Annotated in this window: 90 protein-coding genes (1 of these 90 running past the window's edge); 46 read left to right on the forward strand and 44 right to left on the reverse strand. The window is 50.1% G+C overall.

The window, feature by feature from the left end:
• A partial coding sequence (locus tag Q1A04_RS07935) for an IPT/TIG domain-containing protein (RefSeq protein WP_299703685.1) occupies positions 1 to 1,196 on the reverse strand: 1,196 nt, incomplete at its 3' end.
• 778 nt (positions 1,197 to 1,974) lie between these two features.
• Between Q1A04_RS07935 and Q1A04_RS07940 the strand changes: the two genes are divergently transcribed.
• Together Q1A04_RS07940 and Q1A04_RS07945 are read left to right on the forward strand one after the other, a co-directional pair.
• A complete protein-coding gene (locus Q1A04_RS07940; protein ID WP_366943822.1) occupies positions 1,975 to 2,787 on the forward strand; it encodes a PepSY domain-containing protein in 813 nt (270 codons plus the stop codon).
• A 137-nt stretch (positions 2,788 to 2,924) separates the two neighbouring features.
• A complete protein-coding gene (locus tag Q1A04_RS07945; protein WP_299703691.1) occupies positions 2,925 to 5,513 on the forward strand; it encodes a M14 metallopeptidase family protein in 2,589 nt (862 codons plus the stop codon).
• Between the two features lie 387 nt (positions 5,514 to 5,900).
• Here the strand turns inward: Q1A04_RS07945 and Q1A04_RS07950 are convergent, their stop codons facing one another.
• Positions 5,901 to 6,854, reverse strand: a complete 954-nt coding sequence (locus Q1A04_RS07950) for a type IX secretion system membrane protein PorP/SprF (protein WP_299703693.1) — start codon at positions 6,852 to 6,854, stop codon at positions 5,901 to 5,903.
• A gap of 27 nt (positions 6,855 to 6,881) precedes the next feature.
• Positions 6,882 to 18,284, reverse strand: a complete 11,403-nt coding sequence (locus tag Q1A04_RS07955) for a gliding motility-associated C-terminal domain-containing protein (protein ID WP_299703696.1) — start codon at positions 18,282 to 18,284, stop codon at positions 6,882 to 6,884.
• Positions 18,285 to 18,916: 632 nt separating this feature from the next.
• Here Q1A04_RS07955 and Q1A04_RS07960 point away from each other — a divergent pair.
• The 3 genes from Q1A04_RS07960 (at position 18,917) to Q1A04_RS07970 (ending at position 21,358) form a co-directional block, all read left to right on the forward strand.
• Positions 18,917 to 19,456, forward strand: coding sequence for a hypothetical protein (locus tag Q1A04_RS07960; RefSeq protein WP_299703699.1), 540 nt, complete (start codon positions 18,917 to 18,919; stop codon positions 19,454 to 19,456).
• Positions 19,457 to 19,476: 20 nt separating this feature from the next.
• Positions 19,477 to 19,878 (forward strand): DUF2721 domain-containing protein, encoded by a 402-nt coding sequence (locus Q1A04_RS07965; protein ID WP_299703702.1) that lies wholly within the window; start codon positions 19,477 to 19,479, stop codon positions 19,876 to 19,878.
• A gap of 265 nt (positions 19,879 to 20,143) precedes the next feature.
• Positions 20,144 to 21,358: an S-adenosylmethionine:tRNA ribosyltransferase-isomerase gene (locus Q1A04_RS07970; RefSeq protein WP_299703704.1), complete on the forward strand. Its 1,215-nt coding sequence runs from the start codon at positions 20,144 to 20,146 to the stop codon at positions 21,356 to 21,358.
• A gap of 78 nt (positions 21,359 to 21,436) precedes the next feature.
• Here Q1A04_RS07970 and Q1A04_RS07975 read toward each other — a convergent pair whose 3' ends face one another.
• The 4 genes from Q1A04_RS07975 to Q1A04_RS07990 all read right to left on the reverse strand — a co-directional run bounded on the left by Q1A04_RS07975 (position 21,437) and on the right by Q1A04_RS07990 (position 25,493).
• Positions 21,437 to 22,864, reverse strand: a complete 1,428-nt coding sequence (locus Q1A04_RS07975; protein ID WP_299703706.1) for a M20/M25/M40 family metallo-hydrolase — start codon at positions 22,862 to 22,864, stop codon at positions 21,437 to 21,439.
• A gap of 104 nt (positions 22,865 to 22,968) precedes the next feature.
• Positions 22,969 to 23,964, reverse strand: a complete 996-nt coding sequence (locus Q1A04_RS07980; protein ID WP_299703709.1) for a DUF1028 domain-containing protein — start codon at positions 23,962 to 23,964, stop codon at positions 22,969 to 22,971.
• Positions 23,965 to 23,996: 32 nt separating this feature from the next.
• Positions 23,997 to 25,043: an SH3 domain-containing protein gene (locus Q1A04_RS07985; protein ID WP_299703712.1), complete on the reverse strand. Its 1,047-nt coding sequence runs from the start codon at positions 25,041 to 25,043 to the stop codon at positions 23,997 to 23,999.
• A 24-nt stretch (positions 25,044 to 25,067) separates the two neighbouring features.
• Positions 25,068 to 25,493: a DUF1493 family protein gene (locus Q1A04_RS07990; protein WP_299703715.1), complete on the reverse strand. Its 426-nt coding sequence runs from the start codon at positions 25,491 to 25,493 to the stop codon at positions 25,068 to 25,070.
• A 245-nt stretch (positions 25,494 to 25,738) separates the two neighbouring features.
• On the opposite strand from Q1A04_RS07990, the gene Q1A04_RS07995 reads away from it, so the two are divergent.
• Together Q1A04_RS07995 and Q1A04_RS08000 are read left to right on the forward strand one after the other, a co-directional pair.
• Positions 25,739 to 26,557 (forward strand): NYN domain-containing protein, encoded by an 819-nt coding sequence (locus Q1A04_RS07995; protein WP_299703718.1) that lies wholly within the window; start codon positions 25,739 to 25,741, stop codon positions 26,555 to 26,557.
• A 142-nt stretch (positions 26,558 to 26,699) separates the two neighbouring features.
• The gene (locus tag Q1A04_RS08000) at positions 26,700 to 27,557 is read left to right on the forward strand and encodes a dienelactone hydrolase family protein (protein ID WP_299703721.1); all 858 of its coding nucleotides are present in this window, start codon (positions 26,700 to 26,702) and stop codon (positions 27,555 to 27,557) included.
• Between the two features lie 92 nt (positions 27,558 to 27,649).
• Here Q1A04_RS08000 and Q1A04_RS08005 read toward each other — a convergent pair whose 3' ends face one another.
• On the reverse strand, positions 27,650 to 28,252 hold the full coding sequence (locus Q1A04_RS08005) for a porin family protein (RefSeq protein WP_299703724.1): 603 nt from the start codon (positions 28,250 to 28,252) through the stop codon (positions 27,650 to 27,652).
• A gap of 176 nt (positions 28,253 to 28,428) precedes the next feature.
• Between Q1A04_RS08005 and Q1A04_RS08010 the strand changes: the two genes are divergently transcribed.
• Positions 28,429 to 29,025, forward strand: a complete 597-nt coding sequence (locus tag Q1A04_RS08010; RefSeq protein ID WP_299703727.1) for a GNAT family protein — start codon at positions 28,429 to 28,431, stop codon at positions 29,023 to 29,025.
• Here Q1A04_RS08010 and Q1A04_RS08015 read toward each other — a convergent pair.
• The gene (locus tag Q1A04_RS08015) at positions 28,991 to 30,094 is read right to left on the reverse strand and encodes an AI-2E family transporter (RefSeq protein ID WP_299703730.1); all 1,104 of its coding nucleotides are present in this window, start codon (positions 30,092 to 30,094) and stop codon (positions 28,991 to 28,993) included. The genes Q1A04_RS08010 and Q1A04_RS08015 overlap by 35 nt on opposite strands.
• Positions 30,095 to 30,206: 112 nt before the next feature.
• Between Q1A04_RS08015 and Q1A04_RS08020 the strand changes: the two genes are divergently transcribed.
• Positions 30,207 to 31,523: a M20/M25/M40 family metallo-hydrolase gene (locus Q1A04_RS08020; RefSeq protein ID WP_299703733.1), complete on the forward strand. Its 1,317-nt coding sequence runs from the start codon at positions 30,207 to 30,209 to the stop codon at positions 31,521 to 31,523.
• Positions 31,524 to 31,983: 460 nt separating this feature from the next.
• Here Q1A04_RS08020 and Q1A04_RS08025 read toward each other — a convergent pair whose 3' ends face one another.
• The 3 genes from Q1A04_RS08025 to Q1A04_RS08035 are packed head-to-tail and all read right to left on the reverse strand — an operon-like array spanning position 31,984 to position 35,214.
• Positions 31,984 to 33,210, reverse strand: a complete 1,227-nt coding sequence (locus Q1A04_RS08025; RefSeq protein ID WP_299703735.1) for an alanine dehydrogenase — start codon at positions 33,208 to 33,210, stop codon at positions 31,984 to 31,986.
• A 2-nt stretch (positions 33,211 to 33,212) separates the two neighbouring features.
• On the reverse strand, positions 33,213 to 33,623 hold the full coding sequence (gene tsaE, locus Q1A04_RS08030; RefSeq protein ID WP_299706952.1) for a tRNA (adenosine(37)-N6)-threonylcarbamoyltransferase complex ATPase subunit type 1 TsaE: 411 nt from the start codon (positions 33,621 to 33,623) through the stop codon (positions 33,213 to 33,215).
• 28 nt (positions 33,624 to 33,651) lie between these two features.
• Complete coding sequence (locus Q1A04_RS08035) at positions 33,652 to 35,214, reverse strand: PglZ domain-containing protein (protein ID WP_299703738.1); 1,563 nt, start codon at positions 35,212 to 35,214, stop codon at positions 33,652 to 33,654.
• Positions 35,215 to 35,442: 228 nt separating this feature from the next.
• Between Q1A04_RS08035 and Q1A04_RS08040 the strand changes: the two genes are divergently transcribed.
• From Q1A04_RS08040 to Q1A04_RS08095, 12 genes are all read left to right on the forward strand, one after another.
• Positions 35,443 to 36,675 carry an HD domain-containing protein gene (locus Q1A04_RS08040; protein ID WP_299703739.1) on the forward strand — a complete coding sequence of 411 codons (1,233 nt, stop codon included), beginning with the start codon at positions 35,443 to 35,445 and terminating at the stop codon, positions 36,673 to 36,675.
• A gap of 141 nt (positions 36,676 to 36,816) precedes the next feature.
• Entirely contained in the window at positions 36,817 to 37,839 is a 1,023-nt protein-coding gene (lpxD, locus tag Q1A04_RS08045) for a UDP-3-O-(3-hydroxymyristoyl)glucosamine N-acyltransferase (RefSeq protein ID WP_299703742.1), read from the forward strand.
• Positions 37,840 to 37,998: 159 nt separating this feature from the next.
• Positions 37,999 to 39,393 (forward strand): bifunctional UDP-3-O-[3-hydroxymyristoyl] N-acetylglucosamine deacetylase/3-hydroxyacyl-ACP dehydratase, encoded by a 1,395-nt coding sequence (locus Q1A04_RS08050; RefSeq protein WP_299703744.1) that lies wholly within the window; start codon positions 37,999 to 38,001, stop codon positions 39,391 to 39,393.
• The gene (lpxA, locus tag Q1A04_RS08055; protein ID WP_299703747.1) at positions 39,390 to 40,181 is read left to right on the forward strand and encodes an acyl-ACP--UDP-N-acetylglucosamine O-acyltransferase; all 792 of its coding nucleotides are present in this window, start codon (positions 39,390 to 39,392) and stop codon (positions 40,179 to 40,181) included. Before Q1A04_RS08050 ends, lpxA begins: the two co-directional genes overlap by 4 nt.
• Positions 40,171 to 40,821, forward strand: a complete 651-nt coding sequence (locus tag Q1A04_RS08060) for an ABC transporter ATP-binding protein (protein ID WP_299703750.1) — start codon at positions 40,171 to 40,173, stop codon at positions 40,819 to 40,821. Before lpxA ends, Q1A04_RS08060 begins: the two co-directional genes overlap by 11 nt.
• A gap of 117 nt (positions 40,822 to 40,938) precedes the next feature.
• Positions 40,939 to 41,646: a YebC/PmpR family DNA-binding transcriptional regulator gene (locus Q1A04_RS08065; RefSeq protein ID WP_299703753.1), complete on the forward strand. Its 708-nt coding sequence runs from the start codon at positions 40,939 to 40,941 to the stop codon at positions 41,644 to 41,646.
• 84 nt (positions 41,647 to 41,730) lie between these two features.
• Entirely contained in the window at positions 41,731 to 42,693 is a 963-nt protein-coding gene (locus tag Q1A04_RS08070) for a calcium/sodium antiporter (protein WP_299703756.1), read from the forward strand.
• 574 nt (positions 42,694 to 43,267) lie between these two features.
• Positions 43,268 to 46,444: a TonB-dependent receptor gene (locus tag Q1A04_RS08075; RefSeq protein ID WP_299703759.1), complete on the forward strand. Its 3,177-nt coding sequence runs from the start codon at positions 43,268 to 43,270 to the stop codon at positions 46,442 to 46,444.
• Between the two features lie 51 nt (positions 46,445 to 46,495).
• Positions 46,496 to 47,971, forward strand: coding sequence for a RagB/SusD family nutrient uptake outer membrane protein (locus Q1A04_RS08080; RefSeq protein WP_299703762.1), 1,476 nt, complete (start codon positions 46,496 to 46,498; stop codon positions 47,969 to 47,971).
• Between the two features lie 27 nt (positions 47,972 to 47,998).
• Complete coding sequence (locus tag Q1A04_RS08085; RefSeq protein ID WP_299703764.1) at positions 47,999 to 49,432, forward strand: PKD domain-containing protein; 1,434 nt, start codon at positions 47,999 to 48,001, stop codon at positions 49,430 to 49,432.
• Between the two features lie 138 nt (positions 49,433 to 49,570).
• Entirely contained in the window at positions 49,571 to 50,425 is an 855-nt protein-coding gene (locus Q1A04_RS08090) for a glycoside hydrolase family 16 protein (protein ID WP_299703766.1), read from the forward strand.
• 41 nt (positions 50,426 to 50,466) lie between these two features.
• Positions 50,467 to 52,848 carry a glycoside hydrolase family 3 N-terminal domain-containing protein gene (locus tag Q1A04_RS08095; RefSeq protein WP_299703767.1) on the forward strand — a complete coding sequence of 794 codons (2,382 nt, stop codon included), beginning with the start codon at positions 50,467 to 50,469 and terminating at the stop codon, positions 52,846 to 52,848.
• A gap of 149 nt (positions 52,849 to 52,997) precedes the next feature.
• Here the strand turns inward: Q1A04_RS08095 and Q1A04_RS08100 are convergent, their stop codons facing one another.
• The 3 genes from Q1A04_RS08100 to Q1A04_RS08110 all read right to left on the reverse strand — a co-directional run bounded on the left by Q1A04_RS08100 (position 52,998) and on the right by Q1A04_RS08110 (position 58,238).
• Complete coding sequence (locus Q1A04_RS08100) at positions 52,998 to 55,931, reverse strand: triple tyrosine motif-containing protein (RefSeq protein ID WP_299703769.1); 2,934 nt, start codon at positions 55,929 to 55,931, stop codon at positions 52,998 to 53,000.
• Between the two features lie 146 nt (positions 55,932 to 56,077).
• Positions 56,078 to 57,358 carry an erythromycin esterase family protein gene (locus Q1A04_RS08105; protein ID WP_299703771.1) on the reverse strand — a complete coding sequence of 427 codons (1,281 nt, stop codon included), beginning with the start codon at positions 57,356 to 57,358 and terminating at the stop codon, positions 56,078 to 56,080.
• A 148-nt stretch (positions 57,359 to 57,506) separates the two neighbouring features.
• Complete coding sequence (locus Q1A04_RS08110; RefSeq protein ID WP_299703773.1) at positions 57,507 to 58,238, reverse strand: DUF4197 domain-containing protein; 732 nt, start codon at positions 58,236 to 58,238, stop codon at positions 57,507 to 57,509.
• A 153-nt stretch (positions 58,239 to 58,391) separates the two neighbouring features.
• Here Q1A04_RS08110 and Q1A04_RS08115 point away from each other — a divergent pair, with 153 nt between their 5' ends.
• The 5 genes from Q1A04_RS08115 (at position 58,392) to Q1A04_RS08135 (ending at position 63,167) form a co-directional block, all read left to right on the forward strand.
• Positions 58,392 to 59,651 carry a competence/damage-inducible protein A gene (locus Q1A04_RS08115; protein ID WP_299703775.1) on the forward strand — a complete coding sequence of 420 codons (1,260 nt, stop codon included), beginning with the start codon at positions 58,392 to 58,394 and terminating at the stop codon, positions 59,649 to 59,651.
• Positions 59,652 to 59,768: 117 nt separating this feature from the next.
• Positions 59,769 to 61,139 (forward strand): dihydrolipoamide acetyltransferase family protein, encoded by a 1,371-nt coding sequence (locus tag Q1A04_RS08120; RefSeq protein WP_299703777.1) that lies wholly within the window; start codon positions 59,769 to 59,771, stop codon positions 61,137 to 61,139.
• Between the two features lie 176 nt (positions 61,140 to 61,315).
• A complete protein-coding gene (locus Q1A04_RS08125; protein ID WP_299703779.1) occupies positions 61,316 to 61,876 on the forward strand; it encodes a cupin domain-containing protein in 561 nt (186 codons plus the stop codon).
• Positions 61,877 to 62,003: 127 nt separating this feature from the next.
• On the forward strand, positions 62,004 to 62,519 hold the full coding sequence (locus Q1A04_RS08130) for a hypothetical protein (protein WP_299703781.1): 516 nt from the start codon (positions 62,004 to 62,006) through the stop codon (positions 62,517 to 62,519).
• Positions 62,520 to 62,570: 51 nt separating this feature from the next.
• Positions 62,571 to 63,167 (forward strand): hypothetical protein, encoded by a 597-nt coding sequence (locus tag Q1A04_RS08135; RefSeq protein ID WP_299703783.1) that lies wholly within the window; start codon positions 62,571 to 62,573, stop codon positions 63,165 to 63,167.
• 59 nt (positions 63,168 to 63,226) lie between these two features.
• On the opposite strand, the gene Q1A04_RS08140 is transcribed toward Q1A04_RS08135, so the two are convergent.
• From Q1A04_RS08140 to Q1A04_RS08150, 3 genes are all read right to left on the reverse strand, one after another.
• The gene (locus Q1A04_RS08140) at positions 63,227 to 65,854 is read right to left on the reverse strand and encodes a valine--tRNA ligase (protein ID WP_299703785.1); all 2,628 of its coding nucleotides are present in this window, start codon (positions 65,852 to 65,854) and stop codon (positions 63,227 to 63,229) included.
• A 146-nt stretch (positions 65,855 to 66,000) separates the two neighbouring features.
• Entirely contained in the window at positions 66,001 to 66,573 is a 573-nt protein-coding gene (locus Q1A04_RS08145; protein WP_299703787.1) for a pentapeptide repeat-containing protein, read from the reverse strand.
• A gap of 78 nt (positions 66,574 to 66,651) precedes the next feature.
• On the reverse strand, positions 66,652 to 67,002 hold the full coding sequence (locus Q1A04_RS08150) for a 4Fe-4S dicluster domain-containing protein (RefSeq protein ID WP_299703790.1): 351 nt from the start codon (positions 67,000 to 67,002) through the stop codon (positions 66,652 to 66,654).
• Between the two features lie 108 nt (positions 67,003 to 67,110).
• Here Q1A04_RS08150 and Q1A04_RS08155 point away from each other — a divergent pair, with 108 nt between their 5' ends.
• Positions 67,111 to 68,121: an acyl-CoA reductase gene (locus Q1A04_RS08155; RefSeq protein WP_299703792.1), complete on the forward strand. Its 1,011-nt coding sequence runs from the start codon at positions 67,111 to 67,113 to the stop codon at positions 68,119 to 68,121.
• Between the two features lie 218 nt (positions 68,122 to 68,339).
• Here the strand turns inward: Q1A04_RS08155 and Q1A04_RS08160 are convergent, their stop codons facing one another.
• From Q1A04_RS08160 to Q1A04_RS08180, 5 genes are all read right to left on the reverse strand, one after another.
• Positions 68,340 to 69,194 carry a nucleoside phosphorylase gene (locus Q1A04_RS08160; protein ID WP_299703795.1) on the reverse strand — a complete coding sequence of 285 codons (855 nt, stop codon included), beginning with the start codon at positions 69,192 to 69,194 and terminating at the stop codon, positions 68,340 to 68,342.
• A gap of 72 nt (positions 69,195 to 69,266) precedes the next feature.
• Positions 69,267 to 70,235: a rhodanese-related sulfurtransferase gene (locus Q1A04_RS08165; protein WP_299703798.1), complete on the reverse strand. Its 969-nt coding sequence runs from the start codon at positions 70,233 to 70,235 to the stop codon at positions 69,267 to 69,269.
• Positions 70,236 to 70,512: 277 nt separating this feature from the next.
• Positions 70,513 to 71,148 carry a NeuD/PglB/VioB family sugar acetyltransferase gene (locus tag Q1A04_RS08170; protein WP_299703801.1) on the reverse strand — a complete coding sequence of 212 codons (636 nt, stop codon included), beginning with the start codon at positions 71,146 to 71,148 and terminating at the stop codon, positions 70,513 to 70,515.
• Positions 71,149 to 71,188: 40 nt separating this feature from the next.
• Positions 71,189 to 72,532 carry a hypothetical protein gene (locus tag Q1A04_RS08175; protein ID WP_299703804.1) on the reverse strand — a complete coding sequence of 448 codons (1,344 nt, stop codon included), beginning with the start codon at positions 72,530 to 72,532 and terminating at the stop codon, positions 71,189 to 71,191.
• Positions 72,529 to 73,818, reverse strand: a complete 1,290-nt coding sequence (locus Q1A04_RS08180) for a DUF2851 family protein (protein WP_299703807.1) — start codon at positions 73,816 to 73,818, stop codon at positions 72,529 to 72,531. Before Q1A04_RS08180 ends, Q1A04_RS08175 begins: the two co-directional genes overlap by 4 nt.
• Before the next feature lie 183 nt (positions 73,819 to 74,001).
• On the opposite strand from Q1A04_RS08180, the gene Q1A04_RS08185 reads away from it, so the two are divergent.
• On the forward strand, positions 74,002 to 75,642 hold the full coding sequence (locus tag Q1A04_RS08185; protein ID WP_299703810.1) for an ABC-F family ATP-binding cassette domain-containing protein: 1,641 nt from the start codon (positions 74,002 to 74,004) through the stop codon (positions 75,640 to 75,642).
• A 256-nt stretch (positions 75,643 to 75,898) separates the two neighbouring features.
• A complete protein-coding gene (locus Q1A04_RS08190) occupies positions 75,899 to 76,501 on the forward strand; it encodes a hypothetical protein (protein WP_299703813.1) in 603 nt (200 codons plus the stop codon).
• A gap of 96 nt (positions 76,502 to 76,597) precedes the next feature.
• Here the strand turns inward: Q1A04_RS08190 and Q1A04_RS08195 are convergent, their stop codons facing one another.
• From Q1A04_RS08195 to xerD, 11 genes are all read right to left on the reverse strand, one after another.
• Positions 76,598 to 77,428: a DUF2268 domain-containing putative Zn-dependent protease gene (locus Q1A04_RS08195; RefSeq protein ID WP_299703816.1), complete on the reverse strand. Its 831-nt coding sequence runs from the start codon at positions 77,426 to 77,428 to the stop codon at positions 76,598 to 76,600.
• Between the two features lie 292 nt (positions 77,429 to 77,720).
• On the reverse strand, positions 77,721 to 78,443 hold the full coding sequence (locus Q1A04_RS08200) for a hypothetical protein (RefSeq protein ID WP_299703819.1): 723 nt from the start codon (positions 78,441 to 78,443) through the stop codon (positions 77,721 to 77,723).
• A 178-nt stretch (positions 78,444 to 78,621) separates the two neighbouring features.
• A complete protein-coding gene (locus Q1A04_RS08205; RefSeq protein ID WP_299703821.1) occupies positions 78,622 to 79,023 on the reverse strand; it encodes a hypothetical protein in 402 nt (133 codons plus the stop codon).
• A gap of 637 nt (positions 79,024 to 79,660) precedes the next feature.
• Positions 79,661 to 80,491 (reverse strand): orotidine-5'-phosphate decarboxylase, encoded by an 831-nt coding sequence (gene pyrF / locus Q1A04_RS08210; RefSeq protein ID WP_299703823.1) that lies wholly within the window; start codon positions 80,489 to 80,491, stop codon positions 79,661 to 79,663.
• Positions 80,492 to 80,590: 99 nt separating this feature from the next.
• Positions 80,591 to 81,235 (reverse strand): outer membrane lipoprotein carrier protein LolA, encoded by a 645-nt coding sequence (locus Q1A04_RS08215; RefSeq protein ID WP_299703825.1) that lies wholly within the window; start codon positions 81,233 to 81,235, stop codon positions 80,591 to 80,593.
• 26 nt (positions 81,236 to 81,261) lie between these two features.
• Positions 81,262 to 83,886, reverse strand: a complete 2,625-nt coding sequence (locus tag Q1A04_RS08220; protein ID WP_299703827.1) for a DNA translocase FtsK — start codon at positions 83,884 to 83,886, stop codon at positions 81,262 to 81,264.
• A gap of 351 nt (positions 83,887 to 84,237) precedes the next feature.
• The gene (locus tag Q1A04_RS08225) at positions 84,238 to 85,266 is read right to left on the reverse strand and encodes a quinone-dependent dihydroorotate dehydrogenase (protein WP_299703829.1); all 1,029 of its coding nucleotides are present in this window, start codon (positions 85,264 to 85,266) and stop codon (positions 84,238 to 84,240) included.
• Between the two features lie 64 nt (positions 85,267 to 85,330).
• Positions 85,331 to 86,404, reverse strand: a complete 1,074-nt coding sequence (locus tag Q1A04_RS08230; RefSeq protein WP_299703832.1) for a M48 family metallopeptidase — start codon at positions 86,402 to 86,404, stop codon at positions 85,331 to 85,333.
• Between the two features lies 1 nt (position 86,405).
• Positions 86,406 to 87,380 (reverse strand): DUF898 family protein, encoded by a 975-nt coding sequence (locus Q1A04_RS08235; RefSeq protein WP_299703835.1) that lies wholly within the window; start codon positions 87,378 to 87,380, stop codon positions 86,406 to 86,408.
• Positions 87,381 to 87,527: 147 nt separating this feature from the next.
• Positions 87,528 to 89,177 (reverse strand): beta-N-acetylhexosaminidase, encoded by a 1,650-nt coding sequence (locus Q1A04_RS08240; RefSeq protein WP_299703837.1) that lies wholly within the window; start codon positions 89,175 to 89,177, stop codon positions 87,528 to 87,530.
• A gap of 186 nt (positions 89,178 to 89,363) precedes the next feature.
• Entirely contained in the window at positions 89,364 to 90,263 is a 900-nt protein-coding gene (gene xerD / locus Q1A04_RS08245; protein WP_299703840.1) for a site-specific tyrosine recombinase XerD, read from the reverse strand.
• A 117-nt stretch (positions 90,264 to 90,380) separates the two neighbouring features.
• Here xerD and aroQ point away from each other — a divergent pair, with 117 nt between their 5' ends.
• The 5 genes from aroQ to Q1A04_RS08270 all read left to right on the forward strand — a co-directional run bounded on the left by aroQ (position 90,381) and on the right by Q1A04_RS08270 (position 94,504).
• A complete protein-coding gene (aroQ, locus tag Q1A04_RS08250; RefSeq protein WP_299703843.1) occupies positions 90,381 to 90,833 on the forward strand; it encodes a type II 3-dehydroquinate dehydratase in 453 nt (150 codons plus the stop codon).
• Between the two features lie 81 nt (positions 90,834 to 90,914).
• Positions 90,915 to 91,976 carry an aminotransferase class V-fold PLP-dependent enzyme gene (locus Q1A04_RS08255; protein WP_299703846.1) on the forward strand — a complete coding sequence of 354 codons (1,062 nt, stop codon included), beginning with the start codon at positions 90,915 to 90,917 and terminating at the stop codon, positions 91,974 to 91,976.
• A gap of 115 nt (positions 91,977 to 92,091) precedes the next feature.
• Complete coding sequence (locus tag Q1A04_RS08260) at positions 92,092 to 92,658, forward strand: MarC family protein (protein ID WP_191184121.1); 567 nt, start codon at positions 92,092 to 92,094, stop codon at positions 92,656 to 92,658.
• A 110-nt stretch (positions 92,659 to 92,768) separates the two neighbouring features.
• Positions 92,769 to 93,233: a ribonuclease HI gene (gene rnhA, locus Q1A04_RS08265; protein WP_188502868.1), complete on the forward strand. Its 465-nt coding sequence runs from the start codon at positions 92,769 to 92,771 to the stop codon at positions 93,231 to 93,233.
• Positions 93,234 to 93,787: 554 nt separating this feature from the next.
• The gene (locus Q1A04_RS08270; RefSeq protein WP_299703850.1) at positions 93,788 to 94,504 is read left to right on the forward strand and encodes a methyltransferase; all 717 of its coding nucleotides are present in this window, start codon (positions 93,788 to 93,790) and stop codon (positions 94,502 to 94,504) included.
• Between the two features lie 22 nt (positions 94,505 to 94,526).
• Here Q1A04_RS08270 and Q1A04_RS08275 read toward each other — a convergent pair whose 3' ends face one another.
• The gene (locus Q1A04_RS08275; protein WP_299703853.1) at positions 94,527 to 95,876 is read right to left on the reverse strand and encodes a saccharopine dehydrogenase C-terminal domain-containing protein; all 1,350 of its coding nucleotides are present in this window, start codon (positions 95,874 to 95,876) and stop codon (positions 94,527 to 94,529) included.
• A gap of 127 nt (positions 95,877 to 96,003) precedes the next feature.
• Here Q1A04_RS08275 and cdd point away from each other — a divergent pair, with 127 nt between their 5' ends.
• The 5 genes from cdd to Q1A04_RS08300 all read left to right on the forward strand — a co-directional run bounded on the left by cdd (position 96,004) and on the right by Q1A04_RS08300 (position 101,298).
• Complete coding sequence (gene cdd, locus Q1A04_RS08280) at positions 96,004 to 96,489, forward strand: cytidine deaminase (protein WP_299703856.1); 486 nt, start codon at positions 96,004 to 96,006, stop codon at positions 96,487 to 96,489.
• A gap of 3 nt (positions 96,490 to 96,492) precedes the next feature.
• Positions 96,493 to 97,128 (forward strand): phospholipase, encoded by a 636-nt coding sequence (locus Q1A04_RS08285; protein WP_299703859.1) that lies wholly within the window; start codon positions 96,493 to 96,495, stop codon positions 97,126 to 97,128.
• A gap of 205 nt (positions 97,129 to 97,333) precedes the next feature.
• Positions 97,334 to 98,674, forward strand: a complete 1,341-nt coding sequence (locus Q1A04_RS08290; RefSeq protein WP_299703861.1) for a hypothetical protein — start codon at positions 97,334 to 97,336, stop codon at positions 98,672 to 98,674.
• Positions 98,675 to 98,841: 167 nt separating this feature from the next.
• Positions 98,842 to 99,990: a helix-turn-helix transcriptional regulator gene (locus Q1A04_RS08295; protein ID WP_299703864.1), complete on the forward strand. Its 1,149-nt coding sequence runs from the start codon at positions 98,842 to 98,844 to the stop codon at positions 99,988 to 99,990.
• A 90-nt stretch (positions 99,991 to 100,080) separates the two neighbouring features.
• Positions 100,081 to 101,298 (forward strand): acyltransferase, encoded by a 1,218-nt coding sequence (locus Q1A04_RS08300; protein WP_299703867.1) that lies wholly within the window; start codon positions 100,081 to 100,083, stop codon positions 101,296 to 101,298.
• A 28-nt stretch (positions 101,299 to 101,326) separates the two neighbouring features.
• Here the strand turns inward: Q1A04_RS08300 and Q1A04_RS08305 are convergent, their stop codons facing one another.
• Positions 101,327 to 101,845, reverse strand: coding sequence for a VOC family protein (locus Q1A04_RS08305; RefSeq protein WP_366943833.1), 519 nt, complete (start codon positions 101,843 to 101,845; stop codon positions 101,327 to 101,329).
• Between Q1A04_RS08305 and Q1A04_RS08310 the strand changes: the two genes are divergently transcribed.
• Complete coding sequence (locus tag Q1A04_RS08310) at positions 101,844 to 102,689, forward strand: hypothetical protein (protein WP_299703870.1); 846 nt, start codon at positions 101,844 to 101,846, stop codon at positions 102,687 to 102,689. The two genes, Q1A04_RS08305 and Q1A04_RS08310, sit on opposite strands and share 2 nt — an antisense overlap.
• Before the next feature lie 76 nt (positions 102,690 to 102,765).
• Here the strand turns inward: Q1A04_RS08310 and lgt are convergent, their stop codons facing one another.
• The 5 genes from lgt to Q1A04_RS08335 all read right to left on the reverse strand — a co-directional run bounded on the left by lgt (position 102,766) and on the right by Q1A04_RS08335 (position 108,236).
• Positions 102,766 to 103,611 (reverse strand): prolipoprotein diacylglyceryl transferase, encoded by an 846-nt coding sequence (lgt, locus tag Q1A04_RS08315; RefSeq protein ID WP_299703873.1) that lies wholly within the window; start codon positions 103,609 to 103,611, stop codon positions 102,766 to 102,768.
• 176 nt (positions 103,612 to 103,787) lie between these two features.
• Positions 103,788 to 105,668 (reverse strand): NAD(+) synthase, encoded by a 1,881-nt coding sequence (gene nadE, locus Q1A04_RS08320; RefSeq protein ID WP_299703877.1) that lies wholly within the window; start codon positions 105,666 to 105,668, stop codon positions 103,788 to 103,790.
• A gap of 271 nt (positions 105,669 to 105,939) precedes the next feature.
• Positions 105,940 to 106,617: a ribonuclease III gene (rnc, locus tag Q1A04_RS08325; RefSeq protein WP_299703880.1), complete on the reverse strand. Its 678-nt coding sequence runs from the start codon at positions 106,615 to 106,617 to the stop codon at positions 105,940 to 105,942.
• A 66-nt stretch (positions 106,618 to 106,683) separates the two neighbouring features.
• Positions 106,684 to 107,937, reverse strand: coding sequence for a beta-ketoacyl-ACP synthase II (gene fabF / locus Q1A04_RS08330; RefSeq protein ID WP_299703883.1), 1,254 nt, complete (start codon positions 107,935 to 107,937; stop codon positions 106,684 to 106,686).
• Positions 107,938 to 107,999: 62 nt separating this feature from the next.
• The gene (locus Q1A04_RS08335; RefSeq protein WP_007659745.1) at positions 108,000 to 108,236 is read right to left on the reverse strand and encodes an acyl carrier protein; all 237 of its coding nucleotides are present in this window, start codon (positions 108,234 to 108,236) and stop codon (positions 108,000 to 108,002) included.
• Between the two features lie 158 nt (positions 108,237 to 108,394).
• On the opposite strand from Q1A04_RS08335, the gene Q1A04_RS08340 reads away from it, so the two are divergent.
• Both Q1A04_RS08340 and pyk read left to right on the forward strand, forming a co-directional pair.
• Entirely contained in the window at positions 108,395 to 108,826 is a 432-nt protein-coding gene (locus tag Q1A04_RS08340; RefSeq protein ID WP_299703895.1) for an IPExxxVDY family protein, read from the forward strand.
• Positions 108,827 to 108,829: 3 nt separating this feature from the next.
• On the forward strand, positions 108,830 to 110,257 hold the full coding sequence (pyk, locus tag Q1A04_RS08345) for a pyruvate kinase (protein ID WP_299703898.1): 1,428 nt from the start codon (positions 108,830 to 108,832) through the stop codon (positions 110,255 to 110,257).
• A 450-nt stretch (positions 110,258 to 110,707) separates the two neighbouring features.
• Here the strand turns inward: pyk and rpsT are convergent, their stop codons facing one another.
• Positions 110,708 to 110,968 (reverse strand): 30S ribosomal protein S20, encoded by a 261-nt coding sequence (gene rpsT / locus Q1A04_RS08350; RefSeq protein WP_299703901.1) that lies wholly within the window; start codon positions 110,966 to 110,968, stop codon positions 110,708 to 110,710.
• Between the two features lie 195 nt (positions 110,969 to 111,163).
• On the opposite strand from rpsT, the gene Q1A04_RS08355 reads away from it, so the two are divergent.
• From Q1A04_RS08355 to Q1A04_RS08365, 3 genes are read left to right on the forward strand one after another with little or no spacing between them, the layout of a single operon-like run.
• Positions 111,164 to 112,264 carry a cytochrome c peroxidase gene (locus tag Q1A04_RS08355; RefSeq protein WP_299703904.1) on the forward strand — a complete coding sequence of 367 codons (1,101 nt, stop codon included), beginning with the start codon at positions 111,164 to 111,166 and terminating at the stop codon, positions 112,262 to 112,264.
• A 5-nt stretch (positions 112,265 to 112,269) separates the two neighbouring features.
• Positions 112,270 to 113,013, forward strand: a complete 744-nt coding sequence (locus Q1A04_RS08360) for an MbnP family protein (RefSeq protein WP_299703907.1) — start codon at positions 112,270 to 112,272, stop codon at positions 113,011 to 113,013.
• Between the two features lie 33 nt (positions 113,014 to 113,046).
• The gene (locus Q1A04_RS08365; RefSeq protein WP_299703909.1) at positions 113,047 to 114,093 is read left to right on the forward strand and encodes a cytochrome c peroxidase; all 1,047 of its coding nucleotides are present in this window, start codon (positions 113,047 to 113,049) and stop codon (positions 114,091 to 114,093) included.
• A gap of 87 nt (positions 114,094 to 114,180) precedes the next feature.
• Here the strand turns inward: Q1A04_RS08365 and Q1A04_RS08370 are convergent, their stop codons facing one another.
• On the reverse strand, positions 114,181 to 114,558 hold the full coding sequence (locus Q1A04_RS08370) for a hypothetical protein (RefSeq protein WP_299703912.1): 378 nt from the start codon (positions 114,556 to 114,558) through the stop codon (positions 114,181 to 114,183).
• Between the two features lie 160 nt (positions 114,559 to 114,718).
• On the reverse strand, positions 114,719 to 115,093 hold the full coding sequence (locus tag Q1A04_RS08375; RefSeq protein ID WP_299703915.1) for a hypothetical protein: 375 nt from the start codon (positions 115,091 to 115,093) through the stop codon (positions 114,719 to 114,721).
• A gap of 133 nt (positions 115,094 to 115,226) precedes the next feature.
• Here Q1A04_RS08375 and Q1A04_RS08380 point away from each other — a divergent pair, with 133 nt between their 5' ends.
• Positions 115,227 to 115,343: the beginning of an alpha/beta fold hydrolase gene (locus Q1A04_RS08380; protein WP_299703918.1), read on the forward strand. 837 nt of this gene lie beyond the right edge of the window; the window shows 117 of its 954 coding nt (coding positions 1-117); the start codon lies at positions 115,227 to 115,229; its stop codon lies off the right edge, out of view.

The following is a 115,343-nucleotide window of genomic DNA, read 5'->3' on the forward strand; positions in this document are numbered from 1 at the left end:
ACGGTGGCCGGCGTGCAGACCGCGGCCGGGTTGGTCACCTGCACCGTCGGCGTCGGGTTCACCGTCACAGTCACCGGGGTGATGTCGAAGCAGCCGGCAGAGGTCGTGCCCTTGATGTAGTAGGTGCCGCTTGTGGCCACCGCGCCCGGGTTGGCCAAGGGCGTTGTCGCCGCCGCGTTCGTCCAGTAGGTGTAGGTCAGGCCTGTCGTGCTGCCCGCCGTCACGCCCGCCGCCTGCAGGTTGACGGTGGCCGGCGTGCAGACCGCGGCCGGGTTGGTCACCTGCACCGTCGGCGTCGGGTTCACCGTCACAGTCACCGGAGATGAAGGTGCACTCGAGCAGTTACCTATAGGATTAGTAATAATAACTGAATAGCTTCCTGAAGCTGTTGCAGTGTATGTTGCGCCAGTTGCCCCAGTAATATTATTGCCATCGTTTCTCCACTGATAGGAATAACTACCACTTGCAGGAGAAGCAGGATTAGCTACTGCATTTAATTGAACAGAACCTCCCAAGCAAAAGGCGGTTGGAGTTGTAGTGCTGATAGAAGCAGTTGGAATAGTGTTAACGACTACTGAAATGCTAGTTCTCGCACTTTCGCAGTTACCAACAACCATTGAAACATAGTAAGTATTACTTGCACTAACAGTTGGAGAATAGTTCGCACCTGTTGCACCAGATATAGCTGTGCCACCTGTTGCTGTTGTGTACCATCTGTAGCTGCCTCCTTGGGGTGCACCTGATGCCTGTAAAGTTACAGTGCCAGCACCGCATCTTTGTACTAAAGAGTTCACAGCCGTTGGAGATTGTGTAACAATCAATGTCACTGGATCAGAAATTTCACTTGCATTTTTTTGGCTTACCCTTACTTGATAGCTCCCAGCAATAGATATTCGTGACCCAACTACGGTAGCCTCTATCCTTGTATCAGTTCTATTAGTTACTGTAAGGCCAGATGAGCTTCCATTTATAGTAATAACAGCAGCATTACCACCACTTGTATTAAATCCAGTACCATCTACAATTAAATTAAAACCTTGACCAGCAGTAGCACAAGTAGGGCTGATGGCGCTTATAATTTGCCCTGCCGCCGATTGCGATACAAGCATCATAAACAGCAATAGCAACCCCACTAACTGAGGTTGCCAATTTTTCAGATCTACTTTCTTAATCAATTCTGTAAAATTCTTTCTCATAAACTCAGGCATTAGGGAGTGAGGCGAGCACGCTATTAGGGTTTGGTGCTTGTTTTCGATTTCATATAGGCAATAGAGATCATGCGAAGGCTCTAAAAGAGCTTCGGTTAGTGGCGTCAGGCCTCTTTTGGAGGTCTCTGTTCTGTTTAGGCAGTTAAACTGGTCCAGTAGACACAGACTGCCAGTTCAATTCATTCTGGAGGGGGTAGCGGGGCTACTTTATAGCTGTCCATGACAGTTTGCCTTGCGGCACTTAGCTGTAATCCAGCTATGGCTGTTGATGTGTTGGCTAAAAGATTCACGCTTTACTATATATTAGAGTCTATTTCTTAAAAGTCATTTACCTTTAATAAGTATAAAAGTTTCATAAATAAGGTATAAAAGCAAATTATTTTGAATGTTTTAATTCAAACCTTTATTATAATAGTTAAAATAATTGCATAATTTGTTATGTGCTTTTGCTTAATACCATTCACAAAAACTAGGCACATGCTGTATTATGGCAATAATTCATAGTTATATATGTATTATACCATACTAATAAATTGCACTAAATTTCATGAGTTTTGAAAACTAGGTGTCCCTAGTGCTGATCACTGAAATATTCTACCAAAAGGTCTTTGAGTAAAATATTTGCAGAAGAAAGCCACTGATGAGAAACTCATATCTGATCCACAGGATTAACCGATGCTGAAGCCATTGGTAGCTTAGTAAATTAACCACGGCCTTGCAACACGTTATGTTATGGCGTATATTGAATGCTGCTAATTTCTGCCAAATGAAAAGAAAGACTCATCTTCGTATCCGTAAAACGCATCGCTATTTAGGCCTCATCACAGGTATACAGTTTATTATGTGGACCATCGGCGGGATATACTTTAGTTTCAGCGACATGGACGAGATCCACGGCGACCACCAGCGCAAACCAACGGGCACAACTTTTCAAACAGACATGGAATTGGTTTCGCCTGCGGAGGTACTGTCTCAGCTGCCCATCACGGCCGCTGTCACATCGGTCAGGCTAATCGACATTATGGGGACGCCCCATTATCAAATCGCCTATCATGCAGCCGCAGACCATGGTGCGCATGGAACTGAACATGATCTGGGGCACATGCCAGCCCAAACCCAACTGGCTGTGGCGGCAACCGGCGAGCTAAGACCGGCGCTTAATGAGCAGGAGGCCATAGAGCTTGCCCGTCAAAATTTCGTGGATCCGGTGGAGGTGGCCGCGGTGGAATATCTTACAAAAGAAAACATCAATAACCACCATGAGTATCGGGGCAGCGCCTTGCCTGCTTGGGCCATCACGATGGAGCACCCTACCCAAACCACCGTGTATGTGGCGGCTGAACAAGGCGTTGTCACGAAATTCCGCAATAACAAATGGCGTGTGTTTGATTTCCTCTGGATGCTACACACCATGGACTATCAAGGACGCGACAACTTCGGAAACATCCTCCTGCGCATCTTTTCCATTGCCGGCATTGTGACCATTCTGTCGGGCTTCGCGCTATACTTTGTGAGCAGCGGTTCGCGCCGTAAGTCTATCACCCAAGCTGCACCGCGCAAAAGACCTGTCATTGGCTGAGCGTTTGAAGAAACCGCAAAGAGCGACGAGCAAGCCCTACCTCACCAGTAGGGCTTTTATTTTTGGAAAAAGCCTTATAAAGAGGCAAATTGCAATACAAACCTGATTCTTATATCACCCTTAAAACTAAATTACCAATGAGAAAATTTTATGCGCTCGCTGTAGCGGCACTGGTTTTTGTCAGCCAGTGGGCCACAGCGCAGGCAGACCTCTCCTACTACCTACCGCAGGATGTGACCTACAACAAGGACATTCCCACCCCAAAAGACATACTGGGCTATAATGTTGGCGAGTGGCATGTAAGTCACGACCAATTGGCGATGTACATGCGGCAAATGGCACAGCTCTCCGACCGGATCACGATTGAAGAGTATGCCCGCACGCACGAAAACCGTCCGCTATACCTGCTTACCATCACCTCTCCTGCCAACCACAAAAACATACAGGGCATCAAAGAGCAGCACCGTCAGCTCACCGACCCGAATACATCAGGCAAATTGGACATTAAAAATATGCCGGGTGTGGTGTGGATGGGCTACAGCGTGCACGGCAACGAACCGAGCGGCAGCAATGCATCTTTGTTGGCCGTTTACCACTTGGCCGCCGCACAGGGACCTGAGATCGAGAAACTCCTAAATGAGACAATCATTCTTGTGGATCCTTCCATCAACCCGGACGGTCTCAACCGCTTTGCCAGCTGGGTGAACACCCACCGCAGCAAGAATCTGGTGACCGACCCGAACAGTGAGGAGTTCAGCGAGGCATGGCCGCGTGGTCGTACCAACCACTACTGGTTCGACCTGAACCGCGACTGGCTACCCCTGCAGCACCCGGAATCGAGAGGGCGTTTGGCGAAATTTCATGAGTGGAAGCCAAACGTGCTGACTGACCACCATGAGATGGGCACGAACTCTACCTTCTTTTTCCAGCCGGGTATACCGAGCCGCAACCACCCGCTTACGCCTGCCAAAAACTATGACCTAACCAAAAAGATCGCCGGCTTCCATGCCACAGCGCTCGATAAGATCGGTTCATTCTATTACACGGAAGAAAGCTTCGACGACTTCTATTACGGCAAGGGTTCTACTTACCCGGACGTGAATGGCGCCATTGGTATCCTGTTCGAACAGGCCAGCTCCAGAGGCCATGCGCAGGAAAGCGTGAACGGCGTATTGTCTTTCCCGTTCACCATCCGCAACCAGTTCACCACAACCCTCTCTACCTTAGAAGCCGTGCAGAACATGCGGGAGGAACTCCTCTCCCACCAGCGCGACTTCTACCGCGATGCCTTGAAGGAATCGGCGAAGGCACCGGTGGGCGCTTATGTGTTCCGTGCCGAGAAAGACCCGGCCCGTGCTTACCACTTAGCCGAGATCATCCACCAGCATAAGATCGCGATTTATCGCCCGAAGGAAAACATCAAGGTGAACAATGTGACTTATACGCCTGAGAACAGCTATATCGTACCGACTAACCAGCCGCAGTACAAGCTAATCGAAGGTATGTTCGAGCGCCGCACTTCGTTTCAGGACAGCCTGTTCTATGACGTATCGGCTTGGACCTTGCCGCTGGCATTCAACTTGGAACATGCAAACCTGACATCTCGCCAGTTCAAAAACAGCCTACTGGGCCAGAAACTGGACTCAGTGAACTTCCCACAGGGCGAAGTGGTGGGCGGCAAAAGCGCCTATGCTTATGCCTTTGAATGGCATGGTTACTATGCACCGCGTGCCCTGAATACACTTTTCAACCATGGCTTGCAGGCCAGAGTGGCTACGAGTAAGTTCACAGCCGCCGATGGCAAACAGTTCGACTACGGTACCGTCCTTATACCTGTCATAGGCCAGCCGCACAGTGCGGAGCGCATACAGGAGCTAATGGCACAGGTGGCGCAGGATAATGGGATAAAGGTATACGCCATGAGCACAGGCTTTACGGAGGGCATCAATCTGGGTAGCCCGGGCATTTATACCTTGCAGCAACCGAAGGTGGCCATGCTGATTGGTGACGGAGTGAACAGCAACGACGCCGGTGAGGCGTGGCACCTGCTGGACCACCGTTTCAATATTAATACCAGCTTGGTTAATGCGGAGTCCGTTAACCGCATCGACCTGAGCCGCTATAATGTGATCGTGATGGCAGACGGTTTCTATGGCAGCATTTCAGAGATTGGCAAGACAAAACTCCGCAACTGGGTACAGCTCGGCGGCACGCTGGTAGGTATGGGCAACGCCACCCGCTGGCTCTCCGACAACAAGATCGGCAGCTTCAGTTTCAAACAAGGCGAGCCGAACGACAACACGTCCCGACTGCCTTATGCTACCATGAGCAATACCACGGGAGCACAGGTTATCGGAGGGGCAATTTTTGAAGCTGACCTTGACCTGACCCATCCGCTGGGCTACGGCTACTACAACAGCAAACTTCCGGTGTTCCGTGACAACCGTTTGTTCATGGAACAATCCAAGAGCCCTTACGCCAATCCGTTGGTGTATACGGCCAAGCCTTTGCTAAGCGGTTATATCTCCAAGCCCAACCTGAAGCAGCTCGGCAACACGGCCGCTATTTCGGTTTCTGCTTTAGGCGCCGGCAAAGTGATCGGCATGACGGATAACCCGAACTTCCGGGCGTTCTGGTTCGGCACCAACAAGTTGTTCTTGAATAGCATCTTCTTTGGACAGATCATCAGCGGCAGTTCAGCCCGTGCCGAGGAAGCAGCGCACTAAAGATTCTCCCTTTGAGGACTACCGAGAACGCGAGTTCGAGACTTGCGACCATAGGTCAACAGGAGTATACATTCGGAGTTGAATTGCCAATAAATGGCAAATTTTAAATTCACCCGCAGCTGTAAACACCCCTCTGAGAGCTACGCTCGATACCTTCGAACTCTCGTTCTCGGTAGTCCTCAAGGGGAGAATTCGCAAGTGTGAAACGGCTCTATCTTCAAGAGGTTAGTTTTCATAAGTGCTTATATCCCCCTACTTCATCAAAAGAAGGGATGCACTCTCTTGAATTGAGCTGATCAGAGACCGCTTTTACGGCGACCCAACATAAACAGAAAAGCCAGCGCAAATGCGCTGGCTTTTCTGTTTTGTGAACGATGGACTTGGATCTTATTTGAAGCGGTAGCCTAGCACAATCTCGTGCGATCCGGCGCTTTGATGGCGCATGCGCGACACGGTGATGTCGTAGGTATAGCTCAGCTGGAACTGCTCTTGGAACTGCACACCCACCAGACCCACGATAGCGTCTTGCGTGCGGTAGGAGATGCCTGCCCATACTTGGTCGTCGTACACCGACTTCTGGCGGCGCTTGCTCATATGGTAAGCACCCTTTACGTTGAAGTCAGCTTGAATCGGAGCACCCTGCACGTACTTCAGCAAAGCAGAAGGCATCAGGCGGATCTTGTCGTGCACATCAAAGTTATACCCACCCGATACAAATAAGTGACGTGACAGGCGACTCACCTCTTCTCCCCCGTCCACTTCATGTATCTTGTTTCCAAGCACCTGAAACAGGGAAACACCGAAGTAGAAGTCTTCAGAGTGCATGAAAGTACCGAGTGTCAGGTCGGGCATAAAAGCATCGACACGACCATGATTGGTCACCGGGTCACGCTCATTGGAGCCATCCGCCAAGCGCACTTTAGCTGGGTCGAAACGAAACTGCTGGAAGCCGGCAGAGAAGCCAGACGACAGGTAAATGCTTCGGTTGAGCGGCACATGGTAAGCATAAGAAGCCAATGCGCCGGTACGGGTAGTAGGTCCTGTCTGGTCGGTATAGACCAAGCCGCCCGCCCCATGGAAGCCCTGCGCCCTGCGACTGCGCTTTAGATCCCGGTTGAACAGGGCACCTTCCCCGCTTACATAAAAGGTTTTGGGAGCTCCCTCAAAACCAACCCACTGGTTACGGTACCCCATCTTGATGCTCACATCCTTCTCAAACCCGGCTACTGCCGGGTTGAGAATGAAGTAATTGGTCATGTACTGACTGTAAAGGGCTTTCTGCTGGGCCGTTGCAGTGAAGGCTGCTAACAGAAAGAATAGAATTAATATGTTGTTTTTCATAACGGTCTCTTTCTAAAAAGGCGAAACTTAACGCATGATGGTCACAGATGTCTTCACGGCAGGTATGGCGTCTCCGAACTCGATGATAGCGTAGTAGGTGCCATCCGGTAGGCGCTTGCCGTTGTGGGTACCGTCCCACTCCTTGCCGTAACCCTTCGATTCGAATACCGGGCTGCCCCAGCGGTTGAACACCGTCACTCTGCAGTTAGGGTATAGCTCTGGAAGGTTGCGGATTACCCAGCGGTCGTTGATGCCGTCGCCGTTCGGTGTGAAACCATTCGGGATGTCCAACTCTCCGAGACTCTCCACCGTGAAGGTCAACTCTGTCGTACAGCCGTTGGCGTCTCTTACAATTAAGAAATGCTCACCGCCGCGCAGATTCTTGAACACAGAGTCTGCTGCATACTCTCCGTAGTTGAGTGAGTAGCTGTAAGGTGCCGTACCACCGCTGATGGTCGTAACTGCTGCACTGCCTGAGTTAGGCTGCCCCATCACACCATTGCTTGGTGTCACGGCCATCTGCAACAGAGCCGGCTCCTTCACTTCCACTTTACCCAATTCGATGCGGCAGTCAGCTGAGAAGCGTGTCACCAACTGGTAAGTACCTTTCGCCAGTCCCGTGAACTCTGGGTTCTTCTGGAACGTCTTGCCGTTATCGATACTGTACTCAGTGTTAGCGTCGCCGCCTGTTACTGTGAAGCCGATGGCGCCGTTTGTCTCACCGAAGCAACTGATGTTTCGCACATAAGCGATCTCGCTGTTGCGACCATCCACAGTTAACGCCACGGAGAAGGTACATCCTTTGGCGTCTTTCACGGTCAGGGTATAGCTTCCAGCCGCTACATTTGCCAGTGTGGCTGAGCTTGAGAAGTTAGTTCCGTCAAGTGAGTAAGCATAAGGAGCAGTACCGCCGGTTACCTCCGTCACGACAACCTCACCGGCAGCATCGCCACAAGTGGCAGCCGATACCGTGAATTTCACGTCGGTCAGCATTGGGCTGTTTTGCAGGGTTACTGTTTCAGTCAGCATACAGCCGCTGGCGTCTTTCACGTACACGGTGTACTCGCCTTCGGCCAGCCCCGTAAAGGAGGCATCGGACACAAAGTTGGTTCCGTCGATGCTGTAGGTATAAGGAGCAGTTCCGCCCACGATTGCGCTGATGGCGATGCGGCCGTTGCGCTCACCGCAGCTGGCATCGGTGCCCGTCGCTGTGAAGCTTTCCACACCACCGCTGTTAGACACTGACTGCTCTACCGTGATGGCACAGCCTTCGGCGTCTTTGATGGTGATGGTATAAGCACCCGCCGCCAGATTAGCGAATGTAGCCGAAGCTTGGAAGCTGCCGCCGTTCAGGCTGTAGGTATAAGGCGTCGTGCCTCCGTTTACAGCCGTTACCGTGATCGAACCGTTTGTCTCGCCACAAGCCGCTTGTTGGGCAACTACTGTCGCTTCTTTTGGACCTTTCTGACCAACTGTCACCGTCGTAACGGTGCTGCAGCCGTTGGCGTCCTTCACCGTCACTTCGTACTCACCCGGCGCCAGTGCCGCGAAGGCAGTTGAAGCTTGGAAAGCGCCGCCGTTCAGGCTGTAGGTATAAGGAGCTGTGCCGCCAGTTACTTGGCCTACTGTGATGGTACCGTCATTGGCGTCGCAAGAGGCAGCTGTGGTGCTTGCAGTCAGATCCGAAGGACCTGCTACGTTGTCTACCACTACTTTTTTATCGATTGTACAGCCGTTGGCGTCTTTCACCGTGATGGTATGCTCACCGGCCGCTATCGAAACAAATCCCGCGTTGCTCTGGAAGTCACCGCCGTTCAGGCTGTAGGTATAAGGCGCTGTTCCACCTTTTACACCGCTCACCTCAATGCCGCCGTTGGCTTCGCCGCAGGTTGCTGTAGAGGCTGTCAGCGCAAACTCAGTAGGACCGGCAATGTTCTCGATCACCACTGCCTTGCTGAAGGTACAGCCGTTAGCGTCTTTGATGAACACCGTGTGGTTGCCTGCCGCCATACCTGTCAGTTCAGCCGAGTTCTGGAAGTTAGACCCGTCTTTGCTGTAGGTATAAGGGGCACGACCTCCGGTTACCGCACCAATCGATACGCTGCCGTTGCTGGCACCGCAGGTAGAGGCTTTGGTCGTAGTGGCAAATCCTTCCGGACCGTCGGTGTTCGTTACCGTCACCGCTTTCGCGAAAGTACAGCCATTGGCATCCTTCACCGTCACCAGATACTCGCCAGCGGCCAAGGCCGTTAAGGAAGCGGATGACTGGAAGTTGGTACCGTTGATGCTGTAGGTATATGGAGCCGTTCCGCCCGTTACGTTGCTGACACTGATTTGTCCGTTGCTGTTGCCGCAGGTAGTGTTCTGGGCTGAAGCAGTGAGGTCAGATGGGCCGGCCACGTCGCTGATGGTGATGGTCTCGGTGTGCGTACAGTCGTTGGCGTCTTTTACTGTTACAGTGTACTCTCCTGCCAGCAGACCTGAGAAGTTGGCTGCACTCTGGTAAGCACCGCCGTTCAGGCTGTAGGTATAAGGAGCCACACCGCCGTTCACTGAAGTAACCCGGATGCTGCCATTGTCGCTGCCGCAAGTTGAGTTGCTGGTTGAGGCAACAAAGCTGCCCGGACCTTCTTTGTCAACTTTAACAGTCGTCGTCGTTTCGCAGCCGTTGGCGTCGCGCACTGTCAGGGTATACTCTCCGGAAGCCAGCGCTGTGAAAGCTGTTCTGGACTGGAAAGCACCGCCGTTCAGGCTGTAGGTATAAGGCGCTGTTCCGCCTGTTACCGTGCCAGCTGTGATGCGGCCGTCGTTATCGGCACAAGTTGCCGCCTGCGCACTGGCCGCTACCGCAGCAGGACCCGCGATATCTGTTACCGTGAAGGCTTTTGCAAACGTACAACCGTTCGCGTCTTTCACGGTGATAGAGTGGCTTCCGGCAAGTAGACCCGTGAAGGTCGCCGCTGCTTGGAAGTTCGTACCGTCAATCGAGTAGCTAAATGGAGCGGTTCCACCTGAAACATTCGTTAGGGTCAGTTCCGCATTCGCCGCGCCGCAGGTAGATGCCTTGGTTGAAGCGGTCAGGTCGGATGGTCCGGCGATATCAGTCACCACGATCTCCTTGCTGAAAGTACATCCGTTGGCGTCCTTCACGGTCACCGTGTATGTTCCAGCTAGTACTGCCTCAAAGGCAGTGCCTGATTGGAAGCTGTTACCGTCGATCGAGTAGGTATACCCGGCTGTTCCGCCCGTCACGCCTGTTACAGTAATAGTACCGTTGGCGCTGCCACAGGTAGAAGCCGCACTGGTTAGCGTCATTTCACTTGGACCAGCCACGTCTTCTATCGTCACTGCTTTCGAGATTACACAGCCGTTGGCGTCTTTTACCGTAATGGTATGCTCACCGGCCAACAGACCTGTCAGCGTAGCTGAAGTCTGGAAGTTGGTGCCATCGGTGCTATAGGTATAAGGCGCTGTGCCCTCCTCTACTGAAGCAACCGTAACGGTACCGTTCGCGCGACCGCAGCTTGAAGACTGGGCCGTGACTACGAAGTCAGACGGACCCGGGATGTTCTCCAGCGTCACCTCTTGGGTATAGGTACAGCCGTTGGCGTCTTTCACCGTTACTTGGTAGTCGCCGGCAGCCAAAGAGGCAAAAGAAGTTGCGCTCTGGAAGTTGGTGCCGTCGATGCTGTACGTATAAGGCGCTGTGCCTCCCGTCACCCCGTTGATGCTGAACGAAGCGTTCGGGTCGCCGCAGGTGCTTGCCTTTGGCGCAATCGCCAGTTCAGACGGACCAGCGATATCGCTTACCTGCACTTGTGCAGCATAAGTACAGCCTTTGGCATCCTTCACCGTGATGGTGTGCGTTCCGGCCACAAAACCGTTCAGCGTAGCCGAAGCTTGGAAGGTCGTTCCATCCTTGCTGTAGGTATAAGGAGCAAATCCACCGGTTACTTCACCCACCGTGATCGTGCCGTTGTTGCTTCCGCAAGTAGAGGCTGTGGTAGTGGTGGCGAAGTTGGTTGGGATGTTCTTGTTGATGGTTACGGCTCTGGTTACTGTACAGCCGTTGGCATCACGCACCGTCAAGGTATAGCTACCAGAGGCAAGGCCTGTGAAAGCCGTGCTGGTTTGGAAGGTGGTGCCATTGATGCTGTACTGATAAGGTGCTGTTCCGCCTGTAACCGTTCCGGCCGTGATCAAGCCGTCGTTGTCGGCGCAGCTTGCCGCACCTGACGTAGCTGCTACCGCCGTAGGACCGGCAATATCAGTTACTGTGAAGCCCTTTTCGAAGGTACAGCCGTTGGCATCCTTCACCGTGATCGTGTGCGTCCCCGCTGCAAAACCAGTGAGGGTTGTCTCCGACTGGAAGTTCACACCGTCTTTGCTGTACTGATAAGGTGCCGTACCGCCGGTTGTTCCTGTAATGGTCAGTTCGCCGTTGCTAGCGCCACAAGTGGAGGCTTTAGCAGTGGCTACCAGATCAGATGGACCGGCAATGTCAGTCACCGTAATCTCTCTGCTGAATGTACAGCCGTTGGCGTCTTTCACCGTCACGGTATAGGTACCAGCCAGTACCGACTCAAAGCGTGTTCCGGCTTGGAAAGTCGTACCGTTGATGGCGTAGGTATAAGGAGCTGTTCCGCCGGTCACGCCATTCACGGTTACCACACCGTTGGCGCTGCCGCAGGTAGAGGCTGTGCTGGCCAGTGTCAATTCACTTGGTCCCGGGATGTCAGCCACTTCAATCGTCTTGGCGATCAAGCAACCGTTGGCGTCTTTCACAGTGATTGTATACTCTCCTGCCGCCAGCGAACCGAAGTTGGCCGAAGTCTGGAAAGTAGAACCATCCTTGCTGTAGGCATAAGGAGCCGTGCCGCCTACCACATCACTGATGCTGATAGTTGCGTTGCTGTTGCCGCAAGTGGAAGCAGCGCCAGCCATTGTGAAGTCAGACGGTCCTGCGATATCCTGTACTTCTACCGTTACCGTACCGATACAACCGTTGGCGTCTTTCACCGAAACCGAGTACTCTCCTGCCAGCACGTTTGTAAACTGGGTCGTGCTTTGGAAGTTGGTACCATCGATGCTATAGGTATAAGGAGCCACGCCGCCTGTCACAGTTCCCACCGTGATGCGGCCATTATTGGCGCCGCAGGTAGTGGCTGTGGTAGAAGCACTGAACTGAGGGCCTTCCACATTCTCCAATGTAACCGACTTAGTGAACTCACAGCCTTTCGCATCGCGCACTGTAATGCGATGCGCACCTGCTGCCAATTCACTGAAAGTAGCACCAGACTGGAAGCTGCCGTTGTTTACACTATAAGTATAAGGTGCCGTACCGCCTGTCACTGTGCCCACTGTAATGCTACCGTCGCTGCGTCCGCAGGTGGATGGCACTGTAGAGCTGGCAAAGTTGGTTGGCACATTCTCTCCCACTGTCACTGTGCGTGTCACGGTACAGCCGTTGGCATCCTTTGCTGTCAAGGTATAGCTACCGGAGGCCAGACCATTGAAGGCTGTTGCGCTCTGGAAAGTAGTACCGTTGATGCTGTAGGTATAAGGGGCCGTGCCGCCTGTTACCGTACCAGCCGTGATGGAGCCGTCGTTGTCGTTACAGCTGGCCGGAGTGGCTGAAGCTGCAACTGCAGTAGGTCCGCCAATGTTAGTTACCGTAACTGACTTCTCAAACGTACAGCCGTTTGCGTCGCGCACTGTGATGGTGTGCGTACCGGCCGCGAAACCTGTTAGGGTCGTTTCAGTTTGGAAGTTCACGCCATCCTTGCTGTAGGTATAGCCGGCTGTTCCACCTGTCACGCCTGTCACCGTAATCTCACCGTTGCTGGTGCCGCAGGTAGTTGCTTTGGCAGTAGCGGTAAAATCAGTCGGTCCAGCGATATTCTCTACTTCGATCTCCTTGCTGAAGGTACAGCCGTTAGCGTCTTTTACCGTGATGGTATAAGTACCCGCCAGCACTGTTCCGAAAGAAGCCGAAGTCTGGAATGTACCGTCATTCAAGCTATAAGTATAAGGAGCTGTTCCTCCTGCCACATTGCTCACAGAAATAGAGCCGTTCGCGCTGCCGCAAGTAGAGGCGTTCGAAGCAAGTGTCAAACCTGATGGTCCCGCAATATCCGTTACTTCCACTTCGCGGGTAGCCGTACAGCCGTTGGCATCTTTCACTGCAATGGTGTAAGTGCCAGCTGCCAGTCCTGTAAAGCTTGTGCTACTCTGGAAAGTACCGCCGTTGATGCTGTAGGTATAAGGGGTCGTACCGCCGTTTACCTCGCTCACGCTGATGCGTCCGTTGCTGGCCCCGCAGGTAGAGGCCTGAGCCGTTGCCGTGAAATTCGGACCGGCAATGTTACTTACCGCTACGTCTTTGGCAAAAGTACAGCCGTTGGCATCGCGTACCGAGATGTTGTGCGTGCCTTCCGCCAAGCCTGTGAATGTTGCTGAGGTTTGGAAAGCTGCACCGTTGATACTGTAGGTATAAGGCTCTACGCCACCGCTCACATTCGTCACCGTCAGTTGACCATTCGGGTTACCGCAAGTGGACGAGGTAGCAGAGGCAGTCAGATCAGAAGGACCTGCCACATCGCTTACCGTAACTTGGCGTGCGATGATACAGCCTTTCGCGTCTTTCACCGTGATGGTGTGCGTACCGGCCACAAAGCCCGTCAGCGTAGCTGAAGTCTGGAAGGTCGAACCATCCTTGCTGTAGGTATAAGGCGAGAAACCTCCCGTCACCGTACCCACCGTGATTGTGCCGTTGTTGCTTCCGCAAGTAGAGGCTTTAGTCGTAGAGGCAAAGTTGGTCGGGATGTTCTTGGTTACACTTACTGTTCTGGTTACTGTACAGCCGTTGGCGTCTTTCGCCGTCAGGGTATAACTACCAGAGGCGAGACCTGTGAAAGCCGTGCTGCTTTGGAAGGTCGTGCCGTTGATAGAATACTGATAAGGAGCCGTGCCGCCCGTTACCGCACCGGCCGTGATAGAGCCGTCGTTGTCGGCGCAGCTAGCCGCAGCCGAAGTAGCGGAAACCGCCGTAGGGCCGGCGATGTTGGTCAGCGTAAACGACTTGGAAGTGATACAGCCGTTGGCGTCCTTCACCGTGATGGTGTGGGAGCTGGCAGCAAGTCCTGTGAAGGTGGCTGAAGCTTGGAAGTTCACGCCGTCCTTGCTATAGGTATAGCCGGATGCTCCGCCTGTCACGCCTGTTACCCTAATCTCACCATTGGCAGCGCCGCAGGTAGTGTTGCTCGCAGTAGCGGCAAAATCAGAAGGGCCGGCGATGTTGGTGACAGCTATTTGCTTGGCGATGGTACATCCGTTGGCGTCTTTCACCGTGATGGTGTAAGAGCCTTCTGCTAATGATCCGAAGGATGTGGAAGTCTGGAAGTTGGTACCGTCCTTACTATAGGTATAAGGCGATGTGCCACCTGTTACCGCACCTACTGCGATGGTCCCGTTGCTGGCACCGCACGTTGAGGCATTGGCCGTCAGCACAAAATTACTTGGGCCGGCTACATCTTCTACCACTACATCTTTCGCGAAAATACAGCCGTTGGCGTCTTTCACGGTGATGGTATACGTACCCGCTGTCAGCGAACCAAAGGTGTTAGACGACTGGAAGCTTGTACCGTCTTTGCTATAGGTATAGGCAGAAGTACCGCCAGTAACAGCCGTTACCCGGATGCTTCCGTTGTTGCGACCGCAAGAGGTTGTGGTTACAGCGGCCGTAAAATTTGAAGGACCCGCTACATCCGATACTACAACCGCTTCTGTGTGCGTACAGCCATTGGCGTCGCGTACCGTTACATTGTAGGTTCTGGCGATCAGAGCCGTGAAAGTAGCCGAAGCTTGGAAGTTGGTGCCATCTATACTATAGGTATAAGTCGCAGTTCCTCCTGTCACATTGCTCACAGTAAACTCACCGTTGGCAGCGCCACAGGTAGATGCTTTCACCGTTGCTATCAGGTCAGTTGGACCGGCGGTGTTCGTTACCGTAATTGATTTTGAGAACGTACAGTTGTTGGCATCCTTCACCGTGATGGTATAGTTACCCGCCAACAGATTGCTGAAGGAAGTACCGCTCTGGAAGGCGCCGCCGTTGATGGAATAGGTATAAGGAGAAACACCACCCGTCGTACCGTTCACACGCACAATACCATTGCTGGCGCCGCAAGTGCTGGCAGTGCTCGCTAAGTTCATGTTAGTAGGACCAGCGATGTTGGTCACGGCTACCGAAGCAGTTTTCAAACAGCCGTTCGCATCGCGTACCGTAATGCTATAAGTTCCGGCTGCAAGATTATCGAACAGTGCCGCATCCTGAAAATTCGTACCGTCTTTGCTATACTTGAAAGGAGACGTTCCCCCGCTCACCGCTACATTGATTCGTCCGTTGCTGTTACCACAAGTCGAGGCAGTGGCTGCTGCTGTGAACTCAGGACCGGCAATGTTTGACACCACAACCGTCTCCGTATAGAGACAGCCGTTTGCATCCTTCACAGTTACCTGATAATCGCCAGCAGCCAGTGCTGAGAATGAGTTGGAGCTCTGGAATGCGCCGCCGTTGATGGAGTAGGTATAGTTCCACGTACCGCCTGTAACGGTGCTGACCGTAAAGCTACCATTCGGGTTGCCGCAAGTAGAGGCCTGCACTGTCGCCTGCAGATCCGTCGGACCCGGGATGTTGGTGATCGTTACGGTTTTAGCAAATGTACAGCCGCGCGCATCCTTTATAGTAATAGTGTGCGTGCCTTCCGCAAAACCAGTCAGCGTAGCCGAGGTCTGGAAAGTTGTACCGTTTTTGCTGTAGGTATAAGGCGATGTGCCACCGATGATGTTGCTCACCACGACAGTACCGTTGCTGTTGCCGCAAGTGGCAGCTGTTGGGGTGGCCGTAAAGCCTGTCGGCATCACTTTTTCGATCGTAACGGCAGTAGTCACCGTACAGCCATTCGCGTCGCGGGCCGTCAGGGTATAGCTGCCGGAGGCAAGGCCTGTGAAAGCCGTGCTAGTCTGGAAAGTCGTGCCGTTGATGGAGTACTGGTAAGGAGAAGTGCCACCCGTTACCGCACCGGCCGTGATGGAGCCGTCATTGTCAGCGCAGCTTGCCGCGCCTGCCGTTGCAGCTGCTGCTGTCGGGCCAGCGATATTGGTCAGCGTGAAGCTCTTGGCAACAATACAACCGTTCGCGTCCTTCACCGTGATGGTGTGGGAGCCAGCGGCCAGCCCTGTGAAGGTGGCTGAAGTTTGGAAGTTCACGCCGTCCTTGCTGTAAGTATAAGGAGAAGTGCCGCCCGTTCTGCCCGTCACCGTGATCTCGCCGTTTGCCGCACCGCAGGTGGTGGCTTTCAGGCTAGTCGTGAAATTTGTGGGACCGGCGATGTTGGTTACTGTCACTTGCTTGGCGAAGGTACAGCCTTTGGCGTCCTTCACCGTGATGGTGTGCGTACCGGCAGCCAAGCCAGTCAGTGTAGCAGAAGCTTGGAAAGCAGAACCGTCTTTGCTATAGGTGTAAGGACTGATGCCTCCAACAATATCACTTACCGTTACACTGCCATTGCTGGCACCGCAGGTAGAGGAGGCGGGAGTAGCCGTAAAGTTTGTCAGCGTAGCCAAGCTCACCGTCACAGCTGCTGTTACCGTACAGCCGTTGGCGTCGCGGGCCGTCAAGGTATAGCTGCCGGAGGCAAGGCCTGTGAAAGCCGTGCTAGTCTGGAAAGTCGTGCCGTTGATGGAGTACTGGTAAGGAGAAGTGCCACCCGTTACCGCACCGGCAGTGATAGAGCCGTCGTTGTTGTTACAGCTAGCCGGTGAAGATGATACTGCCACCGCCGTAGGGCCGGGGATATTGGTTAGCGTGAAAGCCTTTGCAACTGTACAACCGTTGGCATCCTTTACTGTAATAGTATGGCTGCCCGGAGCAAGACCGCTGATTGTGGCTGAAGTCTGGAAATTGGTGCCGTCTTTACTATAGGTGTAAGGTGCGGTACCTTCTGTCACTCCTGTCACCGTAATAGAACCATTGCTGGCGCCGCAGGTAGCATTACTAGTTGTAGCCGTAAAGTTAGATGGGCCGGTTACCTCTGTGATCGTAAGGGATTGTGACAGGGCACAGCCTTTTTCGTCAGTTACCGTGACAGTATAGCTGCCAGCAGACAAGCCGTTGATCGAAGCAGTGGTTGCGCCGTTGCTCCACAAATAGCTTACAGTTCCCTGTGCTCCCGTTACATTTGCGGTAATGGTGCCCAAGGTGCCGTTACATATAACCGGTGTCCCGTCCAGCGTAACTGCCATGTTATAAAAGGTGATCAGCACTTGGTCGCTTACAGGCGAACAGTTGCCGTTGCCAGTTGAAGTCAGGGTGAGGCGAACAGAACCCGCGCTGATATCTGCTGCAGAAGGGGTATAAACCGCATTCAGGTTATCAGGATTCGAGAAGGTACCTGATCCGCCTGTGCTCCAACGACCACCTAAAGCCGCTGTTACGGTTCCGGCTAGTTGCACCGTGCCCGAGGCACAGGCCAACTGGTCTTGACCCGCATTGGCGGAGAGGTTAGTCACCACATTTGTGGTGGCCGAGAACTCTTGGCAATTGATAGAGTTTCGTGGAACTACTACAAACTTATAGGTACCGATCGTATTAGCGGTGTAAGTGATGTTATTGCCTACAACCGTGTTGTTGGGCCCGTACCAGAAATAGTCGAAATCGCCGTCACCACCTGTCACAGTTCCGGTTAGTTCTACCCCCGAACCACCCGGACAGATAATTGCTGGCTCGGGTCCAATTGAGGCTACAGGCTTAGGGTAGAAATAAACCCGCACCACATCGCAGTAAGGAAGGGAGGAACAAGGTGAAGCCACCGAGTTACCGCAAACTTCGTAGTCCACGAAGGCTGGCGCGAACTCATCTGGTGTTACAACAGCCTCTGAGTTACCGTTTGGAAAGCTTAGGTACTTATTATATAGGCCGCCTCCGGTAATGTCACGCCATACGATGGAAGACTCCTCAAAAGCAATAGGCGCTTTCAGAATGCCAATACAGCCTCCTGTCACTTTTATATCATCTTGTGGCTCAAAAGCGGCTATAGACTTAATAACAAATTCATGCCCTGCGTTACCGGGCATACACAATGTAATGGTATGCGGTCCGGGACCATCCACACAAATCGGGTCGCCGACATTGGCCGTGCGACCACCGCATTCGTCATTACCATTGTTAAGCCGGTAGATCATAGAACCGGAAGGTTCTGGACCAGCTACGATCTCCAGTTCCAAACCACCGGCATTCGGGTGAAGTGTCACCCTGAACTGTATACAGTTCTCCTGCTTATCCGCCCCACAGAGTTGCCCCCTTCTGGTAACATTCTGGTTATCGTTTCGTGAATCCCACAGTCCGTTGGGGTTACTAGAAAGATCCACAGTCACAATAGGCGTTTCTCTTTGCGCAAACACACTATGGGATGTCACTAGCTGTAACACCCCTAAGAGTAAAATCGCAAAAAAGTAAGAAATTTTCCGAGTAGAGTTTATTTCCATACGGGGGGGATTAGGGTGAACGATGTTGTTTTCATTTGAGTCGGTTTAAATTATGCCGCACTGCGTACAGCAGAACTTATTTGAGCATTCAATAATAATTAAGTTTATAAAAAATTGTATTTTGTATATTTCAAACAATCAAAAATGAGAATATATTTTTCAGAATAAATCAGTCTTCTCTGTTAAATCCACTATCCATCCAAAAAAACAAGCTTTTAATTTCGATAAGAAAACATGTTAACACCTTGTTTTCAGCTAATTACCAATGAATCATAAAAATTCAGCAGGTAAATTAAACATTATTTCTGAAACAGAACAATACAAAATATATTTTCCAGAATATTACATTAGGAACAACCCAAAATTTGATTTTAACAACATTGGCTAATACAAAAACCTTCCAATGAACCTGTGTTATACAAACAGGCGCTGAAGAACCGGCTCCTCCATGCCTATGCGACGAATACCAAAAAACACTACCTTTGTAAGACTGCTTAACCAAGTCAGAAACTAATATGAGCGCCAAGAGCTTTGAGCTATTACTCGATACCGCCTACGCACCTGAAAAACCACACGTGTTTGAGGGTACGTCAACAGCTGTGTACCAACAATTAGAGCAAGCCCTGAAAGCTTCGCGTCTGAGACAAGGAAATCCTTCCGAAGAGGTCGGGTTTCGGTTTGAGCGGGTACGTCTAGGGGTAGCCATCGCTATTATAAAAGCCTATGCGCGCCTTGCCGATAACGAGGGGGCCAAAGATGCGCTCGCTTTGCTTCTTGAAGCTGCCAATGCCAAGAACACGCGCGAGATCGACAAGATCATCCAGAAAAAGATCGCCCTGTTCGACAACCTGTACCACGAGATTTTTGTGAATGAGCAGCGCGAGCACTTGTTGGCTTTGTTTGAGCAGACGCTGGACGCCGCGTCTAAAGAAGAAATAGACGAGTTGATACTGGAAGGACTGGAAACGCTACAAGAGATCGACTTTGAAGCAGCCCAGCACGACGAAGACGATGATGAGCCACTGGACGAGGATTTCCTGAAAAGCATTAAGTAAAGCCATATCGAAATGGGTTCATGGAAATCACCCTGACCACCCCTGCCCTGCTGTTTCCGGCCATCTCGCTTTTGTTGCTGGCCTACACGAATCGCTTTATGGCGCTGGCCAACTTGATCCGCAGCCTGAAGAGTCGCTATGCTTCCACGCACAGCCACCTTGTGTACGGACAGATCGAGAACCTGCGCATTCGTCTGGTCCTCATCCGCAACATGCAGGCCTTTGGCATAGCCAGTATGTTTGGTTGTGTGTTTTGCATGTTTATCTTGTTTGCAGGGTATAGCACTGTAGGCAAGTACACCTTCGGACTAAGCCTTTTACTCTTGATGATCTCGCTGGCCTTGGCCCTGCGCGAAATCCAGATATCTGTGAAAGCCTTAGAGTTAGAGCTGGATGATCTGGAAGAGACTACGGCTCAATAAACTTTTGCCTCCTTTACCCTCAATATATTTTCAAAGGATGGCCTGAGCTCCCCATCAGCTAACGAATGCCAGTCAATTACAGGCTCCTCCTATACAGGTCAGGTATATCCCAAAACCAAAGCAATATTTTACCGGATTGCGTAACTTTGCGCTTCAATAGTTAAAAGCCAAATTTAGTTAAGCGTTAAAAGCTAAGAGATTAAAAGGCGGGTAGTCTCCGCGAGTTAGCTCTTAACTCATCACTCTGAACTCTTACCTCACATAAATGCATACCAACCCGAAAAATCTGGCCATAAAGGATTTTGTGTACGAGCTGCCAGATGAGCGCATTGCCAAGTTCCCGCTGCCGGAGCGCGACCAGTCCAAGCTACTCTATTATCAAAACCATACGATAGCCGACCATACCTTTACGGAGCTGCCGTCGCTGTTGCCGGCTGGGAGTTTGCTCGTGTTCAACAACACCAAGGTGGTGCAGGCCCGACTGATTTTCCACAAAGAAACGGGTGGCGCTGTGGAGATATTCTGTTTGGAGCCGGTGAAGCCGCACCGCGAAGTGCAACTGGCCATGCAGCAAACCGAAAGTTGCACGTGGAAATGTTTGGTCGGCAACAACAAGCGCTGGAAATCGGGTCCGCTCAAAATTTCTTTTGAAGGGGGCGAGGTGACAGCCGAGCGGGAAGCACAGCAAGAAGGTCATTTCCTGATCCGCTTTACGTGGACGCCCGGCGACCTGACCTTTGCGGAAGTACTCGAGCGCTGCGGACGGCTGCCCCTGCCTCCTTACCTGAACCGCGAACTCACACCCGAAGACCGCACCCGCTACCAGACCATCTATGCCCACCACGAAGGGGCAGTAGCCGCCCCTACTGCCGGACTGCATTTCACGGACAAGGTAATGGCGCAATTGCAGACCAAAGGAATAGACAGCACTTATCTGACGCTGCACGTGGGCGCCGGCACGTTTAAACCCGTGAAAGCCGACACCATGGAAGCCCATGAGATGCATGCAGAGCAACTAATGGTGTCGAAGCAAGTAGTAGAGCAACTATTGCAGCACCTTGGCCAGCCGCTTATACCTATCGGCACAACATCGATGCGGAGTCTCGAGAGCCTGTTCTGGCTGGGCACTTTGCTGTTGCAGCAGCCTGAGTTGAAGCCTGAAGAACTGCACGTAACGCAGTGGCTGCCCTACGAAACCAGCACACCCCCTGCCGCTGCGGAAGCCCTGCAGGCTTTGCTGGATTACATGGCCCGCCACCAGATCGATCATTTGCATGCAAGCACCCAGATCATCATCGCGCCGGGCTATACCTTCCGTGTCTGCAGCGGACTCGTTACAAACTTCCACCAGCCCGAAAGCACACTCTTGCTATTGGTAGCCGCTCTGATTGGTGAGGATTGGAAACAGGTATACCGCCACGCATTGGACAATGACTACCGCTTTTTGAGTTACGGCGACAGCTCGCTCTTGCTGCCGTAAAATCAATGTGCGGTGTGATAAAACAAAAAAGCCAGCTCTATTCAGGTATAGAGCTGGCTTTTTTTGATAACCGGAATATTACTTCACCGCCTTCGCGCTACCGCCATTCAGTCCGTACTCCGAAATCAGGTATACCAGTGCTGCCATACCTGCGGCACCGAGCTGCATTTCGCGACGATTCACTGTCTCGAAGGTATCAATTTGAGTATGGTGATAATCAAAATAGCGCTGTGAGTCAGGACGTAGGCCGATCAGCACTACATTGTTCTGGCCTTTCAGCGGACCGATGTCAGCGCCACCACCACCGCGGTTTAGCTCGTTCAATCCGTAAGGTGCCAATAGCGGTTTCCAAGTCAATATCTTAGCGTATTGCTGGTCATCGGCATCAAAGCCGAAACCACGTGGCGTAAAGCCGCCCGCATCCGACTCGATGGCCGCTACGTGCTTCTCCCCTTTGGCTTTGGCCTCTTCGGCATACTTGCGACCACCGCGCAAGCCGTTCTCTTCGTTCATGAACATCACAGCACGGATCGTGCGCTTCGGACGTATACCTTGCTCTTTAAACAAACGCAGCACCTCGATGGACTGCACACAGCCGGTTCCGTCGTCATGGGCACCTTCGCCTACGTCCCAAGAGTCTAAGTGACCACCTACTACAATGATCTCGTCTGGTTTCTCAGAGCCTTTGATCTCGCCGATCACGTTATAGGAAAGCACATCCGGACGGGTTTCGCTCGTCATGCGCATGTAGAACCTGAGGTCCGAATCGTTTTTCAGCATCGCGCTCAATTCATCGGCTCCTTTGGTGCTGATCGCCGCTGCCGGGATCTTCTCCACACCTTCTTCATAACGCATATTGCCGGTATGGGCCACATCCTGAATGTCGTTGGTCATGGAGCGCACCAGCACGCCGACTGCACCTAGTTTAGCTGCTGCCACTGCACCGCCTCCACGCTGGTCCACAGCGCCGCCATAGGCAGCTCCTGTCACGATATGCTTGTTATCAAATGGACGGTTGAAGAAAACGATCTTACCTTTCACTTTCTTCTTACCCAGTTTCTCAAGTTCTTCGAAGTTTTGCACCTCTACTACCTGTGCACTCAGGCCTTGTGTACCGGTACCCACCGTACTGCCCAGCGCCAGAATGTTTACCTCCTGACTGCCATTGCGTCCGCTCAGAATACGACCGATCTCTTTGTCGCCACGCACCCAGTACGGCACCATTACCTCCTGCAGGTATACGCGATCGAGGCCCATGTCTTCCATCACCTGTCGGCTCCACTCCACAGCGGCAGCGGCCTGTGGCGAACCGCTCAGGCGGGCACCAATGTTCTTGGTGAGGTAGCGCAGGTTCTCGTAGCTTTCGTAACTGGTGAGGGCGTCGTCGTAAAACTTGCGGATAACGGTTGAATCGGACTTGTAAGTGTTTTGCTGCGCCATGGCTGGCACGGCGGCCAGCATAGCGGCCCCCGCCACAAAGGCACGTATTTTGTGTTTAAGTAACATCTTAAGGTGAATAATGCTTTAAATTTAGTTTTAGATTGTTTGTGGCTTTAATATAAGCAATCTATTTGAGGTATAGACAACAATCGCCACATTTCCGGCTATACCTACTTCACTTGCAGGATCTTCTGCAGGTCCTGCGGACTTAGAGTGAGCAAACCTACTTCGGGCAGTCGCTCGGTGAGTTCTTTCCAGTTTTTGTCTTTCTTATATACCTCTTTCAAGAGTTTAGAGGCTCCGTTGATGTCCCCGTTATTAGCCAAGCCGATGGCGTGCCAGTACTTCATTTCGAGGTTGTTCGGGAACATGGCTTCGGCTTTGCCATACTCTTCCATGGCCTTCTCCATCTGCCCTTTCTCGACGGCCAAGTCGCCGTTGTTCATGTGCTCGTAGGCGCGGTATACCTTAAGCAGGCGCTCCAACTCGTCGAGTGGTTTCTCGTGATCGTCCACGCGCAGGTCGATAGTCTTGTCGTCCCACGGCTGACCAGTAGCTTCGCCACGCACCACCACCAGCGCCGCCGATTGCTTGCCACGAATGTCGCCTCCCTCCCGCTCAGCAGCCTGCATGGCCAACAATACTCGCTCAGCCAGTGGCTTGCCGGCGCTGGTCTCAAAAGCTTTAGCCATCGCTGGCCATACCTTGTCGGTGAGCATCATGTTAGCCTGCACCGAGAAATTGGTGCCGATGGTATGCCCCGCATAGCGAATGCACTGTTTGCCGGTATGCGTCGCCACCCGGCCCTGCGCATCCAGTATGGATACTTGTCGCACTTCGCGGCCTTCGTCGTCTGCCAGCAAAATATCCAGCGCTTCCTGCGGCGACTTACCTTCTTTCAGCAAAGCAAGCCCACGCAAGCCAAACGACTTGTTCACAAAAGACTGGGTGGCTACTACGCCCACGCCTGCCTCTACCCAAGGCACGGCTGTTCCTACCGAAAACCAGTGGCTTTGCACGCCAACGGCCATCTCGCCGGTTTTCGCGTCGCGGGCTACAATCGAATAGGTATGGGCTAGGGGTTCTTCACTTTTAAACACCTGCGCCTGTGCTGAAAAATGTGTCACGGCAAGAAATAGGGTTAGTATGGAGAATAGTTTTTTCATGGTGAATTGTACAGAGTTTAAACTGATTTTGGCTACAAAATTTTCATTTTAAGATATTGAGAATCATTATTCAGGTTACCCGTTTCATCCCAAAAAGTCTTTGAGTGCATCACTTTCATTACCAGCGTTGTGTTATCCAACCAATAAACTTCATAGGGCTCGAGCGCTACCATCCAGTTAATAAAACTAGCCTCAAGTTCTTTCTTTATTTTTTTATCACGCCCTACGGTGTGCAACTGAAAGTCTGTGCTCTGTTCATATGGGTTTGTGTACATAGATACGATATACCTACCATCTGGTGATATCTCAGGATAATCATTGAAACTGATTACCTCCTCACCACTTGTTGCATCGTAGAGTTTATACTCCCCGCCCTCGTAATAACCAATACCTAACAGGTAGGCATTCAAGTAATTTATATGCCCCACATAGTTAAAAATCTGCATATCAACTTCCGCATCAGGAGTGCTTACATAGACTTTTTTGGTTCCATTGCCATTAGCAACTGTAAGCACTGAATCTTTACTGGAGACTAGAGTCTCTTGCTTGACCAAAAAGCCCTCTTTCTTATTCCGAGCACTGTTAAATTCTGCTTCACTAATCAGCTTTAATTCGATTTTACTCTTAATAGGAGCTTTATCATACGTTTCATACAGCTCGCTGCCTTTCAGCTTGATTTGAGAAAGATCTCCTACATTTTGCTTAAGGATGTTCACCTCTTCCCAACCGGAAGAATGAATTACATTACCATTTCGCAAAAAACTTCTACTGATACGCTCTTTTATTTGGTACCACTCACTTTCCTCCCCAATAATCTCAACCTGATAGCCATATTCTAGTGTATCCAGAATTGATGACTGCTTATCTGCTTTCTCATAAATGTAACTGCCATTAGTGTTCGTTACAAAGAGCTTCTTTAAAGCAGGGATATCAAATACATCAACATCTTCTTGCGCTGTGCCTGTCTGGGTAGTTCTGTCTTCTACTTTTTCAACTACAATGTCATTAGAAGTATCAGTGTTTGCACAACTGATATTAAATAACAGAATCAGGATGGAGCAAAATGTTTGTCTTAGCATGCTTTTTTATCACTTCATTATTTTTTAACTAGAACATTTCACTACTAAACTAACAACAGCTATACCTAATACAGCTATCCCTATTACTTGATCAATGTACATGTCCACTCTCCATTTAGGCAGCTTATGATCTGGATATTGTATATCCCATTTGCCTTTATTGGCCGCTTCAGCAAGTAAAGTAGGAGTTACAGGAATTCTATTTACTCGTTTGTAAGGTGGTGCGAAGAAAAAACTTCCTATACCCCACATACTTCCTTCTTCATCTCCATGAAAATACCATAGGTACTGATCCATATTCACCGAAAATTTCTCGGCGAATTCGTGCATCATCTCATCAAAATCGTCGCCCACTACTCCTATATCATAAAAGATATCCGAATCAGGATCTATCTTCTTTACTCCTGTTACTTCTTTCAGAAAAATGATTACTTCATCTACTGTACACATATCTCATTCTGCGCTAATCTCAATTTCTAAATAAAGGAGAACCCATTTTACATCGCTAAAGGAAAGAACCCGCTTCTATAGTTCTTTAGCTTATTGAATTTAAAATCCTTACATTACATCACAATATACTCATTCTCCCCTTATATAGGGAATTCCCTACCTTCTTACAACTCATCTTCATTTCAGAAGTATAACAGAACAAATTCAGCGCAGATAGGGCAACAAGACCCGGCGCAAATCCTTTTATGAGCAAACCCTTCAACGAGAAAAAACAACAACGCATGGCCATGCTAATAGATGGCGACAATGCGCAACCGACCCTTATTGTTAAAATACTGGCCGAAGCCGGCAAATACGGACAAGCTACCATCCGTCGCATCTATGGCGATTGGACCACCCCACAAATGAACGGTTGGAAAGAGAGTTTGAACAACCACGCCATACAGCCCATCCAACAGTTCCGCTATACCGTGGGCAAGAACGCCACCGACAGCGCCATGATCATCGACGCGATGGACCTGCTGCATAGCCATTTGGTTGACGGTTTCTGCATCGTGTCGTCAGACAGCGACTATACCCGACTGGCGACCCGTATCCGGGAGGCAGGCATTTTTGTGATGGGCATCGGGCAGCGCAAAACACCCAAGCCGTTTGTGAACGCCTGCAACATCTTCATCTACACCGAAAACCTGACCGATGACATTGACGATAAGAAGATAGCTGTTGCAGACAAAAGTATGCCGAACGGACAGGAGAACCCTCGACCTAACCCCATACCTATGCTAAAAGAGGCCTTTGAGATGGCTGTAGGCGAAGACGGCTGGGCACATTTAGGTGGTATAGGCACCAGTCTGCGTACACTGGATCCCGCCTTCGACCCGCGAACTTTCGGGTATAGCCAGTTGATCCAACTCATCAAGGCGCACAAAGACCTGTTCACCATCCGCAAAGAAGACGAAAAAGGCTCATCGGCGGTATACGTGAAGCGCCGCAGCCCTGCAAAAAGGCGCAAACCTACCAAAGCTAAGGAGGTCGCGCCGGCCAAGGAAGAGCGGAGTAACTAAACCGTCCTCTATTAATGCAATAACATCAACAGCCTTTTCCTGTTAGTTCGGGGGAAGGCTGTTTTATTTTAGCTCTACCTGCTTCTGAATCAGCACCTAAATAACTAACTTACAGCATACTTACTCCTTAACTGATACCACTATGAAAAAACTCACGCTACTGATGGCGCTGTGCCTGTTCTTGGTTCAGGCCGCCACCGCACAGGAAAAAATGTCCTGCTGCGTAAAACCAGCTTCCAATGAAGCCACTACACAGTTTGCGATGCTTGCCAACGATAAATCCTTTGTGGAGAAACACGAAAACCCGCTACCTTTCACGCTCCAGAACCAAGCAGGCAAAACCATAACGTACAAGACCCCGGATGGCAAAACAGCCAGTGCCTACGAAATAAAAGCCGCTAAGGAAACCGATAACTATCTTTTCGTGATACACGAATGGTGGGGACTAAACGACTACATTAAACAGGAAGCAGAGCGACTGCACGGCGAATTGGGTGATGTGAACGTGATCGCGCTCGACCTGTATGACGGGAAAGTGGCCGAAGCGCGGGAACAAGCTATGGAGTACATGCAAGCCGTGGATAATGAACGCGCCAAAGCTATCATCCAAGGGGTTATTAACCACGTCGGTTCAGACGCTGACATCGCCACTATTGGCTGGTGTTTTGGCGGTGGCTGGTCATTGCAGACCGCCTTGCTGGCCGGTGATCAGGCGGAGGCAGCCGTAATTTACTATGGCATGCCGGAGCGTGATGTGGAGCGCCTGAAAAAGCTGGAAGCCCCGGTTCTTGGTATATTCGCCAAACAGGACGGCTCCATCACGCCGGAAATTGTGCGGGATTTCGAAGCAAAAATGAAGGAGGCGGACAAGGACGTGACTATCAAAATGTATGACGCTGTGCATGCCTTCGCTAACCCTAGCAACCCTAAGTATGACAAGGAAGCTGCTGAGGATGCTAATAAACTAGCTGTGGAGTTTATCAGAGAGCACTTGGATTAACTCTAATCTGTCAGTTTTGATGCAAAAGAGAAGTCTGAATCATATGCGCTAACCCAGTTCTCTCTTTTGCACCTGAACTGACAGGAAGCAGATTAAATACTGAAGCCTATTGTCGCTGAGAAATTACGGAACCTGCCATCGGCGCTGTCGTCATTGAAAACAGTGTTGAGGCCATGATTGTACATCAGGTCCAACTCAATTAGGCGAAGCACCCTTATACCCACACCACCGTGCAAAGCGAACTGGGCATTGCGGATGTTGCGTCGGCGCACATCGAGGTTGTTATCGCTCACCCCCACATTGTAGCCGAAGGATGGCCCGGCCATCACACGGAAAGGCGTAGAACTGCCTCTTCTACGGTTAATGTAATTCGATTCCCAACCTACTAGCACGGGCATTCTGAGATAGCGCAGACGCACCTCGTCACTTTCGCCGGAACGAGGCTGCACCGTGCGCTGTATCGTCATTTTGTTGCTCACAAAGTCCACACCCGGCTGCACATAAAAGTGGTTGCCAATGCGGGCAAAGGCCCCGAACTCAGTGCTCACACCTGATGATTGTTCTACCAAGCTTGGGTCGCTACTGAGGTTAGTGACATTAAGGCCAAACTTACCACCCAATTTAATCGGCGTATCCTGTGCTGATAAGCTGAGTGTGGTAAAGAAAAGCAGAAAGAATAGTGTCGTTTTTTTCATAGTCTTACATTGGTCGATTTTGTTCAAATTGTATTGCAGTTCGTTACCTTAATAGTTACAACACACAACATATTTAACTGATTTATAGACATATATGTTTAATACAAGCATATTTATCTAAAGCTATACCGCCATTTTATTCAGAAACGTATTGACCTAAACACCATATCCCGCCTATGAAAGCCACTGCCATACCACCTTCCATTACTGTCGGCCCCGACCTAACCCTCACCGAGGCTCAGGTTAGCGATGCGAATGCCCTCTATCAGCTCATTGATAGCGGTCGGCTATACCTGCGAGAGTGGCTGCCTTTTATCGACTTCAGCCATTCCGCCACCGACACCGAGCTATACCTGCGCACCGTTTCTGCACCCGGCAACTTGCAGGACAAGGTATACGTCATTCGCTATCAGCAGAAGGTGGCGGGCATCATCGGGTATAAGACCATAGATCGCGTGAACAGCAAACTGGAGATAGGCTACTGGCTGGGCGAAGAGTTTCAGGGGAAAGCCATTATGGTACGCAGTTGCGAGGCGCTGATCAAGCATGCTTTCGAGCATATGCGCATGAATCGCATCCAGATAAAAGTAGGCGTGGGCAACAGGAAGAGTAGCCGCATTCCGCAACGGGTGGGCTTTAAGCTAGAAGGTATACAACGGGACGGCGAATGGCTCCGAGGAAAATTTATCGATCTTGAGGTATACAGCTTACTGAAAAGAGAATGGCAGGAAAACCGATCTAGTTCTGACCGCGACGGAAGCGGCCACTCTTGATCTTCGGCTTTGGCTTAGGCTTTGCAGACGTCATGCCAGAACTTAGCAAGAGCGATACCGGCCGCAATTCTTCATGTTTGTCGGCGATCAATTTTAGAATGGCCACAAAGGGCACAAACAGAATCATTCCAGAAGCACCCCATATAATTCCGCCCGCCACAATGGCCAGCAGGGTAAACAGCATGTTCACCTGCAGCCGGAAGCTCACGGCCAGCGGAAAAATCAGGTTCGCCTCCAGATACTGCACCACCGAAAACACAACGATCACCCCGATCGGGTACCACACTGAGTCGTAAGTGATCCAAGCCACGGCCATAGGCAAAATAGCCCCGATGGAAATGCCTACATATGGTATAAACGTGAGGATGGAGGCCACTATGCCAAAGAAAACGGCATGCGGTATACCTAACAGCAGAAGCCCGACACTGTTGAGCAAGCCCACCACCGCGTACACGATGATCATTCCCTTGATGAAGTTGTAATATGTGGTGATCGTCTCATGCAGGATGCTGCGGATCTTGCTGTGCTCTGCCCGTGGGAACATTGAGAATAGCGCAGCCGCCAGCTGTTCGCGATTGTATAGGATGAGTGCCGCATAGAGCGGGATCAGCAAAACCAGCACTATCGTGGTAACTGAAGCGTACAGCACGCCCTGCACTACGTTCAGCACAGAAGAGGCTGCATCGTTTACAAGTCCTTCTACCCAACTGCTCCGCTGCACGTCGTCTACACCCAGCTGATGTTCCAAGTACAGACTAAGTTGTTGCCAAGCCTGCAACAACTTTTGCTGCAGCGCTGGCCACTCCTGTCCGAAGGTGATCATCTGGCGAACCAATAGCCAGCTCAAAGCCCCCACCAGTAGAACTAGGATTAACAGACACAGCAGAATCGCGCTCCAGCGCCTCCAGCCATGGCCCTCCATCCACTTTACGATGGGGTATAGTATAAAGCTGATCAGGAGGGAGAAGCTGAGCGGAATGAAAAGCGTGCGCCCAAAGTATAGCAAGGCCGCCACCAGCAAAATGTATTGCAGCAACTTTAGCCAGTTAACATTGGAGGTCCTTTCCATAATTTGCTATATTGGGTTGCTGTTTCCATACAAGTGTATGCAGAAGCAGCAATTACCTCAACAATATTCCCAAAAAAACATCAATTTCCTAATCGGATATACTGCTCTACCTATGACACGCCAAAAGCTATTTGCTACTGCCTTTTCCCTCTTACTCGGTGCTTCCCTCTCGGCGCAGGACCTTTCTGCTATCAATCAACAGGAGGCCACCCGCATGCTGCAGACGCTAAGCCACGACGACATGCAGGGCCGTGCCGCCTTTTCGGCAGGTATAGAGAAAGCCGCTGATTTTATTGAGGCCGAATTCCATGCGGCAGGCCTCTTGCCGCTCAATGGCAACAGCTCGAGTCAGGTGCCCTCTTACCGCCAGACGTTCTATGTGCATCGCCTCACTCCTAGCCCGACAGAGGTAACCTTGGGCAAAAAGAAAATAGCGCCGGAGCACCTATTTGTGAACACGGCACATGAAGCGCTTAACTGGAAACAGAAAAACAAGATCAACATCATCTCTATACCTGAAGGCGAGAACTTCCGGAACGCTTTTGTGAAGGCCAACTCGAATGAACAAGACGCGATCGTACTCATTCACCCGAGCCACGCCGAAGCGTTTAACTCCTACAGAGGCTACTTTGCGAGAGGCGGCGTAAAGAAAGAGGTAGGCTCCGGCACTAGCAAGGTATATGTGCTCACCGATCAGGCTGCTCCAAAGAAATACGAGGTGAAGTATACGAACCAGATAGAAAAGCTTGCGCTCTCCAACGTGGTAGGCATGATTGAAGGCAAGCGAAAAGATGAGTTTGTGGTCTTCTCCGGTCACTACGATCACATCGGTTTCCACCACGCCATGGACGGTGACAGCATTGCCAACGGCGCCGACGATGACGCCTCCGGCACCACAGCCATGATGATGCTAGCCCGCTATTACAAAGAGCAGCCGCAACCGGAGCGCACCCTGATCTTCGCCGCTTTCACAGCCGAAGAGATTGGTGGCCACGGCTCCCGCTACTTCTCTGAGCAACTCAACCCCGACCAGATTGTAGCCATGTTCAACATCGAGATGGTAGGAAAACCGTCTAAGTTCGGCCCGAACAGCGCCTATCTGACAGGTTACGAAAAGTCAGACCTAGGCAAGATGATGCAGAAGCGTCTAGAAGGTACCACCTACAGCATCCACCCTGACCCATACCCAGACCAGAACCTGTTCTACCGCTCCGATAATGCCACTTTGGCTCGTCTGGGCGTTCCGGCACATACCATTTCGTCAGTGCAGATTGATCAGGACAAGACGTACCATACTGTGAAAGATGAGTTTGAGCTGTTGGATATGCCGCACTTTACCAGCATGATCCGCGCTATCGCGCTAGCCGCGCAGGGGGTTGTTTCCGGTGAGGATACGCCGATGCGGGTTGATAAGGCGTTAGTGAGGTAGAAATTTGTTTTCGAATTAAATCTTTGTGAGCGAGTAGCTTTAGTTGATTCTAAGGCTACTCATTTTGTATTATAGTTTCGCCTGTGCGGCGGGCACTCACTTTTTTCCTTGATGAAAAAAGTAAGCAAAAAAATCAAGACGCTCCAAACTCGCTGAACGCTCGAACAGTGGAGCGTCGTTTTGGTGCACATGGCCAATGTGTCTTTTTCATTGCAAGCGTGCAAGTATGTCTTGCAATGCGTGCCAGTGATGTGTGACAGTTGCCATAACACTTATGATTTCCACAGTTGTAGCGGCAGAAAAGTCCCCCTTTGAAGGGGGCAGGGGGATGTCAATCGTGCACAAGTCCCCTGTTTTGGGTAGGGTTCCTCAACAAAGGTGAGATAAAAAAAGAAAGGTGAGATAAAAAAAGCCCCACCTAAACAGACAGGGCTTCCATTTCTTACATTAGCTTTACCTTCTAATTCCGCACCGCAATCATCAACCCCAGCTCCTTGTACCGCATCCCAAACTTCTTCGCGATCTGCGAATTCGTCAGACTGCCTTTGTAGATGTACACGCCGCTGCGGTAGTGCTCGTTCATAAACAGCACCTCGTTGATGCCCCCGAATTTAGAGATCTCCGTGAAAATTGGTGTGAAGATATTGCTGAGCGCCGTAGAAGCCGTACGCGGTACACGCGAAGCGATGTTCGGCACGCAATAGTGGATGATGTCGTATTTGCGATAGATCGGGCGGCTATGCGAAGTAAGTTCTGATGTCTCAAAACAACCTCCTTGGTCGATGCACACGTCGATGATGATGGAACCCGGATTCATTTGGGCTACTACCCCCTCCTCTACCATACAGGCCATGCGTCCTTCTTCGGCTACTAAAGCACCAATCACTACATCCGCATTTTTGAGCTCGTTGTACAGAATAGTCTTGTCCAGCGTAGAGGTAAATATCGGCTGACCGATGTTATGCTTCAGGCGGCGCAGCTTGTAGATGTGGTTATCAAACACCTTCACTTCAGCACCTAGTCCCAAGGCAGCGCGGGCTGCATATTCTGCCACAGTGCCGGCACCCATGATCACCACTTTGGATGGCGCCACTCCGGTGATACCTCCCAGAATAACTCCTTTGCCATCGTTGCTACTACTCAAATACTCCGCCGCGATCAGCATAGAGGAACTGCCGGCGATCTCGCTCATGGCACGCACTACCGGCTTCGACTCCGACTTGTCACGGATCAGCTCAAAAGAAATGGCGTTTATCTTTTTGCGGAGAAGGGCGTTGATATAGTCTGAGGTCAGGTTGCCGAAGTGCAGGGCAGAGATCAGCGTTTGTCCCGGGCGCAGGTACTCGATCTCATCATAGGTAGGCGGCGCTATTTTGAGCACGATGCCGGCTTCATATACCTCTTTGCAGGAGTAGACAATTCGGGCTCCGGCTTCGGAATAGTCGTTGTCGGAGTATTTGGACGGCCCGCCGGCTCCGGTTTCGACCCATATTTCGTGGCCTTGGTCGGTTAGCTGTTTTACGGCATCTGGGGTTAGGCCAATGCGGTTTTCTTGAAACGACGACTCTTTCGGAAGCCCGATAAACAGGCTCTTGTATCGTTCCTCCACAGCCAGCATAGACTCCTTTGGATAAAGAGCTTGGCTGGCCGCTATCTTTCCTAATTCAACGGCGAATCTCTCCGTCATGCTCATACGCGGTTTATGGTCATGGTGCGCTCCTCGCCTTCAGCGGCGGGCTGCAGCTTTACCAACAGGTAATGCTCCGGCAACAGGTTCGGGATCATGGACGGCCACTCGATCAGGCAGGTACGGCCAGAGTCGAAATACTCCAGCGCCCCGATGCCGAGCGCCTCACGCTCCTCATTAATCCTATAAAAGTCAAAATGGTAAATTAGGTTCCCATCAGCCCCTTCATACTCATTCACAAGGGCGAAGGTCGGGCTACTCACGTTCTCCTTCACGCCCATCTGGCGGCAGAGTTCTTTTATAAGCGTAGTTTTTCCGGCTCCCATCGGGCCCTCAAACAAAATAATAGGCTCCTCACGGACCTCCTCCAAAAGCACAGAAGCCGCCGCCGGCAGGTCAGCCAACGACGACATCTTGATACTTGTCTTCTCAACTCCTGTGTTATACATTCTTAGGCGTCAGCGTGATAAATGGTATAATGCACTCCTCCAGCGACACCCCTCCGTGCTGGAAGGTGTCTTTGTAGTAGTTCACGTAGTAGTTATAGTTGTTCGGGTAAGCGAAGAAGTAGTCTTCGATCGCGAATACAAACGTAGTGGAAACGTTGGCCTTTGGCAAGAAAAATCGTTCGGGCTTGCGCACCGTGAACACATCTTTGTCGGTGTAACCGAGGTTCTTACCGTGCTTATACCTTAAGTTGGTGTTCGTTTGGCGGTCGCCGATGATCTTGAATGGGCGCTTCACCCGGATCGTGCCGTGGTCCGTCGTAATGATCATACGGGCTTTACGGTCGGCGATCAGCTTCAGCATCTCGAACAATGGCGAATGGATAAACCAAGAGCGCGTGATGGAGCGGTACGCAGATTCGTCCGGCGCCAGTTCGCGCACCATGTTACTGTCCGTACGGGCATGCGAGAGCATATCCACGAAGTTGTACACGATCACATTCAGCTTGTTGTTGTCGAGGTTATTGAACTTGCTGTTCAAATCCTTGCCGGCAGCCGGGTTGGTGATCTTATGGTAGCTATGCTTGTCGGTGATGCGGTTTTGCTGCAGCTGAATTTCCAGAAAGTCCTGTTCGTGCAGGTTTTTTCCTTCTTCCTCATCATCGCTCACCCACAGGTTCGGGTATTTTTTGATGATCTCGGTCGGCATCATGCCCGAGAAGATCGCATTACGGGCATAGGCAGTGGTGGTAGGCAGGATCGAGTAGAACATCTCCTCCGTATCGACGGTGAAGTATTCGGAAATGAGCGGCTCGAGCACCTTCCATTGGTCGTAGCGCAGGTTGTCAATCAGCACGAAGTATACCGGCTTGTCCGACTCCTTCATCATCGGGATTACCCGCTCTCTGAATAACTGGTGCGACATCAGCGGCGTGTCGTCCGAGTCACCATTAATCCAGTCCTCATAGTTGTCCATGATAAACTTGGCAAAGTTGGAGTTAGCCTCGTCCTTCTGCATGTTGATCACGTCGGCCATACTCTTGTTCTCGGTCTCATCGATCTCGAGCTCCCAGTATACCAGTTTTTTATAGATGTCAGCCCACTCGCCCGGGCTCAGGCGCTCGCCAAAGGCCATACCCAACTGACGGAAGTCGCGCTGGTAGCTCATGTTGGTTTTCTCTGACACCAGACGCTTGTTTTCCAGCGTCTTTTTCACAGAAAGTAAGATCTGGCTTGGGTTGAGGGGTTTGATCAGGTAGTCGGATATTTTAGAACCAATGGCCTCCTCCATGATGTGTTCCTCCTCACTCTTGGTGATCATGATCACGGGCATGGCCGGGCGGATGGTCTTGATCTCGTTCAGCGTTTCCAGACCGCTGATGCCGGGCATGTTTTCGTCGAGGAACACCACATCGAAACCTTGCTCCTGCACCTTTTCGATAGCGTCGGCCCCACTGTTTACTGGGGTAATGTCGTAGCCTCTTTCTTCTAGGAAAAGAATGTGTGGCTTGAGTAGGTCGATTTCGTCATCGGCCCATAAAATCGTATATCTTTGCATAGTTTTATTTGTTGCGCGCTGTTTCTAAATGGCTTCATTGTTAATTGCTTACAAAGCAATCAGATCAAAAGGGGTATAATTTGTTTACTATACCTGAACCTGAAAGTTACCGAATATCGGAACGCAAACATAGGCGTACAGATTGCGGTTGATGCTTTGGGCTGATCTGGCTCTATTTAAGCAACCGATTAACGATTAGCAATTTAACAATTAAAAACCTCGGTTTTTGTGAATAAGAAAAAAATATTAAACGACCCTGTATACGGTTTCATCACGGTGCCGTCTGAATTACTGTTCGACATCATCGATCACCCTTACTTCCAGCGTCTGCGCCGGATCAAGCAGCTGGGACTGACCGAAATGGTATACCCGGGCGCCCTGCATACCCGTTTTCACCACGCCTTGGGAGCCATGCACCTCATGAATCTGGCCCTGAACACACTGCGCGGCAAAAACAACGAGATATCCGACGCCGAGTTTGAGGCCTCTCTTATCGCCATTCTTCTGCACGACGTGGGCCACGGGCCTTTTTCGCATGCTTTGGAGACGGCCATTTTTCAGGAAGTTCACCACGAGCACCTCTCACTGCACATCATGCACCTGCTCAACGAAGAGTTCGGTGGCAGATTGAGCCTCGCCATTAAAATCTTCACGGATACCTACGAGCGCCGCTTTTTTCACCAACTGGTATCAAGTCAGCTCGACGTGGACCGCCTCGATTACCTGAACCGCGACAGCTTTTATACTGGGGTATACGAGGGAAAGATCGGAGCCGACCGTCTCATCAAAATGCTGGACGTGGCCAACGACAAGCTGGTGGTGGAAGAAAAGGCCATTTACAGCATCGAGAACTTTCTGGTGAGCCGTCGCCTGATGTACTGGCAGGTATACCTGCACAAAACCGTGATCAGTGCCGAGCACATGGTGTTGCGCACCGTGCAGCGCGCCCGTGAACTTCTGCAGCAAGGTATAGACGTGCCGGCCAGCACCTGCCTCAAGTTCTTCCTGTCTTCCAACCTTACATTAGAAGACTTTCAAAGAGATAACAGCATCCTAGAGCGCTTCGTTTCATTGGACGACCACGACGTATGGAGTGGCATAAAAGAATGGGCCGCCCACCCCGACCCTGTTATCTCCTATTTGTCCAAAAGCATCCTGAACCGAAAGCTGTTCAAGGTATACATCTCCAGCAAACCAATTGACGAAGAGATGATGCTGGGTATAAGCGAACTGGTGGAGGACCGCTTCGACGTAAACCCAGAAGATGTGAAATACCTGATGATCTCAGGCCGCATCAGCAACAATGCTTATCAGGCAGAGGGGCAGTCGATTGATGTGCTCACCAAAACCGGTTATGTGGTGAACGTGGCCGATGCCTCGGACCTACCCAACATACAGGCACTAAGCAACAAAGTAGAGAAATACTTTGTTTGCTACCCGAAGGAGGTGGCGGCTTTATAGAAAATGGATTTTAGGATTAGCACGGGATTTGCTTGTCCTCTCCGTAATCTGCGGCAGAATATGGCGGCACAGCGTAAACTTTTTGTTAAGTTTGCGCCCCCAATGGGTAGCACATTTTATTTTTTGCTCTAATTTTACAAGATGGAATTCACTATTCAACAGATTGCAGACCTTTTGAAGGGAGAAGTTGAAGGAGACAAGACAGTAAAGGTCAGTACATTAGCCAAAATCGAAGAGGCCAGCACTGGCGCACTTGCGTTTTTGTCTAATCCTAAATATGAACCATATCTTTATACAACCGGAGCAAGTGCGGTGATCGTGTCGGATAAACTGGAGCTGAAAAAGCCCGTATCCGCCTCTCTTATTCGCGTAGCCGATCCTTACTCCAGTTTCTCAACCCTATTAGCTTATTACCACCAAGCTGTGCTCGCCTCCAAGGTGGGCGTGGAAGAGCCTTGTTTTATGGGCGCTGGCAGCGAAATAGGCGAAGGCCACTACCGCGGTGCCTTTTCTTATATTGGCAACAACTGCAAAATCGGTCAGAATGTGCGCATCTATCCGCAGGCATACATCGGCGACAATGTGACCATCGGTGATAACACCACTATTTTCGCGGGAGTTAAATTATACGCCAACACGGTGGTGGGTGCCAATTGCACGCTGCATGCCGGTGTGGTGCTGGGCAGCGACGGCTTCGGCTTCGCCCCGCAGGCAGACGGCACATACAAAAATGTGCCGCAAATCGGCAACGTGGTGCTGGAAGACGACGTGAACATCGGCGCCAACACCACCATCGACTGTGCCACCATGGGCTCTACCATCATCCGCAAAGGCACCAAGATCGACAACCTCGTACAGGTGGCCCACAATGTGGAAGTAGGTCAGCATACCGTTATCGCCTCACAAACAGGTATTTCCGGCTCTACTAAGGTAGGAAACAACTGTGTGATTGCCGGGCAGGTTGGTATCGTAGGCCATATCAGCATCGCCGACAAAACCACCATCGGAGCGCAGTCAGGCGTTTCTAAATCCGTGAAAGAGTCGGGCACTATCATTCAAGGCTCCCCAGCCTTCGACTACAAGCAAAACCTCAAAGCGATTACCGTGTTCCGCAAATTACCTGAAATTCAGCGCGAATTAGAAGAGCTAAGAGAGAAAATCTAGGTTTTTACGGCCTCCTATACCTGTGCCCTCAATTAAAATTGGCAGGCACTGTATAAAATCTTAAGTTTGCAGTCGCAATGCTCACCCCGCTGTAAGTCCGCTCATACTCTGTGCGCTACGATAGGATAGGCATAGCCGGAAGTAAATAACGAAACATTAATGAATTATAAACAGCATACCATCAAGGGTCCGGTAACCGTATCGGGCGTTGGATTGCACACTGGTGTCGTGTCTAACATGACATTCAAGCCGGCACAGGCTAACCACGGCTACAAGTTTCAGCGCATCGACCTCGAGGGTCAGCCGATCGTGAATGTGGACGTGGACAATGTAGTGGACCTTTCCCGCGGCACGACCATCGAACAGAACGGCGCGCGCGTGAATACGGTGGAGCATACGCTGGCAGCACTGGTAGGCCTGCAGATTGACAATGTGCTGATTGAGCTCGATGGCCCGGAACCTCCGATCATGGATGGCTCTTCCATTGAATTCGTGAAAGCGCTTCTTGCAGTTGGGCTGCAGGAGCAAAACGCCCTGCGCAACTACTTCGAGATAACCGAAGGCGTGAGTTACAAAGATGAGAAACGTGGTGTAGAAATAGCCGCCCTTCCGCTCGACGACTACCGCCTGACCGTGATGGTAGATTATAATTCGCCTGTACTGGGCAGCCAGCATGCTTCCATTACAGACATGAACCAGTTTGAAGAGGAGATTGCGCCTTGCCGCACTTTCTGTTTTCTGCACGAACTGGAGGCGCTTTACAAGCAAAACCTGATCAAAGGCGGCGACCTGGACAATGCCATCGTGATCGTGGACCGCGTGGTGGAAGACGGCGAACTATCCTACCTGGCCGATTTGCTGGGCAAGAAAAAAGTAACCGTGGAAGAAGAGGGCATTCTGAACAACACAGAGCTGCGCTTCAAAAACGAGATGGCCCGTCACAAGCTGTTGGACCTGATGGGCGACCTTGCTTTGATTGGCCGACCGATAAAAGGACAGATCCTTGCCGCAAGACCGGGACATGCTGCCAACATCGCTTTTGCAAAGCGTGTTAAGAAACTTATACAGGAAGCTTCGATTAAGACCGTACCAACCTACGATCCGAAAAAGCCACCGGTAATGGACATCAACCAGATCGCGGCCACGTTGCCACACCGTTACCCTTTCCTGCTCATCGATAAAATCATCCACTTAGACGAAACCACGGTGACGGGCGTTAAGAACGTGACCATGAACGAGCCTTTCTTCCAAGGCCACTTCCCGGGCAACCCTGTGCTGCCGGGCGTTATCCAGATCGAAGCGATGGCCCAGACGGGTGGCATTCTGGTGCTAAACACAGTGGAGAATCCGGAAGACTATTGGACTTATTTTCTAGGTATAGACCGCTGCCGCTTTAAGCGCAAGGTGATACCGGGTGATACTATAATTTTTAAATGTGAATTGCTTGCCCCTGTGAAACGGGGTATTGCCAAGATGTCTGGTCAGGCCTTCGTGGGCGGCCAACTGGTAATGGAGGCAGAGATGTCGGCAAGTATAGTAAAGAAAAACGCATGAACCAGCCGTTAGCATACATCCACCCAGAGGCTAAAATTGCCCAGAATGTGGTAGTAGAGCCCTTTTCGACCATTTACAAAAACGTAGAGATTGGAGAAGGCACTTGGATTGGCCCCAACGTGACCATCATGGAAGGTGCCCGCATTGGCAAGAACTGCAAGGTGTACCCGGGTGCCGTTATCTCTTCTGTGCCGCAGGACCTGAAGTTCGCCGGTGAAGACACAACCGCCATCATCGGTGACAATACCGTGATCAGAGAGTGCGTAACCATCAGCCGTGGCACCATCGACAAGATGAAGACCGTGGTGGGTAGCAACTGCCTGATCATGTCTTACGCGCACATCGCACACGATTGCGTAGTAGGCGACAACTGTATCGTGGTGAACGCCGTGCAGATGGCAGGCCACGTAGAGATGGGCGATTACGCCATCATCGGTGGTTCCAGCGCCGTGCACCAGTTTGTTAAAATCGGAGCGCATGCTATGATTTCAGGTGGCTCGCTGGTTCGCAAAGATGTGCCTCCTTATGTAAAGGCGGCGCGTGAGCCACTTACCTATGCCGGCATCAACTCTATCGGTTTGCGTCGCAGAGGCTTTAACAGCGAACAGATCAACGAAGTACAGCAAATCTACCGTATCCTGTTCATGAGCGGCAACAACACAACTGAGGCCCTCGACAAGATTGAACTGGAAATGGCACCGAGCAAAGAGCGTGACGAGATCGTGAATTTTGTGCGTAACTCCGGCCGCGGTATCATCAAGAGCTATTTCGCAAAAGATGCAAATTAACCTAAGCAACTTAGGTAAACGCTACAATTACGAGTGGATTTTCCGGAACCTGACCTATACCTTGGAGTCAGGCACCTCCTATGCCATCCTAGGGCATAATGGATCCGGTAAATCCACTCTTCTTACTGTTATAGCCGGGCACAACCTGCATTCTGAAGGTGAGATTACCTACCTGATAGATGGCAAGACCGTTGCTCCGGACAGAGCCTACCGCGAACTCTCGCTCACAGCGCCCTATCTTGAGCTAATAGAAGAGTTCACCCTCCTCGAGATGATCGATTTCCATACCCGCTTTAAGCCGCTTCGAAACAACCTTTCGCACAAAGAACTGGTAGAGCGTATGGGTCTGCAGAAGTCACGCAACAAGTATGTGAAGGATTTCTCATCGGGCATGAAACAGCGCCTGAAACTGGGACTGGCCATTTATTCTGACACAAAGCTACTGGTTCTCGACGAGCCCACCACCAACCTTGATCAGGAAGGCGTGAGCTGGTATCAAGAACATGTGGCGGCCAATAAGGAGGGGCGACTTATTATAGTGGGCTCCAACATCGTGCACGAGTACAGTTTCTGCGACCAGCACCTGTACATTACCGACTTCCACGTTCAGGCAAGACAGCCAAAATCAGCAAGGCAGTAGTGTCGCTAAAGGTATAGGTATAGCTGAGATGGCAATTAGTGCAAGGTTTTTCGGGTAGCTCTACCAATTTACAGTTAAGCTCCCTAAATTTGTAATAGATATACGTAACCAGATACCATGGGAAGAGCATTTGAATTTAGAAAAGCCCGTAAATTTAAGCGTTGGGACAAGATGTCGAAGGCTTTTACACGCCTCGGCAAGGAGATCGTAATGGCAGTAAAAGAGTCTGGTCCTAACCCGGAAACCAACTCCCGACTGCGTACGGCCATAAATAACGCCAAAGGCGTGAACATGCCGAAGGACCGCGTGGAAGCGGCCATCAAGCGTGCCTCTTCCAAAGAAGAGAAAGACTACGAAGAAGTAGTATACGAGGGCTACGGTCCGCACGGTATCGCCATTCTGGTAGAGACCGCCACAGACAACCTTAACCGCACGATTGCGAACATGCGCGTGTACTTTTCGCGGGCAGGTGGCGCTGTAGGCAAAACAGGCTCTCTGGACTTTATCTTCACGCGCAAGGGCATCTTCAAGATTGCTGCTGAAGGGCTTGACATCGAGGAACTCGAACTGGAACTAATCGACGCCGGTGCAGAAGACATTTACGAGCACGAAGGTGAGATCATCGTGGAGACTGCCTTTACCGACTTCGGTGCGATGCAGAAAGCGTTGGAAGAGAAAGGTTTGAATGTGATCAGTGCTGAGTTACAGCGTGTGCCGAACACCCGCATGGAGTTGACAGACGAGCAGGCCGAGGAGATCGAAAACTTGGTGGAGAAGATTGAAGAGGACGACGACGTGCAGGCGGTTTACCATAACATGGCATAACCCCTCGCAATGGTTTAAAGTATAGGGAAAGGCTGTCTGTAATCATATAGGCAGCCTTTCTTTTTTTGGATACCCTATCAGTCTATGCTACTATACATACTGTTTATAATTGGCTTTGTATTTCTGATTAAAGGCGCCGATATGCTTGTATCGGGTGCTTCGTCAGTGGCCAAGCGTTTCAACATTTCGGACATGGTGGTAGGTCTGACGGTCGTGTCGTTTGGCACTTCCCTGCCCGAACTCATCATCAATATTATGTCGAGTGCGCAAGGGCAGTCAGAACTTGCGATAGGCAATGTATTTGGCAGCAATGTGGCTAATCTCTTGTTGATCATAGGTATAACGGCTGTTATTTGCCCGCTACCCATTAAGCGCAACACTATCCTTACTGAGATCCCCTTCTCCCTCATCGCCACCCTGTTGGTTGGCTTTCTGGCTAATGCCGTGTTGTTCGGCGACAAAACAAGCCTTTACATAAGTCGTGTTGATGGGGGGATACTACTATTTTTCTTTGTGTTGTTCATGGCCTATATCTACAACATTGCCAAAACAAACAAAGATGAAATAATTGAGGAAGATGAAGGCCCCATGATGAGTATACCAAAGTCGGTGCTTTTTATGGTGCTGGGAGGCGTAGGTTTGTTTTTGGGTGGTAAGTGGGTTGTAGACGGCGCTGTTTCAATTGCGCAGTCCTTCGGCTTAAGCGAGTCCTTTATCGGCTTAACCATCGTAGCGATAGGCACCTCTTTGCCGGAACTAGTTACCTCTGCCATGGCTGCTTACCGAAGAAACATCGACATTGCCATCGGTAACGTGATTGGCTCTAACATCTTCAATCTGCTTTGGATATTAGGTATAAGTGCCCTCATTAACCCGCTTCCTTTCAATGTGGTGAGTAACTCCGACATCATGGTAATGATCTTTGCCAGTACGCTGCTGATTGTTGTTATACCTATTGGAAAAAAGAACACCATTGACCGCTGGAACGGTATCTTCTTCTTAGCTATTTATGTTGCCTACATTGTGTTTCTGATCCAGAGGGGGTAGGGTGAGTCAAAGAATTTAGGAGTTAGAAGTTAAGAACGACCAAGGCCTGCTACTATTAGCGGGCCTTGGTCGTTTATAAGGTAAAATACAATTTTGAGCACATGCTACCCTATTTCAAGCCTTGAGCTTGCTTATCAAATTTGCAAAAACATTAGACCATCATTTTTATTTTAGTAAAAGGAGCGCTTTATCTACCCCTTTTTTTACGAAGTTTGTATCAAGCCCCTTCACACGCTCCAACAGGCATACATGCTATACCCTTACACAACTCACGAGTTTATCAACTAAAAACCAATCACTTACAAGCATTTATTAAAGTTGACGTAGTTTTGACGTAGTCGAAAAGTAACCATGCAGTGTCTACTTTTTATGACTTAAACCACAACTTGCTTAACATTATAACACAAAGTAACCGAGGCAGAAAGCCTACCATAACAAACAGTCGCTCTATGATGCCCACTCCTCTGAACACTGCGCCCTGTGCGCTAGAACTAAGTCAGAGCTATTACCTAAAATGCAATTGCCGATTTCTCACCCATATAAATCGAATTTAATTATTTAACCAAAATAATTTATGAGGAAGTATCTATACACATCTGTGGTTTGCCTTACCATGGCTACCTGCATCCCCTACTCCGCTTATGCAGAGAAAGCAGGTATGGCTAGGCTAAACAAAGAGAAGTTCTATGCCAAGACAATTACTGGCACAGTAACTTCTGATACAGGCGAGCCCTTGATTGGTGCTAGTGTTTCGCTTAAGGGAACAAGCACAGGCGCTATAACCGACGCCAATGGCAATTTCTCTATTACTGTGCCTGACAAGGGCGGTGTGTTGGTGGTTACTTACATAGGCTTCATTCAGCAGGAAGTAGCCATTAATGACCAAACCATCGTCAACATCGTGCTTAAAACAGATGCGCGAGCGCTGGAAGAGGTAGTTGTGGTAGGTTACGGTGTGCAAAAGAAGAGCGTGGTAACGGGCGCAATCTCGAGTGTACGCGCCTCCGATCTTGAAAATCAGCAGATCACACGCGTGGAGCAAGCCCTGCAGGGCAGAACTTCAGGTGTAACCATTGCCTCTAACTCTGGAGCGCCGGGTTCTGCAGCAACAGTTCGCGTACGCGGTATAACTACTTTGAACAACAACGAACCGCTTTATGTGGTAGACGGTGTAGTAGTGAACGGAGGTATAGAATACCTGAACCAGTCTGATATTGAATCCATTGAACTATTGAAAGACGCCGCCTCAGCTGCAATTTACGGTACTCGCGGTGCGACAGGCGTTATTTTGGTGACGACCAAGAAGGGTCGCCAAGGTAGTATCAGAGTAAACTACAATGCGTATGTGGGTACGCAGGGACCTGTTCGTAAGCTAGACCTGCTCAATGCGACCCAGTATGCCACACTTCGAAACGAGGCCTATACAGCCGGCTGGCAGCCGGGGCAGACATTTGCACTGCCATACCCTGACCCACAGGCATTAGGCGAAGGCACCGACTGGCAATCAACCGTTTTCAACGATAACGCGCTGATACAGAACCACGACTTTGCTTTGAGCGGTGGCAACGATAAGTCTACTTTCTATGCTTCTTATGGCTACCTGAACCAAGAGGGTATTGTAACAACAGAAATCTCGGGCTTTGAGCGCCACAACGTACGCTTAAACTCCACTCATAAAGTAACTAAATGGCTTACCATTGGCCAGACCTTGGGTTATTCGCACATTAATAGCCGAGGCGGTCTTAACCCGAACACGGAGTTCGGCGGTCCGCTCAGTTCAGCTATCAACCTAGACCCAACAACTCCGGTACTCATCACCGATCCTGCTGTTTTTAATGACCCGCGCAGTGCATACTTCACTCAGCCTGTGGTTAGAAATCCACAGGGCTTCCCTTATGGTATTTCTACCACAGTGCAGCAGGAAATGACCAACCCACTCGCTTATGTACAAACCCAATTGGGCAACTACGGATGGTCGGATAACATCATAGGCAATGCGTTTGCAGAAATCGAACCGATTAAAGGTTTGAAGTTCCGATCTACACTCGGTGGCAAAATGGCTTACTGGGGTAGCGAGAGTTACAGACCGATTTATTACCTCAATGCCTCGACAATTAGTCCGCAGACTGCGCGCAGCCGCGACCGAAGTATGGTAGTGGATTACAACATTGAGAACATTCTATCTTACACGAATTCCATTGATGGCCACAACTTCTCTGTTTTGCTGGGCCAAGGAGCCTATAAAGACGGTGAGTTCGACGGCTTGGGCGTATCGTACAACGCTATACCTGCCAGCAATTTCGGCGACGCTACTTTTAACCTGCAAGTGCCAACTGCCAACATCACAGCTTATGGCTACGACAACGTTGCGCACACCATCAGCTCCCTGTTCAGCCGTGTGACATATGATTATAAGGAGCGCTACCTCTTAACAGGCATCATCCGTCGCGACGGTTCTTCCAGATTCGGTGACAGCTACAAGTATGGTTACTTCCCGTCACTTTCACTGGGTTGGGTTGCCTCCAACGAAGCTTTCTGGCCAAGCAACCAAGTGGTGGACTACCTGAAAATACGCGGTTCTTACGGCATAGTAGGTAACGACAACACGGGAATGCCATTTGCTTTCATCTCTACTATTGGCGCGGGCAGAAACTATACTTTCGGACCTGATGGCTATACCATCGGTTACAGCCCGAACGCTCCCGCCAACCCCGATCTGCGCTGGGAAGAAACTACCCAGTCAAACATAGGTTTCGAAACCACACTTTTCAATGCCATCAACCTGACCTTCGACTGGTACAACAAAAAGACAACGGGAATTCTGAGACCGTTAGACGTTCCAGGCTATGTAGGTTCTACTGGTCTTCCAATTGCTAACATTGCCGACATGCAGAACCGCGGTGTGGAACTGGAACTGGGCTATAACAGACAGATGGGCGACTTCAATTTCGGCCTTACGGGTAATGCTTCTTATGTGCAAAACAAAGTTCTTGCACTTGAGTCAGGGAAAGTGTTTACAGATGCCAATGCAGCCAGTATCCATACCTTCAGCGGCTTACTCAACCGATCTTTTGTAGGGCAGCCTTTCGGCACCTTCTACGGCTACAAGACAGACGGAATCTTCCAAAATGAAGAAGAAGTAGCAAGCCACGTTAACTCAGCCGGACAAGTGATACAGCCTAATGCCAGACCAGGTGACTTCCGTTGGGTAGATGCAAACGACGATGGTGTAATTGACGCCGATGACCGTATGGTGCTTGGCAAACCACTGCCTGACTGGACTTTTGGTCTTACTTTCAACGCGTCTTGGAAAAACTTCGACTTATTAGTGTTCGGACAAGGCGTGACAGGCAATAAAATCTTCCAAGGCTTGCGCAGACTGGATGTAGCCTATGCCAACTGGCAAACCAGAGCGCTAGGCCGCTGGACAGGCGAAGGCACTTCAAACGACTACCCAAGACTGTCTACAAGCGATCCGAATGGCAACTTCTCTAACCCATCGGACTTCTACTTAGAGGATGGCGATTACTTCAGAATCAAGACTTTCCAGATTGGTTATACCTTGCCAAGCGTGTTGACTGATAAGATTTCGCTTCAGAAAGCACGATTCTATGTAAGCGCTAACAACCTGCTCACTTTCACTAAATACACGGGCTTCGACCCTGAGATAGGTGGCAACATCATGGGCGTTGACCGCGCGTTTTATCCACAGGCACGCACCCTAATGGCTGGTATTAACATTGGCTTTTAATCAGACAGATTTTAGAAGAGAAACGATATGAAAAGAAGATATCTTACTTATATGGCATGCATCGTTCTAGGTCTGCCAATATTGAGCTCCTGCTCAGACGATTATCTGGATGTGGACCCAAAAGGCACTATCCTAGAATCGAACTACTATAGAAATCCTGAAGAAGCCTATGCCGGCTTGGTGTCAGCTTATGACCCACTCGGCTGGCAGGCAGGCAACACCTACCACAACTTTGGCGCGGTGAATGCGGCATCAGATGATGCTCACGCCGGTGGCGGTGGCCCGTCAGACATGAACACATGGCAGGCTTGGAACAGATTTACACTGAACCCGGCTATCGGTCCGCAGGAAGAATACTGGAACAGAAATTTCAGAGGCGTGGCACGTGCCAATACCATACTTTCTAAACTGGAAGCAGGTGTGCCGGGTCTTTCCGAAGCCATGACCGCGCGTTTCATCGCGGAGGCCAAGTTTTTGCGAGCCTACTACTATTTTGACTTAGTACGCCTTTTCAGAAACGTGCCCCTCTTCACAGCCCCACTTGAAACGTCAGAGTTATTTGATCAGGAGCAAGTGACGCCAGAACAGGTATACGCGCAGATTGAACAAGACTTGAAAGACGCTATACCTAACCTGCCGACCACGGTGCCAGCGTCTACAGAAGGTGGCCGTGTGACGCAAGGCGCAGGCAAAGCACTGTTGGGAAAGGTATACCTTTACCAGAAAAAATGGGCTGACGCTGCCACACAACTCGCAGACGTAAACGGCACACCGGGCGGTACAAGCATGTATGGCTACAGACTGCTGGAAGATTTCGGCGCCATATTCAACCCGGGCAACAAGTTCAACAGCGAAAACATTTTTGAGATCGTGCACACTTCGCAGGGCAATGCAGGTTGGGGAACTTGGCCGAACTTTGATGGCAACATCGCTGTGCTCATGTTCGGTCCCAGAGGCTACTCAGGACCGATTTACGAAGCAGGCTGGGGCTTTAACCCCCTTACGCAAGACTTAGTGAACGCTCTAACAGGTGATCCGCGCTTCGAACACACCGTGCTCGACGTTAATAATATACCGGATGCCGTGTATGAGCCTAGCTTCGACGATACGGGTTACTTCGTGAAAAAATACGCTCCAACCAAAGAGTGGTTAAGCACAGGCGGCGGCGATTTGATATTGAACTACCCAAACAACTACATCGAGATCCGTCTGGCGGATACCTACCTGATGGAGGCCGAGGCGCTGCTGCAGGGTGGTGGTAACAGCACAAGAGCGGGAGAACTCCTCAACGCCGTTCGTGCCCGTGTGGGCCTTGACCCCGTAGCCGCTACACTGGAAAATGTATACCGCGAGCGCAGACTGGAACTGGCAACCGAAGGCCACCGCTTCTACGACCTCGTGCGCACTGGCAGAGCGGCCACCGTGCTAGGGCCAATGGGCTTTGTGGAGGGCAAGCACGAGGTGTTGCCGATTCCGCTAAACGAATTGGTGAACACCAAGCTGGTTCAGAATCCTGAGTATAGATAATTGTCGGATACGATAAATAAAAACATCATGAAATACACTAAAATCATATCGGGCCTTTGCTTTTACCTCGCAATAGCACTGACGGCAATTAGCCATACCGGCTGTACGCCAGATGAAATAGACGGCGGGCTGGCACCCGCACCACGTTCTGAAATGGTGCAGTTTACAGCCACCCCGTCAGAAGACAACGACAACATCATTATCTTCACCAACACCACGCCGGGGGCATTCAGAGCTATCTGGGATTTTGGTAATGGCAGTGCAGCTGAAGGCGCGCAGGTAAGCAGCGCATATCCTACAAAGGGTAGCTATACCGTTAAGCTGACTATCATCACAAACGGAGGCTACGCGTCTAACACGCAAACCATTAACATAGCTGAAACCGATGTGAGCATGCTGGACCGAGAAGACTACAATACCCTGACAGGTGGCGGCGCTTCCAATGCTGCTGGCAAAACGTGGGTGATTGATCGCCACCAAGCTGGTCACTTGGGTGTGGGCCCTGTTGAGGAAACCTCCCCGATCTGGTGGTCAGCTCCCGCAAACGACAAAGCCTCCGAAGGTTTGTACGACGACGAAATGACGTTCAACCTGAACGGCTTCGCCTATACCTACCAAAATAATGGCGACACCTTTGTGAACGGTGCCAACGCAGCAGGTTTGGGCGGCACCGCGCAAGCCGACGACTATACCCTGTCGCACACCCCGCCAACCGACATGACGTGGAGTATTGTAGATGAAGGCTCCAAAAAGTTTCTGGTGCTGACAAATGGCGGCTTCCTTGGCTACTACACGGGTGTATCGCGTTACGAAATTCTGACCCTCACAGAAAATGAGCTATACCTGAAAGCCGGCGACGGCGTAAACCCGGCGCTGAGCTGGTGGCTGCGTCTGGTGCCCGAAGGCTATACCGTGCCCGTGACGCCTCGCACAAACAAAATGGAAAACATGTTCGACAGCTTCGACGGAAACGGCAACATGGTCTGGAAGAAAGACCAGCTGACCTTTAACGAGAGCTACGACAACCCTGCTCCGCTTGCACCAAACACGTCTCCAAAGGTGGCGATGTACATCAAGCAGGAAGGTGAGCCATACGCCTTCGCCAACCTGTTTGCCGACTATACTTACAATTTTGACCTGTCTTCGCGCAATGTGTTCAAGCTGAAAGTGTTTATGCCAAGCTACAATGACTATACATCCACGGCTGGCTATGACTGGGCGATCAAAAACATGCTGAAGCAAGTGTCGATGAAACTGCAGGACGGTACTTCGGGCGCACCTTGGGAAACCCAAGTGGAGATTAAGAAAGAGGTGACACAGCTAGACAAATGGGTGGAGTTGACATTCGACTTCTCTGAATTCGCTGACCGAAAAGACCTCAACCGAATCGTGATTCAGATTGGTGGAGAAGGTCACTATATACCCGGCATTTTCTTCATCGACGACTTTAGATTAGAGTAATAGTGAGGCAGTAAAAGCAGCCGGCGTTCGCTGTTTCGCTGGCTGTCTTTTATCTGTGTTTCGCTATTCGCTGATGCCTAAACCACATGCAGTAACCCACCAAGGAACAAACTAACCACTTTACACTTACACCACATTATGCAGGCATTACTCGCAGCCATCGCTTGCTGCCTATCTTTTACGATGTGCTCCTGCTCCTCCAGCAAAGAAGAGCCAAAGCCATTCATATCACAGCCCAAAGCACCACAGGACCTCAATTGGCAGTTCGAAAGCACACCTGTCTGGTCTGATGAGTTTGAGTACACAGGTCAACCCAACCCTGAAAAATGGGGCTACGACATAGGAGGAACAGGCTGGGGTAACAACGAACTCCAGTACTACACAGACCGCTCCAGCAACTCTAGTGTGGAAAATGGCACACTGAAGATCACAGCTCTAAAAGAAAATATAGAAGGCAAAGAGTACTCCTCCGCCCGACTGGTTTCTAAAAACAAAGGCGACTTTTTGTACGGCAGGTTCGAGTTCAAAGCCAAGCTCCCGACGGGCGTAGGCACATGGCCGGCCATTTGGATGCTCCCGACCGACTGGGCATATGGCGGCTGGCCTAAATCGGGCGAGATCGATGTGATGGAACATGTGGGCTACGACCAGAACAAGGTGCACATCACCGTACACACCGAGGCTTATAACCACAACAAGAATACGCAGAAAGGGAAAAGCAAAATAGTAGAGACTGCCAGTACGGCCTTTCACCTTTACCGCGTGGACTGGACCCCTTATGCCATCAGAGGCTACATTGATAACATACCTGTTTTTGAGTTCATTAATGAAGGCAAAGGCACTGACTTCTGGCCTTTCGACAAACGCTTTCATTTACTCCTAAACATCGCAGTTGGCGGTAATTGGGGTGGAGCGCAAGGCGTTGACCCAAGCGTATACCCGCAGTCTATGGAAGTGGACTATGTACGGGTATACAAGATGATCGAAAAATAAGAGAGCCCCGTCTGTTACGCTAATTATCAAACCGATAAGAAATGAGATTTAAAAATATAACCCTGACTGCCTTCGCAGCCTGCCTGCTGCTGGCCAACTGTCAGACCCCAAAACCAGCCGCTGGGTCCACTGAAACCACAGCATCGAACGTAGAAGCGGCTCCGCAACTATCTGAAATCGACCGCAAGATCGAGGACATGCTCAGCAAGATGACGCTGGAGGAGAAAGTAGGTCAGATGGCCCAGATCACACTCGACGTGGTGGGCAAAGGCGAGAACAGATTCACAAGCTTTGAGCCGTTCGAGCTGGACAGTGTGGAACTGCGCAAAGCCCTCATCGAATACAAAATCGGCTCCATTCTGAACACGGCCAACAACCGCGCCCGGACGCCTGAACAATGGTACGCCATCATCAGCCAGATACAGGACATGGCTATGAACCAGACCCGTATGAAAATCCCGGTGATCTACGGTGTGGACCAGATCCATGGGGCTACTTACACAGCAGGAGGCACCATGTTTCCGCAGCAGATCGGGCAGGCAGCCAGCCGCAACCGCGAACTGGTGCGACGTGGCGCCGAGATAACCGCCTACGAAACACGCGCCAGCTCTATACCTTGGAACTTCTCCCCTGTGCTGGACCTTGGCCCTGATCCGCGTTTCTCCCGCCAGTTTGAAACCTTCGGCGAGGACCCATACCTGATATCAGAACTGGGTTTGGAAATGATCAAGGGCTATGAAGGTGAAGACAACAGCATTGGCCACCATGAGCATGTGGCTTCGTGCATGAAGCACTTCCTAGGCTATCAAGTACCTACTTCCGGCAAAGACCGAACTCCGACTTATATACCAGAGGAGGCGCTGCGTGAGTACCACTTACCGCCCTTCAAGGCAGCCATCGAGGCTGGCTCCCAGACAATCATGATCAATTCGGGCATCATCAATGGGGTGCCCGTACACTCCAACCCCGACATCCTGACCAAACTGTTAAAAGAAGAGCTCGGTTTTAAAGGTTTGGTGGTGACGGACTGGGGTGATATCGAGTACCTGCATACCCGTGACAAGGTGGCCCCTACCATGAAAGACGCCATCATGCTTGCCATCAATGCGGGTGTGGACATGTCGATGATTGCCTACCAGTATGAGCCGTTTTGTGAAGGACTGATAGAACTCGTGAAAGAGGGCAAAGTAAAGCAGGAACGCATAGACGATGCCGTGCGTCGCATCTTGCGCGTGAAGCACAATCTGAACCTGTTCGAAAAACCAACCACCAACCCGAAGGACTACCCGAAATTCGGCAGCAAGGAGTTTGAAGAGGCCGCATACCAAATGGCTTCTGAGTCGATAACGCTTCTCAAAAACGAGAAAGATGTACTGCCACTTCGCAAGAACATGAAAGTGCTGGTAACGGGCCCGAATGCCAACAGCATGCGCACCCTGAATGGCGCTTGGACCTACTCTTGGCAGGGCGAAAAAGTAGAGGAATTTGCGGATAAGTATAACACGATTGTAGAGGCGCTGCAAAATGAGATTGGAAAAGCGAATGTGAATTTTGTGCCGGGCGTGAGCTACAAAATGGATGGCTTCTACTATGAAGAGTATGCTGACAAAATGGAACAGGCTGTTGCCGCCGCCAAAAAAGCTGATGTGATTGTATTGTGCCTCGGCGAAAACACCTCTACCGAAACCCCGGGAAACATCAACGACATACACATGTCGGACCTACAGACTGAGTTGGCCAAGAAAATGACCCAGACTGGCAAGCCGGTGATACTGGTGTTGAACGAGGGCCGTCCGCGCGTAATCAGCAAATTTGAGCAGCAAATGCAGGCCATCGTGCAGATTTACCAGCCCGGCAACTTCGGTGGTGACGCCTTGGCCGATGTACTGGTGGGCGATGTGAACCCCTCGGGCAAGCTGCCTTACAATTACCCTCGCTACCCGAATGCGCTTGTTCCTTATATCCACAAGCCGTCGGCAGAGCAGCGCAAGGCAGAAGGAGTATATAACTACGAGGCTGATTACAACCCGCAGTATGAGTTTGGTCATGGCCTGAGCTATACCACCTTCAAGTACGAGAACCTGACCTTGAAAGAAAGCATCAAGATGGGTGAGCCAATTGAGGTAAGCATTAAAGTGACGAACACAGGAACCCGAGAAGGTAAAGAGACAGTGCACCTTTATACCTCTGATCTGTATGCCACGGGCATTACCCCAGACGTGAAACGCCTGCGCCGCTTCGAGAAAATAAACCTGAAGCCACAGGAAAGCAAAACTATCTCATTTACCTTAACCGCAGATGACCTAAGCTACACGAACCGCGACGGCAAGAAAGTGACTGAAGTTGGGGAGTTTGAAGTGCGCATCGGTGATCAGATGAAGAAGTTTACCTTGCTGGATGCCGATGCAAGGGTATCGAAATGATGTTGATTGATGATTGATTATAGTGAGTGAATTAATTGAAGAAAGCGCCCGGTTATACCAGGCGCTTTCATTTTTAAAGAGGCTTTGCATTCTCAGCTTGTGGTAAAACTTATACTTACATCAGGTATAAAATAGCTGCCCAAAGCCTCTTAATACCGCATAATCACATCCGCTAAATTCTCGTCCTGTTCGAGGTTCATCTTCTTCCGGATTCTATACCTACTTGTCTCCACACCCCTCAATGATAGTTTCAGCAAGGATGCAATGTCTTTGCTGGACAGGTTGAGCCGTAGGTAGGCGCACATTTTCAGGTCTTTGTGGGTTAGTTCAGGGTAGTCCTGACTCAAACGTTTGAGGAAGTCCTGATGCACTTGGTTAAAATGAATTTCAAATTGCTCCCAGTTGTTTTCAATCTTGATCTCCTCCTCCACGGCCCTTAGGATCTTGCGCAGTTGCTGACGGGTTTCCTTCTCACTCACATCGTCCATAACGCGCTGCAGTTGCTCTTTTACCTTATGCACCGCCTCCACGTTTTGCATAACATGCAAGGCCGATGAGGTCAGTTCCTGCGTTTTATGGTTGAGTTCGCTCTCCAGCTTTTCGTTGTTGAGCCGTATAATCTCTTTCTCGGCTTTCAGCACCTCTTCCATATGCTGGGCCTCTTTCAACCTAAGCGCTTTCTCCTGTTCCTGCTTCAGTTTTATTTTAGCTAAGTGCACACGGCGGTCCATCATCTTCCAGATCAGGTAGGCCAGCAGCACGCCCAACAGCACATAAAGCGCATAAGCCCAGACCGACCTGTACCATGGCGGGGATATCGTAAACTCATAGGCCGCCTCTTCGCTTTCCTGATTATACACGTTGCGGGCCTTTACCCGGAAGGTATAGGTGCCCTCCCGCAAATTGGTATATTCTTTTTGCAGCGTAGTGCCCCAAGGCGACCAGTCCGCATCAAATCCCTCTAAGTAGTAGCGGTACTGCACATCCTCAATGCCATCGTAGAGTATGGCCCCGAATGTAAATTTAAGGGAGTTGAGCGCATATGGTAGGGATGGAACACTATGTCCCGGCTGTGCATTTTCAATCAATCCGTTGTTCACAAAAGAGCCGCCATAAATAAGTGAATCAGAAGCTTGCTTTCTAACCTCCACCTGTCGGATCAAGGTATAAAATTTCTCTTGCAGGCTGTTTTTCTGCAGAAAGTTTGGCTGGTACTGCACAAAACCCTCATCTATACCGATGAGCACATTTTGGTTGTTGTAATAGGCAATGTGCTCAAAGCCTCCCACCAGCTTGCCCTCCAGCTTGTTGAACACGTTCCGGATAACCTCGTAACTGCCGTTGCTCAGCTTCCTAATCAGGCCCATTTCCTCGCCCGCTGAGAACCAAATGTTGCCTTCTTTGTCTTCTACCAGCTTTCGGACCTGCACCTGCCTATCAAAGAGCTTGTTCAGTTCGTCATATATTTCAAAGCGGTCCGTCTTTTTGTTGTAGACATACACGCCCTGCAGTCCCGTGAACACCAGCTTGCCATTAATCTTATACACATTGATACCGAGGTTGGAGGGCAGTCCATTCTTCTCACCATAAAACGTCACTTGTTCTACTTTGCTCAGGTCATTGGAGAGTTTGATTTTGAACAGCCCGATGTAACCGTGCGCCACCCAAATGTTGCCATCACTGTCTTCTTCCATTATCCGCGAAGATTCCTCGAAGCCTGAAAGTTTATTCTGAAAAGCCAGCCTGCCGTCTACCATTTTATACAGCATGAGTCCGTGGTAAGTACCGCAGACATAGTAGCCGGGGCGGGACTGAAGCGGTAGAAACTGCCACGTCCCCCGATGCTCTGCAAGCCTGACCGCTTTGTTGTCGACTAACTCGAAAGGTCCGTTGTGGTGCGATAAAATGATTTTTCCGCCTATTTGCTGCAAGTTGTATACCTGCCCTTCCGTGTTTTCGACCCGCTTCAGGGGCAGCGGATTCAACGGGTTTTCATCGTCGGCGATAGGTTTGTAAAACAAGCCGTCACTGGTGCCAAGATAGAGTGTGGATTGATTCACCAACGAAGCATAGCCCGTGCCCGGCAAGCCCAGCCTGCCATTGAACATCTTGAATGGGGAATTTATCTCCACATAGTCGATGCCATAATTAAGAGCCAGCCAAAGGTTCTCTTTGTGGTCCTGATAGATGCTGCGCACCGTACTGTTTTGAAGCCCTTTGCCGGTGTTCAAGTGTTGGGTGGGCCGGCCATCCATATCGATTACCACGAGGCCGTTTAAGAGCGTGCCAATAGCATACCCTTCTGTCAGGGCCGTGGCTCTGTTTACTTTGTTTTTGATGAGGAAATCCTCAACAGGCCAGTTGCTCGGACTAAAGCTGTTATACCCATCATAAATAAAAACACCTTTTTCCTCTGTTAGGATCAGCGCTTTTCCGCCGGGATAAGGCAGGATGGATGCGATGTTATATGCAGAAATTTGTTCGCTTCCCTGTATGGGCACCAGCTGATCATCCTTAAGTTCGTAAATCCCTTGCCCCAGCACAGGCACCAACAGCCTGCCCTGCACAAAAAATGGAAAGCCCGTCGGGTCGTAGGGGGTTGTATGTACTTTCACACTGTCGCCATCGAAATGGTAAACACCCGACACTGTGCAGAAAAACACCTCGTCATCTTTGGTGAAGATGTTCCAGACATCGGCAAAGGTTTTGTCATCGCTACTGATGAGCGGCTTTAGCGAAACGTAGGCCATCATGCCCGATTCGTCGGGTTGCAGGTAGCCGAACTCATCCTGACCGCCCACATACACGCGTCCCTCTTTGTTGACGGCCAATGAATGTACTGTAGAGCGGTTCGGCAGGCCAAGTCTGCGCCAGTGATTGCCATCGAACTCCAGCACGCCATAGTTGTTGCCAAAGTACATAATGCCCCGATGATCCTGCACCACAGCCCAGTTTTGAGGAGAAGCCTGATACTCTTTAAGCGAATAATTTTTAATATAGGGCACTCCCTCCCCCTTCACCTGCGCTAATACGGGAAGGCTAAAGAATAGAAATAGAAGGAAGACGAAAGAAAAACGTTTCACAATCAGACTGTGTCATTTGAGACTTTGAATATCCACAATTCAAAGCATATTTCAAATCCAGCCTTCGTATGACACTATTAATTAGGAGATCGAGTAAATGCTAAAGCCCATGCTTTCCAAATTTTCTAACTTCTAAACTTTCTAAATCAGTAGTTCCACGGATACAACTCCGGTTCTTTTGCGCCGCGTGTTTTCATGTGGAGCGGGTGCACGCCTTCTGTTTCGTCGAAATACAGGAAGGCATCGTAGCGCTCAGGTATAACCGTAGGTACGTAGTTGCCAAGGTGCTCCATTTTCGGATCATACACCACGCCGATAGCACGGTGCGGGATGCGTTGCTGTAGTTCTGGTACTTCTCTCAGGTCTTTGGAAAGGATGATTTTGTCGTCGGTGCTCATTTCGTGGAGCATGTGTTCCCAGCTCCCCTCCTTGGCCGGAGGCACGTCCATCTTCTGCATAGGCGCCCCCCACGATCGGCTGGCGATCACATTGCCTTGATAGGTGCCGAAACCCACCAGTTTTACCTGATCACGGCCATACCTTTCACGTGCCAACTGCCCGATGTTGAACATGCCGTCGTCTGCCATATCGGTATATTGGGCATCGCCGATGTGGGTGTTGTGCTCCCACACAATGGCTTTGGCATCCGGTCCGTGGAATTCCAGCAAGCGGTCCAGTGTCTCCATCATGTGTGTGTCGCGCACATTCCAAGAGTTCACCCCTCCTCTGATCATGGCGCGGTAATATTTCTCGGCATTCACGGCTACCAACGCGTTTTGAGTAGTATTAAACTCGTGCTCTGGGTCTTCAGGGAATACCAGCCGGCGGGACACTTGCTCCAGCATCTGTATTACTTCATTTTCGCAGTCAGTCGGTACAAAAGCGGTTGCCTGCGCATAGGTCTGCGGGTCGCGGTGGAAAGGCTCGAAACACTGCACGGCGGCGCGGGCAGCATCTGCGGCTTTTCCATCGTGCTGTTCCATGTACTTGAGCACTTGCTCCAGCGACTCCCACAAGCTGTAGACATCCAGTCCGTAGAAGCCTATCTTCCCCTGCGCGTTGCGGATGTGGTTGAAATCGCGGATCCACTCGATCAGCGCGGCCACTTCCCAGTTCGCCCACATCCAGGTAGGCCAGCGGCGGTATACCCCCAGCACATCGGCAATCTTACGACCTGAGTTCTGGTAGCCTTTCACAAAACGGTTCACGGCATAGCACTCCGGCCAGTCACCCTCTACGGCTATAAAAGTAAAGCCCTTGTCTTCGATGAGCCGTCGCGAAATGGCCGTGCGCCAGGTATAATACTCGGAAGTGCCGTGCGAAGCCTCTCCCAGCATCACCACCCGGGCGTCTCCGATATCCTCAATTAGTGCGTCAAGGTCTTTCTCTTTGGTGATGGGGCTGTATTTGAAGCGTTTGTTTTCCATACTTGACAAGGGGCGTATAAGCGTATCTAACTCATTGCTAAAATTTTGTGTATTGTACTTTCAATCCGGTTCTAATGTTTTGCAAAAAAGAAAGCCCGCCGCACCAAAGGGTACAGCGGGCTCTTGTAAGCAGTATAACAGGTATAGCTTAAGACTGATTTTCTTTGGCAAACACCCTGCGCAGCAACTCAGTCGTGCGGGCGATCGGGTTCTCACGAATGTTCGCCTCTTCTTGCGCAACCAACAGGAACAGACCGTCCATGGCTTTTTGCGTGGCGTACTCATCGAGATTCGGGTTTACCTTTTGCACCATCGGGATTTGGTTGTACTGCGTAACAAGATCGGTATAATAGCGGGTGGCGTTGGTCTTCTCCAACGATTTTTGAATCACGGGCATAAAGGCCGTCTGCAACTGCGTGGAAGTTGTGCGCTTCAGGTACTGCGTAGCGGCGTCTTTGTCGCCCTTCAGAATGCCCCATGCGTCGGCGATGCTCATTTGTTTGATGGCATTCACAAAGATCGGCACAGCGCTTTTGGCGGCATCTTCGGCGCCACGGTTCAGGGTCATTACGAAGCGGTCCACCTCTTTGCCTAGCCCTACCTGACGAAGCGTGTTCTCCACCTTTTGCACATCCGGCGGGAAAGGTATACGAATGAGCGAGTTCTTGTAGTAACCGTCTGTCTGCGAGGCTTGATTAGAACCTTTGGTAATGCCTACTTCCAAGGCTTGTTTCAGGCCAGACGCCACTTCGTTGCGGGTAACGGCAGCGCCTCCGGTTCCGGCCACAACACCGTCTACGGTGCGCTGAATGTCGGCTACGGTACAAGCCGAGGCGCCAAGGGTTAGGGCTACAAGGGAGGTGTAGAGTAATTTTTTCATGGGTTTTAAGTTTAATTCACAAAGATGCAGGCCTATACCTGACAGCCGGGCAAAATACAGAAAATAACCGCAGCTATGCTTCAATTCAGGCGAACATCTTTAACTTGAAATGGTTTTCCTGACCAACACACAAATCAGACCAAAAATAATATTATGAAAACGGTATACGCAGAAATAATTACGGTAGGCGACGAGATCCTGTACGGGCAGATAGTGGACACCAACTCTGCGTGGATGGGAACGGAGCTGACCAAAATAGGTATACGGGTGAAGCAAATCACCTCCGTTTCAGACGAAGCAAGCCACATCGTGGAGGCCCTCGACAATGCCCGTAGCCGCGCCGACATTATCCTGATCACCGGTGGTCTCGGTCCCACCAAAGACGACCTTACCAAAAACGTGCTGGCCGATTACTTCCATACTGAGCTCGAGCTCGACGAGCAATCGCTGGCTGACGTAACCGAACTGTTCAAAATCCGTGGCTATGCCCTGACAGAACTCAATAGGCAACAGGCGTTTTTACCGGCTTCGTGTACACCGGTGCGCAATGTGCTGGGCACCGCGCCGGGTATGTGGTTTGAGGATGAAGGTAAAGTATTCGTGTCGATGCCGGGGGTGCCGTTTGAGATGAAGCGTATGATGGAGGACACCGTGCTGCCACAGCTCAAAGCCTACTTCAAAACACCGCATATCATCCATAGAGTAATCCAGACGGTAGGTATACCAGAGTCGATGTTGGCTGAGAAGCTGGAGGACTGGGAGACGAATCTGCCGCAGCACATCCGGCTGGCCTACCTGCCCCACCTCGGCGGCGTACGGCTGCGCCTGACCGGCACCAGCGACCATGCCGAACAATTAGAAAAAGAACTGGACGCGGAAGTAAGTAAGCTCGCGGCCCTCATACCAAAGCATATCTTTGCCTATGGCGAAGTTCCTCTAGAAGAAGCACTAGGAAAGCTGTTAAAAGAGCGTGGTCTGACCATCTCCGCTGCCGAAAGTTGCACGGGTGGTTTTCTGGCGCACCGCATGACCAGCGTGCCGGGCAGTTCGGCCTACTTTGTGGGCGGTGTAGTGGCTTACGATAACAGCGTGAAAATGCAGGTGCTGGGTGTGAAGCCTGAAACCCTACAACAGCACGGTGCCGTGAGCGAAGCCACGGTGCTGGAAATGGCCCAAAACGTGCGCCAGAAGCTCAATACCGACATCGGGGTGGCAACTAGCGGCATCGCGGGGCCCGACGGTGGTACAGCCGAAAAGCCGGTGGGCACCATCTGGATTGCCTATGCCGACCAGCATGGCAGCAAAGCGAAACTTTTGCAGTTTAACAAAAACCGACAGCTCAATATTGAGTATACTGCCTTGGCCGTGCTCAACCTCGTACGCCAAAGTTTGAATATAGCGGTTGAGGAATAGGCTAAAATCATTAACTTTGTTTGCAAATTCGGGTCGCTAGGTATAGCATGGCTTTGCTTTTCTGTCTCTTTCGGCCCAAAAAACTGTCCCTTATTTAGAACAACGAATAAACAAAATATGGCACTTGTAGAAATGGTTATGCCCAAAATGGGCGAGAGTATCATGGAAGGTACCGTTCTGAAATGGCTCAAAAACGTGGGTGACTCCATCGAGCAAGACGAATCGGTGCTGGAAGTAGCTACAGACAAAGTGGACACGGAAGTACCTGCCATTCAAGGCGGCGTACTGAAGGAGATACTGGTACAAGAAGGTGACGTGGTAGCCGTGGGCGCCCCGATCGCGATTATCTCTACCAACGGCGAAGACACTGCCGCTCCTGCCCCTGCCGCTACAGAAGCTCCTGCCGCCGCTCCGGCACCACAGGCAGCCGCACAGCCTGCAGCTGAATCTTCTAACGGATCCGTAGCCAAACTCGACCAGCCAGCCTCCGGCCGTTTCTACTCTCCACTTGTGCTTAACATTGCCCGCGAAGAAGGTATTTCGATGCAGGAACTGGAGTACGTGCCGGGTACAGGCAAAGAAGGTCGTGTTTCTAAGAAAGACATCCTGACTTACGTAGAGAGCCGCAAAAATGCGCCACAGCAAGCTGCCGCTCCACAGGCTCAGCCGCAGACACAAGCTGCTCCTGCCGCAGCACCACAAGCTGCACCAGCGCCAGTTGCTCAGCCACAGACACAGGCTGCCCCTGCCGCTTCCAAGCCAGCCGCATCTTACAGCGGAAACGTGGAGATCATCGAGATGGACCGCATGCGCAAGATGATTGCCGACCGTATGGTGGACAGTAAGCGCATTTCGCCGCACGTAACTTCTTTCGTAGAGGCCGACGTGACCAACGTCGTGAACTGGCGTAACAAGTGGAAGAACGAGTATAAGAGACGCGAAGGCGAAAACCTGACCTTCACGCCGATCTTCATCGACGCGATTGCCAAGGCGATCAAAGACTTCCCGATGATCAACGTGTCCGTGGACGGTGGCAACATTATCCGTCACAAAGACATCAACATCGGTATGGCCGTGGCCCTACCAAGCGGTAACTTGATCGTTCCGAACATCAAAAACGCTGACCAGCTGAACCTGAATGGCCTGACCAAGAAAGTGAATGACCTCGCAAACCGTGGCCGTATCAACAAACTGACTCCGGACGACTTGTCGGGTGGTACCTACACGGTATCGAACGTGGGTTCATTTGGTAACGTAATGGGCACACCGATCATCATGCAGCCGCAAGTGGCGATTATGGCCGTAGGTGCAATCAAGAAAAAGCCAGCCGTGATTGAGACCCCAGAAGGTGACCTGATCGGCATCCGTCACTTCATGTTCCTGTCGCACTCTTACGACCACCGCGTAGTGGACGGCTCGCTGGGTGGCATGTTCGTGCGCCGCGTAGCGGATTACCTTGAGAACTGGGACGTAAACCAAACGATTTAATTTTTTGACTAAGGAGTTTTTTGGCGAAAGACAAAAGACTTTAGGTATAAACAGAAAGCCTGCCTCAGAAATGGGGTGGGCTTTTTTGTTTTAAAGCTGTCATTGAATAGGCCATCTTACGTAAAAAGTGCAGGGAGAAAGGCATACTAGATCAACGCACCATTGTGTAATCACTCATGAAAAGAAGCAAGTTTATCGTACTACTGTTAGCCGCCATACCGCTGGCTAAATTTGCAAAAGCTAATGCTGCTATTTTCAATGGTGGGAAAGGATTTAAAGTGAAGGCTGGAGAAGGAAGATTGCATGGACATATTCAACTGAAGGGGGTTAACGCCAATATCATTGATGTAAAAGTATCGGGCAGAGACACTGATGGAGGGCTGGCAATTTTCGAACAAACAGGCATGTCACCGAAACGAGGAACGCCGTTGCATGTTCATCATTATCAGGATGAGATATTCCGAGTGTTGGAAGGAGAATATTATTTTCAGGTTGGGGAAGAGAAACACCATCTTAAAACAGGAGACACTATTTTTTTGCCCAGCAAAGTCCCACATGCTTGGACGCAGGTGAGTGAGATCGGGAAAATGACAGTCATCGTGCAACCGGCAGGCAAGCTAGAAGATTTCTTTTTGACCATGGCTGCTCTAAAGGGCGACCCCTCCAAAGATGAAATTGCCAAAATATTCGCAGCCAATGGCATGGAAGTCGTAGGGCCTCCCTTAGAGCTGGAGTAGGCCGTAGAAATTTGTGTTACGAGGAAGAACAAAAGCAGATCGCCTTTCCGATTATTAAATCTTTATTTCGCTTTTCACTGTATATTAGCATTACTTAATATATAACTGACAGTATACCTATAAAACTATGAGAGTTGCCATTGCTTGGATCTTAGCTGCCATATTCCTGTTTGCGGCCATGTATTTCTACTGGAAGAAAAACGACGCAGAGAGCCGCCTGCGCATAGCCGACAATAAACTGACTGAAACTGGTCAGCAACTGGAGCAAGAGGAGACCGAAACTGATTCATTAGAAGGCATGATGCTCCCACCTGATACCATGAGTGTTGTTCCTCCGAGCGGCGTGGAGTTCGTGGATGAAATGGGAAGCCTGAGTGAAGGCGACATACAGAAGCTCCGCAAAAAAGGTCTGCGCAACCCCGAGGTGGACCTGATGAACGACCTGAGCCGCAAGCAACGCCAGCTTATACCTACCGAGGGCGTGGTGGGTGGCACCATGACCATCCGTGACAGCCGCATCCTGAACGACCGCTACGCCATGGCCTATTATGAAGACGGCCATATTGGTGGTTACATGATTTTGCGCTACGAAGTGAACAACGGAAATATTACGTGGCGTGTAGTAGATAGCTCAGCATTGTAGCCTTCTGCACGATATTTGAGTATAGGGAAACAGGTATAAACCTCAAACGTTATGACTGCACTCTCACTTCTGTTGCCTATACTCTTCGCTTTCTTCTTAAACCAAGACAGCAATTTTCAATTAGGGCAAGACCTCAGCAAAGATTCTAAGATACTTGCCAACACCTCTGTCTTCATAAGCGACAACGCGACTTCTAGTCCTTCGATGCGGACCATAGAAAGCGATATGGAGCTGTTCTATGTGATGGCCAGCATCAACGTATCGCAAAGCAAATACAGCGCTCGACAGCAAGGCAAGCATCATGTGCAGACGTGGCGTTTCAACGAAGGCAACATCAAAGCCATTCACCAGATCGAAACCACCCTTGCACTGGACACGGTTGTTACGCAGCGCTACCTCGAAGACCGGGCTCCCACACAACAGCGCATTATGAACAACTTCAAGTTTCGCACCTATGCTGTTTCCACCACAGATGCGCTTATCAAACTCTACTACCTCACCGAAGACGAACAGGGCCTGCTCGAGTATAAAATCAACGACCGCCACGTAGAACTTGTGTATCCGAAGAAAAAGCAAGGCTTGAGCGATATCATGCCGAAAGTGAAAGATGAGCTGGATCAGTTGGTAGTGGAATTGAGCAAGGAGTAAAAACAACAGCGGCCGTTCCCTCACGAGAACGGCCGCTGCATTTATTAAGAATCTATACCTTACAAAGAAGCTAAACTCTGCTCAATTGCGTGAATTTTCGCTTCGGCATCCGCCTGCTTCTTACGCTCGTTAGCAATCACCGTTTCCGGGGCACCGCTCACAAAGCGCTCGTTGCTAAGCTTCTTCGCCACGGAGTTCAGGAAACCTCTGGTATACTCCAGTTCTTTCTGCAGACGGGCACGCTCAGCCTCCACGTCGATGTTGCCCTCCATTGGAATGAAGAACTCATCACCGGCTTCTACAAAGCTGATAGCCCCATCAACGCTCTCCTGCACAAACGAAATTTCGTTGATGTTCGCCAGTTTACGGATGATGCTGATAAAGTCCTCGTATCCATCCTGATTCATCACCTTAATCGCCAGATCAAGTGACTTGGTCGGCGCGATGTTCTTCGAGTTGCGGATGTTGCGGATGGCGGCTACGATCTTAAGCACCGCTTCCATTTTCTCGTTCAGCTGCTTGTCAAACTTCTCTTTCTTCGGCCAAGCGGCTATGATCAGATATTCCTTGTCCTTGCGCTCTTTCAGGTCCTGCCAGATCTCTTCGGTGATGAACGGCATGAACGGATGCAGCACTTTCAGCACCTTCTCTAGGTATACGATCGTGGTATCAAGCGTCTGCTTGTCGATTGGCTGCTGGTAGGTTGGTTTGATCATTTCGAGGTAGCTTGAGCAGAAGTCGTCCCATACCAGTTTGTACACTGCCAGCAAGGCGTCCGAAATACGGAACTTGCTGAAGTGGTCTTCGATCTGAACAAAGGCCTCGTTGAAGCGGGAGTCAAACCATTGCATGGCCGTTTCGTTCGGGCACGGCAGGTTCTCATCCACTTCCCATCCTTTTATGAGTCGGAAGGCGTTCCAGATCTTGTTGCTGAAGTTACGGCCCTGCTCTACCAGTTTCTCGTCGAACAACAGGTCATTACCTGCTGGCGAACTGAACAGCATACCGGCACGCACACCATCGGCGCCGTACTGGTCGATCAAATCGAGCGGGTCTGGTGAGTTGCCCAGTTGTTTCGACATTTTGCGCCCCTGCGTGTCACGCACAATACCGGTTAGGTATACATTGCGGAACGGCGGCTCATTGCGGAATTGATATCCGGCCATAATCATGCGCGCCACCCAGAAGAACAGGATCTCCGGGGCCGTTACCAGATCGTTCGTTGGATAGTAGTAAAGTATGTCCTTGTTATCAGGGTCTTTAAAACCATCAAACACAGAGATCGGCCATAGCCAAGAAGAGAACCACGTGTCCAGCACGTCTTCATCTTGGCGCAGATCAGTGAGTTGCAGGTTGTCGTTGCCGCTTTGCTTACGGGCAAGATCCAGCGCATCTTCTGCGGTAGTAGCCACTACAAACGAGCCATCCGGCAGGTAGTAAGCAGGTATCTGCTGCCCCCACCACAGTTGGCGCGAAATACACCAGTCGTGCACATTCTCCATCCAAGAGCGGTACATGTTCTTGAACTTCGGTGGGTGCAGGCGGATCTCGTCGTTCATCACGGCATCAAGAGCTGGTTTGGCCATGTCCTCCATTTTGCACCACCACTGCATCGACAAGCGCGGCTCAATTACGGCACCTGTACGCTCTGAGGTTTGCAGCACGCTCGCGTACTCCTCTATTTTCACCAGCAAACCGGCTGCTTCCAAGTCCTTTACGATATTGCGACGGGCGGCAAAGCGGTCCTGCCCCACGTATAGCTGCGCCTTTTCATTCAGCGTACCGTCATCGTTCAGGATGTCGATAGTTGGCAATTGGTGCTTCTGGCCCAGCTCGTAGTCGTTCAGGTCGTGCGCCGGCGTTACCTTTAGGGCACCCGTACCGAACTCAATCGACACGTACTCATCCAGAATTACCGGAATCTCTTTGCCCAGCAAAGGGATACGCACGGACTTGCCGTGCAGGTGGGTGTAGCGTTCATCGTTCGGGTTCACGGCCACGGCCACGTCGGCCATAATCGTTTCTGGACGTGAAGTCGCCACTGTGATATAAGTTGGCTCTGCAGCACCCACTACTTCGTAGTTCAGGTGGTACATTTTGGCCATGGTGTCTTTCGGCACCACCTCTTCGTCTGACAGTGCGGTTTTACCCTGCGGGTCCCAGTTTACCATACGCACACCGCGGTAGATCATGCCTTTGCGGTACAGGTCCACAAACACCTCGATCACAGCTGCGCTCATGTCGTCTTCCATCGTGAAGCGGGTACGGTCCCAGTCGCAGGAAGCGCCCAGTTTCTTGAGCTGCTCCAGAATGATGCCGCCGTACTTCTCTTTCCACTCCCAAGCGTAGGTCAGGAACTCCTCACGGGAAATATCGCTTTTGTTGATGCCTCTTTCCTTGAGCATGGCCACCACTTTCGCCTCCGTGGCGATAGATGCGTGGTCGGTGCCCGGTACCCAGCAAGCCTCCTTGCCCTTCATGCGCGCACGACGGATGAGTACATCCTGAATCGTGTTGTTGAGCATGTGGCCCATGTGCAGCACGCCCGTCACGTTTGGCGGCGGGATCACGATGGTGTAAGGTTCCTTTTTCGGGTTAGGCGTAGAACGGAAAAAGCCGCGCTGCATCCAGCTGCTGTACCACTTCTCTTCTACTTCTCTGGGGTTATATTTCTTGGAAATCGACATCTTAAACTGTTTATTTCTGCTTTTTGCGCTAAAAGGCAAAATTAGGGATTTTACGTTAATTGTTGATTGCTAATTGCTGATTGTTAGCATTCGCCAAGCGAATTATTGCTCCGCCACAGGTATAGGGCTCGAACACAAATTGATTATTACTCGACTCGGATATCATACCTTGTCAGCAAGCCAGCCAGCCCGCTTTGTGAGAACCTCGCCTTTTTGATGTTGTTCAGCTCCGGGTCTATGATGTAATTGAAGGCTGTGACTAGATCGGCTTCGTTAAGAATGGTTCGCTCAAAGGCCGCACCGGCCAGATCGGTATTGTCAAATCTTGCCTTTGTGAGATTGGCATGCTCAAACACGGCATTCTTGAGAGAAGAATCAATAAAATGTGTCTTTGGCATTTTCCGCCTTAGGAATGAGGTATAGTCCATCAGGCAAGTCTCAAAACGGACGGTGAACAGAAACTCCTCACACTCACTGAAGTTTATGCCTGTCAGCTTACTCTCTTTGAACGTCACGTTATTCAGCGTAGACCCAAGCAATTTGAGCATGGCGAGGTTGCAGCCTACAAACTCGCAATCGGTGAAGCGGTTGTGGGAGAAATCGCCATTGGAGAAATCGCAGTTTTTGAAAACACAGTCTTCAAACTCCCTGCCTTTGATGGCTTTGTTCGGGTAGATGATCTTCTCAAAGGTCTTATCCTGATGCAGCTGCTCTTCCATGGGTATAATTAGGTGAACGAAAATAAAAAAACCTGCCGTGTGAGACAGGTCTTTTTAAGCTTTTGATGTTGGCTATACCTAGCTAGCTTGGTGCAGCCAGTCTTTTTTCGCCAATAGCTCTTCTTCTGTCTCGCGGTAGTCTGGGTCGTCGACGCAGCAATCCACCGGGCAGACAGCGGCACACTGAGGCTCTTCGTGAAAGCCCATGCACTCGGTACACTTATCTGATACAATGTAATAGAACTCGTCTGAAATAGGAGGCTGTGACGCATCGCCGGGTATAACCTCGCCACCGTCAATCTCTACTTCTTTAAGCTCTGTGCCACCGCCCCAAGTCCATTCCGCACCGCCTTCGTATATTGCAGTATTCGGACATTCTGGTTCGCAGGCGCCACAGTTTATACATTCATCAGTGATCATTATCGCCATAATCGTATCTCCTGTATATTTTTAGTACTTTTGTATCGCTTTATTTATCGAACAAAATTAGAAACATTAAGTATCCGTATCAAATAAATTTTAACACAGCGGTTTGCTATGACACTAGAGAACAGAATCGAGGCTTTCGTGAAGCTGGGAAAACAGCTGCAGGATATGACGCCGGAAGAGCGCAAAGCGCTGTCCCTCATTGCACAGGCCAAAAATCCTTGGTTCGACGAAGCTAACGTTTCTGCCGCTTTGCAGGGCATTATTACCCTGCTCGATGAGCAATACCTCCGTGAATGGCTTTACCCGTACCACCTCAAACAGGTTACACCCAAAAAGGTTGGCGTTGTGATGGCGGGCAATATCCCGATGGTCGGTTTTCACGATTTCATGTCGGTTTTGTTGAGCGGACACTTCCTGCTGGCTAAACTAAGCTCCGACGACGATGTGCTGATGCGCCGCCTTGCGAGCATGTTGGTAGGTATAGAGCCTGCCTTTGCCAATCAGTTTGAGTTTGTAGATATGCTCAAAGAGGCCGACGCCATCATTGCGACCGGTTCCGATAACACAGCCCGCTACTTCGAGTACTACTTTGCCAAGCGCCCGCACATTATCCGAAAGAACCGCACTAGCATCGGCGTACTTACCGGCCACGAAGAGGAGGAAGAACTGCGTGCCTTGGGCAACGACATTTTCCAGTACTTCGGCTTGGGTTGCCGCAACGTTTCCAAGGTATACGTACCTGAGGGCTATACCTTTGACAAGTTGTATGAGGCTAACGAGCACTATAAAACGATTATCGAACACCACAAGTACCATAACAACTACGACTACAACAAGTCCATTCTGCTCGTCAATCGTGTGCCGCACTTCGACAACGGCTTCCTGTTGGTGCAACCTAGCGAGCAATTGGTATCCCCTATCTCGGTGCTGTTTTACGAAACCTTTACTTCATTGCCTGACCTACGCCAAAAGCTGGCTGCGGTAAAAGACAAGACACAGTGCGTGGTTTCCGCACACGGCTGGCTCGAAGGCAGTATTTCTTTCGGCGATGCCCAGTGCCCCATGCCGTGGGATTATGCTGACGGCGTGGATACAATGGCGTTTTTGCAGAAGCTGTAGGCCTTTAGAGCCGGCTTCAAATTGTAACCCAGAACATCCCGCATGAGAAGCTCTGTCCTCTCATGCGGGATGTTCTGGGTTTAGAAGAGTTGTGTAGATTGCCAGTTTGTAAAACCGAAAAGTAAAGGAATGTCCGTGCACGATTCGGACAGGTCGCGACCTGTCCCTACAGTCAACTTAAACTTTCTACCTCTTTAACTCTCAAACTCCTAAACTCCCTAGATTCTCTCCAGCACCTTCACAATCAGGCTGTCAATCACTTCCTCGGCATTGGTAGCAAACTCCTGCGAAATGCGGTTGGCTACGATGGCGTTGAGCGATAGCATCTCGTGACCCAAGAGACGGCCCATGGCATAGTAGCCTGCTGTCTCCATTTCAAAATTGGTTAAACGAAAATCACATACGCGGAAGTTTTGGTATACATTGAGCAGATCGGGGTTGCGAAGTCCGCCACGCAGCACACGGCCCTGTGGAGCGTAGAAGCCCGGACAGGTCAGCGTATTGCCCGGAATCATATCAAAGGCAATCTTCTCGATCAGGCTCTTAGAGCCATTTACCACGTAAGGCCGGAAGCCGACACCTAACTGCTCTTGCAAGGCTTTAGAAATACTCTGCTCGTTTTCGTCCTGCTCCAGCGGGTAAAACTCCATCAGCGAATCCAGACCAACCCCATAGTGCGAAGCAAGGTGACTGCCCAGTGGAATATCTGATTGCAGCGATCCCGAAGTACCGATGCGTACAATCTTTAAGGAGATTTTCTCTTCGTTTGGCTCCCGCGACTGGAAATCGATGTTCACCAGCGCGTCCAGCTCGTTCATCAGAATATCAATGTTGTCGGTGCCCATACCTGTCGAAATGACTGTGATGCGCTTGCCTTTGTAGTAACCAGTGTGCGTCACGAACTCCCGCTTGGTAATCTGTACCTCAATCTCATCGAAATACTTGCTTACCATAGCCACACGGTCCGGGTCACCTACGGTGATGATCGTGTCTGAAATATGCTCCGGCTGCAGGTTGAGATGGTAAATGGTGCCGTTTTTATTGATGATCAGTTCTGATTCTGGAATTGCCATAGAATTGGTTATGTTAGAAACAAAGAAAAGCGTGGCTGGTGGGCGCACGCTTTTCTGAGCTTTAGAGAATACTTACTTAGATACGGCAGAAGTCTTGCGGCGGTTGAATCCTTTCAGCGGATTATATCCATTCAAGTTCTTCTGGTAATAGCCTGTGCCATCGTAAGAGCGCTTTTCAGGGTGCTCCTTGCACTCTGTTGAGCAGGCACCCTCCAGCTCCCATCCGCATTTCTCGCAGATTGGCACATGCAGGTTGCACACGGGGTTGGCGCAGTTCACCATACGGTCTTCCACAGTGCCACATACATGACACGTCGAAATCACTTTTGGATTCACGGAGTTCACCTCCACGGCTACACGGTTGTCAAACACATAGCACTTGCCTTCGAAGTCTTCGCCGCCAGCTTCTTTGCCGTATTTGATAATACCGCCATGCAGTTGGTAAACGTCCTCAAAGCCCTGCTCCAATAGGAACGCGCTGGCTTTTTCGCACTTGATACCGCCTGTGCAGTAGGTCAAAATTTTCTTACCTTTCAGCTCTTCTTTCAGGGCATCAATCTTCTCCGGAAACTCACGGAAATTTTCGATATCCAGCGTCACGGCATTTTTGAAGCGGCCCACGCTGTACTCATAATCTGAGCGCATGTCCATTACCACCACATCTTCGCGGTCTTTCATTTCCCTGAACTCCTTCGGCTCCAAGTGTATACCTGTGCGCACGTTCGGGTCTATATGCAACAAACCAGAGTGCACAATTTCAGCTTTGGTACGCACATGCAATTTCGCAAAAGCATGCTTATCCGACTCGTCTACTTTAAAGTCGACTTTGGCGAAGCGCGGGTCGGCTTTCACGATCTCCATATACCTATCGCAGTCCTCTTTCAGACCGGACACGGTGCCGTTGAGCCCCTCTTTGGAAATGATGATGCGGCCAAGCAGATTCAGCTCAAGGCAAAGTAAATGGTGCTCCTCCCGGAACGCCTCTGGGTCTGCTATCGGTGTGTAGCAGTAGTACAGTAGTATGCTGTATGGCTTGTTCATAACTGCTTAGTTTCAGCTAAGTGTTTGATTAAAATTATTTGATTTTTTGCCCCTGTGGGGCTTATTGTTTATTGATAATTGCTCAATTGTTGGGTGCACGATTCGGACAGGTCGCGAACTATCCCTACAATGAAACGGTAATGCTACATAACACCATGACGTTACAGTGTAACGTCGGTACATTTCAAACTCTAAATCCTCGCAAATTTCCTGCTTTTCTTTTTAACCAAAAATGACTTTGGTCAGTTCGGTTTTCGAAAATAGGACAGGCATAAAATTACTTAACCGGCGCGGCTGGGTTGCCGAACACAGTGGCTTTGGCGGGCACGTTGGCTACAACCACAGAGCCTGCGCCTACGCGGGCGTTCTTGCCGATCTTCACACCTGACACGATCACAGCGCCTGTTCCGATAAAGGCACCGTCTTCCACCACCACTTCGGAGTTGATGATAGCACCTGCACCGATCTGCACGTTATCACCGATCTCGGCTTTGGTATCTACCAAGGCACGGGATTCGATCACGTTGTAGTTGCCGAGCTTTGCATTGTTATTGATCACGGCTCCTGCCCCGATCATGTTGCCGTGGCCCAGCCAAGAAAACTCTGACACCGAGCTAAATTTATGGATGGCATTTACAGGCACCACCTTATACTCGTCTTTGAGCATTTTGATGAGGCCTTTGCGAGCGGCGGAATCTTCCACGGCCACAAACACATCGCACTTCTTGCCGATCAGCTTTAGAAATTCACTGTCTTCAGTGCTGCTCATCACCGATACATTGTTCAGTTCCTGCTGCTGCAGTTCCTTGCTGTCGTCGAGAAAGCAGTACACCACCACGTTGTTGCTGTTGAATATATCGAGAGCTGCCGTACCCAGTTTTTGGGCACCAAGTATAATTACCGGATTTTGCATAGCCTATTTCAAATAAGGTGCAAAGGTACAAAGATTAGCGCTAATCTGCAGCGATTTGTGTAGGCTCGTCCTCTTCCTGCTGGCGCTGACATATAGGAAGCAAGTAACTGAGTAGGCTACTGTTGGTCTTACAGAGCAGCAACAGGTATACCACAAAAGGCAGTACCACCACCCTGTATCTGCTCAAGGTACCAAGGTTTGGCATGCTGTAGGCCAATAAAACGCCCATCACAAATACAAAGACGAGCACTGCCGTGAGCAGATAACCATGGCGCCACTTTACACGCCCCTCTTCAAACAGGTCGCGCAAAAAACCGAAAGTCAGCAGCAGGAGCACCGTGTTTTCGAGCGCAGCGGCAAAAGTGCGTACGTTGTATACCTCCCAAATAAAGGGCCGGAACAGCATGCCTATAAAGGCCAGCTGAGAATGCAGGGCAAAGCTTAAATAGGTGGGCTCCAAGAAAGGAAAGTCGATACGTGGTTTGCCCTGTGAAGCGATGAGGCTGGTCTGGTAGTTCAGGTATACCACATCTGGCAGAACCTCCAAATGCAGGTTCGGATTTAGCTGTGTGCCCAAAAAAGCTATGCCTGAAAACAGGAATAACAGGACCAACAGCTTTGGCAGCCAGTGGAGGCGCGCCAGTTTCGGGTTATAAAAGATTATTTTCAGGAGCAGGACCAAGGCTAGCATCAGGACGAGCGCCACCGCCACAAAATACTTCACAAGCCAGATCAGGTATAGGCCCAGCACGAACAGGAACAGGTATAGCACTGGCTTTCGTCTCAGCTTCCCAAACAGCAGGTATAGGCTACTGCCCAGCAGCAATCCCATTCCCCCCATCAGCACACTCTCTTTCAGCACACCCGAGGACCAGTACACCACTGAAGGAAAGAGCAGAAAAGCCACAACCGCAGGTATAGTAGTAGCTGTAAAGTAGCGGGACATTGCGTTTACGAAAAACCACAGACCGGCAAAACTGAACAGCGACAGGTACAGCGAACTGAGATAGTAATTGCCATTAGTCAGCAGCATAGGCACACTCAGCAGACGGGGCATGTTCCAAGCACTTTCATAAAAAGGACGTTGAAGCCCTTCCAGCGGGGTTCCGACCGGATCGTTGAAGAAGAGGTAGCGCAGGTAGGTACCCACTCCCTGCTCCTGCGCCATCTCGGTCATCAGGAGGGCCCGTTTGTAGTAGAGCTGCGTGTCGCCTTTATCAAACACATAAAAGCTCAGCACCCCGATCAGCAACCCGCAAGCCAATTTAAGCAGCAGCGCTGGGAAAAAGAATGCCCGTAATTGTTGGTTCCAGTCTTGCTTCCAGAGCCACCATACCAGCCCAGCCAATACCAGCAGGTTCAGGCCGTAAATCAGAATACTCACGTAGTTGGTATATTTTGCTTCATAATCTTGTTGCCGATAGCGCAGTGCAGGCAGTTAACCGGCTGGCAATAGCGCTTGTAGAGTCCGAGCGCGGCTTGGTTATCGGCGGCAGAAGCGGCTTTCCAGCCCAGTTCCTCGTACTGCCGCGTAATGCGGTTGCTGGCTTCCTTCACCTTCTCGAGCAGGTCCACTGCTTTGTCAAGATGCTCCAACTGCCCCGCATGCACGGCATAGGCCGCCAGCAGGGGCGCTGCCACATTGATAGTCAGGTTTTGGGCACTCGACTTGCCCAGTTGCACCTGTACGGCTCGCGACTCCGCTCCAAAGGTATAATGTTTTTGCCAATAAGCAGATACTGGCGCCTGCCACAGCGCATCGTAGCTCTTCGCGTCTTTTGCTTGGATGATGGTAGAAAATAGGCTTTTGTGCTTATGAAGCAAGGCAGCCAGTTGCGCAAGCCGAACAGTCGGAAAGTTAGCGGGGCGCATGCGCAGGAAGTTCCAGTGGTGTCGAGGCATGGTCAGCTCCTGCAGGTTATACTTTCGGCTGAGGTAGGCGTGCTCTTTGGCCAGCGCCGTGCTGTACTCGTCAACAGGTTCGGCCAAAAAACCCGCCTGCCCGAATAGCAGAGCCTCTAGTTGAAACAGATCGTGCTGGTGCTTGCGCACCACCTGCATCGGCAGCGTCCGGGCCAGCCGCTCGAATGGCTCTTGATTGATCTTAAACCCAAAACCTTTGCACAGCACCTGAAAAGAGGTGGCCTCCCAGTCATTGCCCAACTGCCGGTATACCTGAAGCACCTCCTCTCCTTTCAGTTCCAACCGCTCGGTGAGGGCACGCCCTAGCATCATGGTCTTGGTGATATCGGGCACCTGCGGCCAGAAGCCGGCGCAAGGTATAGCATAAGACGCCCGACGCAACTGTTCGTAAGTATGCAGCAAGGCGGTGTTCACACGAGCTTTCAGCTCCAGTGTAGGTATAAAAGTGCCGTCAGTGCGCCGAACGGCTTCGTCAGCCTCCCACACCACATGCAGCACCACTTGATTGTACTTGAAGTCGAGCTGGTGCTGGTGTCGCCGCCAGTCGGAGCCGCGCAGGTGGATTTCTACACTGCCCGACCACTCCACCTCCCCTACTCTGATGATCGCCTCCTTAAAATCAGGCCCGGCATCGGTGTTATACATCCCCACCCGCAGCACCTGCACCGGCTCCCCTTCCACTGTCAGCAAATCCGTTTTGTCGAAATACTGATGCTGCCAGATATAGTGCAGGAACTCTTCTTTCATAACAGGTGGTTTTGGGTTTGACAAGTTTACGAAGTCAGAGTTTGGGAGTTTAGGAATTTGACTTGTAGGGACAGGTTATACCTGCTTATAACGTCGCTACAATTTAAACGCATCAACTCCTAAACTCTCAAAACCCTAAACTCCCAAACTTTTGTATCTTTGCAGCCTTAAAATTAAATGATTATGATTTCAGTTGACGCGGTAAGCGTGGAGTTCAATGGGGCGGCCCTTTTCAGCAATGTTTCTTTCAACATCAACGAAAACGACCGCATCGCCCTGATGGGAAAAAACGGAGCAGGCAAGTCTACCCTGCTCAAAATTATAGCGGGCGCTAGCAAGCCTACCCGTGGCAAGGTGTCGGCCCCGAAGGATGCCGTGATCGCCTACCTGCCGCAGCACCTGCTCACCGATGACAACTGCACCGTGTTCGAGGAGGCTTCTAAGGCATTTGCCAAGGTCCTTGACATGAAAAAGCAGATGGACGAGCTGAACGCACAACTCGAAACCCGCACCGACTACGACTCCGACGACTATTACAAAATCATTGAGCAGGTATCGGAGTTGGGTGAGAAGTACTACTCTATCGAGGAGATCAACTTTGATGCGGAGGTAGAGGTGACACTCAAAGGTTTGGGCTTTACTCGCGAAGACTTCACCCGCTCTACCAACGAGTTCAGCGGCGGCTGGCGCATGCGCATCGAACTGGCTAAGATCCTGCTTCAAAAGCCGGACCTGATCCTGCTCGACGAACCAACCAACCACCTCGACATCGAGTCCATCCAGTGGCTCGAAGACTTCTTGGTGAACAACGCCAAGGCCGTGATCGTAATCTCGCACGATAAGACCTTTGTGGACAACATCACCAATCGCACCATCGAAGTAACGATGGGCCGCATTTACGACTATAAAGTTACTTACAGCCAATACTTGCAGCTTCGCAAAGAACGTCGCGAGCAGCAGCAGAAACAGTTCGACGACCAACAGAAAGAGATTGCCGATATCCAGACTTTCATTGACCGTTTCAAGGGTACTTACTCCAAAACCCTGCAGGTGCAGTCGCGTGTGAAGATGCTGGAGAAGATGGAGATCGTGGAGGTGGACGAAGTGGATACCTCTGCTTTGAATGTCAAATTCCCACCTGCGCCGCGCTCGGGTAACTACCCTGTTATCGTGGAGGAGCTTACCAAGAAGTACGGCGACTACACCGTGTTCAAAGATGCTTCCATCACCATCAACCGCGGTGAGAAAGTGGCTTTCGTGGGCAAGAACGGTGAGGGTAAGTCTACGCTGGTGAAAGCGATTATGGGTGAGATCGACTTTGAAGGTAAACTGCAACTGGGCCACAATTGTATGATCGGCTACTTTGCCCAAAACCAAGCCGCCCTGCTCGATGGCGAGCTGACCGTTTTTCAGACCATTGACGAGATTGCCGTGGGCGATGCCCGCACCCGTGTGAAGGACCTGTTGGGTGCTTTCATGTTCAGCGGCGATACCATCGAGAAGAAGGTAAAAGTACTCTCAGGCGGTGAGAAGACCCGACTGGCCATGATCAAGCTCTTACTGCAGCCGGTGAACCTGCTCATTCTGGACGAACCGACCAACCACCTCGACATCAAAACCAAGGATATCCTAAAAGACGCCCTCAAGGCTTTCGACGGCACTATCATACTCGTATCGCACGACCGCGACTTCCTTGACGGGCTGGCTGATAAGGTATTTGAGTTCGGCAACAAGCGCGTTCGCGAGCACTTCGAGGACATAAACGGCTTCCTCAGAAACAAGAAAATGGAGAACCTGCGGGAGATAGAACGGAAAGCGGTGTAGGACAAGTTTTAATGCCTAAGCCTTCTAATACAATTTTCATATTATAAACAGAAGAGCCAATGCATGTTGCATTGGCTCTTCTGTTTACAGTACACCACCCTACTATTATGGCAAGAAATACCCAAAGTTGGGTATTTCTTGCCATACCTATCCAACCTACTTTTGCAGGTATATTTTCATTTCCGCTTTAATTTATCATAAACCACCGTGCTATCTGCTGACTAAACCTCTATGGCAAGCCCAGTATCTAGCCAACATGCACCCAGATATGTTCAAAAGACTACCCGTTTACCTGACCTCATTGCTGGTCGCTGCTCTTGTTTTTTCCTGCGATGTACTCGACAAAGAAGATGACCCCGCACCTGATACAGGAGGCGTTAGCGATAGCCTACACTTCAGCTTCAAAACCCCGGATTGGTCCCGCAACATTGACTGCAGCCAACTAGACTTGCCTTCTTATGGCTTAGACAATCAGAACTACTATGTTTCTGCCACCTCTCAGTCTACTAAAAATACTTTTTTCCTTTCATTCCCGAAAGACAGCTCGGCCATAGTAAACTCAAGCAACCTGAAGAAATATGCGATAGCGGAGTATACAGAGAATGACGGTCCGTTTCAGTTTTCACTTAAGCTTCCTCTGACAGATGGCAGCAGTGCGCGGCTGGTGAGCAAAGGGGGCTTATCGGAAGAGTCTTACAATGAAATCACCGCCGTGAAGTACATGGGCAGAGATGGTAGTTCAGCGGTATTTTCTATAAAGGGCAGGTATGCGATGACAGCCTACGAGCTAAACAACAGCACCAACGAAAAAGCGGTTTCAGGCACGTATCACTTCAAAGTAAAGACAACCACCAGATAGTTTCTATACCTTATAAACCTGCAGCCCGCTTGGTGTATATCCTTCGCCTGCCTGCTGTTACTAACATTCAACCTTTAGTGGCAATCTATTTCTGGGTTAACTCCCGTGTTTCTCAGCATAGCCGCTCTGTAACAGAAACTCCTTTGCATTTGCCATCAGGATGATGTCTTGGATTGCCTTCTTTTTGTCAAGTGACTTATTATAATAAGACTCACATATTCTGTAGCCGATAAAATAGCCCAAATCCGCTGGTCTGTTTGAATGGTAGTTATACATCCAGTCCGTATTTGACAGAGGTTTCCCGTTTTTAACATCTGCATAGAACTCCTGCCACAACTCCTTTTCGTGGGCGATACCATAGTCATAAATGGCTTTGCTCAACGTTACTTTCTTTAAAAGAAGCGATGCGATAAAATCAGCGGCCCCTTCTTCAATGGCTTCCTTCAACAGAGAGGTATCTGTACTATCGCTGGCTACCTGTTGCGTGTGCACGGCTTCATGCATGACCATGCTGACAATATCACCTGTTTTATACTTCAAGACTGACCCTATGAAGTCGCCTTTTTCAAACTCACTAAGGTTAACGGACTGATCAGTCGCTTCTATCTCTGCGCCGATGAGGATCAACCCATTAGATATTGTTCCGCCTGTACGGAGTGCCCCAATGGCAAAGCACACATCTGGCTGCTTAAAAGCGGGATAAAGCTCGCTGAATTTACGGAAAGCTGGATGCAGTTCTGAACTCCTGTTTTGAATGTCTTCTGTTAGCGGCCTGATTGTTTTCCAGAACTCAGGCATGTTTCTCACCAAACGTACATATTCCTTCGCTCTGAAATTACGAACTCTTAGAAACTCCTTGAAGTATGGACTTGCTTTATCGAGGTATAGTGTTTGGAAGGTTCGAATGCTGTCTTCGGAGGTTGCCAAGCTATCGTACGCAATCCAAAAATTAGCAATGTCCCGCGTCTCTATGATATAGCTGACTTCCTCTGTATTGTTTGCAACCGAAACTTTGGAGTTAGTACAGCTTATAGCAAGTAGGGTAAGCAGTATGAGTGGGTAAATTTTTTTGAGCATCTAATTCATCAATTGTAAAGGCTGGTATAAAAAGCGAACGGGGTATAGCCGCAGCCTATAATATGAACTGTGTTGGCAACCGTGATTTTACTTTTTAGCTAAAAGCAGGCTCAGAAGCCAGTTGAGTTGTGATGGTGTAATGTTATACCCCCTTCTCTCTTACTTCCTCCAACACATAGGAAATCTTTGCCCCATCGTAAAAGCGGTAATTCATTTCAACAAAGCCATACTTAGGGTGAAAATAGAAGTCGAGATGGCTATTGCCTAACTTGCTGTGCCTACCAATAGAGCGGATAAGCCAACAATTCTCAAGGGTAAGGCTTCCATACGTTCTTGTTTCCTGCCGTACTGCCTGATAGTGATTGTCTACCTTCCCTTTGAACGCACCCCAGCCCATCATAATCACCAAGACATTATTCCACTCTCCACCTGCTTTCAGCGAATCCAGCATAACCTTTGGGAATGGTGCTATTTCGGTGTAGTTATACTGATTACTCCTGATTGGATGCATCCAGACTTGGTGCTCATCCTCTATAGCGCCAGTAGTTTCAGCATCTATCCAAACATAGCTCTTTGGCTTTTTCTTTTTCTTAGACTGCGGGTTTACATAGGATAGAAAAGTAAGCGAATCTTCGGGCGTATTATTGTACTGGATTTCAAAGGCGGTTTGGGTTTTATCATACTTCCATGGCTGCCCGTTAGGTTGGAGTGTTATCTGCTCTCTGGATAAAGTATCGCCAGAGGGGCTTACGAAGGAAGCTTGATAGGAGTAAGTGCGATTGGGATTGAAGATGACCAAACTGTCCGCTGCTGGTGTTTGCAAGATACCCAGCAAGCTAAATAGGTAAACAATCGTTAGTTGCATAGCTTAGGGTAAAGGAGTGTGAAAACAATGTTTGATATTAAACTAGTGTGATTTTTAAGATAGTAACTTTATGCTTTATATGTTTAACGGCTCTGCTATAAGATGGCGTAGCTAACTTATAGGTTTTGTTATGCTTTGTTGTTCTTCATTTTTTTCTCTTCACTGCTTCAAAATCAAGTTACAGGATAAATGCTCCTGCAATCATAACTCCAGCTGCAAAAAGGATTGACATACTCAATAGGAGTATTGTCAGCACAAGAAAAGGTTTTTTTCTACTTGTTATATATTCTCTATAAGCACCATAGGTCAGGTAAAATAAGCTTACAATAACTACCGAATTTCTAATTCTAACAGCGAGAGAGTGCAAGTCTAGTACTTGATTGAAAAGAGAGGTGTCAGTTGAACTTTCAACAGATGAAAGACTTAAAAACCAGTTTATAAGTACTACTAAAAACACAGCATTTATAAAGAAAACAACTGAAGTAGATAGACTAACAGTGCTATTGCTGAGTCTACCTAATACGAAACGATTGGCAGAGATAACAACAAGCAAAGCGGCAAGGGCTTTTAGACTTAGCATTTCAGTAGAGCTTCTTCTTTATAAATTCAAAAGTAACTATCCAAACTTCTTCCTTAATTATCAATGCAGCATAACTACTGTATATACGGAAGTCTATTCCGTTTATCCGCCATATAGGTGGAGGTCTTTTTCTTTGGTTAATTTTAGCCTACATAGCAAATAACTGCTTTAATAGCCTAATTAGACACTTTTCATTTAGTAATTCAATATATACAATTTCCTGATTATTAGCATACATCTTTAAGGTTAGTTAAAATTTAGTGCACAATGCTAATGCTAAACCCAGCTTGGTAAACAATTCACCAATTTTACCTGAGCCCATAAAGCATTTACTTGAACTTTATCAATAAATCAACTTATAAACAGCTTCATAAAACACCGAGACAGTCGTTTTTAAACGTTTAATAACACGGGTATAACCGTTTATAAACGGATAATAAAAGCCTATCAAAATACTAACATATTGTAAATCACCACTTTTGAAAATAACCACTTAAATCAAAACGAGATAAGAGTTATCAGCTTCACCTGAGTAGCATATCTCAGGGAAGGCCCTAAACTAAAAACCGCCATACCCCAGCTTCATGGCTCAGGTATAGCGGTTTAAGCGGTAAGCAGTTTTGACTGCTACACTATCTTACAAATGCGTTACATACTGCTCTAGGTACTGCTCCATCTCCTTCTGTACCTCCAAAGCGGCCTCACGGGCACGGTCGGCAAAGTCACGGCCGGAGGAGGCGTAGATGATGGCGCGGGATGAGTTTACTAACAGGCCGCACTGCTGGTTCAGACCCAGCCTTGAAATCTCTTCAAGGCTGCCGCCCTGCGCTCCTACACCCGGTACAAGCAGGAAGTGATTGGGCACGATAGCGCGCACCCGCTCAATATACTCGGCTTGCGTGGCACCTACCACATACATCATCTGCCCGGTGCTGGCCCAATTGGCACTCTCGCGCAACACTTGCTCAAACAGGTACTCTTCGTTGCCGTCCGACAGCTTCAGCATCTGGAAATCTTTGCTGCCGGGGTTAGAGGTGAGCGCCAGCAAAATCACCCAGCGGCCGGGCTGCACTAAAAAGGGCTTCACGGAGTCGGAGCCCATATAAGGCGCCACTGTTACCGAGTTGAAGTTCATGGTTTCGAAAAAAGCTCTGGCATACAACTCCGAGGTATTGCCGATGTCGCCGCGCTTGGCGTCGGCTATCGTGAAGATCTCCTCCGGTATAACCTGCAGTGTTTTCTCCAAACTTACCCAGCCCTTAGGCCCCTGTGCTTCATAAAAGGCGATATTCGGTTTGTAAGCTACGCACAGGTCGGCGGTCGCTTCCACAATCTGGCGGTTAAACTCAAACACCGGGTCCTCGTTGTCGAGCAAGTGCTCAGGCAGGCGCTTGGGGTCCGTATCGAGGCCAACACACAGGTAAGATTTTTTCTGGAGGATCTGCTCAAACAGCTTTTCTCTGGTCATGACAGGTATAGGGGCTATGGTTCAGGTATAGCAAAGCTACAAAAAAAGAGCTACCCCAAACGGAGCAGCTCTTTTCTTTTATCATAAAAATTGGTCGGATTATCTTAGGTCTACCACCTGCACCCCCTTGTACTTGGCCTTGTTAAAGCTGAAGGCGTCGGCGGCTAGTTGCGGATTCGCCTGAAAGTTCTTGATGGTATAGGTATAGCGGTTGCCGTTATTACGGAACATCTGCCAGCTCTTAAGCGTCTTGTCCTTTTGGTTGATATACAGACGCACTTTAAAGATCGGGTTGTTGCGGTCTTCCGGAGCCATTTCGATCACATCAAACACCTCAGCACCCTGCTTCTCTGTACCGGCATAGGCATACTTGTAGCCTTTCTTGTACATGTCGAAGATCTTGCTCGGCGACATAGCTTCTGCCTCGGCGTCGTTCTCGGTAATGGTCACTTCGTTCACATCTTTCAGATAGGTCCACATCAGTTTGCCGTCATTAATCACTTCCTGACCGCTCACGGCCAGTCTGTACTTCGGACCGCTTACCAAAATGTCGCCTTCCATTGTCTCTTTAACTTTAGCTGAAGGGTTCTCCAGTGTCTGAGCAAAAGTGGCCTTAAAGCCTTTCATGCTTCTGTACTTCTGGCTCATCTGGTCCAGTATCTTGCCTGCCTTCGGGTCCTGCTGCGCATTCGCCAAGTTCACAAACATAAATACAGCCAGCAGGAGGGATAATACTCTTTTCATTTTATTAGTGTCTTGTTTCGTTCTTTCTACAACGTATTCAATAACTGTTCCAAACTATACTCATCCGGAATTAAAACTTCGCGGGCCTTGCTTCCCTCAAATGGACCTACTATACCTGCGGCCTCCAACTGGTCGATCAGGCGGCCGGCGCGGTTGTAGCCCAGCTTGAGGCGGCGCTGCAAGAGCGAGGTGCTGCCCTGCTGGTGCTGCACGATAATACGGGCTGCCTCCTCAAACATCGGGTCTTTAGAGCTCGGATCGAAGTCAGACTTCTCGGCACCGCTCTCATCGCCCACAAACTCCGGCAACAGGTAGGCATCGTTATACCCTTGCTGCTCACCTATGAAGTCGCAAATGCGATCCACCTCCGGCGTGTCCACGAAAGCGCACTGAATACGGATCATGTCTGAACCGATCGAGAAGAGCATGTCACCCTGACCGATCAGCTGGTCGGCTCCACCGGCATCAAGAATAGTGCGGGAGTCGATCTTGGACGTTACTTTAAAGGAGATACGCGCCGGGAAGTTCGCTTTGATGATACCCGTGATCACGTTCACTGACGGTCGCTGCGTGGCTACAACCAAGTGTATACCAATGGCTCGGGCCAACTGCGCGAGACGGGCAATCGGCGTTTCCACCTCTTTGCCGGCTGTCATCATCAAGTCAGCCAACTCGTCAATCACGAGCACGATGTACGGCATAAACTTGTGTCCCTTTTTCGGGTTCAACTTACGCTCTACAAACTTCTTGTTATACTCTTTCAGGTTACGACAGCCGGCATCCTTGAGCAGGTCATAGCGCATGTCCATCTCCATACAGAGGGAGTTGAGTGTGTTCACCACCTTTTTGGTATCAGTGATGATCGCCTCTTCCGTATCCGGCAGCTTAGCCAAGAAGTGGCGTTCTATTTTGTTAAACAGCGAGAGTTCCACCTTTTTCGGGTCCACGAGCACAAACTTGAGCTGAGAAGGGTGGCGCTTGTAGAGCAGCGAGGTCAGGATGGCATTCAGACCAACTGATTTACCCTGACCGGTAGCACCCGCCATAAGCAAGTGCGGCATTTTGGCCAAGTCCGTAATGAACACTTCGTTGGTGATGGTCTTACCGAAAGCGATCGGCAGGTCCATCTCGCTCCGCATGAACTTCTCCGTGGAAAGGATCGACTTGATTGACACCATCTCCTTCTTGGTGTTCGGTACTTCTATACCGATCGTACCCTTTCCCGGTATAGGCGCGATGATGCGTATACCCAGAGCCGCTAAGCTCAGGGCGATATCATCCTCCAAGTTCTTGATTTTAGAGATACGCACACCGGCATCTGGCACAATTTCATAGAGCGTAACGGTCGGGCCGATAGTCGCTTTGATGCTGGCTATACCTATGTTATAGTGACCGAGTGTGGCCACGATCTTGTCTTTGTTGGCTTCCAGCTCCTCTTTGGTTACCTGTATTTTGCTGGTACCATAGTCGGTGAGCAGATCGATGGTCGGGTACTGGTAGCGGGCGAGGTCCAGCGTCGGGTCGTAGTTTTCGGTGGCCAGCACATCGGCGGCCTCCTCTTCCGGCGTTTTCTCTATCTGCAGGTCCAGTTCTTCCTCCCCTTCACCCTCAGCCGTGTCGAATTCATCATAGGCCAGTTCTTCTTCCAGTTCGTTCTCGATATCGAGCTCAAGTGTAGGAGTTGCAACAGGAGGCGTCTGTTTCGGAGGTTCTGGCTTCAGGGAACTCAGCTCCATTTCAAGGGCGCGGTTGATGGCCTCTTCCTCTTCTTCGTCCAGTAAGATGTCTTCTTCCTCGTCCGCATCCAGCGAAGCCGTCGGGTCGGCGTTGTGGTTGATGTTGCGGGCAGACCCGTGCACCACTTCACGTAGTGAAGAAGCGCTTCCTCTGTCAATTTCCACATCACCTTCTTCCTCATCGGCAGCCGGTTTGCTCCAGTTAATGCTTGTGATATTAAAGAAGAACACAAGGAAAATAAGCAGCAGAAAGCCTAGCAGCAGGCCACTGCCCCAGCCAATGAGGCTGCTCAGCCAAGTGGCGGTTTCGATGCCAATGCCACCGCCCATAAAGCCCAACTGCCCTACGGTGTCGGTAGTCAGCACAATATAACCCAGCGTCAGGCTCAGCCACAGCATAGAAAAGCTGCACAGTCCCAATATGTAGGACATGGAGATGGATTTCCAGCGGAACACGATGCGGCTGCCGGCAAAGAAAAAAACAGGTATCAGAAAGAAAGCGCCTATACCCAGTAGTTCATAAATAAAGTAGTGCGACACCCAAGCCCCGAACAGGCCCAGCCAGTTCTCGGCCTCCTGTCCAGACTCTTTCAGTCCCGTACCCTGTACCGACTCCACCACACTCTGGTCAGCGGCACCCGTGAACAGATACGACACAAACGCAATGGTCATGAAGAAGGAGATTAGCAGAAACGAGAAGCCAATGAACAGCTTAAAGCGGCGGTCCGACAAAAAAGCCGGCGCCTTCAGGTTCAGCTTGAAAGACGGCATTTTGAAAAAAGGCTTTTTAGCTTTCTTCTGCTTTGTCTTTTCCCCGGCGGGAGCATTGGTGTTGCGTGGTTCATTACGGCCACGTACCTCATTCCTCGCCCTCCCGGTGCTAACCGCATCGTTTCTGTAAGTGTTCTTTGCCATACCCTTCGACTAATTAAGATTTCAAATTTACATTTTTTCGGCACAAACCGTTCAGCAAATCCGAAGGCTTTTCAGGAAATGTGCTAATTTTTTGGACCTCCTCCGAGGTGGCAGGACTTTTAGGTTCTAGAGGAGACTATCCCCTTGAGGGGATTATAGGGGTGTAAATAAGCCTTCGAGCTACTAAATGCTTTTATTAAGAGTATGAAAATCCGCTTAAGTGGACACCCCTATGGTCCCCTAAAGGGGACAGTTCTGCCCTCAAAACATCTGCTGGGCACATACTAACCAGCGCTTATGTTCCGAACAGTAATGAGTAGCCCCTATTTTTAGGAGGGGGCCGGGGGGAGGTTATCCCAGCAACCTCTTATTGATATCGGCAACCAACGCCGGACCTTCATAAATAAACCCGGTATAAAGCTGCACCAGATCGGCACCGGCATCCAGTTTCTCCTGTGCATCCTCCGCCGTCATGATACCGCCTACTCCGATGATCTTTATTTCGGGGGGCAAATGCTGGCGCAGGTAGCGGATGATTTCGGTGGAATGCTTGGTGAGTGGTTTGCCGCTGAGGCCACCGGCCCCTATTTCGGAAACACGTGTGTTGGGGGTGTGTAAGCCTTCGCGACTGATGGTGGTGTTCGTGGCAATAATACCACTTAGCTTGGCGGCTATGGCAATCTCGATTATATCATTTAATTGAGCTTCATTCAGGTCCGGGGCGATTTTCAAAAGCAAAGGCTTTGCCTTCGGCATGGAGTTATTGAGTTCCTGCAGCGCCATCAACAATTGCTGTAGTGGTTCTTTTTCCTGCAGGGCACGCAGGTCTGGTGTATTGGGCGAGCTTACGTTCACCACGAAATAATCCACCACGTCATACAGCGCTTTGAAGCAGTACAGATAATCATTGAGCGCTTCTTCGTTCGGTGTTACTTTGTTTTTGCCAATGTTACCACCCACGATGATGTTGCTCTTACGCTCCCGCAGTCGCTTCACGGCCGCATCCACGCCCTCGTTGTTAAAGCCCATGCGGTTGATGATGGCTTGGTCTTCCGGCAAGCGGAACAGGCGTGGTTTCGGGTTGCCCTCCTGCGGTTTTGGCGTGAGCGTGCCGATTTCGATGAAACCGAAGCCCAGTTCAGCCAGCTCGTCCACCAGTTTGGCGTCCTTATCGAAGCCAGCTGCAAGGCCTACCGGATTGGGGAATTTCAAACCGAACAGCTCCCGCTCCAATCGCCTGTCTTCTACCTTGAACATATTGCGGCTGACAGTTTTGGCGAAAGGCAGACTAAAGGCAGTCTTGAGCCCATCGGCAGTCAGGTAATGAACTTTCTCGGGATCTAATTTGAAAAGCAGCGGACGGATGAGGCTCTTATACACGGCAGCGGGTTTTGGGTTAGGTTTGCTGCCCGCAAAGATAGTTATTCTCCATAAAACTGCTTGGTTATCTTGCTTTCAGTTGCTCCCAGTGCCCCTCCAGTTCCGGATGTTCGCCGTATGGCTGTTCGCTCTCCCCTATTTGTTTTTTCAAAGCCTCTATGCGATCTTTTGTGTTAGGGTGCGTACTGAAAAATGTCAGCATTTCGGATTCACTAGCCCTCTGCAGGCGCTCCATCAACAGCACGACACCTTGGGGATTCAGCTCATTCCGGCGCAGCAGCTCCAAGCCCTCTTGGTCCGCTTCTAGTTCCAGACTGCGGCTGTACTCCAAGTTGCGAAGTGCTGAGGCATTGTCGACTAGCACCGCCGCAACACCGCTTATGTCGCCAAATAACAGGGATGCCAGCATGTAATAAGACAAACTCCTTGTCAGGGCTCGCAACGAATGTCGCTTTTGGACGTGCCCCAGTTCGTGTCCGAGCAATGCGGCCAGTTCCTCGTGGTGCTCCATCTTGTCGATTATACCATCATACACTACCACATAACCGCCCGGTATGGCAAAGGCATTCACCTCGTCGCTGGTAACCACAGCTGCTGTAATCGGGTAGTCCGAGCCGGTGTCCAGCGTGTTCAGGTATTCGTTCAAGGCGGCTGTTTTTTCGTCGTCCACTTGATAACCCTGTAGCATCTTCGCATAGAGTTGCTGGCCAAGCTGGCGCTCATAGCTTTGCGGGAAATGCATGGCCACCCGGTCGGCGAGTGCCGGCACACCCCAGATGACAAAGGCCACCAGCAGGCCCAGCAGACTCAAAGCCATAACGGCTATACCTGAGGTACCAAGTCTCAACACACTGTTGTAGCCGGACTTCAGGAAGGCTGCCCCACGATAGTACTGCAGCAGCGCTTCCCTAAATCCCTTGTCTACAACTGAAATACTCTGTTGCGGAAACTTGCCATAACGCAGCAGTGTGGTCGCGTCGTTGAACTCGGACTGGTGTATACCTGCCGTCTCCCAATGCACAGCGCCCACCTCTTCATCGGCACTATAGTCTATCCGAAGGCCATCCGGACGCAGGGTGATCTGCGCCGGCATGCCTTTGGAGCTTCGTCCGTTATAGTATTTACCTTCAAACGTCATGCTATACGACACCGATATCCATCATGTCTGTCATGCTCTCATACACAGCCGAGTCATAAGCTTCTTCGGTCTGCACCAGCGCATCTGCGTCAAAATCCCCGCTCATCACGGTGTTGTTCATGATTAAAGACATGGTGCGGGTAGTCGTGAGCGGGATACCCAGCCCGAGTGTGAATACAATGATAAAGATATTGCCTACGGTTAGTTTAAGCATATCCCAGCCTGAAACTTGGCATTGCAAACGGCTATACGTTCCATCTTCCTGCAGCACCACAATGTTGTTTACATAGAAATGCAGCACATTTTTGACGTACCAGAAAAAGTAAATACCCAGCGTGAAGATGGAAAAGAAATAGCCTTTCAGGTTGATCAGGAACAAATCAGCACCATCCCCCACGTAGCGCAGGCTCACATTGCCAAAGCGCACGTTGTCGATCATCTGCTTGCGCAGCTTCACCACAAACCACGATCCGTAGACGCCAAGCGTGAAAATAGTCAGGAAGAAGCCTACCAGATAAGTCGTGATCATGTCAGAAAGCTCGCCCCGGTAGCCCATGTGGATGCCGCGCCAGCTCGTGCGGGACGTGCGGTAGCGCATCATGCCATGCAACGCCACAGGCACTAACACTAAGAAGGCTACCAAAAAGGCAAAATAAGACAGTACCATGATGAACGGCGTCTCGGTGAGCAGACCAAAAAACAGCATACCATACAAGACTATAAAGATACCGACCCCTTTAATGAAACCGATAAACATCTCCTTACCGGTGCCATGGAAAACGAATGGTGTACCAGCGAGTTCAGTTTTACGATACAGGTACTGCAGGGACTTGGCCTTTGCCCAAGGGTAGTAAAGCCCGAGTGTCACGACTGTGAGCAGGAAGTTTACAATTTCGATGGCGAAGTAGTCGGAGCCCTTGCCAGTGAAAGAGAAGTGGGTAGTCTGTTTCTCTTTTTCGAGTAAAGTTGTTGTCATAAAAAGCTTGGAAATTGGTTGAAAAAGGTAAAAAAATACACAGGCCATGCGTTGAACACAGCCTGTGTTATTACAATTTTTAAATATAGTAAATATCAATTATTTACTATATTAACCTTTCATTTTTTGACAACAATTTTTTCAACCCTACTTCTCTACCGTCCACTGCTCAAAGTTGCGGAAATAGTGGGCATTCCAGAAGGTATAGCGTGGGATGATAGTTTTCTTTAACCTTCGTTTAAAATCGGCATAGTCCTTTTTCTCACGAGGAGACCACAGCACCTCGCTTAGGGCGGTCATGCGCGGGAAGATCATGTACTCTACCTTCGCCTCACTGCCTATGTATTCGGTCCAGACGTTGCCCTGTGCCCCGATGATGTAGCGCTCCAGTTTCTGTTCGCGCAAGGCGTTCGGCACCGGATCGAAGGCGTAAACCGCATCTACCGGGTTGTATCCGTGAATGGCCAAGCTGTCGTTCGGGTCTTTAGATTGGTAGTGGTCAAAGTAAAGCGGCTTGCCCGGCGACATGATCACTTGGTGGCCGCGCTTGGCGGCGGCTATACCTTCCTTCTCCCCTCCCCAGTTCATGATCAAAGTATTTGTATTCAGGTCTCCTTCCAAAATCTCGTGCCAGCCAATTACCTTCTTGCCTTTGGCAGCAAGATAACCGGCTACCTGCTCCACAAAATAGGTTTGCAGGCCTTTCTCGTCTTTCAGGTTGTGCTCTTTGATAAACTGCTGGGATACCCGATCTGCCTTCCACCATATTTTGCTGGTTTCGTCTCCGCCGAGGTGGAAATACTCATAAGGGAATAGGTCAGCTACTTCCTGAAACACCGTCTCCAAGAACTGGAAGGTTGCCGGGTTTGGCTGCAGCACGTTGTTCTGGCGGTTGTACATACCCCATGTGGTCGCTACATTCCAAGTGGTATCGGGGCGGGTGCTGAGCTCCGGGTAAGCAGCAATGGTGGCGCGACTGTGCCCGGGTATATCGATCTCCGGTATAATGTTGATGCCACGCACAGAAGCGTAATTGATTACCTCCAGCACCTCGTCTTTGGTATAGTAGCCCCCGTAGCGGGTGCCGTCATACCGGGCAGGCTCGTCTTTGAAGTGCCCAATTAGGGTTTCCTTTCGCCACGACCCGACCGTGTTTAGCTTCGGGTAGGACTCGATTTCAATACGCCAGCCCTGGTCATCGGTCAGGTGCCAGTGGAAGGTGTTGAACTTATGAAAAGCGAGGTAGTCGATATACTTCTTGATGAACTCCAGTGGGAACATGTGGCGCACCACGTCGAGGTGCATGCCCCGGTAAGCGAAGCGCGGATAGTCTTTGATCTGCACATCCGGAATCCTCACTTCCTTTACTTGCTTAAGCGGAAATAGCTGCAGCAAGGTCTGGATGCCGTATACTATGCCGCCGGTGTCTTTGGCGCGGATTGTTACGTCTTTGCCGGATACCGTTAAGGTATACATCTCGGCTTTGTCGATACTCTTACTGTCGAATACCAATCGGATGTGGTGGCTGGCTTTGGGCTTAGTGTTTGTATTAGGGTATACCTGCAGGTTCAGCCCGGTCTGAGCGGACAGCATCTCCTGCAGGAAATCAGCCTGCGCCCCAAACTGTTTATCAAACACGATCTGGGCTTTCTCATCGATGGTCACATGACCTCTAGCCTCCTTAATCACCTCAACAGGTTTCGGCGTGATGTCGTCGACGGATTGGGCGGTGGTGAGAAAAGGTAAAGCAAAGGAAAAGAGTACTATGGAAAGTATACGGTAAAAGGTAAGTCGCATGCGGAGTATTAGAATTGTGTTGTCTATTGACTTCTAGAGGAACGCTTGGTTTAATGGGTTTGGTATGGAATCAGTCTGTGCTTAAGGACACCAACCCGGCAAATGTTAATTGTTTGGTGCACGATTCGGACAGGTCGAGACCTGTCCCTACAAGACCCCAACTCAGGACTCGTGACTCTCAAAAATCTAGCTTCTCGGATGATAATCTTTGATTACCTGCTTCAGGTAGTCGCGGTCGAGGTGGGTGTATATTTCGGTGGTGGTGATAGACTCGTGGCCCAGCATCTCTTGCACGGCACGCAAGTCGGCGCCGCCTTCGATCAGGTGCGTGGCGAAGGAATGGCGGAAGGTATGGGGACTCACCGTTTTCTGTATACCTGCTTTGGCGGCTAAGTCTTTGATGATCGTGAAGACCATCACGCGCGTGAGCTTGGCGCCGCGTCGGTTTAGGAAAACATAATCTTCGTGGCCTTTTTTGATGGTAAGATGGCAGCGCACGCCTTCGCGGTAAAGTTGTATGTGCTTGAGTGCATCGCGCCCGATCGGAACCAGTCGCTCTTTGTCGCCTTTACCGGCCACTTTCAAGAAACCCATGTCTTCGTAGAGGTTACTCAGCTTCAAGTCCAGCAACTCCGACACACGCAGTCCGGAACTGTAGAGCGTCTCCAGCATGGCTCGGTTGCGGGTTCCTTCTGGCGTAGACAAGTCGATGGCGGCCAGTAGTTGCTCTATCTCGTGGAAGTGCAGCGTATCCGGCAGTTTACGGCTCAGCTTCGGGGCTTCGATGGTCTCGGTCGGGTCGGCAGTGATCATGTCTTCCATGATCAGGAACTTGTAGAAAGCCCGTATACCTGACAGCGTGCGTGCCTGCGAATGCGGCGTCATACCAAGCTCAGCCACCCATTCCAAAAATTCGCGCAGCACCGGCGGAGTCATCTGCTCAGGCTGAACCTGCATACCTTTGATCTCCAGAAAATCAGTCAGCTTGCGGATGTCGCGCAGATAGGCCTCCACGGAGTTACCGGAAAGCGACTTTTCGAGGCGCAGGTACTGTTCGAACTGGGTAATGCAAATAGGCCACTTCATAGGTTGGTTGGCAAGGGTAAAGAAAACTTTCTTTTGTCAAAAAATAAAAGCAAAGATAGTTAATCCTTAAATTGCAGCTGCTTATTTAAGCTGAAAACGCATCTATACCCTAAAACTATGAAAATCCTGATCCTAAACGGCCCCAACCTGAACCTGCTGGGCGTCCGCGAAAAATCCGTCTATGGCACGGAGTCCTTCGAGTCCTACTTCGAGGAACTTAAAACCGCTTTTCCGGACATGGAGTTATCCTATTTCCAGTCCAACACCGAGGGCGTGCTGATCGACAAGCTCCACGAAGTAGGCTTCAGTTACAAAGGCATCGTGTTCAACGGCGGCGCCTATACCCATACCTCGGTGGCCCTCTCCGACGCCATAAAAGCCATCGAAACACCTGTGATCGAAGTACACATATCGAACGTATACGCCCGCGACGCTTTCCGTCATAAAAGCATGTTTGCCGCTTTCTGCAAAGGGGTGATCACTGGTTTCGGTCTGGAGAGTTACCGAATGGCGCTGCAGTATTTTGAGCGCATGAAGCCGAAGCAAATCGGATTTGGCTCCAAAAAATAGCGTCACAACACCGGAATTCCGTTCACTAAATATTTGCTTTTTCCTATAGTAGCAATACTATAATTCTTTATATTACCCTCCATGTTGAATTTCTATCCAGGACCGTCTAAGATATATCCGGAAGTGCGCAGCTACCTGACAGATGCGTACGATGAGGGTATTTTGGGGGCTCCGCACCGCGGAGAACAGTTTGTGCAGCTATCGCGCACAGTGGTTGGCTCGCTCAAACGCCGCCTCAACATTCCGCAGGACTATTATATTTTCTTTACCTCCTCTGCCACCGAGTGCTGGGAGATCCTGATCCAAAGCCTTACCAAAAAGAAGAGTTTCCACATCTATAATGGCTCTTTTGGGGAGAAATGGTATGAGTACGCTAAAAAAATGCGTCCTGAGGCGGAGGGTGTGCGCTTCGACATTAACGAGGCCATGCCGGTGGAGGAACTAGATATCAGCACCGACACCGAGCTGATCTGCTTCACCCAAAACGAAACCTCCAACGGAACGCAGGTAACGGCTTCGACAATACTCAACCTCCACAACCGCTTCCGTGACACGCTCACGGCCGTGGACGCCACCTCTTCCATGGCGGGCCTCAACCTGAAGTACATCAAAGCCGATATCTGGTTTGCCTCTGTACAGAAGTGTTTCGGTCTGCCGCCGGGACTGGGTATACTGGTTTGCTCGCCACGTGCCATCTTCCGGGCCAAGCAAATGAACGAGCGCAGCCACTACAACAGTCTGGTGTCGCTCTACGAAAAGATGCTGAACTACCAGACGGTACACACACCCAACACGCTCAACATCTACCTGCTCAAGCGTATGCTCGAGGACAGGCCTTTTATCAAACAACTCGACATCGACCTAACCGACCGCGCAAACGAGCTGTATGAATTCTTCGGGCAGTTCAACGATTTTAAGCTGCTGATCGAAAACGAAGAGGTGCGTTCTAAAACGGTGTTGGTGCTAGAGGCGAACGAGCGACTGGTGGAGGACATCAAGAAGCGTGCGCTGCACCACAACATCCGGTTGGGCAACGGCTACGGACCGTGGCAGCGTAACACCTTCCGGGTGGCCAACTTCCCGGCTATTGGCAACGAGGAGTACGAAGAGCTAAAGCGCTTTTTCCTGCATTATTACGCCTAAGAATCCTACCTTTGCGGCTTGTTAGCTGGATTGCTGTTGGCAATTCAGTGCATATACACACTTAACTGCTTGTGCTTCAAACAGTTTAACAACTAGCAAACCAATGATTCATGAACTGTTCAGTTTCAAGGAAATTGCGTCAGTCACGCTTATTCTCTTCGCGGTAATCGACATACTCGGCTCCATTCCCATCATCATCGACCTCCGTAAGCGCGAGGGCAAGATCGAATCGGAGAAAGCGACGATTATTTCGGGTATCCTGATGATCGTGTTCCTGTTTGTGGGGGACGGCATTCTGCAGCTGTTTGGTATTGATTTCGAATCATTCGCGATGGCAGGTGCCATTATTATCTTCCTCATCGGTTTGGAGATGATTCTGGGCAAAGACCTTTTTCACTCCGACCCGGAGGTAAAGAGCGGCTCGATTGTGCCCTTGGCTTTCCCGCTTATTGTGGGTGCCGGTACCATGACCACACTCCTCTCCTTGCGTGCTGCCTATTCTCTGCCGAACGTGCTGGTGGGCATTGTGCTGAACCTGATGTTCGTCTACATCGTTCTCAAGGCCTCGCCTTGGCTGGAGCGCAAACTCGGCAAAGCAGGTGCCAACGTGCTCCGCAAAGTATTTGGCGTTATCCTGCTGGCCATCGCCATTAAGCTGTTCAAAACGAATCTACCTATTTAGATTAATGAGTGATTGAGCGAATGAGTAAATTAATTTCCATTTATGAATAATCACTCAGTTACTCATTCACAATTTAAAACTCACTCAATTCACTCATTCACAATCAAAACATGATCGAGCTTTTTACAGACGGTGCATCACGAGGAAATCCGGGACCGGGAGGGTATGGCACAATACTGCGCTGGAAAAATCACGAGAAAGAACTGACTGCCGGTTTCCGTAAAACCACGAATAACCGCATGGAACTACTGGCTGTGATTGTGGGACTTGAGGCGATTACCAAACCCGGTATACCTGTCACGGTCTACTCTGACTCTAAATACGTAGTCGATGCTGTGGAAAAGCGCTGGGTTTTTGGTTGGCAGAAGAAGGGCTTCGCCGGCAAAGCCAACGGCGACCTCTGGGCTCGCTTCCTACGGGTATATGCCAAGCACAACGTGCGTTTCGTTTGGATCAGAGGCCATGCTGGTCACCCCGAGAACGAGCGCTGCGACGAATTGGCGGTTGCCAGTGCGCTATCGCCAAATTTGTTGATTGACGAGGGGTTTGAGTCGGGGCAGTTTAATTCGAAGTGATAGTTTTTTGCTTTCGCAATATTTTTTGCTCTCTAGTAACTGCTGTTGCAGGTATAGCAACCTGATTTGTTCTATAGCTTCGCCTGTGCGGCGGGCACTCACTTTTTGTCTTGACACAAAAAGTAAGCAAAAAAGTCAAGACGATTTTAAACTCGCTGACCGCTCAGACACAAAATCGTCTGTTATGCACCGGGCTAGTGCTTTATATTTCATAGCTCAATGGGCAAGTTAGCTTGCAATGCGTACCAATGGTATGTGCATTAACAAAAACTACAAGGCTTATACTTGGCAAATGGCAATAGGCAGAAAGTCCCCCTTCGAAGGGGGCAGGGGGATGTTAATCATGCACAAAACTTCCCCGCCTTGGACAATGAGAAGTTAGGGGCGGTTTGACCCGGCATTTGCGAAAATCCTGCAAATCTTTAAATCCTGAGAATCCTGATTCAGACAAATAAAGATGGGCAGGTATAGACAAGCCTACATTCTCTTAAAACTCCATACCTTTGCTTTCATAATTATTCACTCCTCACTAGCCATTATTCATTTTAAATCCCTTGCCCAACTCCTACTTTCAATTCAAACAGTTCCGCATCAACCAAGACCTGTGCGCGATGAAAGTCTGCACGGATTCCTGTGTGTTTGGGGCCTATGTGGAGGTACGTCAGGCGAAACGGATACTGGATATTGGAACAGGTACAGGCTTGCTAACCTTGATGGTAGCGCAGCGATCGGAGGCAGTGGTGGAAGCGGTGGAGATAAATCCGGAGGCGCAGTTACAGGCGGCGCAGAACTTTGCCGAAAGTCCTTGGGCGGAGCGGTTGCATCTGCATTCCATGCCCCTGCAGGAATTTGCGAAAACCTGTACGCAGCAATACGACCTTATTCTGTCGAACCCGCCATTTTTTCTGGCCTCGCTTAAGTCTGATGATGCCGCCAAAAATACCGCCAAGCATACCGGCGATCTGCTGTTTGAAGACATTCTGACTTTCGCGCAAAAGCACTTGACACCAGAAGGCAAACTATACCTGTTACTACCGCCTGTAGAGGCGAATCACTTTGCAGAACTTGCCAAAGTACACGAGCTATACCTAGCCGAAACGCTGGAGGTCTATACCCGCACCGGGGGCAAGTGCATTCGTCATGTGCAAACCTATACCTTCGAACCAACAGCACAGGCGGTTACTAAAACCCTCGACATCCGCGAAGAAGACAGCACAACCTATACCGCTGATTTTACAGCACTGCTGCGGGATTACTATCTGATCTTCTGAGAAGTGCTTTAGGCTATACCTGTTAATGGGCGGCCTTTACCTTTTCCTCTTCCACAAAGTCCACCCCATATCCTTTCAGTTCTTCCAGCACGGGTTCGTACAGATCCGGGTAGATCGGTATAATTACTCCGCGACGGTCAATCTTGCCTTGTAGCAAGAGCTTCGCCAGTATACCTACCGGCAGGCCCACGGTTTTGGCCATGGCCGTCTGTACGGAATCGTCGCCTAGCACTACCAGCGAGGAAGTGAGTTCATGCTGCTCGCCGTTGAGTTCGTACTCAAACAGGTGCTGCATCACGATCATGTCTTTGTCTCCGGGCTCCAGCTTCCACTTGCCTACTAGTATCTTTTCAAGCACCTGTGCCGGTGTGGCGGCTTGCATCTCAATTGGCGTTTCTTCAAACAAACCGATCCACTCGAGTTTTTCCAAGATCTCACCTTCGGGGGCTATACCTAAGTAACGGCACAGGCGTTGCTGTAGGGTTTCGTCGGTAGAGGCAGCCGGTGGCAGAAAGGCTTCCAGATAGCTGCGGTTTGTCATGCTCTCCACTCCTTCCAAGCCATAGCTATCGTCGGTGAGGCCCAGTTGCACAAACACGTCCCAAGCGGCGCAGTAGCCAATGCGGCGCAGCGTGCCGCGCAGCATGGTTGGGATATCCTGAAGGCCGTAATGCTCCCGGTAGCTGAGCGAGTCGCGGTTGGCGTAGCCGTCGAAGTGGCCGTAGCCCTCCACGTATAGTTCGTCTGTTCGTTTGAAAAGCTGATGGTATGGAATGTACTTATACTCGCCGTTCTTGATGTACTTGGCCGTCCCCTGTCCAGCCAGCACCACGTTGCGCGGGTTCCAGCTGAACTTGTAGTTCCAAGGGTTGTTGTCCGACTCCGGCGCCACCAGTCCGCCTGTGTAAGATTTAAATGACGTGATGTGACCGCCCATGCCCTGCACGCGCTGAATTGCCGCCATGGCCGACATGTGGTCTATTCCCGGGTCGAGGCCCGACTCCATCAGGATAGTCAGGTTCTTTTGCTTGGCCTCTTCATGCAGCTCTCTGAACTCCGGCGAGACGTACGATGCAGTGATCAAGTGTTTCTCCTGCTTCAGACACTCACGCGCGACCTCTATGTGAAAGATAGCTGGCAAAAGCGAGATCACCAGATCGACCTTACTTACCTCTGCAGCACGCTGCGCCTCGTCGTGCACATTAAAAACAATGGCCTTGGCAAAGCCTAGCTGCGAGAGTTTATTCCGAAGATGATCCACGTTGATGTCGCCGATGGTGATGTGCCAGTTTTCGGAGGGCGCTTGTTGTAACAGGTATTGGATAAGCGAAGAGGCGGAGCGGCCGGCCCCAAGAAGGAGTATTTTTTTCATAGCGTTCGTGTCGTTGCGTTTGAATTTAGCAATAACCACCTGCAAGGCCAACCTTTTGCATTGTTTTATCAGAATATTCCGTTAAATTTATAGCCCTTTTCTAATTTTTATACCTACAAGGTCTTAAATGGCAAGTGAGCTGAATATACATATCTGCATCGACGTACTGGACTCGGCAGACGAACTAACCCAACAGGAGCGCGACGCGATGGAGCTGGCCCAGCAAGCGGCTAAGGATGCCTACGCCCCTTATTCCAACTTTCTGGTAGGCGCCGCTTTGGTGCTTGAAGATGGCACCATGTTCAAAGGCAGCAACCAAGAGAATGCAGCCTATCCTTCCGGCCTCTGTGCAGAGCGCACCGCCCTGTTCGCCATGAGTGCCCATCACCCCAACAAAAAGATAAAGATGATCGCCGTGACTGCCCGCCGCAGAAGCGAGCAGCATTTCCTGCCAGCCATGCCCTGCGGTGCCTGTCGCCAAGTGATGGCCGAGTACGAACACAAGCAAGGCGAAGCGATACCTGTGCTACTGCAAGGCCCGGACGGCAAATTCTACCGCCTCCGCAGCGTAAGCGACCTTCTGCCTTTCCAGTTCACGAAAGAGCATTTGTAAGTCATGCACGCGCACCAGCTGATAGTGCCACGTACGGCGCGCTACTATACCTTGGGAACACCTTCGGAGCAAACACGCGACCTATGGGTGGTGTGCCATGGCTATGGACAGCTGGCCCGTTACTTCTTGCGGCATTTCGCTGTGCTGGACGATGGTGCTACCGTGGTAGTAGCACCGGAGGGACTTTCCCGCTTTTACTTGGATGGCTTCTCCGGCCGAGTGGGCGCCACTTGGATGACCAAAGAAGATCGCCTCTCTGAAATAGACGATCAAGCAGCATATCTGAACCTGCTGTTGCAGGAGCTCTTGCAGCAAGTTCCTGCCGATGTGCGGGTGCATGTGCTGGGCTTCTCGCAGGGTGGCGCTACGGTTTGCCGCTGGCTGGCTACTGGGCAGGTGTCTTGCCAACACCTTGTGCTTTGGGCTGCTTCTTTTCCTGAGGACATTGATTTTGAGTCAGGTAAAACGGCGTTTACAGGTATACCAGTGGATGTGGTGTATGGCACGCAGGACGAGTTTATCACCCCAGAAAGGCTGCAGCATCAGCAAGAGATCATGCGCCGTCTAGGCATCAAACCACAAGTCCATACCTTCGAAGGAGGCCATACGATCGACCAATCACTTCTACTGCATTTGTAAGCTTAGCATTACAGCTTCAACCTTGTTACTTTTCAAGTCAGTTAAAGCCACTGTTGCCCCCCTTCGGAATACCCACTTCTGGGTATTTTTAGAAGTATACCTCGTGTTATATATTAAAATATAGAAATATATTTTAACTTTGCCCTCATATAACACATTCAAAACCAACCATTTTTACATTTTTCCATCCCTTTACCTTAACTGTATGCAGAGAATCTTCTACATATCCCTCCTGTTTTGCTTTGTATCACTTTCAGCTTTTGCACAGAGCAAGATTAACATCTCTTCCAACTTTCCTGACGCTAAGTTCTACTTATTGAATGACGCCGATAATAGCCCTGTGACAGAGCTTGGCATGGGAAGTATCGAGCTGAAGCTCAGCAAAGACTCCCGTAACCGTATTGCTGTTGTGAAAGAAGGATACGAGCCTGTTATTAAAGAATTTCCGCGTACGATGAAGTGGGACAAGACGCAGAATGTAGAGCTTGCGAACCGCCTAGTTGACATTAGCGTGGAGCCATACGATGCAGAGATTTACATAGACGGACGTTTGGCGGGCACAAAGCGTATTAACCTGATCGTAGAGAAAGACAAGTTTTTGAATGTCGAGATCAAAAAGCCCGGATTCGCACCACAAACTAAGGTATACTACAATCAGAAAGATCGCGAAGCGCCTCCCGTTAAAGACTTTTTTGAATTGAAAGACCGCCAAGTGCGCCTTGAGGTAATACCAGCCGATGCATCCGTGGCACTCAACGGTGTAGTAAGCGGCAGGGGCAACACGGACGTAAGCGTACCTTTTGGCAGCTGCGTGACTGTGACTGTTACCAAAGATGGCTTTGCAGAAGTAGTGCAGGTATTCTGTAACAAACCTGCGACAGACCCGATCCCTCCACTGCGCTCCCGCGCATTGCTGGAAGACCGCTTGGTAAAAATCACTTCCTCACCTGCTGACGCTAACATTGAAGTGGCCGGCAAAGTGGTTGGCGTAGGTAAATACGACCTGAAAGTGCCGAAGAACGGCTGCGTTGAAGTACGTGTTACAAAAGACGGTTTCCTGCGCTACATCAAGAACTACTGCAACCAAGAGAACATGCAGGCTCCGGAGCCTACCGAGTTTGTGGAGCTGGCCGTTGATGAAGCCTATACCTCGTCCATCTCATCTGACATGGCCAATGTGCGCATTACGATACCCATTAACAAGGCTGTAGATCCGGCCGACGCTTGGAGGATTCTGAGCTCAATCATCACGAAACGTTTCGACGTGCTGGAGACAGTGGACTATAATACTGGCTATTTGACTAGCGCATGGCAGGTGCAGAACTTTAACGGGGCCAACATGATCAGGACCCGTGTCATTGTGAGTAGTGGTGGAAATTCTAACGACCTGACTTATGTGGTGAAGATCGTAAGCCAGCGCCACGAGCGTGAGAACAACACCGCACGCAACATCAGTGTGAAAGACGATGAGGACTTCAAAGACTGGGGCCGTCTGCTGAAGCGTTACGATGGTCTGATCGAAGAAATACAGGCGCGTCTGCAGTAATTAAATCGACCGAATCATTGCAAAAGCCTCCGCACACAGCGGGGGCTTTTCTTTTTAAACACCTACCCTAAAATCCAAGCCCTGAATTTTAGGGTATACTTAAACTTAAGTTGAAATTTAGTTTTAGCTTTAGTTTATGAACTGTCAGTAGCCCCCCTTTCTTGCCAATGCCACAAACAGAGCTCTTCTTCCGATTCGATTGGTTTGCAGCCATCCTGCTGGTGGGCGTGGTGCAGGGCTTCTTTATGAGTCTGCTGTTTTTAGCCAAGCGCCCGCACCGGCAACCCTATCACCACCTGCTGCTGGCGGCATTGGTCTTTACTTTTGCCTGCATGGTGCTGGAGGTTTTTCTATGCTATAGCGGCCTTATGTTCAGGGTGCTCCCGCTAGTCGATTTCTCGGAGCCGGCAAATTTTGCCGTTGGTCCTCTCACCTACCTGCTTTTCCGGAGCCTGAACGGTAACAAGTGGACGCAGAGGCAGTGGCTGCATTTCATTCCCTTTGTAGTGTACTTTCTCTACCACATCCTTTTCTACATACAGCCGGAGGAAGTTAAATACAACGCATACATAGGGGCCTATTTCCCGGAGATGGAGCGTTTACCGGTTACTATTGAGTTTTTCATGGACCCGTTGCTCTGGACGAGGTATGTAAACGAGCTGACCATGCTGCACATTCTCCTTTACATTATGTTATGCTTTTTGCTTTTGAGGAAACAGAGTACAGCTGAATCCCCTAACCCATACTTTTATACTTGGGCCAAGTTCTTACTGTTCTTTTTTGTTGCCACGCTGGTACTGATCGTAATCGTTAAGCTAAGCTATGAGCGCGACTTGGGCGATCATTTTCTAGCCATGTTTCTGGTAGTGCAGCTCTTCTTCGCCAGCTACAAGATCATCACCGATTCTGCTTTCTTTCAGCCTGTGGTGCAGGTAAAGTATGAGAAGTCTGCCCTAAGCGAGGAGGCCAAGCAGGATCTAATCCAGAAGCTGAAAGCGGCTGAGCAGGAAAAATTTTACATCCAACCATCGGCCTCGCTCCCTATGCTGGCCAAACAGCTGCACACCTCGCCTCATTACCTTTCCCAGAGCCTAAACGAGCGCCTAGGCAAGAGCTTTTTTGAGTATCTGGCTGAGCTCCGCATACAGGAGGCCAAAACCATACTGGCCGACCCTGCCCGGCAGCATCTTAAAGTAGAAGAGGTGGCCGAGCAGGTGGGCTATATGTCGAAGTCGGCGTTTAGCAGCGTCTTTAAAAAGTATACCGGCAAAACGCCGGGGCAATACCGCAAAACGGCCGTTTCTGGCTCAATTTAAGTACTTCCCTATAAGTTAGCACCTCGCACTTATCGGCAGATTCTTCTGGTTTGGTTCTCTTTGGCGATGTTTACATCAAAACGAAACGCTATGGAAAATCAAATTAAAATCAGACGTTACGAGTTCGACTGGCTGCGGGTGTTGGCCTTTTCGCTGCTCATCTTTTACCACACTGGTATGTACTTCGTCAGCTGGGACTGGCACGTCAAGAATCCGGTTATTAGCCAAACACTGGAGGTGCCGATGATCTTTATGAGCCAGTGGCGCATGTCTCTTATTTTTCTGGTATCAGGTGTGGGCGTATATTTTGCCTTGGGATTCCGGAGTGCTGGTACCTTTGCCAAAGACAGGTTGAAACGCATTTTACTCCCATTGGTCATTGGTATGCTGCTAGTAGTACCGCCTCAGGTATACTTTGAACGAGCAGTGCAGGGCACAGCCACGGATTACTTAAGCTTCTATCCTTCTGTGTTCGAATTCGAGCCCTACCCGGAAGGCAACTTCAGCTGGCACCATCTCTGGTACCTGACTTACATCTTCTGCTACAGTTTGCTGCTCTTGCCGCTACTCGTATACCTGCGTAGTGCCAGCATACACGCAGCAGGTATACAGAACTGGATGCTATTGGCAGTACCGGCATTATGGTTGAGTATAGGCGGTATACTTCTAAACGAACGCTTTCCGGCTACTAACGCACTAGTGGATGACTGGGCAAATCACTTCCTCTATATCACAGTTTTCCTGATCGGTTTTCTGTTGATGAAGCTTCCACAGCTGCAGGAAAAGGTGAGACAAGTGCGTTGGTTCAGTTTAAGCCTCGCAGCTGCAACCTTAGCCATACTGTATAGTTTCTACTGGTTTAAAGACATTGATTTGGGCGGGATGGAGCTAACGACATATTACGTGCTGAAGCAAAGTAACCGATGGTTTTGGCTGATGGTTATACTTGGCTTTGCGATGCAGCATCTCAACCTGAAAAATAAATATCTGACACAGGCCAACGAGATGGTATACCCGTTCTATATTCTGCACCAGACTGTCATCGTGGCATTAGGATACTACCTGCTGCAATCAGACTGGAGCATCAGTCTTAAATTTTTCATCATCAGCCTAAGCACTTTTTTTATCTGTTTTCTGCTAATCAAATACCTTATTATGCCGGTAAATTGGCTCCGACTGCCGTTTGGTTTGAAGCCAATCAAGAAACGGGAAACACAACACTCTTTAGGCTTGCATGCCCCGAAGATTAAAAAAAGGAGCCTCTCGTTAGCAATTAAAAAAATCCAGAAAGAGGTATTCACACGGTAGGATTCGTATTATGCTAAAGAAGCTGTTGCTAGTTCTTTTCCCACATCCCTTCCATCACAATTTCGAGTAAGTGCTGGTCCGGATCGCGGAAGTAGAAGGACAGATAGCCCCGCCCCCAGTCGTACTCCTGCTCAACAGGTATACCTGCCTCTTCTATTTTATTTTTCCATCCGTCATAATCTTCCCGGCTTACCTCAAAGGCCAGATGCAATTGTCCTGAGCCAAAATGTGGCGGCAGTGTGCCACCTTTTTTTGACATTTCAGGCAGGAAGCACAGCAGTACCGATGCTCCCGCCCGGAAAAAGATATGGCGCCCTTTTACTTCTCCTATTACGGGTAGCCCTAGTTGGCCTTCATAGAATGAACGGGTCCGCTGCAAGTCTGCCACATACAGGCAAGTTTCCTTTATTTTCTTGATCTCCATTAGGCTTTTTTCAATAATCTCTACCAGTTTCTTGGCATTTACGTGTTCTACGTAACCACAGTGCTTTGGCTTTCCGTTATACCAATACGCCCCTGCATTCACTAATATGTCTATGAAGCTCATGTTAAAAATACTTGCCTTTTTTATACCGGTCATGGTCGCCCTTTTTTACTTTTTGGGTCGCCCCGCCGATTCTGCCACCTCCAATACCACAACTTCCAGTAATGTAGAAAAACTAGCCAACCTGCCCTCCCCCATCAGTGAAAGCTCTGGCGTAGAATTTCTGGCAGACAAAAAGGTTTATGTCACCCACAATGATGCCGGCAACAAGCCTCACCTCTACCTGATTGACGAAAAGGGAAAGTTGAAACAGACCATCAAGCTCAAACTGCCTAATGTAGACTGGGAGGACCTCACCCGCGATGACAAGGGCAACCTCTACATATCCGACACGGGCAACAACAACAACAAGCGCCGCGAATTGGCCATCTACAAACTCAACCTAAACAGCCCGGAACAAATTGAGGCGATACGCTTCTCGTATGAGGACCAAAAGAAGTTTCCGCCCAAAAAAGACGACATGAATTACGATGTGGAGGCATTATTCTGGCACGAGGGCAAGCTATACCTTGTCTCGAAGGACAGAGGCCGCAAGGAGCTGGCCAAAGTATACGAACTGCCAGACAAAGGCGGGCAGTACAAAGCTAAACTGGTAGGCAAACACAAGTTAGGAGTACCTGTAACGGGGGCGGCCATAAGCCCAAGTGGCGAAACTGTAGCCCTGACCAGCGAAGGGGTGCTACATGTCTTTGAGAATGTGGATGACCCTGCCTCCTTTTATGAAGGCGACTATCAGAAGGTGTCCATGAAAGAGGCCGGGCAGACAGAGGCTGTGGCATTTGAAGACGAACAGACCATGGTTATCACAAGTGAAAGCGGAGGTCTGTTCCGCTACAGCTTGAACTAGATTTGCAGAAGCTCTAAACACAAAGGAGGCCGGCAATAAATGCCGGCCTCCTTTTTTTATATCTCTTTGACTCAGGTTATTTCTTGCCCACAGCCTCACGCTCCAATCTTCCGCCCGCCAGAGCCGGCTTAGGGTTGCGCCACACGATGAACAGAATTACAAGGCCAGCTAAGATAAGCGGAATGCTCAGCTGTTGACCGATATTGAGTGCCATCGTTGCCTCTTTTGCCACTTGGTCTTCTTTCAGGAACTCCACCAAGAAGCGGAAGGTGAACAGGGCCGTTACAAAAATACCGAACAGTAAGCCTCTCGGGAGCGCCTCCTTGTATTTCTTCCACAGCCAGTAAAGCAGCACAAACAACAGGAATACGCTAAGTGATTCGTAAAGCTGTGTAGGGTGGCGTGGCACATGCGAGTACTCGCTTTGGCGCACAAAAATAAAGCCCCAAGGAAGATCGGTCGGCCGCCCGAATATCTCCGAATTCATCAGGTTACCCAGTCGGATCAAGGTTCCACCCAATGCGACCACGATCACAATACGGTCCAATACCCACATATAATCGAACTTCTGCTTCCGGCTGAACAGCCACAGGGCCAGCAAAATGCCAATGGTGGCACCATGACTGGCAAGCCCGCCCTCCCAGATTTTGAGAATCTCGATGGGGTTGCTCAGATAATATTCGGGCTGATAGAATAAGGTATGGCCTAAACGAGCGCCTACTACCGTTCCGATGATCATGTAAAGGGTTATTACATCCACGTCGCCTTCCGTGCGGCCCTCTGCCACGTAGATTCTTGTCAAGATCTGTTGCCCAAATACAAAGGCAAGTGCAAACAGCAGACCGTACCAGCGTACCTCAAAGGAGCCGATGGAGAAGATAGAGGGACTTACATCCCACGTGATATAGTTCAGAATGCTCATAAACAAAGGTATGGTTCTGCCAAAGTTACGATAATTAGCAAAGCGAAAAAACCGACGATTAACAGGTATAGGTATAAATTATCCACAGGTATAGCGCTTTGGCAAAATAAAAGGCATCACCCCTCCCCGCTCGTGCAGGTATAGAATGATGCCTTGGTATAGGTACAAATTGCGGACTATTTCAAGTTGCGGAGCTCTTCCCGGAAACCTCCACTCAGGATTGGGTAGCGAAGCCAGCTGCGCGGGTCCAAGTTGTAGTCGTCAAGATGGAAGCCCGGAGCGTAGCGTTCGCGTTTCCACTGGTTGCGGGACCACAGTGTATAGAACTTGTGCACATGCTCTTCCAGCTTTTTAGCGGGCGCTACGTTATCCTTCACCAATCGCTCCAGCACCTGCTTCGGCGAAAGACGATCGTACCATGCTAAGCGCTCGATCATGTTGAGTATCTCATACGGCATTAAGTCTTTCTCATCGGTCTGGTCCTCTGCAGACGGGCGCAACTCCGCGGATGGCTGCAGGTTGTTCACGTAGTCGAGTCCCAAATAACCAAGCTCCTCCTGCATCCAGATCAGGAACTGGCGAATAAAGTCCTTGTCTATACCTGCGATCGGGGAAATACTGCCGGCCGTGTCGCCATCCATGGTGGCATAGCCCACCGCGGCCTCACTGCGGTTAGAGGTGGCCAGCAGCAAGGCGTTGTGAATGTTAGCGAGCATCCAAATAGCCGGGGCCCGCACACGGGCCTGTATGTTCTGTAGCGTGACATCATCCTGCTCCCACGTCAGGTCGCGCTCGATGGCTTTTTCAATTTTGGAGGTATAGCCCTTCACTTCATCGTCAATTGTCCAGTCATGGAACACGGCACCGATCGATTCGGCCAGCTCTCTGGCAGAGGTATAGGTGGCATCCGATGAATTGACCGTGCCCTGATAAGCACAAGTAAGCATGCGACCGACTAGCACTCTCACCACCTCATCCTGCGGCAGCGACTCAAAATACTCAGCGTCTTTCAGTGAGAACATGCGTGCCTTGGTCACAAAACCGGTCACGCCTAAGCTATCCACACCACGGCGCACCATTTCCGCCACCGCCACGGCACAGCACGAGGAGTCAGCGCCACCACTAAGAGAGAGCACAAAGCCACGGCTGCGGCTCTTGCGCATGTAGTCGAACAGCGCTAAGCACAGGGCGGCTATCAGTTCGGCGTTCTCATCAATAGGCGGCAGGTACTCAATTGTCTCCTCTATCTTTGGATTGTCGCCAAAGCAAACCTCGGCGCACTCCAGATCCACGTCCTTGAAGCAGAGCAGTTCGTTGCGCCGGATGAGCTTTCCGTTCTGCGCGATAAGCACCTCTCCATCAAATATCACACGGCCCGACTCATTACCGAGCAGGTTAGCGTACAGGTAGGCACACTGGTATTTCTTGGAGGCCTCCACAACCAGCCGGTGGCGTAGGTCGGTTTTGCTCAAGGCAAAGTGACTGGCGCTCGGGTTGAGGATTAGTTGCACGCCCTTTGGCATGTGCCGCTCGGCCGGACGGTTGGTTCGCCAAGCATCCTCGCATATCTCAAAGGCATACTTCACGCCTCTCTCTTCATAGATGATATCGCCAATGGGGTAGCGCTTGCCTTTCATTTCAAACTCCTCTACCACATTGGCAGGCCACGGTGTGAACCAGCGCGGTTCGTAATGTATACCGTCTCGGGCCAGAAACTGCTTTGCAGTAAAGCCTACAATCTCCTTATTTTTAATAACACAGGCCGTATTAAACACATCCTGCCCGATAATCACATGCACTCCCAGACAGACGGTGATGTTGTCGCACCACTCCTTTACCTGAAGCAGTTTTTCAAAAGTCTCATCGGCAAACCAAGGGTGCAGAAACATGTCTTCGCAACCATAGCCGGTGATACAGAGCTCTGGCAGCAGCAGAATATCTACATTGCGGGTGGTGGCTTCTAAAATAGCGGATCGTATGTTGAGCAGGTTGGCTTCCCAGTCAAGCGGGGTCTGGTTTAGAGCGGCCCCTGCCAGTATGAGTTTCGTTTCTTCCATAGTGTGTTTTTAACGCAACAATATGGAGGCAAGTTAAGCTTTGAGGTTCAAATAAAGAACCAAAGCGTGCAAAACAGGTATAGCACTGCGTAAAATCAAAATTAGAAATGATGCGAAAACCATTGCCTTTCATTTACGGATGGTAAAATGACATCTAACCATTATAAGCGGTCAAATATCAGCTTATACCTGTCGAAATTGAAAGCCTCCTAAATAGGGGGAAATACAGCCTATGGGTTGGACTGCAGCAGAGGATACTAGGGACTACGCCTTAACTAATATTAAGCACTTCGATCGCTTTTTCAGCGGCAGACTGATCGGCTTTTTTCTTAGATAGGCCCACCCCTATGGCCACAGGCTTGTCGTTGAGGTATATCTCACAGGTAAACTCGGTTGTGTTTCCTTGGTTTTTACGATTTACGATCTCAAACCTGATCTCAGCATTTTGGCTCTGCGCCCACTCAATGAGTTTGCTCTTAAAGTTGGAGGTAGTGTTGACCAGTTTGTGCAGGTCCACGTGGGGTTTAATGAGCTTGCCCAGAATAAACTGCCTAGTAGTGTTATACCCTTTGTCAAGGTATATGGCGCCCACCAGCGCCTCCAGTGCGTTGCCGTGCACGGACTTGTGACGAGAGCCCTGCCCACCGGAGGTGTCTACTTTTACCAGCAGGTTAAGGCCTATTTTAATGGCAATATGATTGAGTGACTCACGGTTCACAATCCGCGAGCGCATCTCTGTCATAAAGCCCTCATCTTCGTAGGGAAATTTCTTGAAAAGCAGTTCGGCTACAACCGTTCCGAGTACCGCATCGCCCAAAAACTCCAGACGCTCATTGGTATCGTGCTTGCTGGCCAGATTCTGCCGCGCAAAGGACGTGTGTGTGAGCGCCAGTTTGTACAGGCGTATGTTATCGGGTGTGCTGCCAATAATCCCGGAGATGGCGCGCACTAACTCTCTATCCTTTGTGAATAAGCTGTGATAGAAGCGCCGTACCGGTTTTATGGGACCAAACACCTAATCGATAAATTGACGGAATAAAACGGAAGTATTGTGTCCACCGAAGCCGAACGTATTGCTCAGCGCCACTTTCACCTCACGCTCCTGCGCTTTGTTGAAAGTGAAGTTAAGACGCGGATCGAAGCTTTCGTCATCAGTGAAGTGGTTGATTGTCGGTGGAACCAAGCTGTTCTTGATTGACATGATAGCCGCAATCGCCTCAATAGCACCAGCCGCGCCCAACAGGTGACCTGTCATAGACTTGGTAGAGCTGATATTGAGATTGTAAGCATGGTCACCAAAAACAGTCTGAATCGCCTTCACCTCGCTCACATCACCCAGCGGTGTGGAGGTACCGTGTACGTTGATGTAGTCTACTTCCTCTGGTTTGATGTTGGCGTCGCGCAGTACGTTCTTCATCACGTTCAGTGCGCCTAGTCCTTCGGGATGCGGCGCTGTGATGTGGTAAGCGTCTGCTGACATACCGCCACCTATTACTTCGGCGTAGATCTTGGCGCCACGGGCTTTAGCGTGCTCGTACTCTTCCAGAATAAGGGCACCGGCACCTTCACCCAGCACAAAACCGTCGCGGTCTTTGTCGAATGGGCGGGACGCCGTTTCCGGGGAATCGTTACGCTCTGAAAGGGCTTTCAAGGCGTTAAAGCCTCCGATACCTGCTTCCGTTACAGCAGCCTCAGAACCGCCCGTCACGATCACGTCAGCCATACCCAAGCGGATATAGTTGAAAGAGTCGATAATAGCGTTGGTAGCAGAAGCACAGGCTGAAACCGTTACGAAGTTTGGTCCACGGAAGCCATACTTAATGGAAATGTGACCGGCACTGATATCCGCGATCATCTTCGGGATGAAGAACGGGTTGAAACGCGGTGTACCATCACCGTTGGCAAAGTTCACACACTCCTCTTGGAAGGTGCGCAATCCGCCGATTCCGGAGCCCCAGATCACGCCAACACGGTCAGGGTCAACGTTACTATCAACCAAGTTCGCGTCCTGAACCGCCTCGTCAGCCACCACCATGGCGAACTGAGAGAACAAGTCCATTTTACGCGCCTCCTTACGGTCGAAGTAAGCTTCCGGATTGTATCCTTTTACTTCACAGGCAAATTGGGTCTTAAACTTACTCGCATCAAAGCGTGTAATGGGCGCAGCTCCACTCACACCATTTGACAACCCGTTCCAGTACTCTGAAACAGTGTTCCCAAGTGGCGTGAGTGCGCCTAGCCCTGTAACTACAACTCTCTTAAGCTCCATAAGCTGCTAGTAGAGGATAGATAGTAAAATTACTTAATACAATAAGGTAACAGGTACTGATATTACTTTGCGTGCTCTTCTAGGTAGCTGATAGCCTGACCTACAGTAGCGATATTTTCAGCCTGATCATCTGGAATAGATACGTTGAATTCTTTTTCGAATTCCATGATAAGCTCAACTGTATCCAATGAGTCGGCGCCAAGGTCGTTAGTGAAGCTAGCCTCTGGAGTAACCTCTGACTCTTCAACACCAAGCTTATCGATGATGATAGCCTTTACTTTTTCTGCGATTTCTGACATTTTTCTTATAGTTTATTAAAACACTGTGCAAAGAAATGTAATTAGGCAGACAATGTCAAAAAAAATTACGGCATTCATAATGTTATAAAAGTTTTTGCCCTAATGGTCGTTTTCCATTGTCATGTTTATAAATTTGCAATTACGCTTTTTTGTAGCCCATGAAAACATTGCATCTGGACATTGAGTATGATTTTAGCTTCGCCCTTTTTGGCGTGGTTTCCTCATGTCGGGACTACAAGATGGCGTGGTCGTTAAACCGCCTGCTCGGGCTTAATCTTACACGTCGACAGGACTTGTGCTACGAACTGTCTGACCGCCAGAAGATGCTCATCTCCCACTTTGAGCACACCGACGACCATAGTACCGTTCGCCTGTTCCGCAACAAAGCGCTGGGTACCCCCACCGTTAAGAAACCTTTTATGCTGCCCGACATAAAGGACTATGACTACATTCTGCAAATTACAGGAGCCCTGCAACAGTACCTCAACCCGCAGGAACTCATCAGTCGGCTCCAAAATCTCACCCTAATACAATACACGAAACAATTTGACCCACTTACACTTAAGTACAAAGAACACTTATTATTCTGATTTATGAAGATACTCTTCAACAAGACCAAAGTACTGGCCACTGTTGGCCCTGCCAGCAATACCTTTGATCGCCTGCTATCACTGGTGCAGGAAGGCGTAGACGCTTTCCGTCTTAACTTTTCGCATGGTGAGCACGAAGAACACTTACAAGTAATAGAGCATATACGTGAGATAAACCGCCGATTTAACACCAACGTCTGCATCGTGCAAGACTTACAGGGTCCTAAGATCCGTATCGGTGAGGTGGAGAATGGTGGCGTAGAGATAAAAGAAGGCCAGCGCGTAGTACTGCGTTGCGACGGCTCTGTGAGCAACCACGACCACTTGGGCACGGGCTATACCGAACTTGCTAAAGACGTGAACCCGGGCGATACCATCCTGCTTGACGACGGCAAACTGGAACTCAAAGTAGTTACCACAGACAAAGACTGCGTGGTTGAAGCCGATGTAAAATACGGCGGTGTGGTAAAGCCACGAAAAGGCATTAACCTCCCTGACTCTTCTGTTTCGGCTCCATCTCTGACAGAGAAAGATTTGAAAGACCTTCACTTTGGCTTAGACCATGACTTGGAGTGGGTAGCGCTCTCGTTTGTACGTCGCGTAGAGGACATCCTCGAGATTAAGCGCATCATCAAAGAGCGCGGCAAAGACACCCGCGTAATTGCCAAGATTGAGAAGCCAGAAGCCATTAAAAATATTGACGAGATCATTGCCGCATCTGACGCTCTGATGGTGGCCCGCGGCGACCTTGGCGTGGAAACAGGCATGGAGCGCGTGCCCATGCTTCAGAAGATGATCGTGGAGAAGTGTAACAAATCTGCCAAACCGGTAATCATCGCCACCCAGATGATGGAGAGCATGATTGTGAATCCAAAGCCGACCCGTGCAGAAACCAACGACGTAGCCAATGCCGTGATTGACGGGGCCGACACGCTGATGCTGAGCGCAGAAACAGCCGTAGGTGCTTACCCGGTGGAGACGATCCGTTCTATGAACCTGACGATCAGCGAAGTGGAACGCCAAGCGGATATTTTCAACAAGAACTACATCCTGAACCCGCATTCAGAGACTTTTTATAATGACAGCCTCGTGGCAAACGCCTGCTACTTGGCTCGAGACACAAACGCTCGTGCTGTGATCGGTATGACAAAGTCTGGGTATACGGCCTTCCAACTGGCTAAGCACCGCACCAAGGCTGACATCTTCATCTTCACTGAGAATGAGCGTTTGTTGACTACCTTGAACTTGGTATGGGGTGTGCGCGGCTTCTACTACGACAAGTTTGAGTCTACTGACGCCACCATCAATGATATCAAGCACATGCTTCTCAAAGCCGGCTACCTTAACAAAGGCGATGTGTTTATCAATACGGCAAGTATGCCGATTTATGAGCAGAAGCGTACCAATATGATTAAGCTGAGTATCGCTTAAGATGCCAGTTGTTTTTAAAACAGGAAATCCCTGAAGTTGATGGTCAGCTTCAGGGATTTCCTGTTTTATAGTTTCGCTTGTGCGGCGGACATCCCGAAAGCTTTCGGGGCAAAAAAGTCAAGACTCCCCAAATAGAGGGCCCCTCCCCCACTCACTGACCGCTTGAACAGTGAGTAGTCGTTTGCTGCACAAGGCAAGTGTGATTTGCTTTGTAGCCAGCGCGCTAGTTATTATTGCAATACGTACCAGTGATTTGTACTACAAAGCTTATACCTTAAAAGTGGTAATATCAGACTCCCCTCCTTGGACAAGGAGGGGCAGGGGGTGGGTTAACCAGAGTAAGAACTAAAGTCTGAAACAACTAAATCCCCCCTGCAACCCCCACCAACAGAAAACACAAAAAGCCTTACACGCGTGTGTAAGGCTTCGGAATTAGTATTCCAGCAAAAATTAAGCTGCAGCTAGGCTGTTAACGAACTTAGCCAGTTTTGACTTGTTGTTAGCCGCTTTGTTTTTGTGGATGATGTTTTTCTTTGCCAGACGGTCAAGCATAGAAGAAACTGTCTTGTACAGTTCCTGCGCCTCGGTCTGGTCAGTAGTGCCTTTCAGCCTTTTGATGAATGTACGAGTAGTTTTCGCCTGATATCTGTTACGAAGACGTTTCGATTCGTTAGATCTGATTCTCTTTAATGCCGACTTGTGATTAGCCATGTTATTGTATACTAATTAAATATTTCGTTCCGTATCTTAAATGAGTTTGCAAAGGTAAACCCTTTACAATTAATTTCCAAAGCCTCCTCCTGATAAAAAGCTTAACAAAAGGTATTTCTTGTTACCCTGCCATAGTTTTGGCACAAATACCTATCTTTTGGTGTTCCAATATTACACTTATTCAGCCTGAAAACAATGGCACTCCTGCGATTCTTTCTGTTGGCAGCCTTTCCGTTCCTGTTTATGGCCTGTTCCGGCGATAAAGAAGAGCCGCATGAAACAGGCCCTAACCCGCCCAAGCCTTACGAATTGGCTATACCTGCCACATTGCCCAAGAATTTTGTGATTCCGCCTGACAACCCCATGACGGTAGAGGGTGTAGAGTTGGGCCGCCACCTATTTTACGAAACGAAGCTTTCGCGTGACAACTCTCTCTCCTGCGGCAGTTGCCACCAACAGCAACTGGCCTTTACCGATGCCAAAGGGCTGAGCACAGGTATTAACAATGCGCAGACCAAGCGCGGCTCCATGTCGCTGGCCAACATGCTTTGGTTTAGCCAGTTCAACTGGGACGGTAGCACCAATACCTTGGAGGACCAAGCCGTGGGGCCGCTGGAGGATCCGCTTGAGATGCACCAGCCATTGCACGAGTCGGTAAACAAACTGCAACAGACCCAGCTCTACCCACCTATGTTTGAAAAGGCTTTCGGGTCTTCTACCATTACCCGGGAAAACATCCTCAAAGCGCTGGCGCAATTCCAACGCACACTCATTTCGGGCAATTCCCGCTACGATGGGTATCTGCAGAACAAGGAGGTCTTCACCTCGGACGAGGTAGAGGGCATGGTGCTCTTTATGACGCACCCCGACCCTAGCACCGGTACACGGGGCGGCAACTGCGGCGACTGCCATGGCGGCGTACTCCTGACGACGCGTACCTTCCACAACAACGGCCTCGATGCTCAACCGACCGACAATGGCTTGGGCGACGTAACAGGCCGAGCCAGCGACAAAGGCAAGTTCAAGTCGCCCTCGCTGCGCAACATTGCTCTCACGGCCCCTTACATGCACGATGGCCGCTTCAAGACCTTAGAGGAGGTGCTGGACCATTACAACGAGCACATCCGCTTCGACACGCCTAATCTGGATCCGCTGATCATCGAAGCAACGAACTTACCCAATGGCACCAGCCTCGGTCTGACGATAGAGGAAAAACGAAAGATCATCGCTTTCCTCCATACTTTGACCGATACAACCTTTATCAAAGACAAACGATTCTCAAACCCATTTAAGTAGCCCCTATGAAAGCCCTGCTCTCTTCTGCCGCCAAATTATTGTTTACACTGGCCCTTGCCCTGCCGCTGGCCTCCTGTTCCGATGACGAAGACGAACCAGCTACAGGCACCGTGCAGGTAGCGGTACAGCACACAGTGGGCAGCCAAGGGTTACAGGCCGACGAGACGTATACCAGCCCAAGCGGAGACAGCTATATGGTGCAGAAGCTTCGGTTTTACCTCAGCAATGTAAAGCTGATCAGTCAGGATGGACGCACGGTCTATACCCAGCCGGACAGCTACCACCTGATTACACTCGATGGCAAGGCAGGCTTTAGTCTTGATGAGGTGCCAGCGGCGGTATACACAAAGATGGAGTTTGCCATCGGGGTGGATGAGGCGCGCAATCACTCCATTGACCAGTTCGGCGACCTCGACCCGAGCAATGACATGGTATGGGACTGGACCACCGGGTATAAATTCCTGTCGCTGGAGGGGCTGTATACTGGTGACACCAAGAACGGTGGCCTTGTGTTTCATATCGGGGAAGACAGCAACTACAAAGTATTTACGCTGGAACTGCCGCAGCCACTCGACCTACGCCAACGACCGACGGGCAATCTACGACTGGTAACGGACGTGAACGAGCTGTTCCGCAATCCGCACCTGATCGATTTTGACGAACTAAACACAGCGATGGGCGGTGAGAATGCACGCAAGATCGTGGAGAATTACAGCCAAGGTTTTATTCGAATTGAATCAGGAGAGTAAATGAGAAGCGCTGCCTGCCTTTTATCGGTTTGTTTGCTGGTCACATTCCTTTTTGCGGGGTGTGAGGGACAACTGACGGATGCTGCAGCGCCACAGCCTATCACTTTTATACCTGAAGCACCGGCTAATCTCGCAGCCTCTATACCGCAGCCAAGCCATAACCCACTTACCGCTGAAGGTATAGCTTTAGGGCGCATGCTTTTCTACGATACTGGCCTATCAGCCAATGGGCAGGTGTCTTGCGCCAGTTGCCACCAACAGGATAAGGCTTTTTCAGACGGGCAGGCACTCACACAGCTCGGCGTATCGGGCAAGGCGCTTTTGAGACATGCGCCTTCACTGGCGAACCTTGCTTGGATGGAGGGGCTGTTTTGGGATGGCGGTGTCAAGAATCTGGAATCTGTGAGTTTTGGTCCGCTCACGCACCCCGACGAGATGGGGCAGGACCTGAATAAGCTGTTGCTATACCTGAAACAGCACCCCGTATACCCTGCCCAGTTCAGAAGCGCATTCAATACCGATTCCATCACTACACCGCTTGTCTTCAGGGCGCTGGCCCAGTTTCAGCGCACGCTTATCTCAGCTGACTCTCGCTACGACAGGTATATGCGCCAAGAGTCCGGTGGCGAGCTGACTTCCCTTGAACTGAAAGGTATGGCTCTATTCAGGGCCAACTGCGGCAGCTGTCACGCCACCGATTTCTTCACAGACAACCAGTACCACAACAACGGGCTCGGCAGTTCTTTTTCGGAAGAGCACGAGCAACTGGCTTTTGGCAGAGGTCGCATTACGCACGCGTCTCAGGACATCGGCAAGTACAAAACCCCTACCCTGCGTAATATCACCCTTACGGCGCCCTACATGCACGATGGCCGCTTTAATACACTACAGGAGGTACTTGCGCATTATACCTCGGGCGTAAAGCCCTCTCCAAGTCTGGCAACTCAGCTGCAGCAAGGAGAGAAACTAGGTATAGCACTCACGCAAGAGGAACAGCAAAAAATCATCGCCTTTATGCACACCCTGACTGATGAGCATTTTACAAGCAACCCTGCCCTCGTCAACCCTTGGCCCAGATAGCATAAAAAAACCTAGAGCCACAGTAAGGTTACTGCAGCCCTAGGCCTACTCTTCTATCAAAAAATCAATCAGTTAAGGAGATTCAGATTAGTTGTTTCTTCTTTCCACATCAACGTCCACGTCGATATCACCTATACGTTTCTGCACTTTGTCCTCGGTGCGTTTCCAGCTAGCCTTCACTTCTTCCCACTCTCTTTTAGCATCATCGTCCCATGTATCACTTTTAGCGTCAAGCTCGGCTTCACGGCGGTTATACTCCTCTTTCGCTTCCCGCCATTCCTCTTCGGTGTATGAATCAGCTCGGTTGCCCTGCTCGTCTACCCACACAGAGAATTCATTATACTCTCTTTCGGCTTCCACGCTCGTTTCATTCATTTCTACTTGCGCCTCGTCTACCTCACGGTTCGTCTCGGTGCGTGTTTCAGTGTTACAGGCAAAGGTAAATGCACTAACTGTTAGCGCCATACCGATTATTTTCAAATTCGATTTTATATTCATCTTTCAATTATCGTTGATAATACCGTTTTATACGCACCCTAAAAGCCAAAGATTATAAACATTCAAAGTAAAGCATATAACAGTATAGAGTTTCTCTATATAGAAGATTTATAGAAAGTTTTTCTATCTAAAACCCTAGCGTATCAGTGCTTGGGCTGGCCTCTCCGCTCATGTCTACTTCGGATGCCCGGAAGCGTGTTTCAGCCCTACCGACTGTTTCCTGCCAGCGGGTCTGCATCTCCTCCCATTCGCCCTTGGTCTTCTCATCCCAGTCAGCGCTTCTTGTCTCGAGCTCAGTGGCTCGGCGGTTATACTCCGTCTGCATCTCATTCCACTCCTCTTCGGTGGCGGTCTCAGCCCGCTGGCTGGTGGTATCTACCCAAGCAGAGAACTCTTCAAAGTCGCGGCTGGCACCCTGACGCGTATCTACGTCGCAGGCCATAACAAAGCCTGCCGTTAGCCAGATCAATGTCCAAATTTTTATGTTATTAGAAAACTTCATAGTCTTTCGTTGTGTTAGTTTATATGAAAGGATACGTCAAAAATGGCCCACTGATGTAGCTTTACCTATTGAAAGGCCTTAATTTTGGCGTTATCGTATAAAATACCAACCGTGTCACTTAGCTTATCGTGCTATGCCGATCCTACCTTCCAAGCATAAGTCACCGTTCTACCTTTTTAACGGGCACATACAGACCATTGTGCCCAGCCTGTTCAGGCAAGTAGACGGAGTAGCCTACCATCGCGAGCGG

This window comes from uncultured Pontibacter sp., assembly GCF_947499215.1.
Lineage (GTDB): Bacteria > Bacteroidota > Bacteroidia > Cytophagales > Hymenobacteraceae > Pontibacter.

Coding starts and splice junctions, on each gene's coding strand:
- Q1A04_RS08150 (WP_299703790.1), bottom strand. CDS start 67,002: ATGGCGATAATGATCACTGATGAATGTATAAACTGTGGCGCCTGCGAA.
- Q1A04_RS08010 (WP_299703727.1), top strand. CDS start 28,429: ATGAAAGCCACTGCCATACCACCTTCCATTACTGTCGGCCCCGACCTA.
- Q1A04_RS07975 (WP_299703706.1), bottom strand. CDS start 22,864: ATGTTACTTAAACACAAAATACGTGCCTTTGTGGCGGGGGCCGCTATG.
- Q1A04_RS08370 (WP_299703912.1), bottom strand. CDS start 114,558: ATGGCGCTAACAGTTAGTGCATTTACCTTTGCCTGTAACACTGAAACA.
- Q1A04_RS08135 (WP_299703783.1), top strand. CDS start 62,571: ATGACTGCACTCTCACTTCTGTTGCCTATACTCTTCGCTTTCTTCTTA.
- Q1A04_RS07940 (WP_366943822.1), top strand. CDS start 1,975: ATGAAAAGAAAGACTCATCTTCGTATCCGTAAAACGCATCGCTATTTA.
- Q1A04_RS08375 (WP_299703915.1), bottom strand. CDS start 115,093: ATGAAGTTTTCTAATAACATAAAAATTTGGACATTGATCTGGCTAACG.
- Q1A04_RS08200 (WP_299703819.1), bottom strand. CDS start 78,443: ATGCAACTAACGATTGTTTACCTATTTAGCTTGCTGGGTATCTTGCAA.
- Q1A04_RS07945 (WP_299703691.1), top strand. CDS start 2,925: ATGAGAAAATTTTATGCGCTCGCTGTAGCGGCACTGGTTTTTGTCAGC.
- tsaE (WP_299706952.1), bottom strand. CDS start 33,623: ATGTCGTCGTTGGCTGACCTGCCGGCGGCGGCTTCTGTGCTTTTGGAG.
- xerD (WP_299703840.1), bottom strand. CDS start 90,263: ATGAAGTGGCCTATTTGCATTACCCAGTTCGAACAGTACCTGCGCCTC.
- Q1A04_RS08220 (WP_299703827.1), bottom strand. CDS start 83,886: ATGGCAAAGAACACTTACAGAAACGATGCGGTTAGCACCGGGAGGGCG.
- Q1A04_RS08145 (WP_299703787.1), bottom strand. CDS start 66,573: ATGGAAGAGCAGCTGCATCAGGATAAGACCTTTGAGAAGATCATCTAC.
- Q1A04_RS08015 (WP_299703730.1), bottom strand. CDS start 30,094: ATGGAAAGGACCTCCAATGTTAACTGGCTAAAGTTGCTGCAATACATT.
- Q1A04_RS08065 (WP_299703753.1), top strand. CDS start 40,939: ATGGGAAGAGCATTTGAATTTAGAAAAGCCCGTAAATTTAAGCGTTGG.
- Q1A04_RS07970 (WP_299703704.1), top strand. CDS start 20,144: ATGCATACCAACCCGAAAAATCTGGCCATAAAGGATTTTGTGTACGAG.
- Q1A04_RS08295 (WP_299703864.1), top strand. CDS start 98,842: ATGCCACAAACAGAGCTCTTCTTCCGATTCGATTGGTTTGCAGCCATC.
- Q1A04_RS08035 (WP_299703738.1), bottom strand. CDS start 35,214: ATGCAAAGATATACGATTTTATGGGCCGATGACGAAATCGACCTACTC.
- pyrF (WP_299703823.1), bottom strand. CDS start 80,491: ATGACCAGAGAAAAGCTGTTTGAGCAGATCCTCCAGAAAAAATCTTAC.
- Q1A04_RS08230 (WP_299703832.1), bottom strand. CDS start 86,404: ATGACGTTTGAAGGTAAATACTATAACGGACGAAGCTCCAAAGGCATG.
- Q1A04_RS08305 (WP_366943833.1), bottom strand. CDS start 101,845: ATGAGCTTCATAGACATATTAGTGAATGCAGGGGCGTATTGGTATAAC.
- Q1A04_RS08070 (WP_299703756.1), top strand. CDS start 41,731: ATGCTACTATACATACTGTTTATAATTGGCTTTGTATTTCTGATTAAA.
- rpsT (WP_299703901.1), bottom strand. CDS start 110,968: ATGGCTAATCACAAGTCGGCATTAAAGAGAATCAGATCTAACGAATCG.
- Q1A04_RS08190 (WP_299703813.1), top strand. CDS start 75,899: ATGCACCCAGATATGTTCAAAAGACTACCCGTTTACCTGACCTCATTG.
- Q1A04_RS08310 (WP_299703870.1), top strand. CDS start 101,844: ATGTTAAAAATACTTGCCTTTTTTATACCGGTCATGGTCGCCCTTTTT.
- Q1A04_RS08170 (WP_299703801.1), bottom strand. CDS start 71,148: ATGCAAAATCCGGTAATTATACTTGGTGCCCAAAAACTGGGTACGGCA.
- Q1A04_RS07985 (WP_299703712.1), bottom strand. CDS start 25,043: ATGCTAAGACAAACATTTTGCTCCATCCTGATTCTGTTATTTAATATC.
- Q1A04_RS07950 (WP_299703693.1), bottom strand. CDS start 6,854: ATGAAAAACAACATATTAATTCTATTCTTTCTGTTAGCAGCCTTCACT.
- Q1A04_RS07965 (WP_299703702.1), top strand. CDS start 19,477: ATGGAAATCACCCTGACCACCCCTGCCCTGCTGTTTCCGGCCATCTCG.
- Q1A04_RS08095 (WP_299703767.1), top strand. CDS start 50,467: ATGAGATTTAAAAATATAACCCTGACTGCCTTCGCAGCCTGCCTGCTG.
- Q1A04_RS08020 (WP_299703733.1), top strand. CDS start 30,207: ATGACACGCCAAAAGCTATTTGCTACTGCCTTTTCCCTCTTACTCGGT.
- Q1A04_RS08160 (WP_299703795.1), bottom strand. CDS start 69,194: ATGGCAATTCCAGAATCAGAACTGATCATCAATAAAAACGGCACCATT.
- Q1A04_RS08130 (WP_299703781.1), top strand. CDS start 62,004: ATGAGAGTTGCCATTGCTTGGATCTTAGCTGCCATATTCCTGTTTGCG.
- Q1A04_RS08060 (WP_299703750.1), top strand. CDS start 40,171: ATGCAAATTAACCTAAGCAACTTAGGTAAACGCTACAATTACGAGTGG.
- Q1A04_RS08120 (WP_299703777.1), top strand. CDS start 59,769: ATGGCACTTGTAGAAATGGTTATGCCCAAAATGGGCGAGAGTATCATG.
- Q1A04_RS08075 (WP_299703759.1), top strand. CDS start 43,268: ATGAGGAAGTATCTATACACATCTGTGGTTTGCCTTACCATGGCTACC.
- Q1A04_RS08115 (WP_299703775.1), top strand. CDS start 58,392: ATGAAAACGGTATACGCAGAAATAATTACGGTAGGCGACGAGATCCTG.
- Q1A04_RS07980 (WP_299703709.1), bottom strand. CDS start 23,964: ATGAAAAAACTATTCTCCATACTAACCCTATTTCTTGCCGTGACACAT.
- lpxD (WP_299703742.1), top strand. CDS start 36,817: ATGGAATTCACTATTCAACAGATTGCAGACCTTTTGAAGGGAGAAGTT.
- Q1A04_RS08080 (WP_299703762.1), top strand. CDS start 46,496: ATGGCATGCATCGTTCTAGGTCTGCCAATATTGAGCTCCTGCTCAGAC.
- Q1A04_RS08180 (WP_299703807.1), bottom strand. CDS start 73,818: ATGAAAGAAGAGTTCCTGCACTATATCTGGCAGCATCAGTATTTCGAC.
- fabF (WP_299703883.1), bottom strand. CDS start 107,937: ATGGAGCTTAAGAGAGTTGTAGTTACAGGGCTAGGCGCACTCACGCCA.
- pyk (WP_299703898.1), top strand. CDS start 108,830: ATGAAGATACTCTTCAACAAGACCAAAGTACTGGCCACTGTTGGCCCT.
- Q1A04_RS08290 (WP_299703861.1), top strand. CDS start 97,334: ATGCAGAGAATCTTCTACATATCCCTCCTGTTTTGCTTTGTATCACTT.
- Q1A04_RS08300 (WP_299703867.1), top strand. CDS start 100,081: ATGGAAAATCAAATTAAAATCAGACGTTACGAGTTCGACTGGCTGCGG.
- Q1A04_RS08255 (WP_299703846.1), top strand. CDS start 90,915: ATGTTGAATTTCTATCCAGGACCGTCTAAGATATATCCGGAAGTGCGC.
- Q1A04_RS08155 (WP_299703792.1), top strand. CDS start 67,111: ATGACACTAGAGAACAGAATCGAGGCTTTCGTGAAGCTGGGAAAACAG.
- Q1A04_RS08355 (WP_299703904.1), top strand. CDS start 111,164: ATGGCACTCCTGCGATTCTTTCTGTTGGCAGCCTTTCCGTTCCTGTTT.
- Q1A04_RS08110 (WP_299703773.1), bottom strand. CDS start 58,238: ATGAAAAAATTACTCTACACCTCCCTTGTAGCCCTAACCCTTGGCGCC.
- Q1A04_RS08125 (WP_299703779.1), top strand. CDS start 61,316: ATGAAAAGAAGCAAGTTTATCGTACTACTGTTAGCCGCCATACCGCTG.
- nadE (WP_299703877.1), bottom strand. CDS start 105,668: ATGGAAGAAACGAAACTCATACTGGCAGGGGCCGCTCTAAACCAGACC.
- Q1A04_RS08050 (WP_299703744.1), top strand. CDS start 37,999: ATGAATTATAAACAGCATACCATCAAGGGTCCGGTAACCGTATCGGGC.
- Q1A04_RS08205 (WP_299703821.1), bottom strand. CDS start 79,023: ATGCTAAGTCTAAAAGCCCTTGCCGCTTTGCTTGTTGTTATCTCTGCC.
- Q1A04_RS08090 (WP_299703766.1), top strand. CDS start 49,571: ATGCAGGCATTACTCGCAGCCATCGCTTGCTGCCTATCTTTTACGATG.
- rnhA (WP_188502868.1), top strand. CDS start 92,769: ATGATCGAGCTTTTTACAGACGGTGCATCACGAGGAAATCCGGGACCG.
- Q1A04_RS08000 (WP_299703721.1), top strand. CDS start 26,700: ATGAAAAAACTCACGCTACTGATGGCGCTGTGCCTGTTCTTGGTTCAG.
- Q1A04_RS08025 (WP_299703735.1), bottom strand. CDS start 33,210: ATGACGGAGAGATTCGCCGTTGAATTAGGAAAGATAGCGGCCAGCCAA.
- cdd (WP_299703856.1), top strand. CDS start 96,004: ATGGCAAGTGAGCTGAATATACATATCTGCATCGACGTACTGGACTCG.
- Q1A04_RS08335 (WP_007659745.1), bottom strand. CDS start 108,236: ATGTCAGAAATCGCAGAAAAAGTAAAGGCTATCATCATCGATAAGCTT.
- Q1A04_RS08005 (WP_299703724.1), bottom strand. CDS start 28,252: ATGAAAAAAACGACACTATTCTTTCTGCTTTTCTTTACCACACTCAGC.
- lgt (WP_299703873.1), bottom strand. CDS start 103,611: ATGAGCATTCTGAACTATATCACGTGGGATGTAAGTCCCTCTATCTTC.
- Q1A04_RS08240 (WP_299703837.1), bottom strand. CDS start 89,177: ATGCGACTTACCTTTTACCGTATACTTTCCATAGTACTCTTTTCCTTT.
- aroQ (WP_299703843.1), top strand. CDS start 90,381: ATGAAAATCCTGATCCTAAACGGCCCCAACCTGAACCTGCTGGGCGTC.
- Q1A04_RS08275 (WP_299703853.1), bottom strand. CDS start 95,876: ATGAAAAAAATACTCCTTCTTGGGGCCGGCCGCTCCGCCTCTTCGCTT.
- Q1A04_RS08285 (WP_299703859.1), top strand. CDS start 96,493: ATGCACGCGCACCAGCTGATAGTGCCACGTACGGCGCGCTACTATACC.
- Q1A04_RS07995 (WP_299703718.1), top strand. CDS start 25,739: ATGAGCAAACCCTTCAACGAGAAAAAACAACAACGCATGGCCATGCTA.
- Q1A04_RS08185 (WP_299703810.1), top strand. CDS start 74,002: ATGATTTCAGTTGACGCGGTAAGCGTGGAGTTCAATGGGGCGGCCCTT.
- Q1A04_RS08165 (WP_299703798.1), bottom strand. CDS start 70,235: ATGAACAAGCCATACAGCATACTACTGTACTACTGCTACACACCGATA.
- Q1A04_RS08235 (WP_299703835.1), bottom strand. CDS start 87,380: ATGACAACAACTTTACTCGAAAAAGAGAAACAGACTACCCACTTCTCT.
- Q1A04_RS07990 (WP_299703715.1), bottom strand. CDS start 25,493: ATGTGTACAGTAGATGAAGTAATCATTTTTCTGAAAGAAGTAACAGGA.
- lpxA (WP_299703747.1), top strand. CDS start 39,390: ATGAACCAGCCGTTAGCATACATCCACCCAGAGGCTAAAATTGCCCAG.
- Q1A04_RS08085 (WP_299703764.1), top strand. CDS start 47,999: ATGAAATACACTAAAATCATATCGGGCCTTTGCTTTTACCTCGCAATA.
- Q1A04_RS08215 (WP_299703825.1), bottom strand. CDS start 81,235: ATGAAAAGAGTATTATCCCTCCTGCTGGCTGTATTTATGTTTGTGAAC.
- Q1A04_RS07960 (WP_299703699.1), top strand. CDS start 18,917: ATGAGCGCCAAGAGCTTTGAGCTATTACTCGATACCGCCTACGCACCT.
- Q1A04_RS08140 (WP_299703785.1), bottom strand. CDS start 65,854: ATGTCGATTTCCAAGAAATATAACCCCAGAGAAGTAGAAGAGAAGTGG.
- Q1A04_RS08360 (WP_299703907.1), top strand. CDS start 112,270: ATGAAAGCCCTGCTCTCTTCTGCCGCCAAATTATTGTTTACACTGGCC.
- Q1A04_RS08105 (WP_299703771.1), bottom strand. CDS start 57,358: ATGGAAAACAAACGCTTCAAATACAGCCCCATCACCAAAGAGAAAGAC.
- Q1A04_RS08340 (WP_299703895.1), top strand. CDS start 108,395: ATGAAAACATTGCATCTGGACATTGAGTATGATTTTAGCTTCGCCCTT.